Source organism: Klebsiella sp. 54, from assembly GCF_018223875.1.
Taxonomy (GTDB): domain Bacteria; phylum Pseudomonadota; class Gammaproteobacteria; order Enterobacterales; family Enterobacteriaceae; genus Klebsiella; species Klebsiella quasipneumoniae.
This window is the reverse complement of the sequence record NZ_JAGRRA010000005.1, coordinates 112,702-226,492: the sequence shown is the minus strand read 5'-3', so window position 1 is coordinate 226,492 and position 113,791 is coordinate 112,702. Positions and strand designations below refer to the sequence as shown.

General features: G+C 57.2%; 105 protein-coding genes, 3 tRNA genes and 3 pseudogenes (2 of these 111 running past the window's edge). 51 read left to right on the top strand and 60 right to left on the bottom strand.

Translation table 11 applies throughout. The features are described from left to right. Positions 1–118, top strand: partial view of an EAL domain-containing protein gene (locus KHQ24_RS14430; protein ID WP_017900108.1) — the end only. It extends 1,487 nt beyond the left edge of the window; 118 of the gene's 1,605 nt are visible here — the last part of the coding sequence; its start codon lies off the left edge, out of view; it ends in the stop codon at positions 116–118. On the opposite strand, the gene soxS is transcribed toward KHQ24_RS14430, so the two are convergent. Further along, positions 103–432: a superoxide response transcriptional regulator SoxS gene (soxS, locus tag KHQ24_RS14425; RefSeq protein ID WP_023291646.1), complete on the bottom strand. Its 330-nt coding sequence runs from the start codon at positions 430–432 to the stop codon at positions 103–105. The genes KHQ24_RS14430 and soxS overlap by 16 nt on opposite strands. A gap of 84 nt (positions 433–516) precedes the next feature. On the opposite strand from soxS, the gene soxR reads away from it, so the two are divergent. The 4 genes from soxR (at position 517) to KHQ24_RS14405 (ending at position 5,437) form a co-directional block, all read left to right on the top strand. After that, positions 517–975 (top strand): redox-sensitive transcriptional activator SoxR, encoded by a 459-nt coding sequence (soxR, locus tag KHQ24_RS14420; RefSeq protein WP_004206331.1) that lies wholly within the window; start codon positions 517–519, stop codon positions 973–975. A 259-nt stretch (positions 976–1,234) separates the two neighbouring features. Next, positions 1,235–1,903 (top strand): glutathione S-transferase family protein, encoded by a 669-nt coding sequence (locus KHQ24_RS14415; protein WP_017900107.1) that lies wholly within the window; start codon positions 1,235–1,237, stop codon positions 1,901–1,903. 390 nt (positions 1,904–2,293) lie between these two features. Then, positions 2,294–3,643 (top strand): NCS2 family permease, encoded by a 1,350-nt coding sequence (locus KHQ24_RS14410; RefSeq protein WP_017900106.1) that lies wholly within the window; start codon positions 2,294–2,296, stop codon positions 3,641–3,643. Between the two features lie 147 nt (positions 3,644–3,790). Continuing rightward, complete coding sequence (locus tag KHQ24_RS14405; protein WP_004206334.1) at positions 3,791–5,437, top strand: Na+/H+ antiporter; 1,647 nt, start codon at positions 3,791–3,793, stop codon at positions 5,435–5,437. 154 nt (positions 5,438–5,591) lie between these two features. Here KHQ24_RS14405 and KHQ24_RS14400 read toward each other — a convergent pair whose 3' ends face one another. Next, complete coding sequence (locus tag KHQ24_RS14400; protein WP_004177821.1) at positions 5,592–6,473, bottom strand: LysR family transcriptional regulator; 882 nt, start codon at positions 6,471–6,473, stop codon at positions 5,592–5,594. Between the two features lie 105 nt (positions 6,474–6,578). Between KHQ24_RS14400 and KHQ24_RS14395 the strand changes: the two genes are divergently transcribed. The 7 genes from KHQ24_RS14395 to KHQ24_RS14365 all read left to right on the top strand — a co-directional run bounded on the left by KHQ24_RS14395 (position 6,579) and on the right by KHQ24_RS14365 (position 13,724). Beyond that, positions 6,579–6,986 (top strand): CidA/LrgA family protein, encoded by a 408-nt coding sequence (locus tag KHQ24_RS14395; RefSeq protein WP_002885086.1) that lies wholly within the window; start codon positions 6,579–6,581, stop codon positions 6,984–6,986. Next, on the top strand, positions 6,983–7,672 hold the full coding sequence (locus tag KHQ24_RS14390) for an LrgB family protein (protein ID WP_002885088.1): 690 nt from the start codon (positions 6,983–6,985) through the stop codon (positions 7,670–7,672). Before KHQ24_RS14395 ends, KHQ24_RS14390 begins: the two co-directional genes overlap by 4 nt. A gap of 510 nt (positions 7,673–8,182) precedes the next feature. Then, positions 8,183–8,740 (top strand): fimbrial protein, encoded by a 558-nt coding sequence (locus KHQ24_RS14385; protein ID WP_004192602.1) that lies wholly within the window; start codon positions 8,183–8,185, stop codon positions 8,738–8,740. A 60-nt stretch (positions 8,741–8,800) separates the two neighbouring features. Continuing rightward, the gene (locus KHQ24_RS14380) at positions 8,801–9,490 is read left to right on the top strand and encodes a fimbrial assembly chaperone (RefSeq protein WP_004186536.1); all 690 of its coding nucleotides are present in this window, start codon (positions 8,801–8,803) and stop codon (positions 9,488–9,490) included. Further along, complete coding sequence (locus KHQ24_RS14375) at positions 9,444–12,023, top strand: fimbria/pilus outer membrane usher protein (RefSeq protein ID WP_049093116.1); 2,580 nt, start codon at positions 9,444–9,446, stop codon at positions 12,021–12,023. The genes KHQ24_RS14380 and KHQ24_RS14375 overlap by 47 nt, the downstream gene beginning before the upstream one ends. A 35-nt stretch (positions 12,024–12,058) precedes the next feature. Further along, positions 12,059–12,607, top strand: a complete 549-nt coding sequence (locus KHQ24_RS14370) for a fimbrial protein (RefSeq protein ID WP_004151734.1) — start codon at positions 12,059–12,061, stop codon at positions 12,605–12,607. A gap of 19 nt (positions 12,608–12,626) precedes the next feature. Continuing rightward, entirely contained in the window at positions 12,627–13,724 is a 1,098-nt protein-coding gene (locus tag KHQ24_RS14365) for a type 1 fimbrial protein (protein ID WP_002885139.1), read from the top strand. Between the two features lie 47 nt (positions 13,725–13,771). Here KHQ24_RS14365 and actP read toward each other — a convergent pair whose 3' ends face one another. From actP to acs, 3 genes are all read right to left on the bottom strand, one after another. After that, on the bottom strand, positions 13,772–15,424 hold the full coding sequence (actP, locus tag KHQ24_RS14360) for a cation/acetate symporter ActP (RefSeq protein ID WP_048295748.1): 1,653 nt from the start codon (positions 15,422–15,424) through the stop codon (positions 13,772–13,774). After that, a complete protein-coding gene (locus tag KHQ24_RS14355) occupies positions 15,424–15,735 on the bottom strand; it encodes a DUF485 domain-containing protein (protein WP_004206350.1) in 312 nt (103 codons plus the stop codon). Before KHQ24_RS14355 ends, actP begins: the two co-directional genes overlap by 1 nt. A 184-nt stretch (positions 15,736–15,919) precedes the next feature. Beyond that, positions 15,920–17,878, bottom strand: coding sequence for an acetate--CoA ligase (gene acs, locus KHQ24_RS14350; protein ID WP_211777332.1), 1,959 nt, complete (start codon positions 17,876–17,878; stop codon positions 15,920–15,922). A 100-nt stretch (positions 17,879–17,978) separates the two neighbouring features. Between acs and KHQ24_RS14345 the strand changes: the two are divergent. Both KHQ24_RS14345 and gltP read left to right on the top strand, forming a co-directional pair. Then, positions 17,979–18,179: pseudogene (locus tag KHQ24_RS14345) on the top strand (hypothetical protein). A 111-nt stretch (positions 18,180–18,290) separates the two neighbouring features. Continuing rightward, positions 18,291–19,604: a glutamate/aspartate:proton symporter GltP gene (gltP, locus tag KHQ24_RS14340; protein ID WP_004206354.1), complete on the top strand. Its 1,314-nt coding sequence runs from the start codon at positions 18,291–18,293 to the stop codon at positions 19,602–19,604. Between the two features lie 34 nt (positions 19,605–19,638). Here the strand turns inward: gltP and KHQ24_RS14335 are convergent, their stop codons facing one another. Together KHQ24_RS14335 and fdhF are read right to left on the bottom strand one after the other, a co-directional pair. Continuing rightward, the gene (locus KHQ24_RS14335; RefSeq protein WP_004206356.1) at positions 19,639–20,325 is read right to left on the bottom strand and encodes a tetratricopeptide repeat protein; all 687 of its coding nucleotides are present in this window, start codon (positions 20,323–20,325) and stop codon (positions 19,639–19,641) included. A gap of 204 nt (positions 20,326–20,529) precedes the next feature. Beyond that, positions 20,530–22,677, bottom strand: coding sequence for a formate dehydrogenase subunit alpha (fdhF, locus tag KHQ24_RS14330; protein WP_077598907.1), 2,148 nt, complete (start codon positions 22,675–22,677; stop codon positions 20,530–20,532). 272 nt (positions 22,678–22,949) lie between these two features. On the opposite strand from fdhF, the gene KHQ24_RS14325 reads away from it, so the two are divergent. Continuing rightward, positions 22,950–23,678: a response regulator gene (locus KHQ24_RS14325; protein WP_004206359.1), complete on the top strand. Its 729-nt coding sequence runs from the start codon at positions 22,950–22,952 to the stop codon at positions 23,676–23,678. 50 nt (positions 23,679–23,728) lie between these two features. Here the strand turns inward: KHQ24_RS14325 and KHQ24_RS14320 are convergent, their stop codons facing one another. The 4 genes from KHQ24_RS14320 to KHQ24_RS14305 form a co-directional block, all read right to left on the bottom strand. Beyond that, positions 23,729–24,736 carry a carbohydrate kinase family protein gene (locus KHQ24_RS14320; RefSeq protein WP_017900095.1) on the bottom strand — a complete coding sequence of 336 codons (1,008 nt, stop codon included), beginning with the start codon at positions 24,734–24,736 and terminating at the stop codon, positions 23,729–23,731. A 74-nt stretch (positions 24,737–24,810) separates the two neighbouring features. Beyond that, entirely contained in the window at positions 24,811–25,752 is a 942-nt protein-coding gene (locus KHQ24_RS14315; RefSeq protein WP_004206362.1) for an ABC transporter substrate-binding protein, read from the bottom strand. 30 nt (positions 25,753–25,782) lie between these two features. Continuing rightward, on the bottom strand, positions 25,783–26,781 hold the full coding sequence (locus KHQ24_RS14310) for an ABC transporter permease subunit (protein WP_004206363.1): 999 nt from the start codon (positions 26,779–26,781) through the stop codon (positions 25,783–25,785). After that, positions 26,778–28,298: a sugar ABC transporter ATP-binding protein gene (locus tag KHQ24_RS14305; RefSeq protein ID WP_032456860.1), complete on the bottom strand. Its 1,521-nt coding sequence runs from the start codon at positions 28,296–28,298 to the stop codon at positions 26,778–26,780. Before KHQ24_RS14305 ends, KHQ24_RS14310 begins: the two co-directional genes overlap by 4 nt. A 179-nt stretch (positions 28,299–28,477) precedes the next feature. Between KHQ24_RS14305 and KHQ24_RS14300 the strand changes: the two genes are divergently transcribed. Next, positions 28,478–30,763 (top strand): ATP-binding protein, encoded by a 2,286-nt coding sequence (locus KHQ24_RS14300; protein ID WP_064187835.1) that lies wholly within the window; start codon positions 28,478–28,480, stop codon positions 30,761–30,763. 70 nt (positions 30,764–30,833) lie between these two features. Next, the gene (yjdP, locus tag KHQ24_RS14295; RefSeq protein WP_004206366.1) at positions 30,834–31,187 is read left to right on the top strand and encodes a DDRRRQL repeat protein YjdP; all 354 of its coding nucleotides are present in this window, start codon (positions 30,834–30,836) and stop codon (positions 31,185–31,187) included. A gap of 22 nt (positions 31,188–31,209) precedes the next feature. Here yjdP and phnP read toward each other — a convergent pair whose 3' ends face one another. The 13 genes and pseudogenes from phnP to KHQ24_RS24515 all read right to left on the bottom strand — a co-directional run bounded on the left by phnP (position 31,210) and on the right by KHQ24_RS24515 (position 40,398). Further along, a complete protein-coding gene (gene phnP, locus KHQ24_RS14290) occupies positions 31,210–31,968 on the bottom strand; it encodes a phosphonate metabolism protein PhnP (RefSeq protein ID WP_004206367.1) in 759 nt (252 codons plus the stop codon). Positions 31,969–31,983: 15 nt separating this feature from the next. Then, on the bottom strand, positions 31,984–32,547 hold the full coding sequence (gene phnN / locus KHQ24_RS14285; protein WP_004206368.1) for a ribose 1,5-bisphosphokinase: 564 nt from the start codon (positions 32,545–32,547) through the stop codon (positions 31,984–31,986). Next, entirely contained in the window at positions 32,547–33,683 is a 1,137-nt protein-coding gene (phnM, locus tag KHQ24_RS14280; protein ID WP_004206370.1) for an alpha-D-ribose 1-methylphosphonate 5-triphosphate diphosphatase, read from the bottom strand. The genes phnN and phnM overlap by 1 nt, the downstream gene beginning before the upstream one ends. Then, complete coding sequence (gene phnL / locus KHQ24_RS14275) at positions 33,680–34,360, bottom strand: phosphonate C-P lyase system protein PhnL (RefSeq protein ID WP_004206372.1); 681 nt, start codon at positions 34,358–34,360, stop codon at positions 33,680–33,682. The genes phnM and phnL overlap by 4 nt, the downstream gene beginning before the upstream one ends. 107 nt (positions 34,361–34,467) lie before the next feature. Next, positions 34,468–35,226 (bottom strand): phosphonate C-P lyase system protein PhnK, encoded by a 759-nt coding sequence (gene phnK / locus KHQ24_RS14270; RefSeq protein WP_004206373.1) that lies wholly within the window; start codon positions 35,224–35,226, stop codon positions 34,468–34,470. Continuing rightward, positions 35,223–36,071, bottom strand: coding sequence for an alpha-D-ribose 1-methylphosphonate 5-phosphate C-P-lyase PhnJ (locus KHQ24_RS14265; RefSeq protein WP_002885202.1), 849 nt, complete (start codon positions 36,069–36,071; stop codon positions 35,223–35,225). The genes phnK and KHQ24_RS14265 overlap by 4 nt, the downstream gene beginning before the upstream one ends. Then, entirely contained in the window at positions 36,064–37,128 is a 1,065-nt protein-coding gene (locus KHQ24_RS14260; RefSeq protein WP_017900090.1) for a carbon-phosphorus lyase complex subunit PhnI, read from the bottom strand. The genes KHQ24_RS14265 and KHQ24_RS14260 overlap by 8 nt, the downstream gene beginning before the upstream one ends. Then, complete coding sequence (phnH, locus tag KHQ24_RS14255; RefSeq protein WP_004206375.1) at positions 37,129–37,713, bottom strand: phosphonate C-P lyase system protein PhnH; 585 nt, start codon at positions 37,711–37,713, stop codon at positions 37,129–37,131. Beyond that, positions 37,710–38,162 carry a phosphonate C-P lyase system protein PhnG gene (phnG, locus tag KHQ24_RS14250; RefSeq protein WP_004206376.1) on the bottom strand — a complete coding sequence of 151 codons (453 nt, stop codon included), beginning with the start codon at positions 38,160–38,162 and terminating at the stop codon, positions 37,710–37,712. Before phnG ends, phnH begins: the two co-directional genes overlap by 4 nt. Next, on the bottom strand, positions 38,163–38,888 hold the full coding sequence (gene phnF, locus KHQ24_RS14245; protein WP_211777331.1) for a phosphonate metabolism transcriptional regulator PhnF: 726 nt from the start codon (positions 38,886–38,888) through the stop codon (positions 38,163–38,165). Positions 38,889–39,043: 155 nt separating this feature from the next. Beyond that, on the bottom strand, positions 39,044–39,478 hold the full coding sequence (gene yjdN, locus KHQ24_RS14240) for a VOC family metalloprotein YjdN (protein WP_004206380.1): 435 nt from the start codon (positions 39,476–39,478) through the stop codon (positions 39,044–39,046). A 227-nt stretch (positions 39,479–39,705) separates the two neighbouring features. Beyond that, complete coding sequence (locus KHQ24_RS14235; protein ID WP_004206382.1) at positions 39,706–40,041, bottom strand: zinc ribbon domain-containing protein YjdM; 336 nt, start codon at positions 40,039–40,041, stop codon at positions 39,706–39,708. 87 nt (positions 40,042–40,128) lie between these two features. Beyond that, a pseudogene (locus KHQ24_RS24515) lies at positions 40,129–40,398 on the bottom strand (hypothetical protein). A gap of 187 nt (positions 40,399–40,585) precedes the next feature. Between KHQ24_RS24515 and proP the strand changes: the two are divergent. Beyond that, positions 40,586–42,088, top strand: a complete 1,503-nt coding sequence (gene proP / locus KHQ24_RS14230) for a glycine betaine/L-proline transporter ProP (protein ID WP_023291673.1) — start codon at positions 40,586–40,588, stop codon at positions 42,086–42,088. A 49-nt stretch (positions 42,089–42,137) separates the two neighbouring features. Here the strand turns inward: proP and melR are convergent, their stop codons facing one another. Continuing rightward, positions 42,138–43,076, bottom strand: a complete 939-nt coding sequence (gene melR, locus KHQ24_RS14225; protein ID WP_004206385.1) for a transcriptional regulator MelR — start codon at positions 43,074–43,076, stop codon at positions 42,138–42,140. A gap of 239 nt (positions 43,077–43,315) precedes the next feature. Between melR and KHQ24_RS14220 the strand changes: the two genes are divergently transcribed. From KHQ24_RS14220 to KHQ24_RS14205, 4 genes are all read left to right on the top strand, one after another. Beyond that, positions 43,316–44,668 carry an alpha-glucosidase/alpha-galactosidase gene (locus tag KHQ24_RS14220; RefSeq protein ID WP_004206386.1) on the top strand — a complete coding sequence of 451 codons (1,353 nt, stop codon included), beginning with the start codon at positions 43,316–43,318 and terminating at the stop codon, positions 44,666–44,668. 93 nt (positions 44,669–44,761) lie between these two features. After that, positions 44,762–46,177 (top strand): melibiose:sodium transporter MelB, encoded by a 1,416-nt coding sequence (melB, locus tag KHQ24_RS14215; RefSeq protein ID WP_065878202.1) that lies wholly within the window; start codon positions 44,762–44,764, stop codon positions 46,175–46,177. Positions 46,178–46,451: 274 nt separating this feature from the next. Next, entirely contained in the window at positions 46,452–47,408 is a 957-nt protein-coding gene (gene parM, locus KHQ24_RS14210; protein ID WP_004146678.1) for a plasmid segregation protein ParM domain-containing protein, read from the top strand. 9 nt (positions 47,409–47,417) lie between these two features. Then, positions 47,418–47,789, top strand: a complete 372-nt coding sequence (locus KHQ24_RS14205) for a plasmid partitioning/stability family protein (RefSeq protein WP_004206390.1) — start codon at positions 47,418–47,420, stop codon at positions 47,787–47,789. A 209-nt stretch (positions 47,790–47,998) separates the two neighbouring features. Here KHQ24_RS14205 and cbpM read toward each other — a convergent pair whose 3' ends face one another. The 3 genes from cbpM to KHQ24_RS14190 form a co-directional block, all read right to left on the bottom strand. Then, positions 47,999–48,304, bottom strand: coding sequence for a chaperone modulator CbpM (cbpM, locus tag KHQ24_RS14200; RefSeq protein ID WP_002885324.1), 306 nt, complete (start codon positions 48,302–48,304; stop codon positions 47,999–48,001). Next, a complete protein-coding gene (gene cbpA / locus KHQ24_RS14195) occupies positions 48,304–49,221 on the bottom strand; it encodes a curved DNA-binding protein (protein ID WP_017900085.1) in 918 nt (305 codons plus the stop codon). Before cbpA ends, cbpM begins: the two co-directional genes overlap by 1 nt. A gap of 145 nt (positions 49,222–49,366) precedes the next feature. Further along, the gene (locus KHQ24_RS14190; protein WP_004206393.1) at positions 49,367–50,050 is read right to left on the bottom strand and encodes a TerC family protein; all 684 of its coding nucleotides are present in this window, start codon (positions 50,048–50,050) and stop codon (positions 49,367–49,369) included. Positions 50,051–50,275: 225 nt separating this feature from the next. On the opposite strand from KHQ24_RS14190, the gene KHQ24_RS14185 reads away from it, so the two are divergent. Further along, positions 50,276–51,061, top strand: a complete 786-nt coding sequence (locus KHQ24_RS14185; protein ID WP_004206394.1) for a DsbA family protein — start codon at positions 50,276–50,278, stop codon at positions 51,059–51,061. Between the two features lie 47 nt (positions 51,062–51,108). Here KHQ24_RS14185 and pgaD read toward each other — a convergent pair whose 3' ends face one another. From pgaD to pgaA, 4 genes are read right to left on the bottom strand one after another with little or no spacing between them, the layout of a single operon-like run. Further along, positions 51,109–51,558, bottom strand: coding sequence for a poly-beta-1,6-N-acetyl-D-glucosamine biosynthesis protein PgaD (gene pgaD / locus KHQ24_RS14180; protein WP_032456868.1), 450 nt, complete (start codon positions 51,556–51,558; stop codon positions 51,109–51,111). Continuing rightward, complete coding sequence (gene pgaC / locus KHQ24_RS14175) at positions 51,555–52,886, bottom strand: poly-beta-1,6-N-acetyl-D-glucosamine synthase (protein ID WP_211777330.1); 1,332 nt, start codon at positions 52,884–52,886, stop codon at positions 51,555–51,557. Before pgaC ends, pgaD begins: the two co-directional genes overlap by 4 nt. Further along, positions 52,879–54,894 (bottom strand): poly-beta-1,6-N-acetyl-D-glucosamine N-deacetylase PgaB, encoded by a 2,016-nt coding sequence (gene pgaB / locus KHQ24_RS14170; RefSeq protein WP_032456871.1) that lies wholly within the window; start codon positions 54,892–54,894, stop codon positions 52,879–52,881. Before pgaB ends, pgaC begins: the two co-directional genes overlap by 8 nt. Before the next feature lie 8 nt (positions 54,895–54,902). Beyond that, the gene (pgaA, locus tag KHQ24_RS14165; protein WP_074195326.1) at positions 54,903–57,350 is read right to left on the bottom strand and encodes a poly-beta-1,6 N-acetyl-D-glucosamine export porin PgaA; all 2,448 of its coding nucleotides are present in this window, start codon (positions 57,348–57,350) and stop codon (positions 54,903–54,905) included. Positions 57,351–57,983: 633 nt separating this feature from the next. Here pgaA and KHQ24_RS14160 point away from each other — a divergent pair. Beyond that, the gene (locus KHQ24_RS14160; protein WP_004206400.1) at positions 57,984–58,550 is read left to right on the top strand and encodes a helix-turn-helix transcriptional regulator; all 567 of its coding nucleotides are present in this window, start codon (positions 57,984–57,986) and stop codon (positions 58,548–58,550) included. Positions 58,551–58,795: 245 nt separating this feature from the next. Then, complete coding sequence (locus KHQ24_RS14155; protein ID WP_305953346.1) at positions 58,796–59,152, top strand: PerC family transcriptional regulator; 357 nt, start codon at positions 58,796–58,798, stop codon at positions 59,150–59,152. Positions 59,153–59,728: 576 nt separating this feature from the next. Here the strand turns inward: KHQ24_RS14155 and KHQ24_RS14150 are convergent. The 7 genes from KHQ24_RS14150 to aspA form a co-directional block, all read right to left on the bottom strand. Further along, positions 59,729–59,804, bottom strand: a tRNA-Phe gene (locus tag KHQ24_RS14150). 115 nt (positions 59,805–59,919) lie between these two features. Next, positions 59,920–62,007 (bottom strand): DUF1176 domain-containing protein, encoded by a 2,088-nt coding sequence (locus tag KHQ24_RS14145; protein ID WP_211777329.1) that lies wholly within the window; start codon positions 62,005–62,007, stop codon positions 59,920–59,922. A 67-nt stretch (positions 62,008–62,074) separates the two neighbouring features. Beyond that, positions 62,075–62,650: a transcriptional regulator gene (locus tag KHQ24_RS14140; RefSeq protein WP_032426201.1), complete on the bottom strand. Its 576-nt coding sequence runs from the start codon at positions 62,648–62,650 to the stop codon at positions 62,075–62,077. A gap of 35 nt (positions 62,651–62,685) precedes the next feature. After that, on the bottom strand, positions 62,686–64,482 hold the full coding sequence (locus KHQ24_RS14135; RefSeq protein ID WP_048322721.1) for a protein-disulfide reductase DsbD: 1,797 nt from the start codon (positions 64,480–64,482) through the stop codon (positions 62,686–62,688). After that, positions 64,458–64,781, bottom strand: coding sequence for a divalent cation tolerance protein CutA (cutA, locus tag KHQ24_RS14130; protein ID WP_004206404.1), 324 nt, complete (start codon positions 64,779–64,781; stop codon positions 64,458–64,460). Before cutA ends, KHQ24_RS14135 begins: the two co-directional genes overlap by 25 nt. A gap of 124 nt (positions 64,782–64,905) precedes the next feature. Then, a complete protein-coding gene (locus KHQ24_RS14125) occupies positions 64,906–66,207 on the bottom strand; it encodes an anaerobic C4-dicarboxylate transporter (RefSeq protein WP_017900073.1) in 1,302 nt (433 codons plus the stop codon). A gap of 114 nt (positions 66,208–66,321) precedes the next feature. Continuing rightward, a complete protein-coding gene (aspA, locus tag KHQ24_RS14120) occupies positions 66,322–67,758 on the bottom strand; it encodes an aspartate ammonia-lyase (RefSeq protein WP_162263652.1) in 1,437 nt (478 codons plus the stop codon). Positions 67,759–68,095: 337 nt separating this feature from the next. Here aspA and KHQ24_RS14115 point away from each other — a divergent pair, with 337 nt between their 5' ends. After that, positions 68,096–68,572: an FxsA family protein gene (locus KHQ24_RS14115; protein ID WP_004206407.1), complete on the top strand. Its 477-nt coding sequence runs from the start codon at positions 68,096–68,098 to the stop codon at positions 68,570–68,572. A gap of 50 nt (positions 68,573–68,622) precedes the next feature. Here the strand turns inward: KHQ24_RS14115 and yjeH are convergent, their stop codons facing one another. After that, complete coding sequence (gene yjeH / locus KHQ24_RS14110) at positions 68,623–69,873, bottom strand: L-methionine/branched-chain amino acid transporter (RefSeq protein ID WP_211777328.1); 1,251 nt, start codon at positions 69,871–69,873, stop codon at positions 68,623–68,625. Positions 69,874–70,106: 233 nt separating this feature from the next. Here yjeH and KHQ24_RS14105 point away from each other — a divergent pair, with 233 nt between their 5' ends. From KHQ24_RS14105 to KHQ24_RS14095, 3 genes are all read left to right on the top strand, one after another. After that, positions 70,107–70,400 (top strand): co-chaperone GroES, encoded by a 294-nt coding sequence (locus KHQ24_RS14105; protein WP_004152420.1) that lies wholly within the window; start codon positions 70,107–70,109, stop codon positions 70,398–70,400. 37 nt (positions 70,401–70,437) lie between these two features. Next, entirely contained in the window at positions 70,438–72,084 is a 1,647-nt protein-coding gene (groL, locus tag KHQ24_RS14100) for a chaperonin GroEL (protein ID WP_002885441.1), read from the top strand. A 258-nt stretch (positions 72,085–72,342) separates the two neighbouring features. Next, on the top strand, positions 72,343–72,696 hold the full coding sequence (locus KHQ24_RS14095; protein ID WP_004206410.1) for a DUF4156 domain-containing protein: 354 nt from the start codon (positions 72,343–72,345) through the stop codon (positions 72,694–72,696). A gap of 54 nt (positions 72,697–72,750) precedes the next feature. On the opposite strand, the gene yjeJ is transcribed toward KHQ24_RS14095, so the two are convergent. The 8 genes from yjeJ to KHQ24_RS14055 all read right to left on the bottom strand — a co-directional run bounded on the left by yjeJ (position 72,751) and on the right by KHQ24_RS14055 (position 82,741). Next, the gene (yjeJ, locus tag KHQ24_RS14090) at positions 72,751–73,614 is read right to left on the bottom strand and encodes a YjeJ family protein (protein WP_044525175.1); all 864 of its coding nucleotides are present in this window, start codon (positions 73,612–73,614) and stop codon (positions 72,751–72,753) included. A gap of 14 nt (positions 73,615–73,628) precedes the next feature. Then, entirely contained in the window at positions 73,629–75,752 is a 2,124-nt protein-coding gene (locus tag KHQ24_RS14085; protein ID WP_080841771.1) for a peptidase domain-containing ABC transporter, read from the bottom strand. Beyond that, positions 75,745–77,031 (bottom strand): HlyD family secretion protein, encoded by a 1,287-nt coding sequence (locus tag KHQ24_RS14080; RefSeq protein ID WP_211777327.1) that lies wholly within the window; start codon positions 77,029–77,031, stop codon positions 75,745–75,747. The genes KHQ24_RS14085 and KHQ24_RS14080 overlap by 8 nt, the downstream gene beginning before the upstream one ends. A 102-nt stretch (positions 77,032–77,133) precedes the next feature. Next, positions 77,134–77,484: a hypothetical protein gene (locus tag KHQ24_RS14075; RefSeq protein WP_043519271.1), complete on the bottom strand. Its 351-nt coding sequence runs from the start codon at positions 77,482–77,484 to the stop codon at positions 77,134–77,136. 333 nt (positions 77,485–77,817) lie between these two features. Continuing rightward, positions 77,818–78,834, bottom strand: a complete 1,017-nt coding sequence (locus KHQ24_RS14070) for a fimbrial protein (RefSeq protein WP_080841772.1) — start codon at positions 78,832–78,834, stop codon at positions 77,818–77,820. Positions 78,835–78,856: 22 nt separating this feature from the next. Beyond that, positions 78,857–81,400 carry a fimbria/pilus outer membrane usher protein gene (locus KHQ24_RS14065; RefSeq protein ID WP_023291699.1) on the bottom strand — a complete coding sequence of 848 codons (2,544 nt, stop codon included), beginning with the start codon at positions 81,398–81,400 and terminating at the stop codon, positions 78,857–78,859. Positions 81,401–81,435: 35 nt separating this feature from the next. Then, complete coding sequence (locus KHQ24_RS14060; protein WP_004206417.1) at positions 81,436–82,122, bottom strand: molecular chaperone; 687 nt, start codon at positions 82,120–82,122, stop codon at positions 81,436–81,438. A 58-nt stretch (positions 82,123–82,180) separates the two neighbouring features. After that, positions 82,181–82,741, bottom strand: a complete 561-nt coding sequence (locus KHQ24_RS14055) for a fimbrial protein (protein WP_004206418.1) — start codon at positions 82,739–82,741, stop codon at positions 82,181–82,183. 476 nt (positions 82,742–83,217) lie between these two features. Between KHQ24_RS14055 and KHQ24_RS14050 the strand changes: the two genes are divergently transcribed. Then, positions 83,218–83,862: a winged helix-turn-helix domain-containing protein gene (locus KHQ24_RS14050; protein WP_044525214.1), complete on the top strand. Its 645-nt coding sequence runs from the start codon at positions 83,218–83,220 to the stop codon at positions 83,860–83,862. Positions 83,863–83,991: 129 nt separating this feature from the next. On the opposite strand, the gene epmB is transcribed toward KHQ24_RS14050, so the two are convergent. Next, on the bottom strand, positions 83,992–85,020 hold the full coding sequence (gene epmB, locus KHQ24_RS14045; protein WP_004206420.1) for an EF-P beta-lysylation protein EpmB: 1,029 nt from the start codon (positions 85,018–85,020) through the stop codon (positions 83,992–83,994). Between the two features lie 41 nt (positions 85,021–85,061). Here epmB and efp point away from each other — a divergent pair, with 41 nt between their 5' ends. The 4 genes from efp (at position 85,062) to sugE (ending at position 86,598) form a co-directional block, all read left to right on the top strand. After that, a complete protein-coding gene (gene efp, locus KHQ24_RS14040) occupies positions 85,062–85,628 on the top strand; it encodes an elongation factor P (protein ID WP_004206421.1) in 567 nt (188 codons plus the stop codon). A 73-nt stretch (positions 85,629–85,701) separates the two neighbouring features. Next, a complete protein-coding gene (locus KHQ24_RS14035; protein ID WP_004206422.1) occupies positions 85,702–85,833 on the top strand; it encodes an entericidin A/B family lipoprotein in 132 nt (43 codons plus the stop codon). Between the two features lie 157 nt (positions 85,834–85,990). Beyond that, entirely contained in the window at positions 85,991–86,137 is a 147-nt protein-coding gene (gene ecnB, locus KHQ24_RS14030; RefSeq protein WP_004206423.1) for a lipoprotein toxin entericidin B, read from the top strand. Positions 86,138–86,280: 143 nt separating this feature from the next. Then, positions 86,281–86,598 carry a quaternary ammonium compound efflux SMR transporter SugE gene (sugE, locus tag KHQ24_RS14025; protein WP_004206425.1) on the top strand — a complete coding sequence of 106 codons (318 nt, stop codon included), beginning with the start codon at positions 86,281–86,283 and terminating at the stop codon, positions 86,596–86,598. Here sugE and KHQ24_RS14020 read toward each other — a convergent pair. The 5 genes from KHQ24_RS14020 to frdA all read right to left on the bottom strand — a co-directional run bounded on the left by KHQ24_RS14020 (position 86,595) and on the right by frdA (position 90,535). Continuing rightward, positions 86,595–87,128 carry a lipocalin family protein gene (locus KHQ24_RS14020; RefSeq protein ID WP_004206426.1) on the bottom strand — a complete coding sequence of 178 codons (534 nt, stop codon included), beginning with the start codon at positions 87,126–87,128 and terminating at the stop codon, positions 86,595–86,597. The genes sugE and KHQ24_RS14020 overlap by 4 nt on opposite strands. A 113-nt stretch (positions 87,129–87,241) precedes the next feature. Further along, positions 87,242–87,601 carry a fumarate reductase subunit FrdD gene (gene frdD / locus KHQ24_RS14015; protein WP_002885526.1) on the bottom strand — a complete coding sequence of 120 codons (360 nt, stop codon included), beginning with the start codon at positions 87,599–87,601 and terminating at the stop codon, positions 87,242–87,244. A gap of 10 nt (positions 87,602–87,611) precedes the next feature. Then, positions 87,612–88,007 (bottom strand): fumarate reductase subunit FrdC, encoded by a 396-nt coding sequence (gene frdC / locus KHQ24_RS14010; protein ID WP_002885530.1) that lies wholly within the window; start codon positions 88,005–88,007, stop codon positions 87,612–87,614. A 10-nt stretch (positions 88,008–88,017) separates the two neighbouring features. Further along, the gene (gene frdB / locus KHQ24_RS14005; RefSeq protein WP_004177729.1) at positions 88,018–88,752 is read right to left on the bottom strand and encodes a fumarate reductase iron-sulfur protein; all 735 of its coding nucleotides are present in this window, start codon (positions 88,750–88,752) and stop codon (positions 88,018–88,020) included. Continuing rightward, positions 88,745–90,535, bottom strand: coding sequence for a fumarate reductase (quinol) flavoprotein subunit (frdA, locus tag KHQ24_RS14000; RefSeq protein WP_017900930.1), 1,791 nt, complete (start codon positions 90,533–90,535; stop codon positions 88,745–88,747). Before frdA ends, frdB begins: the two co-directional genes overlap by 8 nt. A gap of 274 nt (positions 90,536–90,809) precedes the next feature. Between frdA and epmA the strand changes: the two genes are divergently transcribed. Both epmA and KHQ24_RS13990 read left to right on the top strand, forming a co-directional pair. Next, entirely contained in the window at positions 90,810–91,787 is a 978-nt protein-coding gene (gene epmA / locus KHQ24_RS13995; protein ID WP_004206428.1) for an elongation factor P--(R)-beta-lysine ligase, read from the top strand. Positions 91,788–91,936: 149 nt separating this feature from the next. Beyond that, positions 91,937–92,143 (top strand): annotated as a pseudogene (locus KHQ24_RS13990) (glutamate/gamma-aminobutyrate family transporter YjeM); the annotation flags it as partial. 37 nt (positions 92,144–92,180) lie between these two features. On the opposite strand, the gene mscM reads toward KHQ24_RS13990, so the two are convergent. The 3 genes from mscM to rsgA form a co-directional block, all read right to left on the bottom strand. Then, positions 92,181–95,510, bottom strand: a complete 3,330-nt coding sequence (gene mscM, locus KHQ24_RS13985; protein ID WP_053810856.1) for a miniconductance mechanosensitive channel MscM — start codon at positions 95,508–95,510, stop codon at positions 92,181–92,183. A gap of 23 nt (positions 95,511–95,533) precedes the next feature. Next, the gene (gene asd, locus KHQ24_RS13980; protein ID WP_017900928.1) at positions 95,534–96,496 is read right to left on the bottom strand and encodes an archaetidylserine decarboxylase; all 963 of its coding nucleotides are present in this window, start codon (positions 96,494–96,496) and stop codon (positions 95,534–95,536) included. 161 nt (positions 96,497–96,657) lie between these two features. Next, positions 96,658–97,719, bottom strand: coding sequence for a small ribosomal subunit biogenesis GTPase RsgA (gene rsgA / locus KHQ24_RS13975; RefSeq protein ID WP_017900927.1), 1,062 nt, complete (start codon positions 97,717–97,719; stop codon positions 96,658–96,660). A 94-nt stretch (positions 97,720–97,813) separates the two neighbouring features. Between rsgA and orn the strand changes: the two genes are divergently transcribed. Continuing rightward, positions 97,814–98,359, top strand: coding sequence for an oligoribonuclease (gene orn / locus KHQ24_RS13970; RefSeq protein WP_004206435.1), 546 nt, complete (start codon positions 97,814–97,816; stop codon positions 98,357–98,359). A gap of 43 nt (positions 98,360–98,402) precedes the next feature. Here orn and KHQ24_RS13965 read toward each other — a convergent pair whose 3' ends face one another. Further along, positions 98,403–99,134: a transporter substrate-binding domain-containing protein gene (locus tag KHQ24_RS13965; RefSeq protein ID WP_211777326.1), complete on the bottom strand. Its 732-nt coding sequence runs from the start codon at positions 99,132–99,134 to the stop codon at positions 98,403–98,405. A 294-nt stretch (positions 99,135–99,428) separates the two neighbouring features. Between KHQ24_RS13965 and KHQ24_RS13960 the strand changes: the two genes are divergently transcribed. Both KHQ24_RS13960 and KHQ24_RS13955 read left to right on the top strand, forming a co-directional pair. Then, positions 99,429–99,504: transfer RNA gene (locus KHQ24_RS13960), tRNA-Gly, on the top strand. A gap of 68 nt (positions 99,505–99,572) precedes the next feature. Then, positions 99,573–99,648, top strand: a tRNA-Gly gene (locus KHQ24_RS13955). Positions 99,649–100,038: 390 nt separating this feature from the next. Here the strand turns inward: KHQ24_RS13955 and queG are convergent. Further along, complete coding sequence (gene queG / locus KHQ24_RS13950; RefSeq protein ID WP_017900602.1) at positions 100,039–101,178, bottom strand: tRNA epoxyqueuosine(34) reductase QueG; 1,140 nt, start codon at positions 101,176–101,178, stop codon at positions 100,039–100,041. Positions 101,179–101,191: 13 nt separating this feature from the next. Between queG and nnr the strand changes: the two genes are divergently transcribed. The 9 genes from nnr (at position 101,192) to hflC (ending at position 111,431) form a co-directional block, all read left to right on the top strand. Continuing rightward, positions 101,192–102,703 carry a bifunctional ADP-dependent NAD(P)H-hydrate dehydratase/NAD(P)H-hydrate epimerase gene (nnr, locus tag KHQ24_RS13945; RefSeq protein WP_162574728.1) on the top strand — a complete coding sequence of 504 codons (1,512 nt, stop codon included), beginning with the start codon at positions 101,192–101,194 and terminating at the stop codon, positions 102,701–102,703. Beyond that, a complete protein-coding gene (tsaE, locus tag KHQ24_RS13940) occupies positions 102,696–103,157 on the top strand; it encodes a tRNA (adenosine(37)-N6)-threonylcarbamoyltransferase complex ATPase subunit type 1 TsaE (RefSeq protein ID WP_004206439.1) in 462 nt (153 codons plus the stop codon). The genes nnr and tsaE overlap by 8 nt, the downstream gene beginning before the upstream one ends. A gap of 16 nt (positions 103,158–103,173) precedes the next feature. Beyond that, entirely contained in the window at positions 103,174–104,526 is a 1,353-nt protein-coding gene (gene amiB, locus KHQ24_RS13935) for an N-acetylmuramoyl-L-alanine amidase AmiB (RefSeq protein WP_080841775.1), read from the top strand. Positions 104,527–104,536: 10 nt separating this feature from the next. Continuing rightward, the gene (gene mutL, locus KHQ24_RS13930; protein ID WP_043519284.1) at positions 104,537–106,396 is read left to right on the top strand and encodes a DNA mismatch repair endonuclease MutL; all 1,860 of its coding nucleotides are present in this window, start codon (positions 104,537–104,539) and stop codon (positions 106,394–106,396) included. After that, a complete protein-coding gene (miaA, locus tag KHQ24_RS13925; protein WP_004206442.1) occupies positions 106,389–107,339 on the top strand; it encodes a tRNA (adenosine(37)-N6)-dimethylallyltransferase MiaA in 951 nt (316 codons plus the stop codon). Before mutL ends, miaA begins: the two co-directional genes overlap by 8 nt. Before the next feature lie 92 nt (positions 107,340–107,431). After that, entirely contained in the window at positions 107,432–107,740 is a 309-nt protein-coding gene (hfq, locus tag KHQ24_RS13920; protein WP_002885659.1) for an RNA chaperone Hfq, read from the top strand. A gap of 75 nt (positions 107,741–107,815) precedes the next feature. Further along, the gene (gene hflX / locus KHQ24_RS13915) at positions 107,816–109,096 is read left to right on the top strand and encodes a ribosome rescue GTPase HflX (protein ID WP_004146725.1); all 1,281 of its coding nucleotides are present in this window, start codon (positions 107,816–107,818) and stop codon (positions 109,094–109,096) included. Positions 109,097–109,161: 65 nt separating this feature from the next. After that, positions 109,162–110,424: an FtsH protease activity modulator HflK gene (gene hflK / locus KHQ24_RS13910; protein ID WP_004206443.1), complete on the top strand. Its 1,263-nt coding sequence runs from the start codon at positions 109,162–109,164 to the stop codon at positions 110,422–110,424. A 2-nt stretch (positions 110,425–110,426) separates the two neighbouring features. Beyond that, positions 110,427–111,431 carry a protease modulator HflC gene (gene hflC / locus KHQ24_RS13905; RefSeq protein WP_004192484.1) on the top strand — a complete coding sequence of 335 codons (1,005 nt, stop codon included), beginning with the start codon at positions 110,427–110,429 and terminating at the stop codon, positions 111,429–111,431. An 83-nt stretch (positions 111,432–111,514) separates the two neighbouring features. On the opposite strand, the gene KHQ24_RS13900 is transcribed toward hflC, so the two are convergent. Continuing rightward, on the bottom strand, positions 111,515–111,805 hold the full coding sequence (locus KHQ24_RS13900) for a hypothetical protein (RefSeq protein WP_049092064.1): 291 nt from the start codon (positions 111,803–111,805) through the stop codon (positions 111,515–111,517). 223 nt (positions 111,806–112,028) lie between these two features. Here KHQ24_RS13900 and KHQ24_RS13895 point away from each other — a divergent pair, with 223 nt between their 5' ends. From KHQ24_RS13895 to nsrR, 3 genes are all read left to right on the top strand, one after another. After that, positions 112,029–112,226: a DUF2065 domain-containing protein gene (locus KHQ24_RS13895; RefSeq protein ID WP_002885664.1), complete on the top strand. Its 198-nt coding sequence runs from the start codon at positions 112,029–112,031 to the stop codon at positions 112,224–112,226. Positions 112,227–112,328: 102 nt separating this feature from the next. Then, positions 112,329–113,627: an adenylosuccinate synthase gene (locus tag KHQ24_RS13890; protein ID WP_004206445.1), complete on the top strand. Its 1,299-nt coding sequence runs from the start codon at positions 112,329–112,331 to the stop codon at positions 113,625–113,627. 150 nt (positions 113,628–113,777) lie between these two features. After that, a protein-coding gene (nsrR, locus tag KHQ24_RS13885; protein ID WP_002885667.1) for a nitric oxide-sensing transcriptional repressor NsrR crosses the window boundary here: on the top strand, positions 113,778–113,791 show its 5' portion. Its footprint extends 412 nt past the window's final position; the window shows 14 of its 426 coding nt (coding positions 1–14); its start codon is at positions 113,778–113,780; its stop codon lies beyond the right edge, outside the window.

Below are 113,791 nucleotides of genomic sequence, written 5' to 3'. Positions count from 1 at the left end.
GTATTGCCAGGGCTGGCTGTTTGCGAAAGCGATGCCGGCGCGGGAGTTTATGCAGTGGTTAGCCAATGCGCCCGCGCCCGTGAACGTGCCTCAGCCGCCGCGTCACGCGGAGATCTGATGGCGGTAGTCGCTGGGGGTGCGGTCAAACTCCCGGCGGAATACCCGCGAGAAGGTTTGCTGCGAGACATAGCCCAGATCCATAGCGATATCAAAGATCGGCCGCTGGGTGGTTCGCAACGCCTCCGCCGCCAGCAGCAGGCGGCGCTGACGAATATAATCCCCCAGCGTCTGATGCATCACGGTGCGGAACATCCGCTGCAGGTACCACTTCGAGTATCCTGACTTTCTGGCGACTACATCAATGTTAAGTGGTTGATCGATATGTTCATCAATCCATTCAATCAGTGTTTGAATAATATCCTGATGGGACATAAAGCGGCCTCTCTCAATTCTCGATTCGTCGTTTTGTCTGCGGGCGAGTATAATTCCTCAAGTTAACTTGAGGTAAAGCGCTTTATGGAAAAGAAATCACCCCGCATCAAAATGCTGCTGACGCCCGGGGAAGTGGCAAAACGAACCGGCGTGGCGGTCTCGGCCCTCCATTTTTATGAGAGTAAAGGGCTGATCCATAGCCAGCGGAATGCCGGCAATCAGCGGCGCTACCGGCGCGATGTCCTGCGCGCGGTGGCGATTATCAAAATTGCGCAACGTATCGGCATCCCGCTGGCCACCATCGGCGACGCGTTTGGCGTGCTGCCGGAAGGGCACAATCTCAGCGCAAAAGAGTGGAAAATGCTGTCATCACAGTGGCGCGAGGAGCTTGACCGGCGTATCCACACCCTGACGGCGCTGCGCGACCAGCTCGACGGCTGCATTGGCTGCGGCTGTTTATCGCGGCGCGATTGCCCGCTACGCAACCCGGGCGATAAGCTGGGGGAAGAGGGGACCGGCGCTCGGCTGCTGGAAGAGGAGTGATAAAACTAAAGCGCCACAACTGGGCGCTTTAGTTGTTTTCCGGTCTTGGTCTTTCGCATTATCTCGTTGGTTCACGAGAGGGTTTCCCCCGACGTCGACGTCCCTCAGTATTGCGCAATCTGTTGATGGAGGTTCCGGTTTGCGTCGACACTTTAACTATGGCATCTGCCGCCGTTTTTTCCTCACTATTTTGCCGAAATTTTCCCGGCAATCAGCGCCTGTTCCTATAGTTAATTTGAACAAACGACGGGAGAGGCCCATGCTGACGGTACACCATCTTAATCAGTCACGATCGCAACGCGTACTGTGGGCGCTGGAGGAGCTACAGCTGCCTTATCAGATAGTCCGCTATCAGCGGGAAAAGTCGATGCTGGCGCCAGCGGCATTGAAGAAAATCCACCCGCTGGGTAAATCGCCCGTGCTGGAAGACAACGGCTATGTGCTGGCGGAGTCCGGAGCGATCCTTGAGTATTTGCAGGAGAGTTGGGACAGCGATGGGCTGCTGAAGCCGCAGGGCACAGATGACAAACTGCAGTACCGCTTCTGGCTGCACTATGCCGAAGGTTCGCTGATGCCGCTGCTGTTAATGAAGCTGGTGTTCGCCAGCCTCGGCAGACCTCCGGTGCCCTTTGGCGTCCGCTCGCTGGGCTCGCTGCTGGGCAAAGGTATCCAGAAAGCGTGGCTCGATCCCCAACTGGCCACCCATGCGCGGTTCATTGACAACCATCTGGCCACGCGGCCATGGTTTGCCGGCGAGCAGCTGAGCATGGCCGATATCCAGATGAGCTTCCCGGTGATGGCGCTGTTGTCCCGCGGCGGCATGGATGATCTTCGCCATATCGAGGCCTGGCGACAGCGGGTGGAGCAGCGCCCGGCCTGGCAGCGGGCCATCGAGCGCGGCGGCCCCTTCACCTTACCCGGCGCCTGAGGTATCAGCGGATCCGATGACGCGGCTAAATGAAAGCAACTGACTAAAAAATTGTTAGCGGATTGCGCATGGACGATAACGTTTGCGCATCAGCTGGTTATTTTCTGTTCGTCATAAGCGAAATTTAGTGAAATACGATAAACATCGGTTGAAAAGGGTTATCTAAAGGCCGGATAATCGTTTGCCTTTCTGTTTTGCTCCCTCTTTTATCTGCTATCCAGGGGGAGGAGACAAGGTTGACACACCGTAGTGTATGCGTGGAGTTAAACGTTTGCTTTTTTGCAGCCCCCCTGGCGCTGCGATTCGGTACAAGGAGATCGCGTTTAACTGGCAGTGGAGGGTCCACCACGCATACCAACGAACAATAAAAATTTTCAGGGGAAGTTTTCTATGTCTACGCCTTCAGCGCGTACCGGCGGTTCATTAGACGCCTGGTTTAAAATTTCGGCGCGCGGCAGCACCGTGCGTCAGGAGATTGTTGCAGGTCTCACTACCTTTCTGGCGATGGTGTACTCCGTCATCGTAGTGCCGGTAATGCTCGGTAAAGCGGGCTTCCCGCCGGCCGCGGTATTTGTTTCCACCTGTCTGGTGGCGGGCGTTGGCTCGCTGGCGATGGGGCTATGGGCGAATCTGCCAATGGCCATTGGCTGCGCTATCTCGCTGACCGCCTTCACCGCCTTCAGCCTGGTGCTGGGGCAGCACATTAGTATTCCGGTGGCCCTCGGCGCAGTATTCCTGATGGGTGTCCTGTTTACGGTGATTTCGGCAACCGGCATCCGCAGCTGGATCTTGCGCAACCTGCCGCAGGGTGTGGCACACGGTACCGGGATCGGGATTGGCCTGTTTCTGCTGCTGATCGCTGCCAACGGCGTTGGTCTGGTGATCAAAAACCCGCTGGATGGTCTGCCGGTGGCGCTGGGCAAATTTGCCAGCTTCCCGGTGGTGATGTCGCTGATTGGCCTCGCGGTGATCATCGGTCTGGAAAAAATGAAAGTACCAGGCGGTATTCTGCTGACCATTATCGGCGTGTCGATTGTCGGCCTGATTTTCGATCCGAACGTCCATTTCTCCGGGATTTTCGCCATGCCATCCCTGAGCGATGATAAAGGCAACTCGCTGATCGGCAGCCTCGACATCATCGGCGCGCTGAACCCGGTCGTGCTGCCCAGCGTGCTGGCGCTGGTGATGACGGCGGTCTTTGACGCCACCGGTACTATCCGCGCGGTGGCCGGCCAGGCAAACCTGCTGGACAAAGATGGGCAGATCATTAACGGCGGTAAAGCGCTGACCACCGACTCCCTGAGCAGCGTCTTCTCCGGTTTAGTCGGGGCGGCGCCAGCGGCGGTGTATATCGAATCGGCGGCGGGTACCGCGGCCGGCGGTAAAACCGGGCTGACCGCGGTGACGGTCGGTGTCCTGTTCCTGCTGATCCTGTTCCTCTCTCCGCTCTCGTATCTGGTACCACCTTACGCGACGGCACCGGCGCTGATGTACGTCGGCCTGCTGATGCTGAGCAACGTGGCGAAAATCGATTTCAATGACTTCGTTGACGCGATGGCTGGCCTGATCACCGCGGTGTTTATCGTGCTGACCTGTAACATCGTGACCGGCATTATGATCGGTTTCGCGACCCTGGTGATCGGCCGCCTGGTCTCCGGCGAGTGGCGTAAGCTGAACCTCGGCACGGTGATTATCGCGGTGGCGCTGGTGGTCTTCTACGCCGGCGGATGGGCGATTTAAACCCTTTGTGCTCCTCACGGGCGGCTCAGGCCGCCCGTTTTATTTTTAAGCCACATCCTGTTTCCATTTGCGTTAATCTGGGTAGCGTATGATTCACAGGCAAGACGCCTCACAGGTATAAAAGAAAACGCAGCAAACAGGGAACACATGGAAATATTCTTTACCATCCTCATCATGACCCTTGTGGTCTCACTCTCCGGGGTAGTGACGCGCGTACTGCCCTTTCAGGTTCCACTCCCACTGATGCAAATCGCCATTGGCGCGCTTCTGGCGTGGCCGACCTTTGGTTTGCACGTTGAATTTGATCCAGAGCTGTTTCTGGTCCTGTTTATCCCGCCGCTGCTGTTCGCCGACGGCTGGAAAACGCCGACCCGCGAATTCATTGAGCACGGGCGCGAGATCCTTGGCCTGGCGCTGGCGCTGGTGGTCGTGACGGTGGTCGGCATCGGCTTTCTGATCTACTGGATTGTGCCGGGCATTCCGCTTATCCCGGCGTTCGCGCTGGCGGCCGTACTGTCGCCGACCGATGCCGTGGCGCTCTCGGGTATCGTCGGGGAAGGGCGGATACCGAAAAAAATCATGGGCATTCTGCAGGGTGAGGCGCTAATGAACGACGCCTCCGGCCTGGTCTCGCTCAAGTTTGCCGTCGCGGTGGCGATGGGCACCATGGTCTTTACCGTCGGCGGCGCCACCGTTGAGTTTCTGAAGGTGGCGATTGGCGGCGTGCTGGCCGGGTTTGTGGTGAGCTGGTCGTATGGCCGCTCGATGCGCTTCCTCAGCCGCTGGGGCGGGGATGAACCCGCCACGCAGATTGTCCTGCTGTTCCTGCTGCCGTTTGCCTCCTATCTGATTGCCGAACATATCGGTGTCTCCGGCATCCTGGCGGCGGTAGCGGCGGGGATGACCATCACCCGTTCCGGCGTGATGCGCACCGCGCCCTTGGCCATGCGCCTGCGCGCCAACAGCACCTGGGCAATGTTGGAGTTTGTCTTCAACGGCATGGTCTTCCTGTTGTTGGGCCTGCAGCTGCCGGATATCCTCTCCAGTTCGCTGGTAGCGGCGGAGGCCGACCCCAACGTTGAGACCTGGATGCTGTTTACCGACATTATCCTGATCTATGCCGCGCTGATGCTGGTGCGTTTTGGCTGGCTGTGGTCGATGCGTAAGCTCAGTCAGCGCTTCCTGAAGAAGAAGCCGATGGAGTTTGGCTCCTGGACCACGCGCGAGCTGCTGATCTCCTCCGTTGCCGGGGTGCGCGGGGCGATTACCCTCGCCGGTGTGCTCTCCATTCCTCTGCTGCTGCCGGACGGGAATGTCTTTCCGGCGCGCTATGAGCTGATTTTCCTCGCCGCCGGGGTGATCCTGTTCTCGTTGTTCGTTGGGGTGATTGCGCTGCCGATCCTGCTGCGTCACATTGAATCGAGCGATAATGTGCAGCAGCGGAAAGAGGAGCGTCTGGCGCGGGCGGCGACGGCGGACGTGGCGATTGTGGCGATCCAGAAGATGGAAGAGCGGCTGGCGGCGGATACCAAAGAGAATATCGATAACCAGCTGCTGACCGAAGTCAGTTCGCGGGTGATCGGTAACCTGCGCCGGCGCGCCGATGGGCGTAACGACGTGGAAACCTCTATGCTCGAAGAGAGTCTGGAACGCCGCTTCCGCCTGGCGGCGCTGCGCTCTGAGCGCGGCGAGCTGTATCATCTGCGCGCCACCCGGCAGATCAGTAACGAGACGCTGCAGAAGCTGCTCCACGATCTCGACCTGCTGGAAGCGCTGTTAATCGAAGATCAATAACCTGTCATCCGGATAGCGCGACGCTTAACTGGCGAGACTGCAGTAAATGTGTAGCCCCGGTAAGCGTTAGCGCGACCGGGGGAAACCCGGGCAGCGGCGCAAGCGCCTGACCCGGGCTACCCCTTCCCTTGCGGAACGCGTTGTCACCAGGGAATTATTCCAGCCAGAACGCTTTGCTGCACGCCAGCCAGGCCTCAGCGCTGCGCGACATATATACGCCTTCCCGCCAAATCATCCCCAGCTCCCAGCGCAGCTCGCTTTGCAACGGGATCCAGCAAAAATTCTGCCGGTCGAGACGCTGGCAAATCGGTTCCGGCAGGATCGCTACGCCAATGCCCGCCTGCACCATGGCGGCGAGAAAATCCCACTGGCCGCTGCGCACCGCGATACGTGGCTTCACGTCATGCTCGGCAAACAGCCGCATCAGCTGCTGGCTAAGGGCAAATTCCTCGTTGTAGATAACCAGCGGATGCGACGCCAGCTCGGCCGGCGAGAGCGAGGTTTTACCTTCCCACTCCGCGGTTCTTGGCGTCAGGACGCACAGCGGGTGATTGAACAACGGCAGAATGGTGAGGCTGCTATCCTCCTCGACAGGCAGGGCGGTCATCGCCATATCAAGTTCGCCATTGCTGACCGCCTGCTGGACCGTCAGGCCGCCAAACTCGGCGATCTTCAGCTCGACGCCTGGATAGCGCTGGCGGAAGCGACTGATCGGCTCGGCCATCAGCATCCCGACCATCGGCGGAATGCCAAGCCGCAGCACCCCTTTATGCAGGTGGTTGATATCGCTCAGCTCTGACTCCAGCTGGCTGAACTCGCCCAAGATCGCCTGGCCGCGTTCAAAAACGACGCGCCCGGTATCGGTGAGCAGTAGTTTGCGGCCGTCGCGGATCAACAGCGTGCAGTTCAGCTCATCTTCGAGATTCTTGAGCATCTTGCTGATGGTGGGCTGTGTGACAAACAGCTTTTCCGCCGCGCGAGTAAAACTCTGCTGACGAACCACTTCAACGAAATAGCGCAGCGTTCGGATATCCATAATTATTCCCTGAGACTATACCTGCGATGATTTTAATTCATTTCTGTCCGCTTCGGCGGCTCTCTATACTGCTCGCCTGACTTCTTTTTTTCAGGACTATCGCACATGGCCTTCGCGCCAGCTCGCGTTGCCCCCGCCGTGGCGCAACGACTTCAGATCCCGGTACAGGTACTTCTCTACGTCGGGTTATTCATCTTCGCACAATATCTGGTGAACAGGTGGCAGGTACCGCTGCCGGCTAACCTGGTCGGCATGGTGATGCTCCTGCTGCTGATCGTCTGCCGGGTGATACCGGTAAGCTGGGTGCGCGCCGGCGCCCGCTGGCTGCTGGCGGAGATGCTGCTGTTTTTCGTCCCGGCGGTGGTCGCGGTGGTGAACTACGCCCAGCTGTTGATGGTCGATGGTTGGCGGATATTTCTGGTGATTGCCTTAAGCACGCTGATGGTGCTCGGCGCCACCGCCTGGGTCGTTGACAAGGTCTATCGTTACGAAGTGGGCAGGTTAAAAAAATGAGCGATGCCGTGCTGAGTATCCTGTGCCTGGTGGCGACGCTGGTCCTCTATTACGCCAACAAAAAACTGTATCGACGTTTTCATAAACTCCCTCTGATGCCGCTGGTGTTCACGCCGATCCTGCTGGTGCTGATTCTGGTGGTAGGCCATATCTCTTATCAGAGCTATATGGGAGAGACCCACTGGCTGCTGTGGCTGCTGGGCCCGGCGACCATCGCCTTTGCCGTTCCGGTGTATGAAAATGTCGCGGTGATTAAACGCCACTGGATGTCGCTCAGCGCCGGGGTGGTGACGGCGGTAGTGGTGGCTGTCACCAGTTCCGTATGGCTGGCGCGCGGGTTTATGTTGTCTGATGAAATTCAGCGTAGCCTGGCGGTGCGCTCGGTGACCACGCCCTTTGCGCTGGCGGCGGCGAAACCGCTCGGCGGTCAACCCGATCTGGTGGCGCTGTTTGTGGTGATCACCGGCGTGTTTGGCATGGCGGTGGGAGATATGCTGTTCTTACGTCTTGCTATCCGGGAGGGGATGGCGAAAGGAGCCGGGTTCGGCGCGGCTTCCCATGGTGCGGGAACGGCGCGCTCGTATGAGCTGGGCCAGCAGGAGGGCGTGGTGGCCAGCCTGGTGATGATGCTGTCAGGCGTAGTGGTGGTGCTGGCTGCGCCGGTCGTCCGCTGGCTGCTGTTTTAACATTATCGCCAGAGTGAATGTTAATAAATATTGAGGAGAGGAATAGCTATCGGCTATTCCCTGTTTTTGTTATTGATGTATTTAACGGTTCATCATAAAAGATTAAGCCAATTCTTATATCAGCACTGACTTTGTAACTAAATGTTTCTCTGCATGCCCGTATTTAATTATGGGGTAAATATTATATAAATATCCAATTATCTTTGCGAATTTTATAACTTTATAACTATTTGATTTTTATGGTTTTGAGTATGGCCACTCATGCGTTGCGATGTTATGTCGCAAAAAATCAATTTTTACATTAATAATTGAGTTCTTACCTCATGCTAGTTATTATTTTTACGCGAGCTTGTATTATTGAATGGATTCAAATGCTGGTCGTTTATTTATGAATAATATTAATTGTCATAAACCATATGTCATGTAAATACATGCATGACGCCGCGCTGCTTGAATTTCATTCTCTAATATCGCTGCATAAAGCAATTGACGGACTGATTGTCGTTTATAATGGATATGGGAATAAATATGAAGATGAGTAAAAAATTTCTGGCGGGTGCCCTGATTTTCTCTGCCTGCAGCGCGCTGTCTACCGTTGCGCAGGCTGATAACACCATTACCTTTAATGGTATTGTTTCCGATACCACCTGTACGGCGACCATTGATGGCGGTGTAACGGCTATTGATATGGGCACCACCTCAGTGGCGGATCTGAAAGCGTATACCTTCGGCGCTGCCAAGAACTTCTCCTTTAGCTTAGCTGATTGCCCGACCGCGGAAGAAGGTGGCAACAGTATCGCCCGCGTCACTTTTGGCGGTGTTTCCGATACCGCGAACAGCGATTATTTTAAAAACCAGGCAACTGATGAGCCGGCAACCGGCGTCGCTGTGGCCCTTTTCGACGAAGCGGGCAATGTGATGAAGAATAACGAAGAGGGTTCTGATGTTGATATCTCTTCGGGTGCAGCAACCATTCCGTTCACCGTTAAAATGGTGAAATCGGGTGATGCCGATCCGACGAAAGGTACCGTTCAGACAACCGTGACTTATAACGTGACCTATCATTAATTCGGCTTCTTGTTGAATGGAGAAAGGGGAATCGCCTGCTATTCCCCTTAAATTAAACATATGAGATATCCTTTTTTTGCGATCGGTTTATTGCTGTCTTCTTCCTTCGCGCAGGCCAGCGTGGTCGTTGGCGGTACGCGTCTGGTTTTTGATGGTACGAAAAATAACGCTGTAATAACGGTTGAAAATAAAGATCAGAACAGCAATATCGTTCAGTCCTGGCTCTCGGTGGTTGATGCAGCCTCACCCGCCAAAGACGCATTTATTATTACGCCGCCGCTGTTTCGTCTCAAAGCCGGGGAGAAAGGATTTGTCCGCGTAGTTCGATCAGGAAAGAAATTACCCGACGATCGCGAGTCGATGTTTTGGCTCAATATTAAAGGGATCCCGGCAACAGAGTATGTACCTGATAAGAATGTCGTACAGTTTGCGATTAATTCGAAAATAAAATTGATTTATCGACCCGCTGCGTTAAAAGGTAATACACCGGAAGCGTACGCTGAAAAATTACAGTGGGGGAAAGAGGGGACGTCGGTGACGGTAAAAAATAACTCACCGCTGTATATGAATTTCTCACAGGTTAGCCTTAACGGTAAAAATATTTCTGGCGCATGGTTTGCTGCCCCGTTTTCCACTTTAAAAATACCCGTGAAGAGTAGCCTGTCGGCGACAGGAAAAAAAGAGATCACATGGAGCGTGATTAATGATTATGGTATGTCAGGGAAGAAATATACCGCTATCATTCAGTAGCGTTGAGCTGCTATTTTCAACTAAAAGTATCTGCGTCGCTATTATTCTGTGCCTAAGTACTCTGCCCTCTCGCGCGGAGGCCGGCGAATATTTCAACCCAAATTTACTCGAAGTCGCCGAGAGTCCTGCGGCTTCGGTTGATCTATCCTATTTTTCGCAAGATGGCATACCGCCGGGCACCTATCACCTGGATGTTTACATCAACGATAAGTACGTCAGTTCAGACTCGCTGACTTTTCAGGAAATTAGCCATGACGCAGGCGCGACTGCTTCTCCCTGCCTGTCCGCGGAGTATCTGAATTCATGGTTGATTAATACCACCGCCTATCCGCAGTTGTTCGAGGCAGGGGAAACCTGCGCCCGGCTGTCGGCGATCCCCGGGATGACGTTCTCGGTATCTCTTGCCCAGCAGCGGATTGATTTTACCGTGCCGCAGGCCGCCATGCTGAATCGCCCCAGAGACTATATTCCCGAGAGCCAGTGGCAACAGGGGATCAATGCCGGTCTTCTCAACTATAGCGTCACCGGGCAGCGTAATGCGCCGCGGCATAACGGCGCCACTATCGACAGTCAGTTCGTCAGCCTGCAGCCAGGGCTGAATCTGGGACCATGGCGCCTGCGCAACTACAGCACCTATAGCCACAGCGATAACAACAGCCGCTGGGAGTCGGTTTACTCCTATCTTGCCCGCGATATTCACACCCTACGCAGCCAGCTGGTGGTCGGTAATACGTATACCTCTTCCGGCATTTTCGACAGTTTGAGTTTTACCGGTCTGCAACTCAGTTCGGACAAAGAGATGCTGCCGGATAGCCTGCATGGCTTTGCGCCGACGATTCGAGGGATCGCGCGCACCACCGCGGAGGTCTCGGTTTATCAGAATGGTTACAGCATTTATAAAACCACCGTCGCTCCCGGCGCCTTTGAAATTAACGATCTGTACGCCACCGGCAGCGCCGGCGACCTGTACGTCAACATTAAAGAGTCTGACGGCAGCGAGCAAAACTTTGTGGTGCCTTTCGCGTCGCTGGCGATCCTGCAACGTGAGGGCCAGCTGGACTATGCGCTGAGCAGCGGCAGGACGCGATCGGGTAGCTCCGACGATAAAGAATATAACTTTATTCAGTCTTCCCTGGCCTATGGCGCCACCAGCAACATCACTTTTTATACTGGTTTCCAGCAGGCGGAAGATAAATACACCAACCTGTTGTTAGGCGCTGGCTTTAACCTCGGTACTATCGGTGCGCTGTCGTTTGATGGCTCTCAGTCGTGGGCCGACGTGAAAACCAGCGATACGGCCTCGTCAACCAGTAAAGAGCAAGGGCAATCGTATCGCGTCCGCTTCAGTAAAAGCTTTCTGCAGACGGGCACCAGCTTTTCCGTGGCCGGTTATCGCTACTCCACCTCGGGATATTATTCGTTTCAGGACTTTGTCGATAACTCTTCCACACAGCGCGACTGCTGTACGCAGAGCGGCAGAACGAAAGGCCGGTTTGACGCATCGTTGTCGCAGACGCTGTTTGGCTATGGTTCGCTCTCGCTTTCGTTGGTCAATGAGACCTACTGGGACAGTTCGCGTATGGAATCGGTGGGCGTGGGCTATAGCGGGTCGATTGGCAAGGCCTCCTACTTTATTAACTATTCCTATAACCGCAATGTGCAAAGCATCGATGACAGCGACAATAACCGGCCGGCCAGCGATACCGTCATCTCCCTGACGTTAAGTATTCCGCTTGGCGAGACGCTCTCGGCAAATTACACCATGAACCATGGTCGACATAACGATACCACGCACAGCGTGGGGCTCAACGGCTCGGCGTTTGAGGATCGTTCCCTGAACTGGAGCGTACTGGAAGGGTACAACACGCAGGATAAAAGCACCTCCGGCAACCTCAGCGTCAACTACCAGGGCTCGAAAGGGGATGTAGCTGGCGGCTATGGCTACGACCGCTACAGCAATCACTACAACTATTCGCTGCGCGGGGGCATGGTCGCCCATGCGGGCGGACTCACGCTATCACGCTTTCTGGGCGAGAGTTCTGCGCTGGTCGAAACGCCTGGCGTCAGCGATGTGACAGTGCGCGGTCAGACAAACGTGACGACGGATGCCGCCGGATATGCGGTGGTGCCTTACGTCCGTCCGTACCATCGTAACAGCCTGGCGCTGGATGAACAGGAAATACCTGGCGCTGAAGTGGATAACGTCGCCAGAACGGTGGTTCCGACGCGCAATGCGATCGTCAAAGTGAAGTACGACACGCGAATTGGCTATAAGGCGATGCTCACCCTGCGTACCCGCAATGGCGTGGTGCCTTTCGGCGCGCTGGTGACCCTCGATAATGATCACGGTAGCGCGTCGCGCAGCAATATCGTTGGCGATGAGGGGCAGGTGTATCTAACGGGGCTGCAGAAAAAAGGCCAGCTGTTAGCGCGCTGGGGGGAGAAAAGCAGTGAGCAGTGCACCGTTCATTATGACTTCTCCGGCATGGCCCTTGGCGACGATATTCTGTTCTATCAGGCCGAATGTCGGTAATGGATGCAGGTTTTCAACATGGAAGAGGGGCTGATATGAATATGCGAGACGGCAGCACAAGGGGCCTCCTGGTGGCCATTTTGCTGCTCTCCCTTCCGGCGCTGGCTTATGAGGGCAGCAGCACGGTCAATTTTAACGTCACGGGCACCATCGAAGCGCCTTCCTGTGAGGTGGCCGTGGAGCCGTCGAACAGTATCGATTTAGGCACCGTCTCCTCGCAGACGTTCTCCGGACATGCCGGGGCGAGCGGCGCCAGCGTGCCGGTTAAGCTGGTCTTTTCCAGCTGTTCCGCCGATGCGTCGGCGGTGACCATCGCGTTTAGCGGCACCAGCTTCGATAGCACCCACGCTTCAATCTATAAAAACTTCCAGACTGGCAGCAACGGTGCCAGCGGCGTCGGTTTGCAGCTGCAGAGCATGGCCGACCAGCAGCCCCTTGGCCCCGGCGACCAGTATCTCTATACCTTTGGGGACGATGCGGATATCCATACCTTTAATATGGTGGCACGTATGTTTTCGCCTTATGGCCAGGTAAGGTCCGGGATGGTCGGGTTTACCGCCACGTTCGATGTGGCCTACAAATAACGTTTCGACAGGGATGGGTATGAAAAAACTGATCTTATTGCTCATATTGGCACTGTGTCCCGTCTATAGCTGGGCGGCCTGCACGGGAACCAACTATGGCGATGTCTCGATGACCAACCTGCCGGAAAAGATCCTGGTCAATGCCGGGAGCTATACCGCAGGGACGGTACTGTATGACTCGGGGAAGATTACGCGCTCGCAAACGGAATTGCTTAACTGTGAGGGGAGCACCTACGCGGTTTTTGCCTGGTCCTCGAACAATGCCGGGGCACTGATAGGGGATAATATCTATGCCACCTCGGTGCAGGGGATCGGTATCCGCGTCAAGGTGTGGCTCAATATCAGCGGTGAATATGGCGATGACACCGATGATTTCAGCCCCGACTCGCAGGTGCATTATATTGGTGATGTGAATTATTACCTCGGAAAGCCGACAGGTCTTTTCGACTCTTTCGCGTCGACTCATTATACCCCAGCGTATCAGCTGCAGCTGGTGGCCACCGGCGGCGCCATCGCCAGCAAGAGTCAATTATCGTTCAGCGACCCGGTGGCCACGGTATCGGCCAAGGATAAAAAGGGGACCATCGCTATTTCACAACTGCACATCAGCGGCACCACCAGCATCCAGCTAATCCCGATGGGGTGTATTGTCGGTAGCAATAATCTCAGTTTTTCCATGGGCAGCATCAATGCCAGTGAGTTTAATACCGCGACGAAGGTGGGTAGCGCGCGGCAGTCTCTGAGCCTCTCCTGCGAGCCGGGAACTAACGTTTCGATGCGTGTGGCGGCTGCTTCTGCAAGCGGGGATAACCCTGACAATACGGTGATGGCCCTCACGGCGGAACAGAATGCCGCCACTGGCGTGGGAGTGCAGTTAAATTTGAATGGCAAAGCACTGCCGTTAAATACCGATATCAGCCTCTATACTTCGAGCCGCGCGACGGTGACCAACAGCGGCGCGGATGCCAGCTACAGCTATTTCACCAACCCCGACAGCCCCGGAGGCGCAGCGGCCATGCAGACGCTCGCCTTATCCACTAACTATTACAGGACGGGGAGCGCGGTGACCGCGGGGACAGCCAACGCCACCGGGGTGATCACCTTTACTTATAACTGAGGGGGAGAATCCCTTCCCCGAACGATGCCGGGGAAGGGAGAGGACAATTAATGCGCCTGGCCGCGTTCGATACCGATCCCGGTTTGTGAACGGATAAACTGGGCGCGGAACTGCTCGCGCTCGCGCATCCCTTCCGGTGAGTTATCGGTGGCGGAGAAGACCCAGATGCCAATGAACGCGATGGCAATGGAGAACAGCGCCGGATATTCATACGGGAACAGCGCTTTCTCATGGCCGAGGATCTGCACCCAAATGGTAGGGCCGAGGATCATCAGAATGACCGCAGTCAGCAGGCCCAGCCAGCCGCCGACCATCGCGCCGCGGGTGGTCAGCTTCGACCAGTACATCGACAGCAGAATAATCGGGAAGTTACAGCTGGCGGCGATGGAGAAGGCCAGGCCGACCATGAAAGCAATATTCTGATTTTCAAACAGAATACCCAGCAGAATGGCCACCACCCCAAGGATCAGCACGGTGATCTTGGAGACCTTCAGCTCCTGACGCTCGGTCGCCCCTTTACGGAAGACGTTGGCGTACAGGTCGTGCGACACCGCCGAGGCGCCCGCCAGCGTCAAGCCAGCGACCACCGCCAGAATAGTGGCGAAGGCGACCGCGGAGATAAAGCCGAGGAACAGGTTGCCGCCCACCGCATCCGCCAGATGCACCGCCGCCATATTATTGCCGCCGATAAGCTGCCCGGCCGCGTCTTTGAACACTGGGTTCGCGCCGACCAGCATGATGGCGCCGAAGCCGATGATAAAGGTCAGAATATAGAAGTAGCCCATAAAACCGGTGGCGTAGAACACGCTTTTACGCGCTTCTTTGGCGTCGCTCACGGTAAAGAAACGCATCAGGATATGCGGCAGGCCGGCGGTACCAAACATCAGACCGAGGCCAAGGGAGAGCGCGGATATCGGATCTTTCACCAGCCCGCCTGGGCTCATAATCGCCGCGCCTTTCGGGTGGACGGCCATCGCTTCGGTAAACAGATTATTGAAGCTGAAGCCGACGTGCTTCATCACCATAAAGGCCATAAAGCTGGCGCCGAACAGCAGCAGAACCGCTTTGATAATCTGCACCCAGGTGGTCGCCAGCATGCCGCCGAACAGGACATAGAGCACCATCAGGACGCCCACCAGCACCACCGCAACGTGATAGTTAAGGCCGAACAGCAGCTGGATCAGCTTGCCGGCGCCAACCATTTGGGCGATCAGATAGAGGGCCACCACCACCAGCGAGCCGCAGGCGGAGAGGGTGCGGATCGGTCCCTGTTTGAGACGATAGGACGCCACGTCGGCAAAGGTGTAGCGGCCAAGGTTGCGCAGACGTTCGGCAATCAGAAACAGGATAATCGGCCAGCCGACAAGGAAGCCCAGCGAGTAGATCAGACCGTCGTAACCGGAGGTATACACCAGCGCGGAGATACCGAGGAACGACGCTGCCGACATAAAGTCGCCGGCAATCGCCAGCCCGTTCTGGAAACCGGTGATATTGCCGCCGGCGGTGTAGTAATCGCTGCGCGAACGCACCCGTTTTGACGCCCAGTAAGTGATGTACAGGGTCAGGGCGACGAAAATCAGGAACATGACAATCGCTTGCCAGTTGGTCGGCTGGCGCTGTACCGCGCCGGTAATGGCGTCTGCGGCCTGAACGCCGAGGGGCAGCAGCGTGGCGGCGAGCGCCGTCAGGACTCTCTTGATCATGCTTTTACCTCGTTGAGAACGCTCTTGGTCAAACGGTCAAATTCACCGTTGGCCCGCCAGACATAAATACCGGTGAGAACAAACGAAATGACGATCACCCCGATGCCCAGCGGGATCCCGCGGGTGACGCTGGTCCCGGCGTGCAGCGGCGTGCCGAGCCAGCCTGGCGCGAAGGCGATAAGCAGAATAAAGCCCACATAGATCACTAACATAATCACTGACAGAATGGCGGCAAACCGTTGCCGTGATGCTACCAGCTCCCTGAAATGCGCACTATTTTCTATCCGCTGACAAAGTTGTTCATTCATCTTAGCGTCTCCAGAGGTCTCCCTTTCGTCATCCACGCAGCGGACGCTGGCGACAGCAACCCCTCCGGCGTTAAAGGCCGGGATACGGTTCGCTGACGGCGTTCCTGCGAGTGAAATCCTGGGGGAGGGACTTATTTTTATCCTCTCCCCGGTGGGGGAGAGGGTGTAGGGAATCGGTCCTTACTTAAGAAGGCATGGTAATGGCCTGCTTCTCTTCGAGCAGTTTTTCCACTACGCCAGGATCGGCGAGAGTCGAGGTATCGCCGAGGTTGCTGGTGTCGCCCGCGGCGATCTTGCGCAGAATGCGGCGCATGATTTTGCCCGAGCGGGTTTTTGGCAACGAATCGGTCCAGTGCAGAACATCCGGCGTCGCCAGCGGGCCAATCTCTTTACGCACCCAGTTACGTACTTCCGCATACAGCTCCGGCGTCGGTTCTTCACCGTGATTGAGCGTCACGTAGGCGTAGATAGCCTGGCCCTTGATGTTGTGCGGAATACCGACCACTGCCGCTTCGGCGATTTTCGGGTGCGACACCAGCGCCGATTCGATCTCGGCAGTACCCAGACGGTGGCCGGAGACGTTCAGTACGTCATCCACGCGGCCGGTGATCCAGTAATAGCCATCTTCATCTCGGCGCGCGCCGTCGCCGCTAAAGTACATATTTTTGAAGGTGGAGAAGTAGGTTTGCTCAAAGCGCTCATGATCCCCGAACAGGGTACGCGCCTGGCCGGGCCAGGAGTCGGCGATGGCAAGATTGCCCTCGGTGGCGCCATCCAGCGGCAGCCCTTCGTTATCCACCAGCACCGGCTGAACGCCGAAGAACGGGCGGGTAGCGGAGCCAGCCTTCAGCTCAATCGCCCCCGGTAGCGGGGTGATCATAAAGCCGCCGGTTTCGGTCTGCCACCAGGTGTCCATCACCGGGCACTTCTCGTTACCGATCTTCTTCCAGTACCACTCCCAGACTTCCGGGTTAATGGGTTCGCCGACCGAGCCGAGAATGCGCAGCGAGGAGCGGTCTGTGCCTTCGATAGCCTTGTCGCCTTCCGCCATCAGGGCACGGATCGCCGTCGGAGCGGTATACAGAATGCTGACCTTATGCTTATCGACGACCTGGCACATACGCGCCGGGGTTGGCCAGTTCGGCACCCCTTCGAACATCAGAGTGGTGGCGCCGCAGGCCAGCGGGCCGTACAGCAGATAGCTGTGGCCGGTGACCCAGCCGACATCGGCGGTGCACCAGTAAATATCGCCCGGGTGGTAATCGAAAACGTATTTAAAGGTGGTGGCCGCGTAGACCAGATAGCCGCCGGTGGTGTGCAACACCCCTTTCGGTTTACCGGTGGAGCCAGAGGTATAGAGGATGAACAGCGGATCTTCGGCGTTCATCTCGACGGGGCGGTGTTCGGCGCTGGCGTTCACCATCAGATCGCTCCACCACAGATCGCGGCCTTCCTGCCAGTCGATTTTACCGCCGGTACGTTTCAGGACCACGACGTGTTCAATGCTGTTTACGTTCGGGTTTTTCAGCGCGTCATCGACGTTTTTCTTCAGCGGGATGGCGCGACCGGCGCGCAGCCCTTCATCCGCGGTGATCACCAGGCGCGAGCTGGAGTCGATAATGCGTCCGGCCACTGCCTCCGGCGAGAAGCCACCGAAAATCACCGAGTGGATGGCGCCGATGCGGGCGCAGGCCAGCATCGCCACCGCGGCTTCCGGCACCATCGGCATATAGATGGCGACCACGTCGCCTTTTTTAATCCCGAGGCCGAGCAGCACATTGGCGAAGCGGCACACGTCCGCATGCAGTTCACGGTAGGTGATGTGCTTGCTCTGGCTGGCGTCGTCGCCTTCCCAGATGATGGCGGTTTGATCGCCGCGCTCGGCGAGGTGGCGGTCGAGGCAGTTGGCGGCGAGGTTCAGGGTGCCGTCTTCATACCATTTGATGGAAATGTTACCTGGCGCGAAGGAGGTATTCTTCACGCGGGTGTAGGGGCGCATCCAGTCAAGGATTTTCCCCTGCTCGCCCCAGAATGTATCAGGGTCGGTTATGGATTGTTGATACTGCGCCTTGTACTGATCCGGGTTAATCAGGCAACGTTCCGCAATGTTAGCGGGAATAGGGTGTTTGTGTATTTGGCTCATGGCTTTTTTTCTCCTTTGAACTTGTTAAATATATGTCAAACAAACGTTAAGAGTAGGGGTTTTGACAGCTTTGTTTGTTAATTGGGGGGCAGATCACGCAATGATTCAACTGAGTGAAATTTCGTCAAATGAAACTTTGAAGTGAAATAATTACGCAAATGAATTTATAGAAATGGATGGTGTGAAATATTTTTTATTACAAATACTTATGCAAGGTAACTGGGGGAAATTCGCTGCTTTATGCAGAAAAGCAGAGGAAAGCCCTGTTCTTAAAGGCTTGCGCAGCATGCCGTGCAAATGATACTGATATTGCGCGTTAAATAACCCCACAAAGCAACGCAACACAATTCATACCCCCTGCAGTGGGTACCATGACGAAAAGGAATGGTGCCTTTCATTGAGGAAGTCAGTAGTGAAGAAAACAAAAAAAGTCAGTCTGGCCTGGCAAATTTTGCTAGCCCTGGTGCTGGGTATCCTTCTGGGCAGTTATCTGCATTACCACGCCGAAAGTCGCGATTGGTTGATTAGCAATTTGCTGACACCGGCGGGCGATATCTTTATCCATCTGATTAAAATGATCGTGGTCCCGATTGTTATTTCGACCCTGGTGGTCGGGATTGCCGGCGTGGGCGATGCCAAACAGTTAGGCCGGATCGGCGCCAAAACGATTATCTATTTCGAAGTGATCACCACGGTGGCGATCGTGCTGGGTATCACCCTGGCCAACGTCTTTCAGCCGGGAACGGGCATTGATATGTCGCAGCTGGCGGCGGTTGATATTTCGAAATACCAGAATACCACCGCTGAGGTGCAGAGCCATGCGCATGGCCTGATGGGCACCATCCTGTCGCTGGTGCCAACCAACATCGTGGCATCGATGGCGAAAGGCGATATGCTGCCGATTATTTTCTTCTCGGTGCTGTTTGGTCTGGGGCTCTCCTCGCTGCCGGCGACGCACCGTGAACCGCTGGTGACGGTCTTCCGCTCCATCTCCGAAACCATGTTCAAAGTCACCCATATGGTGATGCGCTATGCGCCGATCGGGGTGTTCGCCCTGATTTCAGTGACCGTCGCCACCTTCGGGTTCGCCTCGCTGTGGCCGCTGGCCAAGCTGGTGCTGCTGGTTTACTTCGCGATCCTGTTTTTCGCGCTGGTGGTGTTGGGGATTGTCGCCCGCCTGTGCGGCCTGAGCATCTGGATCCTGATCCGCATCCTAAAAGATGAGCTGATTCTGGCTTACTCCACCGCCAGCTCCGAGAGCGTGCTGCCGCGAATTATCGAGAAAATGGAAGCCTATGGCGCGCCGGCGTCGATCACCAGCTTCGTGGTGCCGACCGGCTACTCCTTTAACCTCGATGGCTCAACGCTGTATCAGAGCATTGCGGCGATCTTTATCGCCCAGCTCTACGGCATCGACCTCTCCATCTGGCAGGAGATCACCCTGGTGCTGACCCTGATGGTGACCTCGAAGGGGATCGCCGGCGTGCCGGGCGTCTCCTTTGTCGTGCTGCTGGCCACCCTGGGCAGCGTCGGGATCCCGCTGGAAGGCCTCGCCTTTATCGCCGGCGTTGACCGTATCCTCGACATGGCGCGTACCGCGCTGAACGTGGTGGGCAATGCGCTGGCGGTGCTGGTTATCGCCAAGTGGGAGCATAAGTTCGACCGTAAAAAAGCGCTGGCGTATGAACGCGAAGTGCTGGGCAAGTTTGATAAAACCGCCCAATAAAACACAAAGCCCGGCGCGAGCGCCGGGCTTTTTCTTATCCTTTACTGATCCTGTCAAACTCTTCGCAGCCGGTATCAAACCCCTCAAGACAGCTAACGTTCAGCCAGTGCAGCGCCTTCTGCTTATTCGGTTCGATAAAGCCTTTCTCCCCCTGCTGGAACATCATCCCGGCCCAGTATTCGGCATAGCCGGTCCGCGAGAGCGCTGAGCTGCCTTTGAAGTATTCGCTCGCTTTCACATCATCTTCCGGGCCGTGCACACCGCTGGCGTAGATCAGCCCGAGCAGCATCTGGGCGTCTACCGCCGCATCGCTTTCGCTGTCCTGGGCGGCATCCTGCAGGAGCGTGATGGCGTGCGCCACGTCGGTGGGACCGGCCTGACGGTTCACCAGCACCCGCGCGAGGACGATTTCCCCGGATTTACTGCCGGCCTTAACGGCTTTTTCCGCCAGCTGGCGGGCCTGCGGATAGTCCGCCTGCTGCGGATTGCGAATTTTGAGCTGCGCCAGCAGGGCCAGCGCGTCACCATCGCCTTGCGCCGCTGCTTTCTGGGCCCAGAATTCGGCTTTCTGATAATCGCCGGAGCTGACCCAGGTATCCGCAAGGTAATATTGCGCGCGACGATCGCCGGCTTCCGCCTGCTGTTGATACTGACTGCCGGGTTCGGTGGCCACCGCTGCGCCGCTGGTGAAAACCAGTAAAAATAAAAAGAGGTATTTCATTTGTATTTATTATCAGCAAGGAACATAGCGCGCAGTATAAAGGGAGGCGAAAAAGAAGAAAATGGCGGGAATTAGCGGGGTGAATACCCGGATAGCGGCGCGTAGCGCCTTATCCGGGCTACGGTTCGGTATTCGGTTGGTAGCCCCGGTAAGCGTAAGCGCCACCGGGGAGGGTTCCCGGATATCGGGTATGGCCGTCGAACCTTAACCCATCGCGCTTTCGCGCAGGCGGGATTTCAGCTTGTTGTACTCGTCGATCACGTACTGTTCCGCCGCGCGCTGATCGGCAATCCGCTCAACGTTGACCGCGCAGTACTTGTACTCCGGCGTTTTGGTTATTGGGCTCAGGTTCTCCGACACCAGCTCGTTACAGGCGCCAATCCACCACTGGTAGGTCATATACACCGCGCCTTTATTCGGCCGGTCGCTGACCTGCGCGCGGGTGATGATCCGACCCTTGCGCGAATTCACCCACACCAGCGCTTCATCCTCAATGCCTAACCGTTCGGCGTCGGCGGTGTTGATTTGCGCATAGCCAGGCTCATCCGCCAGCGCCGCCAGCGCCGCGCAGTTACCGGTCATTGAACGGCACGAGTAGTGGCCGACTTCGCGCACCGTCGACAGCACCATCGGGTACTCGTCGGTGAGCTTATCGATCGGCGCGACCCAGTCGCAGGTGAAGAACTGCGCCAGCCCGTTCGGGGTATCGAACTTCTCTTTAAACAGATACGACGTCCCCTGATCGGCGTCGGACTCATCGCGGCACGGCCACATCACATAGCCGAGCTCACCCATTTTCTCGTAGGTGGCGCCGTAGAAGTCCGGGCACAAATGCCGCAACTCGTCCCAGATCTCCTGGGTGTTGTTGTAGTGCATCGGATAACCCATCCGGGTAGCGATTTCGCTGATGATCTGCCAGTCGGTTTTCAGATCCCACTTCGGCTCCACGGCTTTAAAGAAGCGCTGGAAGCCGCGGTCCGCTGCGGTGTACACGCCTTCGTGCTCGCCCCACGACGTGGACGGCAGGATGACGTCGGCCGCGGAGGCGGTTTTGGTCATGAAAATGTCCTGGACGATCACCAGTTCCAGATCGTCGAACGCTTTGCGCACCGCTGACAGTTCAGCATCGGTCTGCAGCGGATCTTCACCCATAATGTACGCCGCCCGCACTTCACCGTGCGCCGCGCGGTGCGGCAGCTCGCTGATGCGATAGCCGGTATGCGCCGGCAGGCTGTCGACGCCCCAGGCTTTGGCGAACTTCTCGCGGTTTTCCGGGAACTTAACGTACTGGTAGCCTGGATAGGTATCCGGCAGCGCACCCATATCGCAGGCGCCCTGGACGTTGTTCTGGCCACGCACCGGGTTGACGCCGACGCTCGGTTTGCCGAGGTTGCCGGTGAGGATCGCCAGGCTGGTCAGGGAACGCACGGTCTCCACGCCCTGGTAGAACTGGGTAACGCCCATGCCCCACAGAATGGCGGCGGATTTGGCGCTGGCGTACATCCGGGCGCAGGCGCGGATCTCCTGGGCGCTGACCCCGGTGATCTCCTCCACCGACTCCGGCGTGTAGCCTTCAACGATTTTGCGATACTCCTCGAAGCCTTCGGAACGGCTGGCGACGAAGGATTTATCGTACAGATCCTCTTCAATAATCACGTGGCCAATCGCGTTGAGCAGCGCGATATTCGAGCCGTTCTTCAGCGCAATGTGCATATCGGCGATGCGCGCGGTTTCAATTTTGCGCGGGTCGCAGACGATAATTTTCGCCCCGTTGCGTTTAGCGTTAATGACGTGATTCGCCACGATAGGGTGGGAATCCGCCGGGTTGTAGCCGAAGATAAACACCAGATCGGTGTTATCAATCTCTGTGATGGCATTACTCATGGCGCCGTTACCGACCGACTGGTGCAGACCTGCAACCGAAGGGCCGTGTCAGACGCGAGCGCAGCAGTCGACGTTATTGGTACCAATAACGGCGCGCGCGAATTTTTGCATCACATAGTTGGTTTCATTACCGGTGCCGCGGGAGGAGCCGGTGGTTTGGATCGCATCCGGGCCATATTTGGCTTTAATGGCGCTGAGGCGAGTGGCGACGTAATCCAGCGCCTCATCCCAGGAGACAGCTTCCAGCTTGCCGCCGCGTTGACGACGGATCATGGGGGTTTTCAGGCGCGGCGTCAGGATCTGGGTATCGTTAATAAAGTCCCAGCCATAATAGCCTTTCAGGCACAGGGTTCCCTGGTTGGTTTTCCCCTGCGCCGCTTCAGCCCGAACGATTTTGCCGTTATCGACCACCAGATTGATTTTGCAACCTGATGCGCAATACGGGCAAACCGTGACGACTTTTTTCATCGGTCTTGCTCCAGTTATTCAATGGGCGCGTTTGCGCTATCGCGCCGTCACTATGCATCTTCTATGCCATATTTTCATTGTGGGTATTCCTTGATGATACGCGGCTTTTTTGGGCGAAATGCTGACGAAAAACAGCCTGTCGACAGATTTGACGTGTCGATACCCTGGAGATGTGACGGCGCTTGAAAAAATGTCACCGGGAGAGGAATTTGTCGGCGCAGCCTTGCAGAATCGATCAGACTGACACTAACTCCCCGCGGGCAGAGGCAAAGATGAAACCGGTCATTTTAGTGGTCGATGACGACATAGCGATGGGCGAGCTGCTCAGAGATGTGCTCGGCGCGCACGCGTTTGAGGTGCTGGTCTGCCAGACCGGCGGCGACGCGCTGGCGACGGTGGCGCAGCGGGCGGACATCGCGCTGGTTTTGCTGGATATGATCCTGCCGGATACCAATGGCCTGCAGGTGCTTCAGCAGCTGCAGCGCACCCGGCCGGAGCTGCCGGTGGTGATGCTCTCCGGCCTGGGCAGTGAGTCCGATGTGGTGGTGGGCCTGGAGATGGGCGCCGATGATTACATCGCCAAACCGTTCAGTTCGCGGGTGGTGGTCGCCCGGGTGAAGGCGGTGCTGCGGCGCAGCGGGGCGCTGGCCAGCGAGGCGCCGGGCGTCGCCGCCGGCCTGACGTTCAACGGCTGGCGGCTGGATACCACCCGCTGTGAGCTGTATAACCCGCAGCAGCAGGCGATCCCGCTGACCCAGGGAGAATACGGTTTGCTGCTGGCGCTGGCGCAGAACGCCCGCCGGGTACTGAACCGCGAACAGTTGCTGGCGCTGACCCATACCGAAAGCACCGAGGTGTTCGACCGCACCATCGATGTGCTGATCATGCGCCTGCGGCGCAAAATCGAGCTGAACCCGCATCAGCCGACGCTGATTAAAACGCTGCGCGGCCTGGGCTATGTCTTTTCCGCCGACGTGACCCACAGTGAGAAGGCGGCATAGTGCGGGAAGCTGTCTAACCGGCCTGGCCATTGCTGGGGGAGTCAACCCTTCTAATTATTTTGCAACTGAATAAACGTCTGTAGCTCAGTGAGCGTTTTGGCGCCGTCGATCGCATTGGCAGCCTGCAGGCTGGCGCGGGCGCAGGCGTGGGCCAGCTGCAGACTGTCGGTTAACGGCCAGCGTTCGTGGCTGCCGTACAGCAGGCCGGCGCAGAAGGCGTCCCCGGCGCCGACGCTGCCGACAATCTCCTCCGGCGGCAGCCGCCATGACGGCACCCAGCGCCCGGCTTCGGTACGTGAGACGCCCCATGCCCCCTCCGGGCAGTGGATCACCACCCGTTGGCGCACGCCGGCGTCAAGCAATGCGCTGGCGGCGCTGGCGATATTGGCGACGTGCGGCTCGCCGTTGGGTAGCCGAATCTCCAGCCCGCTAAACTCGCTGGCTTCCAGTTCATTGATGGTCAGGTAGTCAAGATGCGCCAGCGCCGGCAGGACCAGCGGGCGGTAGCGCGGGTCGCCCTTGCGCGACACCAGATCGAGGGAAACCTCATAGCCTCGCTCGCGCATCTGCGCCAGCAGTCGCGCGCTGCGGGTGCCGTACACTTCGTCGGGGCGATCGAGACTCTCAAGCAGCAGCAGATAGCCGAGATGGAAAATTTTCAGCGGCGCATCCAGCGGCTCAAAGGCCGGAAGGTCAAGCAGGCGGTTGGCGCCGGGGGAGTGAAAAAAGGTACGCTGACCGTCAGCGTCGGTCATCACCTGAGTCATCGAGGTGGGGGCAGAGCTGGTGCGCTGCACGAGCTGGCGATTGATATGGTACTGATCGAGCATGGCGGTAATGTAGTCGCCATCGTTATCCTCGCCAATCAGGCCGACCGCCTGCAGCGGCAGGCCGGCGTGCATTTTGGCCAGGGTCAGCAGGACGTTCAGCGGCGCGCCGCCGGTGGCGCGTTCGCTATGCATAATCTCCACCAGCCAGCCGCGCTCCGGCCACTGTCTGATCTGGTGGACATGATCGACCAGCATGTTGCCTGCGGCAATAATGCCTTTACGTTCCATGATCGCTACTCCGCGCCGTCATACTTGTTAAGCGTAGCGCACAATCGGCGGAACGATCGTGCGCCCGGTTGCGCTTATTTCACGGTCCAGCCTTTGTAAGAGCTGACGTTGTTTTTGTCGATCATGGTCACCGGGATCAGCACCGGCGCGGTTGGGGCCGGTTTGCCCTGCAGGATGTTGTAGCCAATTTCCACCGCCTTCGCCGCCATCACCTGGGGATCCTGCGCCGGCGTTGCGACAAACAAGGAGTTCTTACGCTTCAGCGCCTCTTCGCCGTCCGGGCTGCCGTCGACGCCGACGATGAAGAACTCGCTGCGCTGCGCCTGTTTCGCTGCCAGATCGGCGCCAATCGCTGTCGGATCGTTGATCGCGAACACGCCGTCAATCTTCGGATTGGCCGCCAGCAGGGAGGTCATCACCTCCAGTCCGCCTTCCCGGCTGCCTTTGGCGTTCTGGTTGGAGGACAGAATTTTTATATCCGGGTGTTTTTTGAACTCCGTTTCGCAGCCTTCGACGCGGTTTTGTACGGCGGAGACCGGCGGCCCGTTGATGATCACCACGTTGCCTTTGTTGTTCAGACGATCGCTAATGTATTTACAGGCCAGCTCGCCCGCCTGGGTGTTATCGGAGGTGATGGTGGCGTCGGCCCCTTCGGCGGCAACGTCAACCGCCACCACCACGATCCCGGCCTCTTTGGCCCGTTTCACCGCCGGGCCAATGCCTTTCGAATCGGCGGCGTTGAGGATAATCATATCGACTTTGGCGGCGATAAAGTTATCGATCTGCGCCACCTGCTGGCCCAGATCGTAGCCGCTGGAGACCAGCGTCACTTTGACGTTATCCCCCGCCAGCTTGCGGGCCTCCAGCTCCGCGCCCTTGGTGATCTGCACAAAGAACGGGTTGGCAAGGTCGCCCACCGTCACGCCAATCGCTTTCAGCTCTTTGGCCGACGCAAAAGGGGAGGCGGCCAGCAGCGCGCCAGCACACAGCGCGGTGACTATCGGTTTTAAACGCATTCGCTTTTCCTCGCAGGTAAGATGGTGTTGTTATGCACTTTGATGATGTCGGGTACGGTATTTGTCGATCAGCACCGCAATGATGATCACCGCCCCTTTGATCACCAGTTGCCAGAAGTAGGAGACCCCCATCAGGGTCATACCGTTATTGAGGGTGGCGATAATCAGCGCCCCCACCAGCGTACCGGTGATGGTGCCGATCCCGCCGACGAAGCTGGTGCCGCCAAGAATGACCGCGGCGATGGCGTCCAGCTCGTAGCCGACCCCGAGGTTACCGTTGGCGCTGTACAGCCGGGAGGCGCTCATCACTCCGCCAAGGCCGGAGAGCAGGCCGCTCATGCCATAGACAAACAACAGCACCAGCCAGACTTTAATGCCGGTCAGCCGCGCCGCCTGCATGTTGCCGCCCACCGCGTAGATATGCACCCCAAGGGTGGTTCGGCGCAGGATAAACCAGCACACCGCGATAACCGCCAGGGCGATGACCACCAGCCACGGCACCGGGCCGAGGTAGTCATTGCCGATCCACTCGAAGCTGATATCGGAGTTGATCACCGTGGTGCCGTCGGCCAGCAGATAGGCGGCGCCGCGCAGCGCCGTATAGGTGCCGAGAGTGACGATAAACGGCGGTAGCCCGGCGAAGGCCACCAGCGCGCCGTTGAACAGGCCGAGCAGCAGGCCGAGCATCAGCGCCGCCGGAATCGACAGCAACGCCAGCTCCGGGATCAGCGAGACCACCATTGCCGCCACCGCGGTGGTGCCGAGAATGGAGCCGACGGAAAGGTCAATGCCGCCGGTGAGGATGATGAAGGTCATTCCCGCCGCCAGCACAATGTTGATCGAGGCCTGGCGGGTGATATTCAGCAGATTGCTTTCCGTGAAGAAGTTGGGGGCGATAAAGCCGAAGACGGCGACGATCAGGATGAGGATCGGCAGAATGCCGACGGTCTGCATCAGGTCGCCCATCAGCATTTTTTTCGCCGAAGCGGATTTCGCGACCGGCGCGGAGGTCTCTTTCGGTATGCTCATAGTTGCCCTGCCTTAAGGTGAGAATCGTTCACGCCGGTGGCCAGCGTCATGATCTGTTCCTGGCTGATATCGCCGGACTGCAGCTCGCCGGCGATAGTCCCTTCGCGCATCACATAGACCCGGTCGCTCATGCCCACCACTTCGGGCAGTTCGCTGGAGATCATCAGAATGGCGACGCCCTGGCGCGCCATGTCGTTCATGATGCGGTAAATCTCGCTTTTCGCGCCGACGTCGACGCCGCGGGTGGGTTCATCAAGGATCAGAATGCGCGGGCCAATCGCCACCCAGCGTGAAATCAATAATTTCTGCTGGTTGCCGCCGGACAGCCCGCCGGCGCGCACCTGGGCGTGCGGTACGCGGATGTTCAGCAGCTGGATGGCATCATCGGAGATGGTTTGCGCCTTCCGGCGGTTGAGCATTCCCCAGGTCGCGTCGCGCTCCAGCGTCGCCATGGTGATGTTTTCCTGGGCCGCCAGTTCGAGAAACAGGCCCTGCTCTTTGCGGTTTTCGGTCAGAAAGCCGATGCCATGGTCGATGGCTTCGCGCGGCGAGTGGATCACCACCGGCTCGCCGTCGATCTCGATCACCCCGCCGGTGGCTTTGCGCACGCCAAAGATCAGCTGCGCCAGTTCGGAGCGTCCGGCGCCGACCAGCCCGGCGAGGCCGACGATTTCGCCGGCATGCACCACCAGGCTGCTGGGCTTAACCTTACCGCCATCGGTCAGATCCTCGACCCGCAGGCGCGGCTGGCCGCGGGGAATATCGCGCTCTTTATTGAACAGATCGCTGAGCGGACGGCCGACCATCATGCGCACCAGCTCCGGTGCGTTGAGCTTGTCGCGCACCAGGCTGCCGACATACTGCCCGTCGCGCAGGACGCTGACCCGGTCGGAGAGCTCATACACTTCCGCCATGCGGTGGCTGATATAGATAATCGCCATCCCCTCATCGCGCAGGCGCAGGATGAGGTCGAACAGGCGCTGGGTTTCCCGCGAGGAGAGGGCGGCGGTGGGTTCATCCATCACCAGAATGCGGCTTTGACGGTGCAGGGCGCGGGCGATCTCCACTTGCTGCTGCTCGGCGATGGTCAGGGTCATCACCCGGTCGCTGGCCCTGAACTGGGCGCCGAGACGGTCGATCACCGCCTGCGCCTGGCTGAGCATGGCTTTGCGCTGCACCAGGCCACCACGTGCCAGCTCGCTGCCGAGGAAAATGTTTTCCGCGACGGTCAGGTTCGGCGCCAGCTGCATCTCCTGGTAGATCAACGTGATCCCGGCGGCCAGCGCGTCCTTGGGGCCGCGGATCGTTTGCGGTTTTCCGTCGATCAGGATCTCGCCGCTGGTGGCGGTATAGGCGCCGGCGAGGATCTTCATCAGCGTGCTTTTTCCGGCGCCGTTCTCCCCCATCAGGGCGTGGATCTCGCCGGGCCAGACCGTCAGGTCGACGCCCTTTAGCGCGTAGAATTTGCCAAAAGCTTTGGCGATATGGCGCATTTCCAGTACCGGGGTGGCGGTCATCACGGCGCTCCTGTCTGCGAGAACAATAGCAGCAGTCCACCACCGGAAAATAAATGCAGGATGTCAGAATCCATTCATATTTGTCATAGTGATAAATAGTTAACCGCGATCACAGTTACGCGGCGTCATTTTCTGCACCGTCACGCCTATATGCCGACCGTTCCTTCACCGGAGTTGCTATGACCGCTCGCCGACACCCGTTTTTCACCAGCGCCCGTGGCCGCCTGCTCTCCTTTAATCTGCTGATGGTGGTCGTCACCCTGCTGGTGAGCGGCGTGGCGGTGTTCGGCTTTCACCACGCCAGCCAGCTGCAGGAGCAGGTGCAGCGCCAGACCCTCAACGATATGCGCGGCAGTATGGATCTGGCGCGGGACACGGCGAATGTCGCCACGGCCGCGGTGCGCCTGTCGCAGGTGGTGGGCGCGCTGGAGTACAAAAGCGAAGCGGAACGGCTGCTGGCGACGCAGCAGGCGCTGAAGCACTCGCTGGCCCAGCTGGCGGCGGCCCCGCTGGCGCAGCAGGAGCAGGCGCTGGTGGCCAGTATTATTCGCCGCAGCAACGCGCTGCAGCAGAGCGTGGCGGAGATGCTGGAGCGCGGCCAGCGCCGCCATCTGCAGCGCAATGCGCTGCTGAGTTCGCTTTACCAGAATCAGAGCAACCTGCGCCATCTCGCCGATCTTAACGATCGCGGCGGGGAGCGGGCGATCGATCCTCGCCGGCTGGCCGAGATGGACCGGCTGATCGTCGCCGCGATCCATACCGTCACGCCGCGGTCGATCGTCCTGCAGCTCGACCAGCTGCGCGGCGACCTGCCGGCCCATAGCGCCGATCCCGCGCTGGCGTTTGTTCTCCCCGACGTCACCCGGGAGCTGGCGAAGCTGGCCCCGCTGTCGGCCCAGCTGGAGGAGAGCGACCTGACGATCAGCTGGTACATGTACCACATCAAAGCGCTGGTCGCGCTGCTTAACGACGACATCAATCAGTACGTGACCCGGGTGGCGGAAGCCTCCGAACAGCGGGCGGCGCAGAGCCATCGGGAGCTGCGCTCCATCAGCATGTTTATTCTGCTTTCCGCGCTGCTGGCGCTGGCGATCACCGGCTGCGCCGGGTGGTACATCTACCGTAACCTGGGCTCTAACCTGACCGCTATCTCGCGGGCGATGTCGCGGCTGGCTCAGGGAGAGCCGAACGTCTCGGTGCCGGCCCTGCAGCGGCGCGACGAGCTGGGCGAACTGGCGCGCGCCTTTAACGTTTTCGCGCGCAATACGGCGTCGCTGGAGCACACCACCCGGCTGCTGAAAGAGAAGACCACCCAGATGGAGATCGATAGGATTAAGCGTCAGGAGCTGGAGGAGGCGCTGTTGCACAGCCAGAAGATGAAGGCCGTCGGCCAACTGACCGGAGGCCTGGCGCATGATTTTAACAACCTGCTAGCGGTGATCATCGGCAGCCTTGAGCTGGTGGAGCCGAATGCGCAGGATGCGCCACGCCTCACCAGGGCGCTGAAGGCGGCGGAACGCGGGGCGCTTCTGACCCAGCGGCTGCTGGCCTTTTCGCGTAAGCAGGCGCTGCATCCCCAGGCGGTGGCGATGGCGCCGTTGCTGGAGAACCTCAGCGAGCTAATGCGTCACTCCCTGCCGGCGACCTTGAGCCTGGAGATTGAGGCGCAGTCGCCGGCGTGGCCGGCATGGATAGACGTCGGCCAGCTGGAAAACGCCCTGATTAACCTGGTGATGAACGCCCGCGACGCCATGGCCGGGCGCGCGGGCGTCATTAAAATTCGTACCTGGAATCAGCGGGTCACCCGCAGCAGCGGCCAGCGGCAGGATATGGTGGCTCTGGAGGTGATCGATCACGGCTGCGGCATGTCGCAGGCGGTGAAAGCCCGGGTGTTTGAACCCTTCTTTACCACTAAAGCCACCGGCAGCGGCAGCGGCCTGGGGCTGTCGATGGTGTATGGCTTTGTGCGCCAGTCGGGCGGCCGGGTGGCGCTGGAGAGCGCGCCGGGGCAGGGGACGACGGTGCGGCTGCAGCTGCCGCGGGCGATGACCGAGGTAGAGAAGGCGGTGGCGCCGGTGGAAGACGAACCAATCCCGGCGGGAGAACGGCTGGCGCTGGTGCTGGAAGATGAAGAGGATGTTCGCCAGACGCTGTGCGAACAGCTGCATCAGCTGGGCTGGCTGACGCTGGAAACCGCCAGCGGGGAAGAGGCGCTGCAGCTGCTGGAGGCCTCGCCGGATATTGCCCTGTTGATTAGCGATCTGATGCTGCCCGGCGGGCTGAGCGGCGCCGATGTGATCCATACCGCGCGCCGCCGCTTTCCGGCGCTGCCGGTGCTGCTGATCAGCGGTCAGGATTTGCGCCCGGCGCAGAACCCGGCCCTGCCGGAGGTGGAGTGGCTGCGTAAGCCCTTTACCCGCGCTCAACTGGCGCAGGCGCTGAGTGCAGCGTACGCGAGGATTTGAGATTCCTCCGCTACCCGGGCGGCATGCCGATGATTAAGGTAGCGTCAGGACTCTGATGAGATTGGCCCCGATGAAACGTTACGCAATCGCACTGCTCTTTTGCACTCTGTCGCTGACCAGCCTGGCCGCCCGCGCCGATATTATCGATGACGCGATCGGCAATATTCAGCAAGCCATTAACGACGCCTATAACCCGGGTAGCAGTCGCTCTGATGACGACGACAGATACGATGACGATGGCCGGTATGATGACGGGCGCTATCAGGGAAGTCGCCAGCAGAGCCGTGACAGCCAGCGTCAGCATGACGATCGGCAACGCCAGCTGGACGATCGCCGCCGTCAGCTGGATGAACGCCAGCGCCAGCTCGATCGCGATCGCCGCCAGTTAGAAAGCGATCAGCGTCGTCTGGACGATGACTATTGATCGCCCCGCAGCAGACCGACGCCTAATCCAGCACGATTTCCATCCCGTCATAACCCGCTTCGAAACCTTCCGGTAGCGGGTTATCCATCATCCAGACGTCAAACTGATGGCTGATATGGGTGAGGATCACCCGCGGACAGCCTATCGCCTGGTTAAGGGCGCGAACGGTATTGAAATCGTTATGGTTACGCGGGGTCTGCGCCCGCGGCTCATGGCTGCAGTCGATGATCATCGCCTGCGGGCGGTTGCTGAGTAAAAACTTCAGCGTCTTGTCCGGCAGCCCGGCGGTATCCGAGAGCCAGGCTACCCGACTGTGGGCCGACTCCAGCAGATAACCGAAGGTGAGCTTCGAATGGTTGAGCGGCAGGGGCGTTACCCGCAGGCCCTGCAGCTCAAACACCACAAACGGCGTGACGGTATGGCTGAAGTCGAGCAGGCCGGGGTGCTTGAGCAGATCGTCGCAGCCGGCGTCGTCCGGCGGGCCGTAGACCGGGATCGGCGCGCCCACGCCCCAGCGCAGCGGAAACAGCCCCTGCACATGATCCAGGTGATAGTGGGTTAGCAGCACCTGCTGAAAGCTGCCGGCGGGATGATGTTCCATCAGATCCGGTCTGCCGGCGTCCAGCAGCGTCACTGCGCTGTTGAACGTCACCACCCCGCTACAGGGGCGTCGGCGATGGCTTTCCTCGCGGCGGGCGCGGCGGCAGGCCGCGCAATCGCAGCCAAAGGCCGGCACCAGCTGAGCGCCGCCGGTGCCGGTTAAGCGGAGGGTCAGGCTCATCGTGTCACCTTTGGTTTATACCAGCGGATCCGCTTCGCGCACCGCGTGGCTGCGCAGCAGGCGGAAAAATTCATCGACCGATTGTCGGAGACTGCCGTCGTTATTCAGCGTCAGGCAATCGTCCGGCTTATAGCGCGCGGCGCGGTCCAGACGCTGGGCGATATCCACCGCATTTTCCCGGCCGCGCTGCTCCAGCCGCTGGCGCAGCACCGGCGGCGAGACGGCGAGACAGATCGGCACCAGCACCTCGCCGTAGCGTTCCCGCGCCAGCGCCAGATGGGCGCGGGAGCCATTGGCCACCACGTCGAAGCCGGCGTGCAGCCACAGGTCGATCTCCACGCCAATGCCATAGTAAGTATGGTTGGCGTGCCAGCTGAGGGCAAAGAGATGCTGCTCGGCGCGGGTAAAAAATTCATGTTCGCTGAGGGCGATATGGTTTTCGTTACCGGCGTTAAAGGGCCGGGTAATGTAACGATGCGCCACCAGCAGCTGCGGGTGCTCGCGCTGGCGCAGCGCCGCCAGCAGGCTGTCTTTCCCGGAGCCGGAGGGGCCCACCAGCCAGATCAGTTTTCCCGGCATTAAAAGACCCTCCTTCCCTGGCGCCAGACATGGTCGATGTGGACATGCTCGCCGCGACGGTGCGCCAGCACCAGGTCGGCGCGTTTCCCCTCGGCGATGACGCCGCGATCGTCAAGGCCCAGCGCCTGCGCCGGATGTTTGCTGACCAGACGGATCGCCTGCGCCAGGGTGAAGGCGTTATCCTCGGCGTCGGCGATGCGGAATGCGGCATCCAGCAGGCTGGCGGGATAGTAGTCGGAAGAGAGAATGTCGAGCAAACCGTGGTTCGCCAGCAGGTGGGCGGCGACGTTGCCGGAGTGGGAACCGCCGCGCACGATATTCGGCGCCCCCATCAGGACGTGCATCCCGTGCTGACGTGAAGCCTGCGCCGCGGCCAGGGTGGTGGGAAACTCGGCGATGACGCTACCCAGCTGGTGGGATTCAGCCACATGCGCCTCGGTGGCGTCGTCGTGGCTGGCGAGGGCGATACGGCGGGCGCGGCACATGGCGGCGATGGTCTGGCGATTGGGCTGCGACCAGGTGGCGGCCAGAGCCATCTGCTCGGCTTCAAAACGGTCCATTTCGTCATGCGTCAGATGATATTTTCCCTGATAGTAATCGCGGTACTTGCTGCGATCGGCGTACTGACGCTGGCCGGGCGAGTGGTCCATCAGAGAGACCATGCTCACCGACTCGCGGTCGATCAGCTTTTCAAACAGCGGCAGCGTGGTGTGATGCGGCAGCTCGCAGCGCAGGTGCAGACGGTGCTCTGCGCGGTTAAGACCGCGCTTTTGCGTCTCTTCCACCGCATTGACCATCTTCTCCAGATTCTCAAGACGATCGCCGCCATCGCGCACGTCGCCAATCGCCACGGCGTCCAGCACGGTGGTGATGCCGCTGGCGACCATCATTGCGTCGTGGCTGCTCATCGCCGAGTGGGCCGGCCAGTCTACCTTCGGCCGCGGGGTAAAGAACTTGTCGAGGTTATCGGTATGCAGCTCGATAAGGCCCGGCAGCAGCCAGCCGCCTTCCCCATCCAGCGCCTGCGGCAGCCGGCTCTGGCTTTCAGCGAAGGCGAGAATGCGACCGTCCTGGACTTCCAGCGAACCGTGGACCACGTCATCGTCGAGAACCAGTTTTACGTTATTGATAATCATGCTGTTATTCCCATGGGGTGCAGCCGGTCGGCGACCTGACGGCGTACCCCTTCGTCATGGAAAATCCCGACGATGGCCGCGCCGCGCGCTTTGGCATCGTGGATCAGGTCGACCACGGCAGCACTGTTTTTGCCATCCAGTGAGGCGGTGGGTTCATCGAGGAGCAGGATCGGATAGTCGACCGCAAAACCGCGGGCGATATTGACCCGTTGCTGTTCGCCGCCGGAAAAGGTCGACGGCGCAAGGTGCCACAGACGTTGCGGAACGTTGAGGCGGGTCAGCAGCTGGGCGGCTTTGGCGGCGCTCGCTTCACGCGGCGTCCCGAGATCGAGCAGCGGCTGCATCACCACCTCCAGCGCCGAAATACGCGGGATCACCCGTAGAAACTGGCTGACCCAGCCGATAGTGGTTTTGCGCACTTCCAGCACCTTGCGCGGCGTGGCGGTGACCAGGTCCACCCATTCGTCGCCGTGGCGGATATGAATATGGCCGCTGTCCGGCAGATAGTTGGCGTACAGCGAACGCAGCAGGGTCGATTTGCCGCTGCCGGAGTGACCGTGGAGCACCACGCACTCCCCGGCGTTAACGGTCAGCGAGGCGTCGGCCAGCACCGGCAGACGCACGCCGTGCTGCTGGTGCAGAACAAAGGTTTTATGGACGTTTTCAACGCGGATCATGTTAGCTCTCACGAGGTTGGGTTGCCGGGTGGCGCTTCGCTTACCCGGCCTACGAATAACGCACCTGTGGGCCGGGTAAGGCGCAGCCGCCACCCGGCAAAACAGCATTAATTCTGCAACACCGACGACACCAGCAGCTGGGTATAAGGATGGTGCGGATCGTCGAGCACCCGGTCGGTTAAGCCACTTTCCACCACCTGGCCCTGCTTCATTACCAGCAGTCGGTTCGCCAGCAGGCGGGCGACGCCGAGATCGTGGGTAACAATCACTACCGCCAGATTCAGCTCTACCGCCAGGCCACGCAGCAGATCAAGCAGCCGCGCCTGCACGGACACATCCAGCCCGCCGGTGGGTTCATCCATAAACACCAGCTTCGGCTGGGTGACCAGATTGCGGGCAATCTGCAGACGCTGCTGCATGCCGCCGGAGAAGGTGGTGGGCAGGTCGTCGATGCGCGAGGGCGGGATCTCCACCTCCTGCAGCCACTTTTCAGCGGTGGCGCGAATGTTGCCGTAGTGGCGGGCGCCGGTGGCCATCAGCCGTTCGCCGATGTTGCCCCCGGCGGAGACCTGGCGACGCAGACCGTCCATTGGGTGCTGATGCACCACCCCCCATTCGGTGCGCAGCAGGCGGCGGCGTTCGGCTTCGCTCATGGCGTACAGCGAGCGCTGCTGGTACAGCACCTCGCCCCGCTGCGGCGTCAGGCGGGCGGAGATTGCCTTCAGCAGGGTGGTTTTACCGGAGCCGGACTCGCCGACGATGCCGAGCACTTCTCCCGGCCACAGCTCGAAGGAGACATCGCGAAAACCTTTATCCGGGGCGTAGAGATGGGTCAGGTTATTCACAGCAAGTAATGGCTGGTTCATTTTTTCTGCCCCTCGCTCTGCTGGCGGCAATAGTCGGTATCGGAGCAGACAAACATCCGCTGGCCGCTGTCATCCAGCACCACTTCGTCGAGGTAGCTGTGGCGCGAGCCGCAGATGGCGCAGGGTTCATCCCACTCCTGGACGGTAAATGGGTGGTCGTCGAAATCGAGACTCTCCACCGGGGTATAGGGCGGCACGGCGTAGATCCGCTTTTCGCGCCCGGCGCCGAACAGCTGCAGCGCCGGCATCATATGCATTTTCGGGTTATCGAATTTCGGGATCGGCGAGGGATCCATCACGTAGCGGCCATTGACCTTCACCGGGTAGGCGTAGGTGGTGGCGATATGGCCGAAGCGGGCGATATCTTCATACAGTTTCACCTGCATCACGCCGTACTCTTCCAGGGCGTGCATGGTGCGGGTTTCGGTTTCACGCGGCTCGATAAAGCGCAGCGGCTCCGGGATCGGCACCTGGTAGATCAGGATCTGATCCTCCACCAGCGGCGTCTCCGGGATGCGATGGCGGGTCTGGATCAGTGTGGCGTCTTCGGTACGCTCGGTGGTGGCGACGCCGGTAACACGCTTAAAGAACTGACGAATCGACACCGCGTTGGTGGTGTCATCGGCGCCCTGGTCAATCACCTTCAGCACGTCGTTCTCGCCGATGACGCTGGCGGTCAACTGGATGCCGCCAGTGCCCCAGCCGTAGGGCATCGGCATTTCGCGACCGCCGAACGGCACCTGGTAGCCGGGAATGGCTACCGCTTTGAGAATAGCCCGGCGGATCATGCGCTTGGTTTGCTCGTCGAGATAAGCAAAGTTATAGCCAGTCAGTGGGTTAGCCACGTTCGTTCTCCCGTTGCAGGCGTTTCAGCAGCGCCAGTTCGGCCTGGAAATCGACATAGTGCGGCAGCTTCAGATGCGAGACGAAGCCGGCGGCTTCAACGTTATCGGCGTGGGCCAGCACAAACTCTTCATCCTGGGCGGGACCGGCAATCTCTTCGTCATAGTCCGCCGCCTGCAGTGCGCGGTCGACGAGGGCCATGGCCATCGCTTTGCGCTCGCTCATGCCGAAGGTCAGACCGTAGCCGCGGGTGAAGTGCGGCGGCTCATCCTGCGGGGCGACGAAGCCGTTGACCATTTCGCATTCGGTGAGCAGCAGCTCGCCAATATTGACGCTAAAGCCCAGCTCTTCCGGGACAATCTCCACCTGCACGTAGCCGCTGCGGATCTCGCCGGCAAACGGATGGTTGCGGCCATAGCCGCGCTGAGTCGAATAGGCCAGCGCCAGCAGGTAGCCTTCATCGCCGCGCATTAGCTGCTGCAGGCGCGAAGAACGTGAGCAGGGGTAGACCGGCGGGGTGCGGGTGATATCGTCGGGCGGTGTGCCGCGATCTTCCTCGGCCTTCGCCAGACCCTGCTGCGTGAGCAGGCTAAAGACGTGCGGCGTCGGCTGCGTGTCGCACTCGGCTTGCTGCACAGAAGGCGCTTCGCCGTTTGCCAGCAGGGTAAAATCGAGCAGGCGGTGGGTGTAGTCGTAAGTGGGGCCCAGCAGCTGGCCGCCGGGGATATCTTTGTACACTGCCGAGATGCGGCGTTCGAGACGCATTTTGGCGGTGTCGATCGGTTCGCTAACCGCCAGCCGCGGCAGGGTGGTGCGGTAGGCGCGCAGCAGGAAGATCGCTTCGACGTTATCGCCGCTGGCCTGTTTGAGCGCCAGCGCCGCCAGTTCGCGGTCGGCGATGCCGCCCTCGGTCATCACCCGGTCCACCGCCAGATTGAGCTGTTCGCCTATCTGGTCAACGCTCAGTTCGGGAAGCCGTCCATCGCCCCGTCGTTTCTGTTCCTGTAAGGCGTGAGCGGCGCGGATCGCCTTCTCGCCGCCCTTGACGGCAACGTACATTTAGCAAACCTCCACGTGAGTGGTGCGCGGGATCGCCAGCAGGCGCTCGCCGCAGGTGAGGATCAGATCAATGCCCAGCGGGAACGGGTGTGGGCGCTCCGTCAGTTCGTCAATGATGCAGTCCGGCAGCTGAGGGGCGATCATTCGCTCTTCGGCAATGCCCGCCCCGGTCAGGCGCAGCATGCGTCCGCCGCTAAGGCTGGCGAGCTGAACGATCAGCGTGACGCCGGTCTCCGGGGCGGTGACGGTGCCAGCGGAGAGGACGTTGAGCTGCTCGGCGCTGATGCCGTCATTGGCGACGGCAAAGACCGCCTGCTGCGGCTGGTCCACCAGCGGCGCGCCGGTATGAAAGCGCAGATTCTGTCCCACCAGATCGTTATGCAGAGCGCTGGCGAGCCAGACCGGCGTTTCGTGATCGGCAAGGGTCAATAGCAGGCTGGTGGAAGCGACGTTCAGCGGCTGCCAGCCGTGCTGTAACTGCTGCAGGGAGACAATCACCCCCGGCTCGCTCATCGCTTTCAGCAGGCGACGAAAACTGTGTTGGGCATCCTGCACAGCCAGGGAAAAAGCGGGTTGTAAGGTCATGCGTTATCTCCGCGAACCAGGGTAAAGAAGTCGACCCGGCTGGCGTTGACTTCGGCGCGTCGGGCTTCAATGCGCGCGCTGCGTAGCGCTTCCAGCGGGGTTATCAGGGTTTCCATTAAATTGTGAAAATGGCGGGGTGACTGCAGCAGGGCGTCGATGGCCGCGCAGCGTTCGGCGTGCGGGCGGTCGCGGCCTAAGATCCAGCTGTAGCCGAGCGTTCCGTCGGCCAGACGTACCGCGGCGCGGGTGAGCGTGGCGTCGCCGGCGAAGAAACGGTCGCCGATACCGCCCATCCGGGCCTGAAGCTGCACCAGGCCAGTCTCGGGAGTGCGGATCAGTTCATACTCCGGCGCCAGCTGCAGGGAGTGCATGCGCGCCAGAAGATCTTGCGGTTCACTGTGGGCCAGCACGGACATCCAGCGCTGGCGGGTGGCGGTATCGAAGTGCATTCAGTGCTCCATGGTGAATTCAATCATGTCGGCGCGGGTGAGGCTGACGGAGTATTCGGTGGCGGCCTGCTCGCCCTGGCGGCTGTTGAGGGTGCGGACGCAGAGCAGCGGCGCCATATTGGGGATCTCCAGCAGTTTGCTCTCTTTCGCCTGTGCGCGACGGGCGCTGATTTTGGTGCGCACCCGGGTCAGTTCGACGTCAAGCCGATCGCGCAGCAGGTCGTGCAGCGAGCCGTGGCTGAAGGTCTGTAACACCGGCCAGAAGCGCAGGTCGGCGAAGTAGTGGTCAATCAGGCACAGGGCGACGCTATTGACCCGGCGCAGGGTGCGCAGATGAATGACGTTCTCGCCCTCGCTAATACCAAAGGCTTCGGCAACGTGCGCGCTGGCGGGGCGCAGTACCGACAGCAGTTTTTCGCTGGTGGGATCGCTGCCTTGTTCCAGCAGGTTTTGGCTGAAACGCGCCTGGGCGTTGAGCGGGTAATCGATCGGCCGCATCAGCACCAGCACGCCCACGCCCTGACGGCGTTGTACCCAGCCGCGCTCAACCAGCTGGTCGATCGCCCGGCGCAGGGTGTGGCGGTTAACGTCGAAGCGCGTCGCCAGCTGCTGCTCGGCGGGCAGATAGTCACCGCAGCGATAGTGGTGGCGCAACTCCTGCTCAAGCCGGGCGGCGATTTCCTGATAGCGCGTGGGATAACTGGTCGGATGTCTGGACAGGTGCATGGTCATCAAGCCTCACACAGCATAGGCGAGGAGCTTCCTCGCGTTGTGAGCCGATCCTGACCGGTTTATGTTGCAGTTCGGTTAAGTGATGATGACTAAAGGATGAAGAGTTAATGCCAGACGGATGACAGGGCGGCCAGGCCGCCCTGGCGGGGTCAGCCTTGTTTGACCACGTTGATCATCCAGGGAACGCCAAAGCGATCCACGACTTTGCCGAAGCCGTGGGCCCAGAAGGTTTCCTGCCAGGCCATCTCAATGCGTCCGCCGACCGCCAGCGCTTCGAACCAGCGCTGACCTTCAGCGACATCCCTGGGATCGAGGACGAGGGTGAAGCCGGCGTAGTGTACATCGGGCCCGAAGGCGCTGTCGCTTAGCATCAGCTCGCCGTTGCCGATGCGCAGGCTGGCGTGGGCGATGGCGTCATTCGCCATCTTCTGGCCAGACGGGCAGCCGTCAGAGGCTTCCTGCGCCGAAGGCGGCATTTCGCCAAAGGTCATTTTAAACATCAGCTCCGCGCCCAGCGTCTGCTGATAGAAAGCGATCGCCTCGGCGCAGTTGCCCGCAAAGGCAAGGTAGGGACTTAAGGACATGGTGAATACCTCAGTGACCGTAACCCGTAAAGCGTAGTCGCCCGCAGCGGGATTGAGCCAGACGGCAGCGCGAAAATGGGGTGGGAATACCGCTGCAGGGGGCTGCATAAATAGCGGCGGCTGGCCGGATAAATAACCGGATACGCAGGGAGGCGAGGGACCGTCAGGATATCGGGAGCGGCGACGGCGATAGGGGAAAATAATCGCGTCGCCTGCCCGGAAATAAATCAGTTCTTTTTGACGAATTCAGATTTCAGCTTCATCGGGCCAAAACCGTCAATTTTGCAGTCAATATTGTGATCGCCTTCGACCAGGCGGATATTCTTCACTTTGGTGCCGATTTTCAGCATTGAAGAGCTGCCTTTAACCTTCAGATCCTTCACTACCGTGACGCTGTCGCCATCGGCCAGTAAATTGCCGTTGGCATCTTTAACGATCAGAACGTCGGTTTCTTCCGTGGCTTCGGCAGGGTTCCACTCATGGGCGCATTCCGGGCAGATGTACATGCCGTTGTCTTCATAAGTGTAAGTCGAATCGCATTTTGGGCAGTGTGGCAGTTGCATGACGTTCCTCGTGATGTCGTCGAAAAACAGGACGTTGGTCCTTTAAACAGCGGCTGAGAGCCGAAAGTGGGTGTGATTATAGCGCAATCACCCACTTTTGTCGGGTGTTTTTTTGCTAAAAAATAGCCGTGGTGTTATTCCGGGAAGAAGCGAATAAACGCTGAAATTAACCGCCCGAGGTGGAGCAAAATCGACGAAATAATTTCCGGGCGATCGGCAGGAAATGAACTTATTTATTTTCCGGCACTCTGTAATTAGGCGGTAAATTTATGTGAAGTTGATCGCAGATATAAACACTGTTAGGGTAAAAAAGGGGAGCAGGTCAATTTCATCAATTATCACGATGAGCCGCTCTATTTATTCACCAGTAGCCAGAGCAGGCGTCAACAGGTTCGGTTGTACATTCTGTCAGCAGACAGTGCAGGCAAACCTGCTACGCTTGAAATGAGGAGCACAGCAATTCACCGCTCCTGACGCACGATGCGAATGGCTTTGCCATTCGGCGAAGAGGCGTGCACTCAAGGCGGAGTAGCAGAGGAAAAATATGCTTAAAAGGAAAAAAATAAAGCCCATCACCCTTAAGGATGTGACCATCATCGACGATGGTAAACTGAAAAAGGCGATCACCGCGGCCTCCCTGGGCAACGCGATGGAGTGGTTCGATTTCGGCGTCTACGGCTTTGTGGCCTACGCCTTAGGTAAAGTCTTCTTCCCCGATGCCAACCCAAGCGTGCAGATGATTGCCGCACTCGGCACCTTTTCCGTTCCATTTTTAATTCGTCCGTTAGGCGGCCTGTTCTTCGGGATGCTGGGCGATAAATATGGTCGGCAGAAAATTCTCGCGATAACTATCGTGATCATGTCGATAAGTACTTTCTGTATCGGCCTTATTCCTTCGTATGCCACGATAGGTATCTGGGCGCCGATCCTGCTGCTGCTGTGTAAAATGGCGCAGGGCTTCTCGGTCGGTGGTGAATATACCGGGGCATCGATCTTCGTCGCGGAATACTCCCCTGACCGTAAACGCGGGTTTATGGGCAGCTGGCTGGACTTTGGCTCCATCGCCGGGTTTGTGATGGGGGCTGGCGTGGTGGTCCTGATCTCCAGCGTAGTGGGGGAACAGAACTTCCTTGAGTGGGGTTGGCGTATCCCGTTCTTCCTGGCGCTGCCGTTAGGCATCATCGGGCTCTATCTGCGCCATGCGCTGGAAGAAACCCCGGCGTTCCAGCAGCATGTGGACACCATGGAGCAGGGCGACCGTGAAGGTCTGCAGGACGGGCCGAAGGTCTCCTTTAAAGAGATTGCCACTAAGCACTGGCGCAGCCTGCTGACCTGTATCGGTCTGGTGATTTCCACTAACGTGACCTATTACATGCTGCTGACCTACATGCCGAGCTACCTGTCGCATAACCTGCACTACTCGGAAGACCATGGGGTGCTGATCATCATCGCCATCATGGTCGGGATGCTGTTTGTGCAGCCGGTTATCGGCATGCTCAGCGACCGCTTCGGCCGCCGTCCGTTTATCCTGATTGGTAGCGTGGCGCTGTTTGCCCTGTCGATCCCGGCCTTCATTATGATCAACAGCAACGTGACGAGCCTGATCTTCGCCGGTCTGCTGCTGCTGGCGGTGGTGCTGAACTGCTTTATCGGCGTGATGGCCTCATCGCTGCCGGCGATGTTCCCGACCCACATCCGCTTCAGCGCTCTGGCCAGCGCCTTTAACATCTCGGTGCTGATTGCCGGTCTGACGCCAACCCTGGCGGCGTGGCTGGTGGAGACCACCCAGAACCTGATGATGCCGGCATACTACCTGATGGTGATCGCGGTGGTGGGTATGGCGACGGGCCTGTCGATGAAAGAGACGGCTAACCGTCCGCTGAAAGGGGCGACCCCGGCGGCGTCGGATATTCAGGAAGCGAAAGAAATCCTTGGCGAGCACTACGATAACATCGAACAAAAAATCGAAGATATCGATCAGGAGATCGCCGATCTGCAGGCAAAACGGTCGCGTCTGGTGCAGCAGCATCCGCGTATCAACGACTAACTGTTTTCACTGCTAATCATGCCGCCTGGGGAAACCCCGGCGGCATTTTTTATGCCTCCGGCAAGGCCAGACCGTGACGACGCTGTTGGCTAAGTTTACGGTACTGCTGCGGCGGCATCCCCACGTAGCGGGTAAAGGTGCTGTAAAAACGGCTGCTGGAGCGGAAACCGGCGGTGAGGGCGATATCCAGGATGGTCTTGTCGGTATCGCTCAGCAGCGCCCGCACGTGATTGATACGCATGGCGGTAATGTACTGCTTCATGGTTTGCTGCATCACTCTCTGGAATACCCCCATCGCATAGTTCGGGTTGAGCTTAACGTGCTCGGCGACGGCATTGACGGTCAGCGCCTGGTCGTAGTGGGCGGCGATAAATTCCAGCATCTGGCTGACATAAAACTGCGCATGGCGCGAGACGCTGTTCTTATGGGTGCGCGAGGTTTTGTTGACCAGAATCGGCTGCCAGCCGGCGAGGCTCAGCCGCTTCAGCATCAGGGCGATTTCATCGATCGCCAGCTGGCGAATCTGTTCATTGTCGTGGTTCAGCTCCTGCTGCCAGCGGCGCACCTCGAAGGCGCTCAGCTGCTGGGCGGCGAGGGATTTAATCACCATCCCGTGAGTGACGTGGTTGATCAGCTCCCGGTCCAGCGGCCATGAGAGAAACAGATGCATCGGCAGGTTAAAGATCGCCATCTGCTGGCAATCCCCCGGGCGGGTCAACTGATGCGGCGTACAGGCCCAGAACAGAGTGATATAGCCTTTCTCTATGCGCACCACTTCGTTATTAATCAAATATTCCACGTCGCCATCGAACGGCACGTTGACCTCCACCTGGCCATGCCAGTGGCTGGTAGGCATGGCGTGCGGCGGGCGCAGCTCGATATCCATACGCTGATACTCAGAGTAGAGCGCCAGCGGGCTGCGGCTCTGCTTTTCATCGCTGCTGCACATAAAGGGATCGGGGGGCAGGGAGGTGAAGCGGTATTCCATCGTTAGCGTATTCCTGAATTGTCAGAGTGGCTGCATTTTTCGCCAGAACTGACGACAGCTTAGCGGAAGAATCGGCCCATTTTCTCTCCTTTTTGCGCAATCTGTTCCCGAAAACTCAGATTTTGTGGCGCTTAATGGCCGATCTGAGCTTTCGGGAATGCTCCGGTGGGAACAGGGCAGCGCAACGCTGAACGGCGTGCCACTCTGCAAGGGTTCAATGACCTGATGGAGAGAGCGTAATGACCGCCCCAAAAATTACCTTTATCGGCGCCGGTTCGACGGTGTTCGTTAAAAATATTCTCGGTGATGTTTTCCAGCGCCCGGCGCTGAAATCGGCGCATGTCGCGCTGATGGATATCGATGACACCCGGCTGGAAGAGTCGCATACCGTGGTGCGCAAGCTGATGGATTCCGTCGGCGCGAAGGGCGAAATCAGCTGCCATCGCGATCGCAAAACCGCCCTGCAGGGCGCTGATTTCGTTGTGGTCGCCTTCCAGATTGGCGGCTATGAGCCCTGTACCGTCACTGATTTTGAGGTCTGTAAACGCCATGGCCTGGAGCAGACCATCGCCGATACGCTGGGTCCGGGGGGCATTATGCGCGCCCTGCGCACCATACCTCATCTATGGGCTATCTGCGACGACATGACCGAGGTCTGCCCGGACGCCACCCTGCTTAACTACGTCAACCCAATGGCGATGAACACCTGGGCCATCTACGCCCGCTACCCGCATATTAAACAGGTTGGCCTGTGCCACTCGGTGCAGGGAACGGCGGAAGAACTGGCGCGCGATCTTGACCTCAACCCGGCGGATTTACGCTACCGCTGCGCCGGGATTAACCATATGGCGTTCTATCTCTCGCTGGAGAAAAAGCTCGCCGACGGCAGCTATGTCAACCTTTATCCCGACCTGCTGCAGGCCTACGCTGACGGGCGGGCGCCGAAGCCTAACCTGCACGGCAACCCGCGCTGCGAAAACATCGTCCGCTATGAGATGTTCAAAAAGCTCGGCTACTTTGTGACCGAGTCGTCGGAGCATTTTGCCGAATACACGCCATGGTTTATCAAGCCGGGCCGCGAGGACCTTATCGCCCGCTATAAAGTGCCGCTGGATGAATACCCGAAACGCTGCGTCGAGCAACTGGCCAACTGGCATCAGGAGCTGGAGAGCTATCAGCGCGGCGAGCGCATCGAGGTGAAGCCATCCCGCGAGTATGCCAGCACCATCATGAACGCCATCTGGACCGGCGAGCCAAGCGTGGTGTATGGCAACGTACGCAATGACGGCCTTATCGACAACCTGCCGCAGGGCTGCTGCGTGGAAGTGGCTTGCCTGGTGGACGCCAACGGCATTCAGCCGACTAAAATGGGTGCGCTGCCGGCGCATCTGGCGGCGCTGATGCAGACCAACATCAACGTGCAGACGCTGCTTACGGAGGCGATCCTCACCGAAAATCGCGATTACGTCTATTACGCCACGATGATGGATCCGCACACCGCCGCGGTGTTGGGGATCGAAGAGATCTACGCGCTGGTGGACGATCTGATCGCCAGCCACGGCGACTGGCTGCCGGCCTGGCTGCATCGTTAATCTTCTCATGCCGCCGGGGGCAACGATCCCGGCGGCGCCCTGCATGCTCTATCAAACACTGAAGGAGGCGCTGGCGACAGCGACCTGTACCCTATGAGTATTTCAATGACAACAAAGCTCAGCTACGGATTTGGTGCCTTTGGTAAAGATTTCGCTATCGGTATCGTCTACATGTACCTGATGTATTACTACACCGATATTGTTGGACTGTCGGTTGGGGTGGTCGGCACCCTGTTTCTGGTGGCGCGGATCCTCGATGCGATAGCCGATCCGATCATGGGGTGGATCGTGAATTGTACGCGATCGCGATGGGGAAAATTCAAACCGTGGATCCTGATCGGCACGATAACCAACTCGGTGGTGCTGTATATGCTGTTCAGCGCCCATCACTTCTCCGGCGGGGCGTTACTGGCATGGGTGTGGCTAACCTACCTGCTGTGGGGGTTCACCTACACCATCATGGATGTGCCGTTCTGGTCGCTGGTGCCGACTATTACCCTCGATAAGCGCGAACGTGAACAGTTGGTGCCCTATCCACGCTTTTTCGCCAGCCTGGCGGGATTCGTCACTGCCGGCGTCACGCTGCCGTTTGTCAGCGCCGTGGGCGGCGCCGACCGCGGTTTCGGTTTCCAGATGTTCACCCTGGTGTTGATCGCCTTCTTCGTGGTTTCCACCCTCGTCACGCTGCGCAACGTCCACGAGGTTTACTCCTCGGATAGCGGCGTGAGCGAGGATGCCAGCCATCTCTCACTGCGCCAGATGGTGGCGCTGATCTATAAAAACGATCAGCTGGCCTGCCTGTTGGGCATGGCGCTGGCCTATAACACGGCGGCGAATATTATCGCTGGCTTTGCGATTTACTACTTTACCTACGTGATTGGCAGCGCGGAGATGTTCCCGTATTACATGTCCTACGCCGGCGCGGCGAACCTGCTGACCTTAGTGCTGTTTCCGCGGCTGGTGAAAGGGCTGTCGCGGCGCATTCTGTGGGCGGGCGCTTCGATCATGCCGGTGCTGGGCTGCGGCGTGCTGTTGCTGATGGCGCTGAGCGGGGTCTACAACGTCGCGCTGATTTCGCTGGCTGGGGTGCTGTTGAATATCGGTACCGCGCTGTTCTGGGTGCTGCAGGTTATTATGGTGGCCGATACCGTCGACTACGGCGAATATACGATGAACATCCGCTGCGAAAGTATCGCCTATTCGGTGCAGACGCTGGTGGTGAAAGCGGGCTCGGCGTTCGCGGCCTGGTTTATCGCCATCGTGCTCGGTATCATCGGTTATGTGCCGAATGTGGCCCAGTCGTCCCAGACGCTGCTGGGGATGCAAGCGATTATGATAGCGCTGCCGACGCTCTTTTTTGCCCTGACGCTGTTGCTCTATTTCCGCTATTACAAGCTCAACGGCGATATGCTGCGTCGCATTCAGATTCACCTGCTGGATAAATATCGCCGGGTACCGGAAAATGTGGCTGAGCCGGAACGGCCCATTGTGGTACCCAACCAGGTGTAAAAAGCGTTCAAAAACCGCTGACGAAAGAGGGGAGGGATGCCCTCTTTTTGGACAAAAATGAGCGTCGAAACGGGCAAAAAGAGAAAAACGTATTTCTCTAATTTATCTCAAAATAGTCTCTTTTTATGCGCACGGAGTTGCCATTAGCTCCATTTGTTCTCAAATAAAACTCAGAATTGTCTCTTTTTCGTGCTCTTGCGCTGCTTTTTAACTCTTGCTACGCTTGTTGGGTGTTACATTTTTCTCTTATTTGTCTCAGTGATGGAGCAATGCGATGCGCATTTTTATCGATGATGGTTCAACCAATATCAAAATGCTGTGGGAGCAAGATGGCGAAACTTTCACCCATATCAGCCCCAACAGTTTTAAACGCGGCTGGTCTGCCACCTTCGGTTCCGGGAAGCCTTTTAACTACACCGTGGATGATGAAAAGTACTCATTCGACCTGATCACCCCCGATGCGCTCCCGACCAATAATATTGACTGGCAGTACAGCCCGTTGAACTCCATCGCTGTCCATCACGCGCTGCTGACCAGCGGTCTTGAGCCGCAGGACGTCGAAATCGTCGTGACGCTGCCGCTGACTGAATTTTATGACGAGGATGCGCAATATCGCCTCGACAACATTGAGCGCAAGAAAAAGAGCTTGCTGCGCGACGTTAAGCTGAATAAAGGCGTGGTCTTCAACATCACCAAAGTCACCGTGCGCCCGGAATCGATTCCAGCGGGCATTAGCCTGTGTGATGAACTCAAGCCCTCCCATTCGGTGTTGATTATCGACCTCGGCGGCACCACGCTCGATATCTCGATGGTAGCCGGGCAGATGACCTCGGTTTCGCGCATTTACGGCGATCCGAAGCTGGGCGTATCGCTGGTGACCGACGCCGTTAAGCTGGCGCTGGCGCGGGCTAACACCGATACCTCAAGCTATAACGTCGATCAGATCATTATCAATCGCCATGACGAAGAGTATCTAACCGATAACATTAACGATCCGGATGCGGTTTCTGAGGTGAAGAAGGTAATCAATAACAGCATCGAACGTCTGACCACCCGCGTCCTGACGGCTATCGATAGCTTTAAAGGCTACTCGCATGCCATCGTGATTGGCGGCGGTGCGCCGCTGGTGGCCGATGCCATTCGTGAACGTATGGGCCTGCGTGAGGACCGTTTCGTGGTGGCTGAAGAGCCGCAGTTCGCCCTGGTGCGTGGTCTGAAAATTATTGGCTAAGGAGCGTCTATGACTCTGGATCGCAGAAAAGTGCTGATTTACCTGCGCCCGGATATCAGCGCCAGCGAGCGCTTCGCGGACGCAAAAATTGAGGCCCACCACCGCGGCGACCGCGGCGATATGTCGCGCACGGCGCTGCTGGCGGGGCTGGCGTTAGGGGAAGTCGATAGCCGCTTGCCGTCGATGCTGGCGGCGCTGCTGGCGGAAGACACGAAACCGGAAACGCTGCGCAAGATGCTGGCCTCGTTCCTTGAGATCCAGCCGGCCTCTTCCGCCCCGACAGCCGCACCAGCGGCCGCCTCGGCTAAGGCGCCGGAGCCGCCCGCGCCGGTCAGCGAGAGCGTTTCGGCGCGCAACCTCGCCGGTTCGCTGCCGGACTAAGCGCTATTCGCGGTTTGCGCTATCCGGGAAACTCCCCGGCTTGCGCTGCGCTTAGCCGGGCTACTGTTTACACTGTCCGGTAGCCCGGGTAAGGCGGAACGCCGCGACTGGGAAATTCCCCGGCTTGCGCTGTGCTTAGTTTGTAGGCCGGGTCAGGCGTAGCCGCCACCCGGCAGTAAGACGGTACGCCGCCACCCGGGATGTCGCCCCTATCCGTGGGCGAGAAAGCGGGCCAGGCGCTGCTGCAGCAGGCGATTTTCGCGGGTCAGCCGCGCGTTCTCATCCAGCAGGGTCAGCGCTACCGCGATCCCCGGCCAGTCCAGCTCCAGCTCGTTACGCAGGCGCACCGCGCGATGGACAATCGTCACCGCGCTGTCGTCGAACAGCCAGGTGTCCGCCTGCGGCTGGTGCGGTTCAATCATGCCTAAGCCGACAATCTCCGTCAGCTCCTCTTCCGACACCCCGGTACGCAGGCACAATTCGGTAATGGTAAACGTCACTGTTACTGTAGCCATCAGGCTTTCCCCCATGTCTTACGCGGATCGAAGCTGGCTTCGGCGGTGGCCAGCTGTTGCCAGAGCTCACGCGCTTTTTCATCTGGTTTTGGCGGCATCACAATTTTAATAACGGCGAACAAATCGCCGGTGTGGGTTTTGCTCACCAGCCCTTTGCCCTTGATACGCAGGCGCTGCCCTGCCTGGCTACCCGGCGGTACCGTCAGCAGAATGCTCTCTTTCAGGGTGGGCACCGTGACTTTGGCGCCCAGCGCGGCCTCCCACGGCGCCAGCGGCAGGACGATCTCCAGGTTATGTCCCACGATGTCGAACAGCGGGTGCGGGGCGATGTGGATCACCAGCCACAGATCGCCGTTCGGGCCGCCGTTTTCGCCCGGCGTCCCCTGGCCTTTCAGGCGGATACGCTGACCATCGACTACCCCGGCGGGGATCTTCACATTCAGCGTCTTCGGCGTTTCGCTTTCGATCATGCCGAACACGTTATACACCGGCAGGTTATAGCTGATGGTGCGGGTTTGCTCGGCCAGCGTCTCTTCAAGGAACACTGCGACCTCGATCTCCAGGTCGTGGCCGCGCGCCGCGTGCTGGCGGCGACGCTGATGCGCCTGCTGGCCAAACATGGAGGAGAAGATGTCGTCGAAATCCTGCTGGCTGTAGCTCTGCTCGTGGGTCTGCTGCTGGCGACCGAACCCGGGATCGTTGCGATGCTGCCAGAGCTGATCGTATTCCGCGCGCCGTTGCTCATCTTTCAGGACTTCCCAGGCTTCGGCGAGATCCTTAAATTTGGCTTCAGCATCATTTTCTTTACTGACGTCGGGGTGGTACTTGCGCGCCAGGCGGCGGTAGGCGGTCTTGATGGTTTTCAGATCGTCGGTTGGTTGCACCCCGAGAATGGCATAATAATCCTTCAATTCCATGCTGTTATCTCATCTATGCTCAGTGCGGTGGTTACATATTCCCTGGATCAGGCGTCTGTATAAAGCGTAGGGCAAATGCGCCCTGAAGGGGAAGAAAAGTGGCGGAAACTTGACGCCGTCGGGGTCAACGGCGTCTTGGGCAAGGCTAGTCTTTCGCCTGCGGCCGCTGACGACGGCGCCAGCCTGCGAACAGCACCAGCAGCGCGCCGATGGCGCCGGCCAGGCGCGCCATGCCCTCGCCGGCAGTGGGAAACAGCTGGCGGAGGGTAGGGTCGCTGACCAGCATTGAGCCGGCAATCCAGCCGATGAGCATCCCGCCCAGCAGCACCACCGCGGGAAAGCGGGTGAGCAGGGCCAGCACCAGTTTGCTGCCGGCGACGATAACCGGGATGCTGATCGCCACGCCGAGGGCGACCAGCGCAATGTGTCCTTTGCCTGCGGCAGCCACCGCCAGCACGTTATCCAGCGACATGATCACATCCGCTACGGTGATGGTGATTGCGGTGCGCCACAGGCTGCCTGAGCTGGCAACCTCGCTCTCGTCCTCCTCATCACTGACCAGCTTGATTCCAATCCACAGCAGGAGCAGCGCGCCGACTATTTTCAGCCACGGCAGCGACAGGAGATACAGGGCGATCGCCAGCAGCAGGATGCGCGCCAGAATGGCTCCTACGGTGCCGATGACGATCGCTTTGGTGCGTTTTTGCGGCGGCAGTTTGCGACAGGCCATGGCGATCACCACGGCGTTATCGCCGCCCAGCAGTAAGTCGATGGCGACAATCTGCAGCATAATCACCGCCATGTCCCATTGTTGAAGAAACGCATACATATTGAGAGAAACCACCTGAAATAAATACCACGAAAAGCCGCTGCGCAGGGGACTCCGCCCGGTGAGCGTTGACCGCTGGCGCCGGCCCGCGCCGACGCGCGGGAAACCTGAGCCTGAAAAATAAAGTTACGAATCAACGCGCCGTCGGGCAAGGCTTCGGCGAAAAAGGGTGATATTTTGTCATACAGACACACCTGCCGTTCACTTATCGCAAGGATCCCCACTATGTCTGGCCACAAGAAATACCTCTCTGTCGCCCTGCTGAGCGCTGTTTTACTGCCGGCGATGGCCTCTGCCGCTGACGCGCCGGCGACCTTCACCCCGGAACAGGAGGCGCAAATCGGCAAAATCGCCGCCGATTACCTGGTCGCCCACCCGGAAGTTCTCCTGCAGGCAAGCCAGAAACTGCAGCAAATTCAGGCTGAGCAACAGGCCAGCGCGGCCACCCAGGCGGTGCTGAAGAATGCCGCCTTGCTGACCCAGGATAAAAATACCCCGACTTACGGCCCGGCCAACGGCAAAGTCACGGTGATTGAGTTCTTTGACTACCAGTGCGTCTACTGCAGCCGGCTGGCGCCGGTGATGGAACAGGTGATTAAAGCGCATCCGCAGACCCGCTTCGCTTTTAAAGAGTGGCCTATCTTTGGCGGCCGCTGGGAAAGCTCGCTGGAAGCAGCGAAAACCGGCCTGCAGATCTATCAGCAGAAAGGGGCGGATGCCTATCTGACCTACCATAACGGGATCTACGCCACCGGACATAACGAAGGCAAGCTGACGACGGCGGATATCCAGCAGCAGGCGAAGAAAGCCGGCTTTGATGCGAAGAAGGCCAGCGACGTCGAACCGGTACTGCAGAGCATTAACGACCTGGCGCAGGAGATTGGTCTTAGCGGCACGCCGGGCGTGATCGTGATGCCGACCACCGGCGCCACGGAAGCCAGCATCACCGTCTTCCCGGGACTGGCGGATAAAGCCTCGCTCGAAGCCGCGATTAAAAAAGCCGGCGGCTGATCGGCGGCGTCGTTACCCGGTCAGGGCCGCCGAGGGCGGCTCTGCTATCATTCATGATCCCTTTCCTCGTTCGGCGGCGGCAGCGCGTGGCTTTTTAAATCAATAATCTGGCCAATGTGATCGTGGTAAACGGTCAGCAAATTATAGCGACTCATCTCGGAGATGATCTGCGGGGCGACGTTAAAGCTGCTGGCCAGCTCCTCATCCCGCAGGGTAAGCACCGCGGTGTGACGCCGGGTATGGGCGCGGCGTCGGTTATAGTGGTACCAGAGGATCAGCAACCAGCCGTTCAGCGCGGCAAGCAATAAATACACCAGCGCCGTATTCAGGGAGTCCATCAGCGACGACCAGCGCGGGGAGGGCGGCGCGATAAACTGCATCAGCAAATTGGCGTAGAGAAAGAACAGAAAACCGAGCCAGGCCAGCAGCGTTAAGCCGGCGTCCACCAGCCGGGGCAGCACGCGGTGTTCGGTTAAGATGAGCGTATTTTCATTCATCGCAGGCTTCCTTTTCCCCGGTCCGGGCTCACCCAGCGCGCGCGGGAACGTTGACGTTTCAACATCACTTTCGGAAAAGCGACCAGCGTGGTCAGCAGGCCGATCATCCAGTAAACCATCGGGAACCAGATCACCCAGAACAGGGATTTGGCCACCTTTTTCTCATAGCGCCGTTCGATATACAGGCTGGCGACGAACTGCAGCAGGCACATCAGGCCGAGCAGCATGCCGGTGAACTCAGGCGGAAACAGGCTGTGCACTGTCAGGTTGTCCGGCAATGGCATCAGGCGGCTGAGGATAAACAGCAGGATGGTGACCGCGTAGGCAAAGGCCCACAGCGTGGAGCAGGCATACTCCAGAAACAGCGGCCACATCCGATGATGCTGCCAGTGAAACAGGCGGCGCAGGTTGACCAGAAAGACTTCGGCCCCGCCCTGGGCCCAGCGCAGACGCTGCTTCCATAACCCTTTGAGGGTCTCAGGCATCAGGATCCAGCACAGCGCCCGCGGCTCGAAAAAGATGTCCCAGTGGCGGAGCTGAAGCTTCCAGCTGATATCAATATCTTCGGTGATCATATCCGGGCTCCAGTAGCCGACTTCCGCCAGGGCCTGGCGCCGGAAGGCGGCGATCACGCCGGAGACGGTAAAGACCCGGCCATAGATCCGCTGCGTCCGCTTGATAAGGCCAATGATCGACGAGAACTCCCCTACCTGAATGCGGCCGATCAGCGTGGATCGGGTGCGGATCCGCGGATTGCCGGTGACCGCCCCGACGTGCGGGTAGTGGATCAGCGGGGCGACCAGCCAGGCCGCGGTATCCCGGTCCAGCAGGGCGTCGCCATCGATGCAGACCAGCAGATCGCCGCGCGCGGCGGCGGCGCCCGCTTTGAGCGCCACCGCTTTTCCCTGATTGGCGGCCAGGTGGATCACCCGCAGCCTTGGCTCCTCCTGCGCCAATTGCTGGAGCACCTGGGCGGTGTTGTCCGAAGAGCCGTCGTTAATCGCGATCACTTCGAGGTTGGCGTAACGCTGGGCCAGCGCCGCGCTGATGGTCTCCCGGGCGTTTTTCTCCTCGTTAAAGCAGGGGATCAGGATCGAGATCAGCGGATTGCCCGGTAGCGACGGCGGCGGGGTATCCTCTCCCCACGGCCAGTGGCGCTCCAGCTGGAACCAGAAGTACAGACCCCCGGTGATCCATAGCACCGACATAAACAGCGGCCAGAAAAAGACAAAGTCGAGGATAAGCTCGCCGGTAAACGCCGCTGCGACGCCTAACGGCAGCCCGAATACGAGGCATAAAATGCACAATGCGATAATGCGATCAGTCATGGTCAGGGTACCACCAGGAAGAGAATTGCGGTCTGATACGAGAGATATCTGGCTGATTGTTAATGAAATCGTCTGGGTAGTAGCCGTAGTTTTTGACGCCGTTTAGCCGCAGCAAATGCATCCAGTCCGCCAGCTGTTGGTCGGGAATGGCGTTGCGTTGGCGTCGGTTCCAGTCTCTGGCCTGTAGCTCAAAGATGGTTTTCTTCAGCGCGCCCGGGCGGCGGGCGACGGCCTGCACCAGCCGCGTCAGCCAGGCCTGGCTGGCGTCAATCGGCACGGACTCCATCAGCGGCATCGCCATGGGCACCGTCCAGTCATAGGCGGCAAGGAAGTCATCCAGATTTTGCGCAAACCAGGCTTCGCTCTGCGGCTCCAGGATCGGCAGGGCGAAGAGATTACGCGCCGTTTTTACCTGCGGGCCGCGGATGGCCTGCACCGCCTGGCGCAGCTGCAGAGTGAAGCGGGTCAGGGTTTGGCTTTTGAAACGCATCCATGCTTCACGCTCCTGCGGACGCTGGGGCACCGGGCCGGCATCGCGCGCCAGGCCACTCTGCCGCCAGGCGGCGACCGCCTCCGGGCTCACGTCTTCAAAATCGGTCAGCACGGCGTCGTCGTGGAACAGAATCCCGCTGAAGCTGGCGTGTCGGGCCAGATCCTCATAGATGTCGGTGATCTGCTGGCGAACCCGCGGATCCCAGGGCGACAGGCGAACATAGGGCTGACGGGCAAGCAACGCCTTCCCGGTTTGCGGATCCCAGCGCTGAACGCGCGGCAGATCGGACGAGAGATCGAAGGCCAGCACCGGCATCCAGGCATAAACCTTCACCCCGCCGCGGGTCTGCAGCTGCCAGGAGACGAAGTTAAACAGGTCGGCGCGCATCGGCAGCCAGCGGTTGGGGAAATAGAGCGACTTGACCGTGCCGTCGCCCTGCGGGTCGGAGAAGGCCTGCAGAAAGACGTGGCTGATTTTCATGTCATAGACGCGCTGTATCAGCTTATCGATATTCTTTGCCTGCTGGACGGGATTGGGGTCATAGACATAGTCCAGATCGACATGCATCACCCGAACAGGATCGGCTTCCTGAATCTGCGTCACTGCGTTGGCAAAGGCCTTGATCGACGGGTTACCGGCGATCAGCATGCGCGGAATATTGTCCAGATCCTTCACGTTGCCCAGGCCGTCGTTCAGCGTAAACGCCAGCTGATACCCCTGCTGTTTGGCGATGGCCAGAGTGCTGCCGCTGGCGGCGCCGTAGGGCCACACCCAGGCGCGCGGCGCTTTCCCGGCGACGTCGTGGATTTTCGCCGTTACTTTCTGCACGTCATCGGTCATTCGCCGGGTAAACTGCGCGTCGCTTTCATAGCGGCCGGTGGTTTTATCCCAGCCTCGGTTGGCGGCGGCGGGCTCGCGGCTGCCTTGCGGATTGGCCGGCAGGCCGTAATGCGAGGCCCAGGTGTGCGCGCCGATCTCCACCAGCGGCGAGCGGCTGAGCTCGCGCACCATCTCCCAGGTGGCGAAGCGATCGCGCGGCGTCATCAGGCCACCAAAATTAACGGGCTGGTTGGCGGGGGTGTCCACCCAGCTGCCCACCGGCGCCCACAGCGCCGGAACGTTCCAGGCTTTAAGCAGCGGCCAGACGCGGGTATAAAAACTGCTATAGCCATCGTCGAAGCTGAGAAGAAAAGCCTTAGGCGGAAGCGACTTAAGGCCATGATGCGCGTCCAGAATGTCCTGAACGCTCACGGCATGGTAGCCATGATGCAGCAGCCAGGCGATCTGCTCATTAAGCGCGCTGGTCCGCACCGAAAGATAACGCTGGTCGGCGGCGTCGTCTTCGACGTCATGATAGGCCAGCACCAGAAAGCGATCCGCCGGCCAGGGTTTATTGGCCTCCAGCTGGGGTCGTTGCTGCGGGGCGAGGAAGGGGACCTCCTCAGCACGCACGCTGAAGATAAGGCACAGCCAGCCGAGAAGCATCAGGCCGTTGCGCAGGGTCGTGTTCAGCATGGTCATCCTTAAAACCGTATGTTTGCATCAACAGTGATGGCGAGGTTGTTTTCACGTTTACCGTCGTAGGGGCGTTTGTCCCAGTTCAGCATCACCCCGGCATCGACGAGGTTGTTCCAGCGCAGACGCTGGCCGTAGCCCAGCGTCGTTATCGCGCCGGCGGCGTGATTTTTTTGCCAGTAGCTGCCGCCGCCGGCGAGCAGCTGCTGACTCCAGACGGTGTCATACCGCTGGTAAAGCGTGTGATCGACGGTCAGCGCTGCGGTGGCCGCGAGGTCGCGGGCCGGACTGTAATACGCGGTGTCAGTGCGGCTATTGGCGCTGGCCGCCAGACCGGGCTGCAGATCCAGCGTTAACCACGGCGTCTGCCAGAGGCGCTCTTTACCAGAGAGGGTGTACTCCTGACGACGGTTGTGGTCGGTAAAGCGGCTGGCGGCCACGCTGACGCGGTACTCCCGGCGCTCGTTTTGATACCATCGCAGCCAGCCTTCGCCGCGGTTGGCGCTGACGCCGTTGCGTAACGCGCGCAGCGGCGTCTGCTGCGAAATCCGCTCCAGTTCGCCGCCCAGCTGCCAGCGATCGTTGACGTCGTGCGCGGCGGAAAGGCGGACGCCGGGCTTATTCTCGCCGTGAAAATTGACGCTGGAGAGTTCAAGTTCTCCCCAGGCGTCGCGCGGGCGCCATTCAATACCGGCGAACAGCTGGCGACGGCTGCCTTTCCCCTCTTCAAAATTGCCTTTGGCAAAGCGGTGGCCGCCAAACAACCGCCAGCTGTCGGCTATCGGCGGGCTGTAGATCGCCGTCTCAAAACTGAGGTCGTGGGTACCGCTCACCGGGTTGTCGGAATGCAGCCCTTTGCCGACGCTCAGGCGCAGCTCGGAGAAATGATGGATTTCGCGGGCTTTGGCCAGGCGTTGGGTATTCAGATCCCGTGGCGAGCGGGCGATAACGTCGTCGGTCAGCAGATCCATCTGCCGCCACTCCTGCAGATCGAGAGCGACCCAGGCCTGCTGGCGCTCCAGCTGCAGGCTGGCGGGCTCCAGGGTTTCCGCCGCTTTCAACTGGCGTTCGGCAGCCCGCGGCAGCCCTCTGTCCTGCAGCACGGCGGCATAGTCGATCTGCAGCCCCTGGTTGCCGGGGGCCGTCGCCGCCAGGCGCTGCATGCGGGCTTCGGCCTGCGGCAGGGCGTTGGTGGCGGAAAGATAGTGCACGTTAAGCGTCTGCGCGGTGAGCCAGTCGTCGTTCGGCTGGGGCGTCGGCGAGCCGTAGAGATGACGGATGTAGGGCGCATTCCGGGTGAGGCGGGCGACATACCGTTGCGCTGCCGGATACTGACCTGTGTCCAGCAGGGCGTAGAAAAGCTCATGTTCTTCATTCTGTTGGCTCGTCAACCACGAGGGATGCTGATGAATGAGCGTCAACGCAGGCTCAATCTGCTTAAGGGCGATATAAGAGGAGATGACCCAGCCGATGGCCCAGTCGGGAACCACCTGCTGCTGCGCGAGCAGGCTTTGGTATTCGCGGATGATCTGCGCGTAGTCTGCGTTGGCGTACAGCGCGCCCAGACGGTCAATGCGCGCCCGGGTGATGTCCGGGGCGGCCTGCGGATCGGGACGCCAGGCGGCGATCATCGCGTCGTATTGCGCCAGTGCCGTGCGGGCCAGCGCGTAACGCGCATTTTCTTCACGGGAAGGCGTATCGGCAAGGCGCACCAGCTCGGCGGCGGCGTTCAGCTGCAGGTTGCGCTTTTCCGCGGGCGTCAGTTCGACGCTATTCGCGAGGCCGAGGGCGGGGGAGTCGATCCGGTTGCGGGTCAGGGTCGCCATCAGGCTGGCCAGCGCGGCTTTGTTCTGCGGTTCGCGATCGAGGATCTGCGTGTCCACCAGCAGCTGGTCCCAGCTTTTGCCAAGCCGCAGGTAGACATAAGAGAGGGTCTGCAGGTGAGCCACGCTCGCCTGCTCCGCCACCAGGCGACGCGCTTCGCTGAGCGCCTCGCCGTCCTTGCGGGCATCGGCCAGCGTCTTGATATAGCCGATACGATAGTCGTCACTGTCAGGGGACTGGCTGAGAGCCTGCTGCCAGAGGAGGAGCGAGGCTTGCCACTGTTTCTGGTTGCGCAAAGCCTGCGCGGCGGCGGCGGTGCCCCGTGCGGGAAGCGGCATATAGACCTGATAGCGTCGCCAGATTTTCACGACCTCATCGTCCTGGCCGGCCCAGAGGGCTACCTGCAGCCAGTCGGCTACCTGAGAAGGGGTTAACGCATGCCGTAGCTGGTACTGCTGAAGATATGAGAGAAAGGGGGCGTACTGGCCCTGACGCGCTTGCAGGATCTGCTGGTCATAGAGCGAGTCCGCTCCCTGAACCAGCGTCGGGAAGAGCAAAAGCACGCCGATTGATAGCGAGAGTTTCGTGTTGCGATTAAACAATAACGTATTTGAATAAGGTGATCTTTCCATTTCTATTTGCCATATGTTCATCAAGAATCCATTGCACAACACGACCGTCCTTTGACGGTGAGTGAAAGGATGAGGCTGGTCCCATTTAGCTGACTGGCACTGCGGGTGAATGACTTATTGCAAACTAATAAACCTATCTCCTGTGGATAATTGAATGGATAATTTATACCCGATACCGCGGCGGATAAATATGGTTAAATGACGAGCTGAGTTTTAAGATAAATCTGTAAAAATGGTTTAATTCGAATCGCCATGTTGAAGTCAATGTCTTTAACTTACTGAAATAAATAAAAAATGAAGCTGGCTGGAATTTTGTTTCAAATTTTCCTGGTGGCTTATATTGCTGTGAGGGGAAAGGTTTTATATGGATATTTAAGATGATTTCTGACAAAAATTCTTAATAGCAAAAAAAGCATCTTTTCTGTGGGATTTTTTTATTTATAATTAATCCGTTTATTTTATGTCCGAACCCAGGGAGGTTTTTCACAGCCAGATTCAGATGCCGCGCTAATGATAAATCACAGATCTCGTTATTTTTACCGCCATGCGGAGCGATCCACAGGGGCAAGGATAATGTCTGGTTGACGAGAATTTGTTGATTAAATGTTAAAGGGACGACTTGTGGCAAATTCAATGATATTAGTTACCCAGGATCACTATCTTTTTCAAGGTGTTAAGAATTTCTTCCCTGATATCATTCAGTTAGATTCTAGCGGAAAAGCGATTTTAGATAATGAGGTTGATGAACTCTCTCTGCTGGTTGATAGCCGTTCGCCGCTTTGTCATTACGATTATCTGGTGATGGAGGCGGCACAATCCAGAAAGCGAATATGCTGTATTGTCCTCGATATGCGCCATCGGGAAGAGCATTTACTCAGCCTGAAATCGTTTTTAAACATGTCATTATCACCCGCCGATATGGCGACCTTATTTGGGCTTTTCCTGGAGATGAAGAGTAATCGGCTGACCAAAGAGTGGTTCGACAATCTGCGCTTAAGTATGACAGAGCAGCTGATGCTGCGTTTTCTTGGGGCGGGGATGACAATGGAGGAGGTGGCGTTGAATCTTAATACTTCGCTAAAAAGCCTTTACCGCAAGCGGACCGCGCTTTATGAACGACTGGGGTTAGATAATTTTAATGAAGCCTGCTTATTTATCTTCAAAAATAAACTGCTGGACCAGTCCGGTCGATCGCCATGAGGGCTGGTTGTACAGGAAATGGGTGATATCGCAAGGTATGTAATGATGGAAATGTAATAAATTAAATAGATATTGATAGGTACAACCGTCGATACCGGTCGGTATCCAGGGGGGCGCCCGGCATATAATTCCGGAGCTCTTTGGAAGTAATTACCGCCATGGCGGTTTGCTATGCACAGCGATTATTATAATGAATATATTCCTTGCGCCGCAGAGGAATAGTTTTGTCATAAATTAACTTTACCATGGTATTCCGGCTCACGCGTCGGAATACCATGAGATATCGTGAAAGCATCAGAGGAGCGAGGTGGATGAGAATAAGGGACAGTATTGCGGAGCGGTTAGAAGCCTGCGGGCTCTACCGTCGGGCGGCATCCAGATGGATTGAGGTGATGCAGCGTTGTCTGGACGATGAGGACCGAGAGTGGATCCGTCACCATCGCAATCAGTGTCTGAAAAAGGCGCAACGTCCGCCGGCGCCGAAAGAGGAGTTTGCCGATCTCCACCAGGCGGCTAAAGAGACGCAATATCGCATGGGCATTGCTAAGCCTTATGGCGAAGCGTTCAGACTACCCGGCAAAGGAAAAACCGCCGCCGAATAATACCTTTCTTTATTGCGTTTGCCTGACGGCCTGCGTTTGCGCAGGCGTTTCATTGTCCGTAGGCCCACGCAAGCGCAGCGCCGCCTGGCGATATACATCAGATGCCGTACCCGCGGTTGTGCCGGATGGCGGCATAAATGCCTTATCCGGCCTACGGGTCCTCCCGCAGGCTCAAACAGCGTAGGCCCACGCAAGCACAGCGCCTGGCGATATACATCAGATGCCGTACCCGCGATTGTGCCGGATGGCGGCATAAATGCCTTATCTGGCCTACGGGTCCTCCCGCAGGCTCAAACAGCGTAGGCCCGCGCAAGCGCAGCGCCGCCGGGCAGGGATCATAGAGTGGAGTTCGATGAAAAAGTCCGGATGTAGAAAAGCAAAAACCCGCCTTGTGGGCGGGTTCTTTAAATAGTGGTGCCCGTACTCGGACTAACGCCGCAGGCGTTGAACAGCGCGCGTGTCGCGCTGGCCCCGAAGGGGTGAGCCGCTGTGCGGCGAATAATCGAACGCAGTTCGATGAAGAGTCCGGCTACAGAAAAGCAAAAACCCAGCCATAGGCTGGGTTCTCTGAATAAGTGGTGCCCGGACTCGGAATCGAACCAAGGACACGGGGATTTTCAATCCCCTGCTCTACCGACTGAGCTATCCGGGCAACGGGGCGCATTAAACCGTAATCCGCCCACCCCGTCAACCAAATTTCTTAAATTACTTGTCGATTGCTTATCTTTGCGGCAATTCCGCGTTCAAAGGCGCATTTTGACTCAATATCACTGCATGCCGTTATCGCCTTGACGGCTTTTCCAGCCGCTGGTGACGGAGATAACGTGACGCAACCCGGAAATCAGGTAATCACCAATCACCTCTTCATCTTCCCGCGGCGAGCTCAGCGTGATTTCCGCATCCACGCCGTGACGATAGGCGCCATGATGGCTGAAAATGGTGCCGATATAACATTTTCCGTTCAGCCACACCGGAATATAGGCCACCGTCTCATAGATATAGTTGACGGCAACGCCGCTGTAGTAGTTGTCCGCCTCGTCGGCGGAGGTGCCGGGCGGAATGGGGCAGATCGGCGCATCGTTGTCGCTGGCGGGCTTATCTTTCAGCAGGTTGCCCTGCATAACCTCCAGCGAGCGCAGCAGATCCGCTTTATCGCCGTCGCTCAGGCTGGGGGTCAGCGGTTGGTCTTTCTCCGGGGAGCGGATGCTGTTCAGCGTATAGCGATAGCGAACCGTCACCGCGGGCGTCTGGCTGGCGGTGCTGAACGGGCGCAGCAGGTAGAGATTATCTTCGCCAAACTGGCCGTTGTACCACAGGGCATACACCTGGCCGTTGATTTTGACCCAGTGGTTCCACTGGTTAGCCCCGCGGCCATTGATCGAAAAGAGGGCGCCGGGCACCCCGGCATCGAAATCATCGCCGTTATCACTGTCGCTATCGTTGACGGCGGCAAAATTATCCTCGCCGCGCCGGAGCACCCCGGTGTAGCTGAAGAGCCCGGTGCCGCCCACGTAGCTGTCGATGATCAGATCGCGTTTGCCGTCGCCGTCGAGGTCGATAAGCGTAAAGCTGACTTTGCCGTTTTCTGAATCTGCGCTAATTGCGGAGCGCAGAAACGCCTGCCACTCGTCATCGCTGATATCCGGGGACGGTTTGCTGGTCGTCACCAGGCTGTCATCGGCGTAAGTGAGCGTGAAGTCGGTAATATGGCCGGTTAACGGAAACTGCTCGGCGACCCGGTTCAGCGCCAGTTCCGGATCGCTTTTTTGCGCCTTCAGCACCGCGTTATACAGCGTTCGCAGGGCCAGGTTATCCGCCTCTTTCTGCTGCTTCGGGATCACCTGGCTGACAAAGGTCGGCAGCATCCAGGTACCGCCCGGGGTGATTTCCCGGCACATACCGGTGCTGTACTTCAGGCTGGGAACGAAGGTCTTACCCTCCCAGACCCGCGTCTCGCCGGTTACGCAGTCGGCCATGCCCCGCTCTTTATGCAGGAAGACCAGCGTGCCGTTGGCGTAGCTGGAGGCCTCGGTAGTGAGCAGCCGCGGTTTGCTCAACTGGGCGTTATCGACCAGCCACAGGGCATAGCCATCGTTATAGGGCGCTCGCCAGCAGAGCGCCTGCGCCAGCGAATGGGTTTTATCCAGCGCGGTGAGGGTAATCTGGCGCTCTGCCGCCGGAATGGCCGGGTTCTGCCAGTCTTCACAGCGCTGATTCAGCAGCGGCGTCAGGGAGGGCAATAGCTTCTGGCGCTGGAGCATGTTTAGCGGTACAGGCTGCGCGTTGTGGATCACCGGCGCGGCGATGATTTCCGGGGCGGGGGCGGCGGGCAAAATGGCGTCGTCGCCCGCATCGCTTTTATCCAGCAGCGCATCGGCGGTGCCGGTTCGTCGCTGAAACGCATCCATTTTACGCAGCACTTCGCGGCTGCCAGCGCTGGAAAGCAGCATGTGCTGGCCGTTAAGGGCGAATTCGATTTTACGCTGGTTCGCCAGGGCCTGCAGCACGGCGGATGTCTGATCGCTGTCCAGACGGAAGTGGCTGTCATCCACGGCATCCAGCGAGCCGAGGTCCCGGTCGTCGATCAGCAGGCTGGCGGTGGAGTCGGCGGGGATATCGTGTTCGATCTGCGCGAAGGTGACCGTGGCGGTGGGATGCTGTTCGCTGCCCGCGTTGCGGGTCAACAGCACGCTAACCTCGCCCATGCGGTCGCCGTAACCCGCCGCCCGGCAGGTGCCGGTGTTATCGCAGGCGAGCTCCCAGTCTTTTTGCGCAAAGGAAAAACCTTGCAGGGGAGCCGCCAGCAGGGGCGTAGAACACAGCCCCAGCCAGACAGCCCAGAAGAACGCGCGCATATCAATCCCTGTCAGCAATCAGTGAGGGGGAAATTATAGGCGCGACATGGCGGTTAGGATATCAGAATCAGGTTAATGCCCCGCCCATACGGCACTGGGCGAAGCGCAGAATATCTTCTGCCAGCCGCCGCGCCGTATCGACATCCGTCTGGCTACGTTTGATCAGCAGACGGCTCAGACAGCCCTCGACAATCAGCTCCATCTGCTTGGCGACCATTTCCGGATCATCCACCTCCAGCTGGGTCAGCAGCTCATGGGTGTAGGCCAGCGAAGCCTGCTTCTGCTGTTCCGCCAGCTGGTGAATCGGGTGCTGGGCATCCGGATAGAAGGTGCAGGCGGCGATAAACAAACAGCCGGGGTAACGCTGATTGCTGACGCAGGTGGTGAGTGCGCTATAGCGTGCTAGCAGCTTTTGCTCTGCGCTTAAGGTGTCGTCCAGCAGCAGCTGACGGCGCCAGGCATCCACCTGTTGGCTCAGATAGCGAAGCGCGTCATACAGCAGCGCTTCACGATCGGGCCAGAAGCGTTTCAGGTCGCTCGTCGGACAGGACACGCGCTCAGCGACCATCTCCAGCGACGTGTTGGCGATACCTTCAATTTCAAGAATTTTAATGGCTTCTGCCAGGACGTCTTCACGCAGCACGGTGTTCTCCTCCATCTTTCCTCCTAAAGTGTCGCTCACGCTTGCCAATCGCGCAAATGGGCGCTGAATGCCGCAGCATCCATAAAACCGGTGACTCGCCGGTCGGGCTGTTCCTGACCCTGCGCGTTGAAGAACAGGATCGTCGGCAGACCGAGCACCTGCAGGCGCTTCAGCAGCGCGGCGTCTTGCGGACTGTTCTTCGTCACATCAACCTGTAATAACACGACGCCTTTCAGCGCCTGCTGCACGTCAGGTGAGCTAAAGGTGTATTTTTCAAACTCTTTGCAGGCCACGCACCAGTCGGCGTAGAGATCGAGCATCACCGGCTGACCTTTTGCCTGCGCCAGCGCCCGGTCAAGCTCGGCCACCGAGCTGACGCGGGTGAAGGCCAGGTGCGCCTGCTGCTCGAGCGCCGGGGCGCCAAACGCCCAGTCCTGCAGGGGACGGGCGCTGACCAGCGCGGCGGCAAGAAGAATGATTTGCACCAGCCGCATCCACGGCCGGGTGGCGCCCAGCGAGGTGATAAACGCCCAGCTGAAGAAGGCGATACCGAGCATTGACCACAGACGTAATCCCCACTGGTCGCCGAGTATGCGCTCCAGCAGGAAAACGGGCAGAGCCAGGATCACGAACCCGAAGGCGGTCTTCACATGGCCCATCCATGGCCCGCTCTTCGGCAGCAGACGGTTGCCAAACACGGTGACGAGGATCAACGGCAGGCCCATGCCCAGCGCGTAGAGGTACAACGTGCCGCCGCCCAGCCACAGATTACCGCTCTGGGCGATATATAACAGGATGGCGCTCAGCGGCGCGGTGGTGCAGGGGGAGCAGATCAGCCCGGCAATAGCGCCCATCGCAAAGACTCCGCCGGGCGATCCGCCCTGGCGTTTATTGCTGAGCAGCGCCAGCCGCGTCTGCAGCGAGGAGGGCAGCTGCAGCGTAAACAGGCCGAACATGGAGAGGGCCAACAGTATAAACACCGCCGACAGACCCACCAGCACATACGGGTGCTGCAGGGCCGCCTGGAACTGCAGCCCGGCGGCGGCCACCACCAGCCCCAGCGCGGTGTAGGTTAAGGCCATCCCCTGGACATAAATAAAGGCCAGCAGCAGGGCGCGCGCGGTGGAAAGCCGCTGTTTGCCGCCCAGCACGATGCCGGAAATCAGCGGGTACATCGGCAGCACGCAGGGGGTGAAGGCGATACCAATGCCTATCAGCAGCGCCCACAGGGCGGTGAAAGGCAGGCGGGCGGGGGCGTCAGCTGGCGGCGCAGAGGCAGGCGCAGGTGAAGTGGCGATCTCCGGGGACGGACGCGGCTCAACCGGCAGCGGCGGGTTGAACACCGGACGACTGCTCGGCGGCGGCGCAGGGTCAATGGTGGACGCCTGGCCATCTGCCGAAGCCGCCAGCACGGCGCTCAGCGGGATCACTTTGGTCTCCGGCGGATAACAGAATCCGGCATCGGCGCAGCCCTGCCAGGTGACGGTGAGAGTGGCGTCTTTGTCCGCCTGCTTCACCGTGACCGGAACGGTCAGGCGCTGGCGAAAGATCTCGCTTTTGCCGTAAAACTCATCCTCGTGCCACTCGCCCGCCGGCAGTGCCGGTTCGTCGAGAGTCGCCCCGGCGGCGCGGAAGGTAAACTGTTGACGATAAAGATAATAACCATCCTTGATTTGCCAGCTCAGGTTGAGGTCATGCTGTTGCTGCTGAAAGTCAAAGGCGAAGGCCTGGTCAGCAGGCACGAAGTTCGAGCGCCCCGGTGCGTCGAATAACCCGGCGGTGGCTGACGCGCTGCACAGCAGCAGGATCAGCGTAATGATGCGGTAAGCCATGAGAGGTAATCGTTGTCTCCATACGTGACGGGCAGAACCAGCAGTTCAGGGGTTTGATACGGGTGGTGAGACTTCAGGCAGTCCAGCAGCGCCTGCTGATGGGCAAGATCGGTTTTGAGCAGCATCTGAACTTCATACTCCTGCTCCAGCTTCCCTTCCCAGTAATAGAGCGAGGTGGCCCCCGGCAGGAGCGTGGCGCAGGCGGCCAGCTTTTCCGCCAGCGCTTTCGCCGCCAGATCCTGGGCGGTTGCTTCATCCGGCGCGGTACAGAGCACAACAACAGCATCAGGCGTAGTCATCATGAACCTCGTATCAGCGAAAAGAGGCACTATAGCATGCAAGATGCGGGGATATTAGCGTCACGAGCGGGGAATGGGAGGGAAACGGGCAGCGGGCCCGCGCGGGGCCCGCTGCCGACGGCATTTACAGCATAATCCCGCCGAAGATGAAACCCAGGATCACGCACAGGGTGATAGCGATAACGCCGGGGATCAGGAAGGCGTGGTTAAAGACATATTTACCAATGCGGGTTGAGCCGGTGTCGTCCATCTCCACCGCCGCCAGCAGGGTCGGGTAGGTGGGCAGGACGAACAGCGCCGAGACCGCGGCAAAGGAGGCAATCGCCGTCAGCGGGCTGACGCCCAGCAGCAGCGCGGCGGGCATCAGCGCTTTGGTGGTGGCCGCCTGCGAGTAGAGCAGCGTGGCGGCGAAGAACAGCACCACCGCCAGCAGCCACGGGTAGTTTTGCAGCAAGTCGCCGGCCACGGCCTGGATGTCGCTGATATGCGCTTTAACGAAGGTATCCCCCAGCCAGGCGACGCCGAGCACGCAGACGCAAGCGCTCATCCCGGACTTAAAGGTACTGGCATTGAGCACTTCGCCGGTGTCGATTTTGCAGGTGATGCTGATCAGGGTGGCGATGGTCAGCATAAACACCACGATCGCCTCGTTACGCGGTAGTACAGGGTTTTTGATCAGGCCGACGGTATCGCTGATGGCCGTAGCGTAGAACATCACCGCCACGATGCCGATCAGAAACAGCAGAACGGAACGTTTGGCGTGCGGCTTCAGTTCAAATACCTGGCTGCCGCGTAGACTGACTTCACCCTTGGCCAGCCGCTCCTGGTAAACAGGATCGTCTTTCAGCTCGCAGCCGAGGAAGTTGCAGACGATAGCGGTGAGCATTACCGCCAGCAGGGTGACCGGAATACAGATGGCCAACAGCATCAGGTAGCTAACGCCCAGCGGCTCCAGGATCCCGGCAAAGAACACCACCGCGGCGGAGATAGGCGAAGCGGTGATCGCTATCTGGGAGGCCACCACCGCAATCGACAGCGGACGGGACGGACGGATGCCTTGCTCTTTGGCCACTTCGGTGATCACCGGCAGCGTGGAGAAGGCGGTATGGCCAGTGCCGGCGAGCACGGTCATAAACCAGGTCACCAGCGGGGCAAGGAAGGTAATATATTTCGGGTGGCGACGCAGCATCCGTTCGGCGAGGCTGACGAGGTAATCCATCCCGCCTGCGACCTGCATGGCGGCGATAGCGGCAATCACCGCCATAATGATTTCAATAACGTCGAAGGGGATCGCACCCGGTTTAATTTGAAAAATAAGCGTCAGGACAAGGACGCCAAGGCCACCAGCAAAGCCGATACCGATGCCGCCGAGCCGGGCGCCGAGATAAATCGCCAGCAGGACAATAACCAGTTCTGCACCAAACATATATGCCTTCCTTGTTTTTTAACAAGTTGATATTGGATTGTTGTATTTTAGTAAAACTAAAAAGCAAAAAGGCATGTCATCGCTGACATGCCTTTGAATGACTATCCGGAAAGATTACTGTTCGCTTTCATCGGTATAACGCTTCGCTTTATAAGCAGGATGCATCAGGTTTTGCGCGGAGAAAATGTCATCCAGCTCCGCCGCCGTCAGCAGCCCACGCTCCAGCACCACTTCCCGCACGCTCTTCCCGGTTTCGGCGCAGATCTTGCCGACGATATCGCCATTGTGGTGGCCGATAAACGGGTTGAGGTAAGTAACGATACCGATGGAGTTATAGACGTAACCTTCGCACACCGCTTTGTTGGCGGTAATGCCGTTGACGCATTTCTCCAGCAGGTTGTAGCAGGCGTTGGTCAGAATATGGATAGATTCGAACATCGCCTGGCCGATCACTGGCTCCATTACGTTCAGCTGCAGCTGCCCGGCTTCGGAGGCCATGGTTACTGTGGTGTCGTTGCCGATCACTTTAAAGCAGACCTGGTTGACCACCTCCGGCACCACAGGGTTAACCTTCGCCGGCATAATAGAAGAACCAGCCTGCAGCTCAGGCAGGTTAATTTCGTTGAGGCCCGCGCGCGGTCCGGAAGAGAGCAGGCGCAGGTCGTTACAGATCTTGGACAGTTTCACCGCCAGGCGTTTCAGCGAGCTGTGGACCATGACGTACGCCCCGCAGTCCGAGGTGGCTTCAATCAAGTCTTCCGCCGGAACGACCGGGAGGTTGCTCACTTCCGCCAGCTTCTGTACCGCCAGCTGTTGATAACCGTCCGGGGTGTTGAGGCGGGTGCCGATGGCGGTTGCGCCAAGGTTCACCTCCAGCAGCAGCTCCGCGGTGCGCAGAATGCTTTTGGTCTCTTCATTGAGCAGCACATTGAAGGCATGGAACTCCTGGCCGAGGGTCATCGGCACCGCGTCCTGCAGCTGAGTGCGGCCCATCTTGAGGATGTCCTGGAATTCTACGGCTTTCGCCTGGAAACCTTCGCCCAGTTGCTTAATCGCATCGATTAGTTTGAGGATGGAGGCATACACCGCGATGCGGAACCCGGTCGGGTAGGCATCGTTGGTGGACTGACATTTGTTAACGTGATCGTTTGGGTTCAGATACTGGTATTCACCTTTCTGGTGACCCATCAGCTCGAGGCCGATGTTCGCCAGGACTTCGTTGGTGTTCATGTTTACGGAAGTGCCGGCCCCGCCCTGGAAGACATCGACCGGGAACTGGTCCATGCATTTGCCGTTATTCAGGATTTCGTCACAGGCGGCGATAATCGCATTTGCCGCGCTTTTGGGAATGGTCTGCAGCTCCTTGTTTGCCAGCGCCGCGGCTTTCTTCACCATTACCATGCCGCGCACGAATTCTGGTATGTCGCTGATTTTGCTGTTGCTAATGTAGAAGTTTTCAATCGCTCGCAGAGTATGAACGCCGTAGTAAGCGTCCGCGGGAACTTCCCTGGTGCCCAACAGATCTTCTTCGATACGAATGTTGTTTAACATGTGAACCTTCTTTTCAAGCTGCCAATGAATTCACCAAATACACAGAATATCCAGTATTCAGTATATTTTCTGGCCGACGATTATTTCCTTAACCGGCCCGGTGCCCAAGATCATATGCTGATGATAGCGAATATCAGTAAGCTTGATCACTTATTACATCGCGGGTGTGAGAAGATTTATTAATCTGTGAAATGGGTCACCGCTTTCCTATTCCTGGAAAAAATAAGCATTTCCGCTGATTGAAAAGCCGCTCAGCATCCCCATCTTAGTGGGATGCAATCAGCAAATTGATAACTACGGGGGCCGAACTCGGTGCCTGTCGATGAAGGAGACGCCGGTGCGTTGGATTCCGTTTATTGCCTTTTTTCTTTACGTGTACATTGAGATATCGATCTTTATCCAGGTCGCGCACGTGCTGGGCGTCTTTATGACGCTGATCCTGGTGATCTTTAGCTCGGTGGTGGGGATGTCGCTGGTGCGTAACCAGGGCTTCAAAAACTTCCTGCTGATGCAGCAGAAGATGGCCGCGGGCGAGAGCCCGGCGGCGGAGATGATCAAAAGCGTCTCGCTCATTATCGCTGGCCTGCTGCTGTTGATCCCGGGGTTCTTTACCGATTTCCTCGGCCTGCTGCTGCTTTTGCCCCCGGTGCAGAAGCACCTGACGATGAAGCTGATGCCGCATTTGCGCTTCAGCCGGATGCCGGGCGGCGGCTTCAGCGCCGGGACTGGCGGTGGAGAGACCTTCGAAGGGGAATTCCAGCGCAAGGACGAACAGCGCGACCGTCTGGACCATAAGGACGATCGCCGCGATTAACTTTTATCGGCCCGGTCAGCAGACGCGACCGGGCCGCTTTCTTATTGCGCCTATACGCTGCCTGTCGCCAGCTTGCGTCTCGGTAAAAACAACCACAGCGCCGCCAGCATCACCAGCGCGTACAAACTCTTCCAGCCGACCATCGCCAGCAGCAGCAGACAGAGAATGCTGCCCACCGCCGCCAGCAGCTGATAGCGCCCGCGCAGCAAACGACAGCCCGCCAGCATGCACAGCAGATAGATCATGATGAAAATGCCGTTGGCATAGACGATCAGCGCGTCCAGATTGATATCGAGAAAATAGATACACAAGGTGCTGACCACGCAGGAGCCCAGCACGGCGTTGAGGGCGTTGCGCGGGATCTGCCGCGGCGACAGCCTCGCGAGGTAGCTCTGCGGCTTATGCTGCGCCTGCGACCAGACCAGGCGGGCGAAGCTCTGAATATAGATGTTAAGGCTGGCGAAACAGGCGAGATAGCCGATGACGCAGGCCACCCACAGCGCTTCGACGCCGAACAGGCGGACCACGATATTCGGTAAAGACGCGGCCGCCGCCATCTCCTCGCCAAACGCGTGGAAGTGCAACACCAGCACGGTACAGGCCCAGTAGACCGAGCCGGCAAGCAGCAGGCCTATCATCAGCGCGCGGGGAAAATCGCGCTCGGGATGTTTAAACTCCGAGGCGAGATGGGCAAAGGCTTCCAGCCCGACAAAGCACCAGAACATCACCGACAGCGCGGAGAAGAGCTGGCCGCGGTCGATCGCCGCCGGGGCGGGGAAGGGGATTTGCGCCGGGCTTATTCCGCCGCGCCACCAGACGGCGACGATCAGCGCGACAATCAGCACGGCAACCAGGGTCTGCAGGTTGGCGCTGGAGCTGGCGCCGCGTGAACCGACCCACCAGACGATAGCCAGGGTACCTAGCTCCGCCAGCAACAGCTGCGCATCATGCCAGCCGAACAGCGCCTGGCCGAAGCCAGTGGCGATGTGCAGCGCGGCGGGGAGCCCGACCGGGATAACCGATAAAAATAACCAGCCGGTGACGCTAGCCAGACGTGGGCCAAAGGCCATATCGACAAAGTGGGCCACGCCGCCCGCGCTGGGGAAATGGCGGCCCAGCAGGGCGAAGACGATGGCAATCGGAAAAACAAGGAGGATGAGCAACGGCCATGCCCACAGGCTGTTATCGCCAGCGACCAGCGCCGCAAGCGCCGGGACGGCGAAAACGCCAGTGCCCAGCAGTGAGGTGGAAAGCAACCCGACTCCCTGTCCCAGCCCTAACTCCTGTTTTAAACCACTCATGATTCCATCCTGCGCCAGTAAAAAGAAAGAGAGTATCACAATCGCTTTTCCTTATGACCGGTTGCCCGGTGACGCCGCTTTTTGCGTGCCAGCGCAAAGGTAAAAATTTTTTTTTAATTTTGCCCTTGAAGCCGGAAATGGCCATCCCCATCTCTCTCTGCACTAGCCGGTAAACCGCGTTCGGCCCGGCGTCACCCATAACTGATAATGACTTTCTCGAAGGAGAGCTATCAATGAGTATTCGTCCGTTACATGATCGTGTGATCGTCAAACGTAAAGAAGTTGAAACCAAATCTGCGGGCGGCATCGTTCTGACCGGTTCTGCAGCAGCTAAGTCAACGCGTGGCGAAATCATCGCTGTCGGTAAAGGCCGCATCCTGGAAAACGGGACCGTGCAGCCGCTGGACGTTAAAGTTGGTGACATCGTGATTTTCAACGATGGCTACGGCGTGAAGACTGAAAAGATCGACAACGAAGAAGTACTGATCATGTCCGAAAGCGACATCCTGGCAATTGTTGAAGCTTAATTCGCACGACCCTGAACGAATTTGAGGAATATAAGAAATGGCAGCAAAAGACGTAAAATTCGGTAACGACGCTCGTGTAAAAATGCTGCGCGGCGTAAACGTACTGGCAGATGCAGTTAAAGTGACCTTGGGCCCGAAAGGCCGTAACGTGGTTCTGGACAAATCCTTCGGCGCGCCGACCATCACCAAAGATGGCGTTTCCGTTGCTCGTGAAATCGAACTGGAAGACAAGTTTGAAAACATGGGCGCGCAGATGGTGAAAGAAGTTGCCTCTAAAGCGAACGACGCGGCAGGCGACGGTACCACCACCGCAACCGTACTGGCGCAGGCCATTGTGAACGAAGGCCTGAAAGCTGTTGCTGCAGGCATGAACCCGATGGATCTGAAACGCGGTATCGATAAAGCGGTACTGGCTGCAGTAGAAGAGCTGAAAGCGCTGTCTGTTCCGTGCTCTGACTCCAAAGCTATCGCTCAGGTAGGTACCATCTCCGCTAACTCTGACGAAACCGTAGGTAAACTGATCGCGGAAGCGATGGACAAAGTCGGTAAAGAAGGCGTGATCACCGTTGAAGACGGTACTGGCCTGGAAGACGAACTGGACGTGGTTGAAGGTATGCAGTTCGACCGTGGCTACCTGTCCCCGTACTTCATCAACAAGCCGGACACCGGCGCCGTTGAGCTGGAAAGCCCGTTCATCCTGCTGGCTGACAAAAAAATCTCCAACATCCGCGAAATGCTGCCGGTTCTGGAAGCTGTAGCGAAAGCGGGCAAACCGCTGGTTATCATCGCTGAAGACGTTGAAGGCGAAGCGCTGGCGACCCTGGTGGTTAACACCATGCGCGGCATCGTTAAAGTGGCTGCGGTGAAAGCGCCGGGCTTCGGCGACCGTCGTAAAGCCATGCTGCAGGATATCGCTACTCTGACCGGAGGTACCGTTATCTCTGAAGAGATCGGTATGGAGCTGGAAAAAGCAACTCTGGAAGACCTGGGCCAGGCGAAACGCGTGGTTATCAATAAAGACACCACCACCATCATCGATGGCGTTGGCGAAGAGTCCGCAATCCAGGGCCGTGTTGCTCAGATCCGTAAGCAGATCGAAGAAGCAACCTCCGACTATGACCGTGAAAAACTGCAGGAACGTGTCGCTAAACTGGCTGGCGGCGTGGCAGTAATCAAAGTCGGTGCAGCTACCGAAGTTGAAATGAAAGAGAAAAAAGCACGCGTCGACGACGCCCTGCACGCAACCCGTGCTGCGGTTGAAGAAGGCGTGGTGGCTGGCGGCGGCGTAGCGCTGGTTCGCGTTGCTGCGAAACTCGCTGGCCTGACCGGTCAGAACGAAGATCAGAACGTCGGTATCAAAGTTGCGCTGCGCGCAATGGAAGCGCCGCTGCGTCAGATCGTGTCCAACGCCGGTGAAGAGCCGTCTGTTGTCGCGAACAACGTGAAAGCAGGCGACGGTAACTACGGTTACAACGCGGCAACTGAAGAATACGGCAACATGATCGACTTCGGTATCCTGGACCCAACCAAAGTAACCCGTTCTGCACTGCAGTACGCGGCTTCCGTGGCTGGCCTAATGATCACCACCGAGTGCATGGTGACCGACCTGCCGAAAGGCGACGCGCCTGATTTAGGTGCTGCTGGCGGCATGGGCGGCATGGGCGGTATGGGCGGCATGATGTAATCGTGCGCTATACAGCATAAAAAAGCAGAAACCCCTGGCCAGCAATGGCTGGGGGTTTTTCTTTTGGTGCGCTTTTTAGTATAAGGCTTATACATAAAATCATTTAAGCTGTATCAGAGCGGCAAGCACCTTCGTATCGGAAGCGACTGACAAGCGCGACCGGGTAAGGAATGAAAGCGGCTCATGCCGACGCAGTTTGAAGGATGACAGGTTTACATCCGGGCCAGTGCGTCCAGCTCATCGATCATGGGGAATAACATGCAGGTAAAATATTTAGCAGGGATTGCCGGCGCAGCCTTACTGTTAGCAGGTTGCAGTTCCAGCAATGAATTAACCTCTGCCGGCCAGAATGTGCGTTTTGTACAGGAGAAGCCGGGCGCAGAGTGTCAGCTGTTAGGGACCGCGACGGGTAAACAGAGTAACTGGCTCTCCGGCCAGAATGGCGATGAGGGTGGCTCCATGCGCGGTGCGGCTAACGCCCTGCGTAACCAGGCGGCAGCCATGGGCGGCAACGTGATTTATGGCGTCAGCAGCCCGACGCAAAATCTGTTGTCGAGCTTTGTGCCCACCGACAGCGAGATGAACGGCCAGGTATATAAGTGCCCGAACTGATGCGCGATGCCTCTCTCTGCGAGCGTAGAGAGAGGCGTGACCGGTAGAAGAGGGTCAGGCGTTAAGCTCCGCTTTCTTCTCCAGATAGAAGGCATGCAGGGGACGCAGACACTCTTCCAGGCTGAGCATTCTTCCTGGCTGGGAAGGAATAATGGTACTGAAGATTTGGCATGGCGCCAGCGCCGTGTGCATCGCCTTAAGCTTGGGGCTTTTCTCAATAAGGCGTACTACCACGCTGTTTTCCATTTCAGATAAATGTGGCGCACTGGTTTTTACCACCGCTCCGGAGACAATTTTCTTGCCTTCGTCCGTCTCGCAGCAATAGAGCACGCCCAGATAATGGGAAAACAGGTTTAGCTTCCATTCTTCCTGGGGATACTGCTGGTAATCAATATTCGGCTGAGTAGTTAAGTCGACGCTGTAGCACATTAAAAAATCCATATTTGAACTTAAATACTGGATAAGTTCCTGATCGCCGACTGTTTTTAATGCCTGTTGAATACCGATTATCAGGGCTTCAACCTGTCGGTCATCAATAGTTAACGTCTTAATTTGCTCATCCTGAAATACCAGGATCAGCGTTGACTGCGTTTCGCCAGGTTTAAGCGTAATAGACATTATACGCCGCTCAGGAGAAGGCTGTTGTATTTCAGCCATTTCTACCGTGGGGATATGGGTTACGAGTGTTTCGTTATAAGCGATAATCTCATCTTTGTAAGCCTCGCCTTTATTTTCAAGTCGCTGAAAAATTAAGGCCATTCTACTTTGCAATATCAGAAGCAGGTCGGATAATACGGGTGCCTGAAGATAGAAAATCTCACAGGTATCATTCGCTTTCTTGACCTTAAGTAACAGCGCCAGGAAACGCTCTTCAAAAGTAATTCCTGCAGTATTAAAACCAATAAACGTTCCTTGCATAATCTTCTCCTTTATTAAGCGGTAGCCATCGACTTCGATTGTGAGAGGTCAATAACGCGATCGGCTGATGCAATGGTTGATGGCCGGTGCGCGACAATAATTCGGGTGATACTTAACGCTGAAATCGACTGATTGATGACCGACTCATTTCTGAGATCCAGGTGACTAGTTGCCTCATCCATAAACAGAATACTCGGTTTACGGTACAAAGCACGAGCGATCAGGATACGCTGCTTTTGACCGCCGGAAATGCCCAGCCCCAGTTCGCCGACAATGGTTTCGTATCCCATCGCCATCTTCATGATTTCATCATGGATGTTGCAATGTTTGGCACATTCCATTACGAATTCCAAATCGGGGTTATCATCAAAACCACTGATATTATCGATAAGTGAACCTGAAAAGAGACGATCCTCCTGAAGTACGCAGGCGATACCGAGACGATAGTTATTTAAACCAATTTTTTGAATCTCCAGATTATCCGCCAGTATTTCGCCGGAGTCAGGTGAAAGCAAACCGCACATGACTTTCAACAGCGTGGTTTTACCAACGCCAGATGGGCCAATTAGCGCGACAGACTCGCCTGGGGCAACCGTTATATTCAGATTGGTAAAAATGGGTTGTGAAAAAGGATCGTATTGATAACTCAGGTTCCTGACTTCAAGTTTCACGCCGGTGTTTGCTGTAAACACACGTCGGGATGGAAGTTCTTTTTCCGGTTCGCTAAAGGCGATTTCAGATAGACGTTCATTATGAAGCGAGAGCATACGAAGCTGCATCACCAAATCAATGAGATTCGATGCACGTTGAGAAAACTGGCCTCGATAAGCATTAAATGCCATAAACATACCGAGCGTCATCTCATTATCAATTACCATAATGGCACCCAACCACAGTACCACCACCTGATCGATAGAGGTGATAAAGGTATTAATCCCACCAAACATCATATCAAAGCGAGTTTGCTTAATACCTGCGTTACTGGCATCAACGTTAAGATTCAGCCAATGCTGCGAGCGACGTTCTTTTAAATTTAATGCTTTGATCGTGGAAATGCCATAAAGTGATTCCATAAAGTGAGAGTTAGCACGCGCCCCTTTAACGACCTGCTCTTCCGTTACGCGCCGATAAAAACTATAGGTAGCGAAGCGCATAATCGCATAGCAGACGGTAAAGCCAATGACGACCCAGACTAACCAGCCGCCATATAATGTCAGCATGACTAACAAACCGATCGTCATTATCGAATCGATGATGCCAGTGACGATACTGTTGGTAAAAATTGAACGAATGGTATCCAGAGACGAGAAACGAGACTGGATATCACCTAAGTGTCTTTTCTCGAAAAAAGATAATGGCAAACTTGCCAAGTGATCGAATAGCGTTGTTTTCCATTGAATGTTTGTCAATGTATTCAACGTTAACGACGTCCATGCTCGGAGCATGCTAATAAACGTGCGGAATAGCGTAAAAAATATTAAACCAATACAAATAACAGAGAGTAAACTTTCATCGTGCGCCATAATGACATGGTCAGTTACTAACTGTGTACCAATAGGCAACAGGAGGCCAATCGCTTCTACCACAACAGAGAAAGCAAAGATCTTAATCAGCGCCGATTTTAAACCAACAATTTTATGCATTAAATCCAGGAGTCGTAAACGGGATTTCGCCTCCTCTTGTTGGAAGTTATGGTCAGGCCAGAGTTCAAGCGCAACGCCGGTAAAATTATTTGACATCTCACTGATGCCAATGATTCGTTTACCCAGCGCGGGATCGTGAATCACAAATCTGTTTTTCTTTACTTTTGTAAGGACTACATAGTGGTTCATTCCCCAGTGGATGATGCAGGGAAGCTTAAGCTGTTTTATTTCATCGAGGTCGAGCGCTAGCGCACGGTTTTTTAAACCAGCCTGCTCGGCTGTTTTGCTTAGAGACAGCAGTGAGGAGCCCTGTGAGGGGCTACCGAATCGTTGACGAAAATTAAATAAATCGATATTTAACCCATAATAACCACAGACCATCGCCAGACAGGCAACTCCACATTCCGATGATTCTGACTGTAGAATAACAGGCGTTTTGTTAACCAGAGAAAAATTTAGTTTTGCAACAATGGTTTTGAACAATTCGTTAGTCATGGATTGGCCCAGTAATGCTTTGAGTTATCTTATACACAGGGGTAAACATCCACATATAAAGTGGGCGCTCTTCGAGAAATACAACGGCTTGAGCCTTCAGTCCATTCGAAAGCGAAAGCGTTTTACCATTGTAATTAAAGGTTTTGTTTTCAATTTTGACAATGGTTTTATAGAGTGCCAGTTCCTGCTGGTTCGTTCCATTATTAACATTAGTGTATTCAGACAGTTCCTGTCGGGATGTCGGGACCGAAGATATTGAAAGTATTTTCCCCGGGAATTGCCCAAATTTATCGGATGGGAAAGCATCATAGCGGATGTTAATGACATCACCCGGTTTGACATAAGGTATGCTATTATTAGGTAACCATAAAATAAGATAATATTCTATATCACCAGTGGGTTTGATTTGTGCTAAACTGCTGCCTTTGTCGACCATTTGTCCTTTTGTTACAGCCAGCGATTCAATGCGTCCTTCTGTGGTTGCTTTAATAATGACATTACCATTGGCATTTGATTCAACCAACTGGTTTTTGTAATCATTAATCTGGTTATCCTGAGATGATATTTGGTTGTCAAAATCTGCCGTTTTTGTGATTTTATCGCTATTTAACTGGGTTACCTGGGATTCCAGTTGCATTTTCTGACTGACCAAAGACTGATAGGTGCTCTGTTGTTGAAAGTATAATGAATGCTGATAGTTATACTGATCTTTAGTGATAAGGCCATCACGAAGATATTTATCGTAACTGGAAAGATTATCATGCATTTTCTTTAAACCAGTCTGCGCATTAACCAGCATGCGGTTAGTTTCTTTTAACGAATCATTGATGGTTTTTAGCTGTTTATCTAAAGATAATCGGGTTTCTTCTTTATTATGAGAAAGTTTGGTGATGATATCTTCAGCGTTCGCAATCTTTTCATTAATGACTTCTATTTGCGCCGTACTGACGTTGCCTGTTGTTGTATTTCGGGAGATGTCAATTTCATATAAAGACTGTCCTTTGGCGACAAGGTCACCGACTTTTGCATATTGGGAAATAACAAACCCTTGCTGTGGCGCATAAACATTGACAGAATGAGGTAAAGTAATAACTTCCCCGCGAACATCAATGCGTTGGGTAAAGGTACAAAATATTGTGGTGGTTATTAGAATGGCTAAAAAGGCAAAAGAAAGTAATGCAATAAGCCATGCCGGAAGCCCTGCTAGCAGCAACGCCTTTCCTTTCCAGTGATGCTTTTTGTATTCGATCGCTTCCTTGCGATAGATTTTTCTTAACATAATTATCACTTACATAATGAAATGAAAAGGCCCGATATTTCAGGCCCTATTTACTTAGTAAAGAATGTCAACAAAACGTTGAGCAAACAGCTGAGGCGTAAATTAATTGCTCCAGAAGTTTAATGTGCCATCATAAACGGCATCCATTACACCTGTTGCATAATGCAGCGTCATATCCCAGCCAACGATACCCGCAGCAATACCAAAGCAGACGCCACCGAGAATAACCCCGGCAATCATTCCTACACCCTGGCCAATCGAGCCGATACCAAAGATACCGCCGCTTACGCCGCCCCAACGTCCAGCGTAACCTGTACCAAAAATCGCCCCCAGAGAGGCGCCCAGAGCGATGGCGCCTACTTCTTTAGCAGCCCAGGTCATAATATCGGTAAGAGTATCAGTCAGCGCGCCGCCAGAAATCTCTTCCATTTCAAATACAGTTAATTGATGCATGATTAGTCCTTTAACTAAAATTAAAATTATATGTTCATTCCAGACCGGAAGTTGGTCCGCAGAGAAGATAGTCGTTGCTGTAGTATGAATCAACTCAACTTAATGTGAATTTCTGATGAAATTTAAAATTTATGCTCGATTAATTCTCAATACTTTTAGCTTCACGACTTAGCAATTCATTTTAGAATGTGAAATCACTCTGTTATTATTGATGTGCTCCCGATGATGTCGCCTTATTTTTACACATTTACATATTACAGTGCATTTGGTTATTCACAAGGGAATAAAAAAGGTGGATATCATTATCCACCTTTTATGCGATTGTAATTTCCTTTATTCTTCCTGAATAACCACCTCAAGCATCGCTTTTACATGCCCGGCCGAGACTTCAGCGCTGTTGTCGCTCATTCGGTAATAATCGGCGGTAAAGTTAATTTTTTGCGATGCTTGAGCGCTGGCAATACTGTAGGTCTCTGCGTCATAAAATATAACGGGACTATTGTCTTTTTTGAAGATAATGCCAACGTTGCTTGCTGCTCCGCCTCCTGTTAGCAGATTATCGATGATGCCATTCCCCGCAGGACTGGTGCCACTAACTGGGTTAAACCAATAGTAAAGTTTATTACCAATTGAACCCGCTGGGCATGAAACGTCCATTGTGATAGTTTTCTGTGATGGGGTTGTGCCACCCCGAGGGATTGACATTAATGTATTTTTTTCAATTGTATTTAAGGTGATTTGGCTCGGTCCAGACACAGAAATATCACAGGAGGTCGCCTTATAAGAAATACTCTTGAATTTCAGAGACGCAGTCATTAACAGACGATCTGACGCCCTGGGGTTGGTGCTTAAGTTACCCGCTGAGAATTTAAATACCGGATTGGTACTGACGCCGGATGTATCAATGACAGGTTTTGTTTTTATTAACCATACTGTCATAAATCTGTAGTCATCATTCGACTTTAAAATTGGCACAATCGTAGATTGTGCCACTGCGGGTTTAATTGAACCATGCTTGCTGTCCAGAATATCTGAAAACTGAAAACCAATACCATCAATCCCCGTTTCATAGACCGGTTTTCCCATTATACCCGTGACACCAGAGACCTCGGGTGCGGATGAGGTAATGATATACTGATCACCCATTATCTTGCTGCATTCAAAGGTTTTATAGTGTCCGGTACCAACTTTTTTGGTATACAAAACTGTACCAACGGGTATTGTTGGATCCGTTGCGATTTTAGGACTTAAGTTAAATACTGCTTGCCCATCGGAACCATCATAATCGCATTTGGCAGCTGCTTCACAACAACATAATAATATAGATAGAAAAATCAGTGTTTTTCTCATTCTTTATTGTCCTTGGTCAATATTAGCGACAAATTGTTTCGATTTGACTGATGCCAGCCGCTTTGCCTTCCCTGGCCGGTAAAGTAAAGGAAGCATTGCACTGCTGCGCCGCGCTTTTGCCCCATTGCACGTTAAGTATTCCGGTTTGCTGCAGGCCGGACATATAGACCATCCCGGCGTCGCTGACGATGCCTGGCTGTGCCTGGCTGCTCCCGGCGAGTAACACCATCGCACCATAAGGTACGTCCTGGCCGCTGGCCGTTTTCAGATGGACAAATGCGCGCTGGCCGATATTACCGGCATAATTGGCCCGCACGATGGCGCCGCGTGTCGGAACGACGCTCTGCGTGGTTTCCGGAAGCTCCATATCTTCGCCAAGCGAAGTACTATCGAGGGTGATATCGGTGCGACGATAAGGCGTGACATAAGGTACGATGGCGTAACCACGATAGTCGGTGGTGATGGTGTTATCGTTGGCCAGCTTGACGTTATCCAAACCTGGGGCCTTAACCAGTACGGCGGCATCGGTGATGTCCTGACCAAGCGTGACCCCATCGGCATGAGCGACAATGCTGCCGTTGGCGCCATAGTCTATACGCTCGCTACCGCGATCGTAGCTGTAACCGGCATTGACGCTGCCGCGAGCACCGTTATAGGTTGCGCGCATATCGCCGCTGTAGTATTCCCGGTTGCTGTATCCTTGCTGCAGGCTCCACTCCAGGCTGTCGTTATCCAGCGCGTTACCACCGATGGAGACCGACTGATCGGTAGACCCCGGATTACTGTTGGTTAACTGATAACTGGTATAGGTGCCCGGTAGCCAGTTGCTCAGCGGCAGCGTGACGGTCAGCGAGATACGCTGATCGTCCTGGGCGTCTTTCCCGGAGTTATTCCCGCTCCAGGTATAGCGGTTATAGCTGTACCCGAGGTAATAGTTTACATTGCGGAAGCCACCGTTGTACCCCACGCTGATCGACTTGTTGGTGCGCTTATCGTCCCAGTAATCTTCAATCAATCCACTGATAGACAGACTGCCGAGGCCTTTACCCAGGCTTTGATTCAGCGTCAGATTGGTGCGGTTGCGCAGCGAGCGAGGAGTATACTTGCCATCATTAGAATAGCTATCTAACACTTCAGAGAGGGTATTAAATCCGCGGGTGGAATAGCGGTAGCCAGCGATAGTCACGTTTGTACCGGTTTCGATAATATTTTTCCCGTAACGGACACGCCATGACTGCCCAGAGGTCTTTTCGTCGTCTTTCATTTTTGACCAGGCCTGGGTGACGTCTGCCGAGGCGGCGCCAAGCTCGCCGAGGTTATAGCCGAGGCCTGTTGACAGGGCCTGATAGCGCGATGCGGCCTGCACCCCGCCATAAAGCGTCAGGCTGCTGGAGACACCGTAGGTCGCGGTAGCTTGCGTAAAGGGCGTTTCATCGACCCCGCCGTCGTAAGGACGATATTTACCAGACGTAATTTCATATTCCAGCTGATCTTCACGGACCATCACCGGCAGCGTAGCGAACGGTACGACGAACTCCTGCTTAGAACCGTCGGACTCTTCCACGGTGACGTAAAGGTCGCCGCTACCGCCGCTCGGGTACATATCGGTGATTTCAAACGCGCCAGGCGCCACGTAGGTCTGGTATACCTGGTAGCCGTTTTGTTTAATGAAGACACGGGCGTTGGTTTTGGCGATACCACGGATAATCGGCGCATAGCCGCGCATACTTTCGGGCAACATTGATGTATCGGTGGCCAGTTGAATACCGGTAAACGGTACACTGTCAAAGATGCCTGAGAGTGACGAGCTCTCACCCATCACCAGGTTACTGTTGATGGGACGAATGCTGCGCTGCATGTAGAGATAGGCTGAGTCCCAATCACCCGCATCGCCGTTGTTTTTATTCCAGGTGCTGAGGTTACGGATACGCCATGGGCCAACGTTGAGGCCAGACTGCAGGTTCAGGCTGTAGTATTCGTCATTGGCCTGCATGTCGTTTGAGCCGCTGAACTGATAGTTCACCAGCAGGGCGTTGATGCCGTCATCAAACTGATCCGGTGGAATATATCCCTGCGCGGTGGTAGATAGTGCCGCCTGCGGAATGGATATATTCAAGCGCTGGACGGTAAAGTCAAAATCCGCTTTGGTATCCGGGATGACTGAAAGATTGGCGCAGCCGTTTTTATCCTCGACCAGTTCGGGAAAGGCTTTAACCCGTACGCCATACTCTGCCAATGTTTTCAGGCTCAAACAGGGCACCAGGGCGGGCTCTCGATTATTCCCAGTGGCACGGCTATTCGCAACAAACTTCATTGTCCTGGTATCCAGATAGCGACCATTAAACATGATATCTACCCGATAATCCCCTGGCGCCTGTGCGTTCTGCGTCTGGAAAATAGATAAGTCGGGAGTGGTTGATGGATCGCTACCATTCAATGAGCTAATGAATGAGGGATCGAAAAAGTCACGTGCTTGCGCTTTATTATTCAAACCAGAAAGCAATGCCGGAAGCATTGCGAGGAAGACCGCGGATAGTTTGAATAATCCATTATTCTTATTTGGCATAGACACATCCCTATAATGATAAAATAAAATTCTTATTACAGCGATGAGGAATAGAGCGATCCTGCTCCGCCATAATCATTAACTACTTTCCAGTTGACGCTGGAGGCATTGATATTTTCTTTTAATGTCACTTCTTTGGTCGTCATTGGAGCGACCGAGTTGACTTCCGGCTTCACTTCTTTGCTACCAATCTGAACACTATGGAAATAGAAGAAAAACGGTGTTGGATTTTTAATCGTCAGTTTTGTGCCTGATTTCCGCCATTCGAGTTTTTTGGCTTCAATGTTTGGAGAAAGGTCGAAAAGTGCTTTTGGACGATAGACCAGACGCATGCGGTGGCGGACCGCCAGTTGAATAGTATTGGCGTTGGCTTTCTCATCGTCCGCCGGCGGGATGGCCATCACGTTAAAATAGTATATGGATTCCCGGTCGTTCGGGGCATTGACGTTTCCGGTAGAAAATAGACGCACGGTATTCTGCTGCTTACCCTCAAGGCGGAATAACGGAGGTGTAGCCATAAAAGAGGGCGTTTTCCCTGCCGGCGCTTCAACCCAGGATTTAATCAGATAAGGGATGTCATCTTTATTTTCGATTTGCGCGGTGATTTCACGCGCACCTTCTTTATAGAGGTAGCGGGTGGACTCAATCACAATACCAGCATGGGCAATACTACTGAGGAGTAATGCACAGGATGCGGTGATATTTAATAAGTTCCTGAACATGGTTTTTCTCTGAATGCGAAAAAGGGCCCGCCGTGAAGCGGAGCCCTTCGGGGAAAAATTAGAGGGTATAATCGATAGTAAAGGTCGCAACACCTTTAACCGGACCTTCGGTAACCGGAGTCGCGGAGTTCACTTTCACATAACCAGTGGTGTACTTCAGCTGAGTGCCGCCAGCTGCAGTGTAGCTTTCGGTCATGAGGTCAGAACCGTCGAAACCTACGCGGTGTGCATCACGTACGCGCTGGATACCGATACCAATGCCGGTAGCGCCGCCAGGTGCGGTGTTGTCCAGGATGTTAGCGTTGCTGGAGGCACCGGTCACATTGACGGTTACAGCAGTAACCGGAGTGGCGCTACCCTGTGCGCAGTCTTTCACGTCAAAACCGAAGTCCTGAGTTTTAAACAGAGCACCAGCCGCTTCAGCATTCGCTTCGGTAGTGGTCACGGTCATCAGCTGAACGATACCGTTGTTCAGGGTACCCGTCGGAGTCACGACGCAAGAGTTAGCTGCATCAGAGACTTCACCCAGTACAGTTACCTGAGCGGTGTTGGTTGCCATTACCTGAGCACTCAGAACTGCAGAAGCAGCGACCATTACAGCTACGATTGTCTTTTTCATTTAATTAATCCATATATAGATACTTAGTCCTGTGTAGAATCGATAACAGTTATCATGGGAATGGAATATGCATTCCTATTGATATTGAAAATAAGCGCCAGCATTCCTTATATAGTGCTGAAACCTACCCTCCTGTGAACGACGCTACAATATCACTTGCCATAGCGAACCATGGAGAAGCGGGGGTAATTTAAAAGTCTGGTGCAAAAAATGCTTGTGAATTCTTGATGAAGCACACGTGAATTTAATAATGACCTTTTCTAATGAGATATTGAGTTAGGTTGAGATAAATTTAATCTGAAAATGTGGCTTTTAAACAAGATAACTATCGCTTGTCATTTTTTATGCGGTATCCTCAAAGCTGAAGTTCAATGTGAACTGACCCCGCTTCTGTCTGAAGCGATAATGTTCACGCCATGGTTTGGCTGGGATTATTTATTTTTGTTATGGATAATAGGGTTGCGTGGGGCAAGGATATGGATGATATTGCATTATTTAATGGCTGTATAATTAATCAGGAAATTATATTTAATGCCAATATGAATGAGCTGCGACCGCTTGCCGGGAATGGGGAGAGCATCAGCCTCAATGCGCCTACCGCCAGATGCTTGCTGCTGCTATTGCAGAATTGCGGCAAAGTGATTTCTCGGGATGAATTTCTGGCGGCTGTATGGGAAACACGGGGAGTGGTAGTTTCGCAAAATACATTTTATCAAAATATCTCTTTGTTGAGAAAATCGCTGCTCAAAGCCGGACTATCTGAGGATATCATTATCACCGTCAGACAAAAAGGCTTTAGCGTCGCCCCGGATACTTTAGTTATCCCGCTCTCGGATGAAGAGTGCGAGAATATGAATCGGGAAAGATTAACGCATTTTCACAGTAGTAAAACTGCTGATGTCATTTTCAATGATACGGGGAAAATTGACCATAAATTAAGTCTTCCACTACCAGTGAATTTAGCAATCCAGGAGAATGATAGGCGGGAAAATAGCGTGAAGGTGGCAGAGAAAGTATCGGAACGATTACATATAACCTTTAAAGTTCCCACCTGGTTAATCGCGCTGATTGTCGTGATGATAGTTATCAATGTTATCGTACTGATCGTGTTACATCGATAATACGCCGCCGCTGGGGTTTATATCGAGAAGGTAACGGTAAAGTGGATTGCCGAGTATGTTAGTCCCAACCTGGCTGTGTATTCATATTAAGATGTCTGCCAGCACGACCTGGCAGACAAGGGAGGGGAGCTAACGCTGCTTCAGTCCTAAATCCAGCGGCGTCTTGCTGGGTTCGCCGCCGATCTCTCGCGCCAGCTTCGGCACCATATAGCCGGAGATGAGGGTCAACAGTTCACGCATGATTTCACGGGCTTCATCATCGCTGACCATAAAGTGTGCCGCCCCTTGTACCCGGTCCAGCACGTGCAGGTAGTAGGGCATTACCCCGGCATTGAACAGCGCATTGCTGAGATCGGCCAGGGTTTGCGCGTTATCGTTCACCCCGCGCAGCAGCACGCTCTGGTTAAGCAGCGTGACGCCCGCCTGACGCAGCATGGCCATCGCCGCGCGAAACTCGCCGTCAATTTCATTAGCGTGGTTGACGTGGTTAACCAGGATCACCTGCAGCGACGAACGGTGGAAGCGGCTGGCCAGCATCTCGGTGATGCGCGCCGGGATCACGATCGGCAAGCGGCTGTGAATACGCAGACGCTTAACGTGCGGAATGGCTTCCAGCTGGGTCATTAGCCAGTCAAGCTCATGGTCCTTCGCCATCAACGGGTCGCCGCCGGAGAAGATGATTTCATCAAGCTGCGGATGCTCAGCGATATAGTTCATTGCCGTCTGCCAGTTGCGCCTGGTGCCCTGATTTTCGGCATAAGGGAAGTGGCGGCGGAAGCAGTAACGGCAATTGACCGCGCAACCGCCTTTCACCAACAGCAGGGCCCGGTTGCGATATTTGTGCAACAGGCCGGGCACGACGCTGTGCTGTTCTTCCAGCGGATCGGTGGAGTAGCCGGGGGCGACGATAAACTCCTCTTCGGCGGTAAGTACCTGACGAAGCAGCGGATCGTCAGGGTTGCCTTTCTCCATTCGGGCAATAAACGCGCGCGGGACTCGCAGCGGGAACAGGCGTCTGGCCTCATGTCCGGCCAGCAGTTTTTCATCAGCGTCTACATTTAAAAGACGCAGCAGTTCATCAGGACTGGTCACAACATTGGCAAGTTGCGTTATCCAATCTTCTCTGGATGGGGTATTTAGGGTTACAATATGCGCCATTTTGTGGCTTAGCTACCAGTTAAACAATTTCAGAGGGCCTTATGGCGACTTACTATAGCAACGATTTTCGTGCTGGTCTTAAAATCATGTTAGATGGCGAACCTTATGCGGTAGAAGCCAGCGAATTCGTTAAACCAGGTAAAGGTCAGGCGTTTGCGCGCGTTAAGCTGCGCCGTCTGCTGACCGGCACCCGCGTTGAGAAAACCTTCAAATCTACTGATTCTGCAGAAGGCGCGGACGTTGTCGATATGAACCTGACTTACCTGTATAACGACGGTGAGTTCTGGCACTTCATGAACAACGAAACCTTCGAACAGCTGTCTGCTGACGCGAAAGCGATCGGTGACAATGCCAAATGGCTGCTGGATCAGGCTGAGTGCATCGTGACCCTGTGGAACGGCCAGCCGATCGCGGTCACCCCGCCGAACTTCGTTGAGCTGGAAATCGTTGAAACCGACCCAGGTCTGAAAGGCGACACCGCGGGTACCGGTGGTAAACCAGCGACCCTGTCTACTGGCGCTGTGGTTAAAGTGCCGCTGTTCGTCCAGATTGGCGAAGTGATCAAAGTGGATACTCGCTCTGGCGAATACGTATCCCGCGTGAAGTAATTTCACGTCATGATGACTGGCGCAGCCTCTGTGCTGCGCCGCTCTTTCTGTACTGGCACGACGAGCACGACACATGAAGCGCAGCGTAAAACTCCTGGCGTTACTGTTTCTGAGCAGCGCACTGCTGTCTGGCTGCAATACCGCCCGCGGTTTCGGTGAAGATATTCAGGGCCTGGGCCACGCCATCTCTCGCGCTGTAAGCTGACTTCCTTCCGTTTCGCCTGCCGCGCTCGCCTTCCGGTGCGCCTGCTTCCTTCACGAATACTCCTTTTCTCTTAAAAAACGCAAAGATCCCTTCATCTGTGGACGGTTTGTCTATGCTTATAGGGCATGAAAACAAAACTGACACTAAGGATGACATTATGGTGAAAAAAACGATTGCAGCGTTCTTTACGGTTTTGGTCCTCTCTTCAGCACTGACCGCTTGTAACACCACGCGCGGTGTGGGTCAGGATATTTCAGAGGGCGGCAGCGCAATCTCTGGCGCAGCAACCAAAGCTCAGCAATAACAGCCTTCGACGGTACGGTTTTGCGCCGTACCGTTCTTCACTTCCCCCATTCTGTTGGATATACTCACTACGACTTTTCATCCACCTTACGGGACGACCCGTAAGCGTTTCTCATCCGGGGACGGCCCCAGCAAAGGAGCCTTATGTCCTGGATAGTCTTATTTATCGCTGGCCTGCTGGAAGTGGTGTGGGCCGTCGGCCTGAAATATACCCATGGCTTTAGCCGCCTGGTTCCCAGCGTCATCACCATCGTCGCGATGGTCGTCAGCATGGCGCTGCTTTCATGGGCGATGAAAACCCTGCCGGTGGGTACCGCTTACGCCGTCTGGACGGGGATCGGCGCCGTGGGCGCCGCTGTGACCGGTATCGTACTGTTAGGTGAATCCGCCAGCGCTATGCGTATCGCCAGTCTTGTCTGCATCGTGGTCGGCATCATTGGCCTGAAGATCAGCGCGCACTAGTTGTAGCGCTGATTGACCCAGACCAGTTTGCTGATATCAAAACCCTGCCGGGTGGCAATATCCAGCATCTGCTGCCTGACTTCCGGGGCGATGGTGGGGGCTCGCGCCAGTAGCCAGAGATAGTCGCGGTCGGGGCCGCAGACCAGCGCGTACCGATACTCCTTATCCAGCGCAATGACGTTATAGCTGCCATAGAAGGGGCCGAAGAAGGAGATCTTCAGCGCGGCGCGGCTGGGTTCGCCGGTAAAATACGCCACCCCGTCCGTTTTCTGCCACATGCCGCGGTCGGGGTTATAGCCTTTATTGACCACGTCCAGACCGCCGTCATCGCGCGGCTGCCAGGCGATCGTGACCTTTTCAAGCCCGCTTTCAAAAGGATGGTCGAAGCGGGCGATTTCGTACCAGGTACCCAGATAGCGCTGAACGTCGAAGGGGGTGACCACGGTGACGCCTGGCGGCGGGGCAGGGGTGCTGCAGGCGACAGACAGGAACGAGACGGCGACCGCGGTGATTATCGGCAGGATACGCATGGTATGCTCCTTGCTGGCTTTTAAGCTAAGTGTAGAGTCCGGCAGGGCAAAGGCGGCAAGATTTTTCTATGAAGCGAGCCCGGTAGCAGAATTGCTGCCGGGCTCTTGCAGGATCAGATAAACAGTACGCCAACCAGAGTAATGACGCTGAGGATCGCCGCCAGACCGTAGAAGACCCATTTGCCGTTTGGCACATGGATTTTCAGGTCGTGCATGGCGTGGTGAATACGATGCAGCCCACACCACAGCGGCAGGACAATCATCAGAAAGATGAACGCGCGGCCGATAAAGCTTTGGGCAAAGGCCAGCACGCGCTCATAGCTGAAGGCGTCGGCGGGGGCGAGCCCCAGCGGCAGCAAAATGCCCACCAGCAGCACCATCACCGGCGCGACAATCGCGCCCCACATGCCGCCAGCGCCAAACAGCCCCCAGAAAACGGGTTCATCGGAACGTTTCGGATTGGGATTAATCATCTCAGCCTCCTTACCAGAACAGGGCGACAAACAGGATCACCACGGTGACCACCGCCGTCACCACCCAGAGACCTTTAATCACCGGCTCTGGCCCCATTTTTTCGCCTTTGATGATGACGTTGGCGGCTTTCGGCGCCAGCTCGAACCAGGTTTTGGTGTGCAGCAGCGCCGCCGCCAGGGTGATCAGATTGAGGATCACCACCACTGGATTTTGCAGGAATCCGATATATCCCGCCCAGCTTTCGGCGCCGTGCTTGAGGGCAAACAGCCCGTAAATCAGCACAATGCTAAACCAGACCGTCGGTACCGCCGTGCCTTCCCGCACCATGTAGAAGCGATAAAACGGCAGCTTTTTCCACCAGGTGGAGGTCATCGGCCGCACGTAGGGTTTGCGTTTCGTCGTCATAATGCACTCCTTAGCGTGGTTTCAGGGTGGCGATAAGAAAGTCTTTCGAACTTTCCACCTTGCCCTGCTGGATCGCGGCCGCCGGGTCGACGTGCTTCGGACACACTTCCGAGCAGTAGCCCACGAAAGTACAGGTCCAGACGCCGTTCTGGCCGTTAAGCTGCGCCATGCGTTCCTTTTTGCCGTGGTCGCGGCTGTCTTCGTTATAGCGGTGGGCGAGGGTGATCGCCGCCGGGCCGATAAACTCCGGATTCAGGCCGAACTGCGGACAGGCGGCATAGCACAGTCCGCAGTTGATACAGCCGGAGAACTGATGGTATTTGGCCATCTGGGCCGGCGTCTGCTTGTTTGGTCCCTGGTCCGGGGTGCGGTTATTGCCGATGATGTACGGCTTAATGGCCTCCAGACTTTCGATAAAGTGGGTCATATCCACCACCAGATCGCGCTCGATCGGGAAGTTGGCCAGCGCTTCAACCTTGATGCCTTTGGTGTAATCCCGCAGGAAGGTTTTACAGGCCAGCTTCGGTACCTTATTGACCATCATGCCGCAGGAGCCGCAGATCGCCATCCGGCAGGACCAGCGGTAGCTCAGGTCGGGCGCCAGGTTGTCTTTAATGTAGCCCAGCGCGTCCAGCAGCGAGGTCTGCTCATCGTAAGGCACGTCATAGAACGCGCTGTGCGGTGCCGTGTCGACCTCCGGGTTGTAACGCACCACTTCGACTTTCAGGTTTTTCATCTCAGCCATGGGTGGTCTCCTTCTTCTCAGCCGCTTCCGCCTCAGCGCCATAAACACGTTTCGCCGGCGGCAGCGTGGTGATCTTCACATCGCCATATTCCAGGCGGGTGGTGCCATCAGCCTCGCGGAAGGCGAGCGTATGTTTGAGGAAGTTGACGTCGTCGCGTTCGGTACAGCCTTCATCCAGACGCTGGTGCGCACCGCGCGATTCTTTACGGGCGATGGCCGAGTGCGCCATACATTCGGCAACGTTTAAACCGTGTCCCAGCTCAATGGTGTAAAGCAGATCGGTGTTGAATACGCTGGAGTTGTCGGTAATGCGCACGCGCTTAAAGCGCTCCTGCAGCTCAGCCAGCTTGTCGATAGTTTTCTGCATCAGCTCTGGCGTCCGGTAGATGCCGCAGCCTTCCTCCATCGAGAGCCCCATTTCGTCGCGGATTTTCGCCCAGTTTTCGTTACCCTCCTGGTTGACGAGATCTTTCAGACGACGCTCCACATCGGCAGCTTGCGCATCGAGGGCGGAGCCGTTCATTTCGCCCGCTTGTGCGGCGCGCCGCATGGCCTGTTCCCCGGCCAGGCGGCCGAAGACCACCAGCTCGGCCAGCGAGTTGGAGCCCAGGCGGTTGGCGCCGTGCAGACCAACGGACGAGCATTCGCCCACGGCAAACAGCCCTTTGATGCGGGTTTCGCACTGTTGATCGGTTTCGATGCCGCCCATGGTGTAGTGCGCGGTCGGGCGTACCGGAATCGGTTCTTTCACCGGGTCGACGCCGACGTAGGCTTTCGCCAGCTCACAGATAAACGGCAGGCGCTCCAGCAGCTTTTTCTCGCCGAGGTGGCGCAGATCGAGGTAGACCACGTCGCCGCGCGGCGTGGGAATGGTGTTCCCTTTCCGCCATTCGTGCCAGAAGGCCTGGGACACTTTGTCGCGCGGGCCCAGCTCCATATATTTGTTCTTCGGTTCGCCGAGCGGGGTTTCCGGGCCCATGCCGTAATCCTGCAGATAGCGATAGCCGTTTTTGTTGACCAGAATCCCGCCTTCACCGCGGCAGCCTTCGGTCATCAGGATCCCGGAACCCGGCAGACCGGTCGGGTGATACTGAACGAACTCCATATCGCGCAGCGGCACGCCGTGGCCCAGCGCCATACCCATCCCGTCACCGGTAACGATGCCGCCGTTGGTGTTGTAGCGATAGACGCGTCCGGCGCCGCCGGTGGCCAGCACCACCGCGTTGGCGCGGATCTGCACCAGCGTGCCTTCCATCATATTCATCGCCACCAGGCCGCGGGCCTGGCCGTCATCGACCAGCAGATCAAGGACGAAATGTTCATCAAAGCGTTGAATTTGGGGAAACTGAAGGGAGGTCTGGAAGAGGGTATGCAGCATGTGGAAGCCGGTTTTATCGGCGGCAAACCAGGTACGTTCGATCTTCATGCCACCGAAGCGCCGGACGTTAACGCTGCCGTCAGGGCGGCGGCTCCACGGGCATCCCCACTGTTCCAGTTGGGTCATTTCCGTCGGGCAGTGGTGAACGAAATAGTCGACGACATCCTGCTCGCACAGCCAGTCGCCTCCGGCGACGGTGTCGTGAAAATGGTACTCAAAGCTATCGTGATCCTGGGCAACGGCTGCGGACCCCCCTTCTGCAGCGACCGTATGGCTGCGCATCGGATAGACTTTAGAAATCAGGGCGATTTTGGCATTGGGGTTGGCCTGGGCGGCGGCGATAGCGGCGCGAAGGCCTGCCCCGCCGGCGCCAATTACGGCGAGATCGGCTTGAAAAGTGTGCACGACATTCCTCCAGTTTTAGTGTATTTCGCCGCCGGGCTGGCGAAAAAGTATCACTGCTCCTTTATAGGTACAGGAGTATAGCCGTAGGGTCAGTATGGAAAATTGACGTGTTCGATTTTTTTATCGATATGTGCGGTTATTTATCAGTGATATTTATGCATTTAGGTTAACGATAGATTAATGGCATGTAATCTGCCGGGGATTGCACAAAATTTGTTTCACTCGCCGGTTGCGAGTAGACTTCGTGCCCTTGTTTGCAATCGGAGAAAGTACCATGAGCGAGACGGCAACCTGGCAGCCGAGCGCACCCATTCCCAATCTGTTGAAACGCGCGGCGGTGATGGCGGAAATCCGCCGGTTCTTTACCGATCGCGGCGTGCTGGAGGTGGAGACGCCTTGCATGAGTCAGGCGACGGTAACGGATATCCATTTGTTCCCGTTTGAAACCCGTTTCGTCGGCCCGGGCCACTCACAGGGACTCAATCTGTACCTGATGACCAGTCCGGAATACCATATGAAGCGCCTGCTGGCGGCGGGCTGCGGCCCGGTTTTCCAGCTGTGCCGCAGCTTCCGTAATGAAGAGATGGGGCGGCATCACAATCCGGAATTCACCATGCTGGAGTGGTATCGTCCGTGCTATGACATGTATCGTCTGATCAACGAGGTGGACGATCTGCTGCAGCAGGTGCTGGAGTGCCAGCCGGCGGAAAGCCTCTCCTATCAGCAGGCGTTCCAGCGTCATCTGGATATTGACCCGCTCTCTGCCGATAAAGCGCAGCTGCGCGAAGTCGCGGCGAAGCTGGATCTGAGCAATATCGCCGATACTGAAGAAGATCGCGACACGCTGCTGCAACTGCTGTTCACCATGGGCGTGGAGCCGCACATCGGCAAAGATCGGCCGACGTTCATTTATCATTTCCCGGCGACTCAGGCCTCTTTAGCGCAGATCAGCCCGGAAGATCATCGGGTCGCTGAGCGCTTCGAGGTCTATTACAAAGGAATTGAGCTGGCGAATGGTTTCCACGAGCTGACCGACGCCCATGAGCAGCGCCTGCGCTTTGAGCAGGACAATCGCAAGCGTGCCGCGCGCGGTCTCCCGCAGCAGCCCATCGATAACAACCTGCTGGCGGCGCTGGAGGCGGGGCTGCCGGACTGCTCCGGCGTGGCACTGGGCGTTGATCGCGTGGTGATGCTGGCGCTGGGCGCTGAAAGCATCGGTGAGGTGATCGCCTTTACGGTCGACCGCGCCTGATGGCGCTGTCACCTCCTGCCGCCTGTGGGCGGGGGAGGTGACAGGTCTGCCCTGATCCCCCCTCCCTCATGCTATCCCGGCTTTCGCCCGAATATCCACAATCTCCTTCGGTGCTTTTGCTACTATCCGCGCTCGTTTTATGAGGCCAGGCGACGCTGTTGGCGACCGGCGTGGTGTTGCTGATGGTGACCTTCGCCAATATCTTCACCATCATTCAGCCGGTCATCGACAGCGGGGACTGGAGCAGCACGCTGTGGATGGTCGGCGGGCCGATCTTCTTCTCGCTGCTGGCGTGGGGAATTTACGAAAGCTACCGTCGGCGCCTGGCGTCCGGCGCGCTGGTGATGGAGAGTTAAAGAACCTGCCCGGCAGTGCCGCCGGGCAGGCTATGGCTTAAAGGCTGCCAGCCGTACGTCGGCTGGTTTTTCCGGCCGAGGTCATGGTTTTACTGCTTTGCCTGCCGTCAATACTTTCCAGACGCATCTGGAACGGAGGGAACGGCATATCAATGCCATGCTCGCGGAAGCCCGCCAGGATCAGCTGATGCATCTCATGGCGCAGCGGCATGCGGTGCCCCATCTCGGCGGCAAAAATACGCAGCTCGAAAATCTGGATCCCCTGCTGCAGGTCGACGAGAAACGCCTCCGGCGCCGGGGTATCGATGACCAGCGAGCAGCGATGCGCCGCGGCGATGAGAATTTTCGTGACCTCTTCGGTATCGGCGTCCACCGGAGCCGGCACCGTCAGCACCACGCGGGTGACCGAGTCCGATAGCGACCAGTTGATAAACTGCTCGGTGATGAACGCCTTGTTCGGCACGATAATCTCTTTCCGGTCCCAGTCGCTGATGGTGGTGGCGCGGGTATTGATGCGGGTGACGCTGCCCGTCAGATCGCGGATGGTGACCGTATCGCCGATGCGGATCGGTTTCTCAAACAGAATAATCAGGCCGGAGATAAAGTTAGCGAAGATCTCCTGCAGGCCAAACCCGAGACCCACACCCAGCGCGGCGACCAGCCACTGCAGCTTCGACCACTCAATGCCGATCATCGAGAAGCCCACCAGTCCACCGACCAGCATCAGCAGATACTTGGTGATGGTGGTGATGGCGTAGCCGGTGCCGGGCGTTAAATCGAGGTGCTGGAGGATCGCCAGCTCCAGCAGCGCCGGCAGGTTGCGCACCAGCTGAGTGGTGATGATCAGCACCAGAATGGCAATCAGCACCGCGCCAAGGGTGATGGGCTCGAGGCTTTCCACTCCTTGTACCGTTGAGGTAACGTCCCACAGCGAGATATTCTCAAGGAAGCCAAACGCCGAGTGAATTTCCGACCACAGCACGATGACCGACAGCAGCGCGATCAGCATCAGCAGGGAACGCACAAGGCGCAGCGACTGGGTACTGATGGCATCGAGATCGACCTCGCTGACCTCCGTCTCCACCGACCCTTCCGGGCTGCTGACGTGAACAGGCTCATCTTCGCCGCGGGCGCGCTGGGCGAGAATTTCCGCGCGACGATGGCGGGCCCGGTCGAAGGCCAGCCGGCGGCGCTGGATCAGCATCCAGCGGCGGATGATGTGATAGACCACCAGCAGCAGGAACCAGATGGCGACGGAAGTTTCCAGACGCGCCAGCAGCGCCTGGGCGGTGGCGAGATAACCGACGGCCGCCGCCAGCATGGCCACCAGCGGCGCGCCAAGCATCAGGTTCCACAGCAGGCGGTTCACCATATTGTCGCCATTCCCCTCTTTATCCAGATAGAGCGGGATACCGGCGTGCTTAAGACTCAGAGTGACCACCGCCAGCGCGCCGCAGATCAGCAGGAAGCACAGGCGGCCCAGCGAAGCGGAGAACTCGCGGTCGTTAAGATTATCGAACATGATCAGCGCCATAATCAGCGGCACAATCAGCCCGATGCTCATCAGGTAGTAGCGCATCGCTTTCGCCACTCGGCTACGCGGCCAGCCGAAGTGGGCGATAAACAGTCCGTTTGGCCGGGCGAAGGTGGCGCAGATCATCACCACCCACAACAGAGGCACCGTCGCGGTGACCCCATCGCCAATCGCCACCGCCAGCGGGAATGGCCAGGCGGACTGCAGACCATAGCCGAGCGTCATCCATAGCACCGGCAGCGGCGAAGCCACCAGTATCGACCAGAAGACCGTACGCAGCGTCAGCCAGAAGTGATCCTGGGTGACTTTCCCCACCCGAGCGCTGGAGCGCTCAAGGAAGCGGGTGAAATGGCGCCGCGAGCTGATGCTGAAGCCAACCAGCAGCAGGGCGGCAAACAGCGGTAGCAGGGTCTCTTTGCTGGTGAGCATCATCGCGCTGGCTTTACCCAGTTCGCTGATGGTATCCAGGGAGATCAGGCGCCGCAGATCCTGGACGATTTCCAGCGGCCAGGAGAAGCCGATGGGGCTGACGTCCGAAGTCCAGAACAGATAGCGGTGGGTGGCTTCGTTGATCTCCTTCAGCGCGTCTTCCAGCTGGCCGTTGGCGACCTTCAGCTTAGTGAGCTCCAGCATCAGGGTATCGCCGCCGCGCAGCAGCGAGTTCAACAGCTCGTTCTGCGTGCGCAGCTGCGCCTGCAGGATCTTGTTCTGCTCGCTGGTCAGCGGTTCGCCGTCGGCCTGGCGGATCTGCCGCAGCTGCGGCTGCTTACTGAGTAAATCCTCAAAGCGCAGACGCTGCACGCGCAGCTGCGCCATCTCCGTATCCAGCTGCTGCGGGCGAGGGCGCTCCGGCAGCCGCGCCACCTGGGCGCGCAGGGCTTCGCCCAGCAGATTAGAGGAGCCCAGCCACTGCGACTGCTCGCGCAGGGTGTTTAACGCCTGGCGCACCTGCAGCGTTTGATTCGTCGCCTGCCGCTGCTGGGACGCCACCAGATCCATACGCTGCGCCTGCTGGTTCAGCGCCTGGGAGAGTTCGCGGTTGACTTTAAACTGGGCGGTTATGTCCGGCGGCAGGTTTTCACTGTTCTCCGCCAGCAGTTCGGTACTCTCCAGTGCTTTTTCCGCCTCACGCTGGCGCTGGTTGTTCTGCAGATTACGCAGCGCCTGCAGATAGGCATCCAGCTGCTCGCTCTGCTTTTGCGCCAGTTCAGAACGGGCGCGCGACAGCTCCTGGCGGTTATTGGCGGAGAGCTGGGCGAGGTCGAGTTCATCCACCAGCGCCTTCAGGCGCGCCGATTCCGCCTGCAGGGCAAGATTTTGCGCCTGGGCGAGAGCATTGTTGCCGGTTTGCGTGCCGATGCGGCGCTCAACCTCATTGAGCTGACGCCGGGCGTCGGTTTGCTGCTGCGGCAGCTGGTTCAGGGAGTCGGCGATTTCACGCGCGCGATCCTGCTCCTGTTGCGCCTGACGGCTTGACTCCAGCAGCTGGCTGCTGACCTGGAGGATCTCCTGGTTCAGCGCATCGGCGGTCAGGCCGACTGGCACCTGGCGCGGCTCTTCGCTCAGATTGTTGAGCTGGGCGCGCAGGCTTTGAAACAGTTTGGGGAAATTGTCGATAACGTCCTGATACTGACGGGCGCGCTCGAGAGACGATTTTCGCTCCTCAAGCGCGTTCAGGGCGGACTGCAGAACTTCAACGGTTTCAGGCTGGGCGGGCTTTGCCGCCTTCGCCTGTTCCAGTTCCTGGGTTATCTGTTTAGCATCCGGGGCTGTCGCAGCGTACGCCCCGAAACTGAGGCTCAAGGCCAACAGGAAAGTGTATATCAGGCGCACGGCATAACCCTTTTGCTGAAGAATTAACCTTGGTCTTGTTTATCGTCAACCAGCGGGCTGGCGCGATGTTCGGCGCGGATCTCTTCTTCCGGTAACGGCGCCGGTTCAGCGGCGGTGGTTGCTTCCACCGTTGTCGCCAGCGGTTGGCCGATTTTAGTCACGGACAGGCTTTGCAGCGTGTCGACCAGCTTCACCTGGCCCGGGGCAAACAGGTTGATCACGGTGGAGCCCAGTTTGAAGCGGCCCATCTCCTGGCCTTTCAGCAGGGCGACGGAGCCTTCGCTGTCGCCAGCGGGCCAGGTCCAGCGTTTAATAATGCCTTCGCGCGGCGGGGTTACGGTGCCGGACCACACGGTCTCGATGCTGCCGACGATAGTCGCGCCCACCAGAATTTGCGCCATCGGGCCAAACTCAGTATCAAACAGGCAGATGACGCGCTCGTTACGGGCGAACAGGTTCGGCACGTTCTGCGCCGTCAGATGGTTAACGGAGAACAGGTCGCCAGGAACGTAGATCATTTCGCGCAGGATGCCGTTGCACGGCATGTGCACGCGGTGATAGTCGCGCGGCGACAGATAGGTGGTGGCGAAGCTGCCGTTACGGAACAGGTCGGCCATCTGATAGTTGCCGGCCAGCAGGGCTTCCAGGCTGTAGTTGTGGCCCTTGGCCTGCAGAATTTTGTCGTCTTCAATCGCGCCAAGCTGGCTGATCACGCCGTCGGCCGGCATCACCAGCACGTTAGGATCGGTATTCAGCGGGCGAACGTCGTCGCGCAGCGGGCGTACAAAGAAATCGTTGAAGGTGCGATAGGCCGCGGTATCCGGCTTCTGCGCCTCTTTCATATCGACCTTGTAGTATTTCACGAACAGATCGATGACCAGCTTCGTCAGCCAACCTGCGCGTTTGCTCGCACCCCAGCCTGCGAGGCGGGTGAGCCACAGTTTAGGCAGAATGTATTGCAGTGAAAGTTTAAGATCGTTTAACAAAGTAGCCTCCAGGCCATGATATGTCGTTCCTGACCCCGCCCGCGGGCGGGGACCTGAAAAAAGGGGGACGATTCTATACGTAAAACTCGCTAAATGGCATCCGCGTAAGCTGCGTCATCACCGCTGCCCGGCAGCGCCTGACGTGACGCTCAGCTTAATGGTCAGTCATCGGACGAGGAAAAGTTTTTACGCGTTTTTACCTGTACCTGCGCCATGCTTTCCAGGATGCGGTGGTAGTTCTCGAAACGGCTCTCGGCGATCTTGCCGTTCTCTACCGCTTCACGAAGCGCACAGCCAGGATCGGTATCGTGTTTACAGTCGCGATATTTGCAGCGGCCTAAATAATCATGGAATTCGACAAAGCCGTTGGTGATTTGTTCCGCTTCCAGATGCCACAGGCCGAACTCACGTACTCCCGGTGAATCAATCACATCACCGCCGTGCGGGAAGTGGTAGAGGCGCGCCGCGGTGGTGGTGTGCTGGCCTAAGCCGGAAACGTCCGAGACATCATTAGTGAGGATCTGATCCTCATTCAGCCCCAGCAGGGCGTTCAGCAGGCTCGATTTACCCACCCCGGACTGCCCGGCAAAGATGCTGATGCGGTCGGTCAGGGCCGCTTCCAGCGGCTTGAGGCCGTCCTGAGTACGGCTGGAGACCAGCAGCACGCGGTAACCGATGTGGCGGTAGATGTCCATTTGTTCATTGACGAAGCGCAGGCCATCGTCATCCAGCAGATCGATTTTGTTCAGGACGATTAACGGCTCGATATCCTGCGCCTCGCAGGCCACCAGATAGCGATCGATAATATTCAGCGATAGCTCAGGCAGGATCGCGGAAACCACCACGATCTGGTCGATATTGGCGGCGATAGGCTTCACGCCGTCGTAAAAATCCGGACGCGTCAGGACGGAGGCGCGATCGTGAACCGCTTCGACGATCCCTTTGACGCTTACGCCGTCGGCAGCGTCTTTACCCGGCCGCCAGACCACGCGGTCGCCGGTGACCAGCGAACGGATCGTCCGGCGGATATTGCAGCGATGCACGCTGCCGTCAGCGGATTCGACGTCGGCATGCATGCCAAAGCGACTAATGACAATGCCTTCCGACGGGTCGCCAAACAGGTTGTCATCGTAGTCGGCCTTCTCCGCAGTGGTTTTCAGACGGCGCTGGTGGTTGGCTTTGACGCGGCGCTGCTGGCCTTTGGAGAGTTTATTTTTACTCAATCGAACTGGCTCCTGGTCGCCCTGATGGGGCAAAACCTCTATGATACACGCTATTTTAGATGAATATAGTCACGCAAGAAGGGTGGAAAATAGCATGAGTGCAAATGAAAACAACCTCATTTGGATCGATCTTGAGATGACAGGGCTGGATCCGGAGCGCGATCGCATTATCGAAATCGCCACCCTGGTGACCGATGCCAACCTGAACATTCTGGCCGAGGGGCCGACCATCGCGGTGCATCAATCAGATGCCCAGCTGGCGCTGATGGACGAGTGGAATGTGCGGACGCATACCGGCAGCGGGCTGGTGGATCGCGTGAAGGCCAGCGCCGTCAGCGAGCACGACGCCGAACTGGCGACCATTGAGTTTCTTAAGCAGTGGGTGCCGGCGGGCAAGTCGCCGATCTGTGGCAACAGCATCGGCCAGGATCGTCGCTTCCTGTTTAAGTACATGCCGCAACTGGAAGCCTATTTCCACTATCGCTATCTGGACGTTAGCACGCTGAAAGAGCTGGCGCGTCGCTGGAAGCCGGAAATTCTCGACGGCTTTAAAAAGCAGGGTACCCATCAGGCAATGGACGATATCCGCGAGTCAGTCGCCGAGCTGGCTTACTACCGCGAGCATTTCATTAAGCTGTAAACCGCGACCGGGCCCTGTGCGCGGCCCGGTACACCTTTCTGCGTTATTTAAACCACTTCTGCTGCATCTGCTGGAAGTCAGGTGTCGCCATGACCGCGGTCAGGGCATCGTTGATCGCATTCAGCAGCTCCGGATCGTCTTTGCGCACCGCAATCGCATACTGCTTACCGTAATAAGTCGGGTCGGTGGCACGTTCATCCATGATGGCGTAGTCAGGGTTCTCCTGCTGCCAGGCGTCGAGGGTGGCGAAGTCGCCCATGACGCCGGTTATTTGCCCGGCCTTCAGCGCGGCCAGGGCGCTGGCGACGTCGTCGTAAGGAACAGCCTGTACGGCTTTCTGTTTATCACGCAGATAGTGTTGATGCAGTGTGCCTTTCACCACGCCGACTTTTTTGGCTTTCAGGTCGGCAAAGGTATGGGCGACATCTTTGTTGACGATCACCACCCCGGAGAGCGCCTGGCGATAGGGACGGCTGAAGGCGACCTGCTTCTCACGCATCGGGATCACTTCCATGCCGGCAATCACCGCGTCAAATTTCTTGAAGCGTAAAGCCGGGATCAGCGTATCGAAACGCTGCGCCGTGAACTGGCACTGCGCCTGCATCTGCTGGCACAGGGCCTGGGCAAGATCGATATCGAAGCCGACAGGCTGATTTTTGCCGTTGGCGGTGACAAACGGCGGATTGGCCGTGCTGGTGCCAAAATGGAGCGTCTCGGCTGACGCGGTTCCGATGGCCAGCGTGCTCAGCAGCAGGACGGTGAGGACTTTTCTCATGCTAATTCCCTGTTTGGCGGCGTGGTGGCCTCGTTTTACGTCGCGCCACCGCTGTATGATGCGAGCGATTTTGCGTCATTCAGGCGGGCGGAAAAAGCGATTTTGCCCGAAATGACGCTTATTTATACAATTCAGCGGCGTGGGTGGCGAGAAAATATCCATTTAAACAAAAAACGCAAAAAAGTGATGAACAGGGGGTTGCAGGGGCATCGAATTCTCGTATAATGCGCCTCCCGTAACGACGCAGAAATGCAAATTACGACGCCATCGAAATATGGCAAAAAATGCAGTAACGCGGGAATAGCTCAGTTGGTAGAGCACGACCTTGCCAAGGTCGGGGTCGCGAGTTCGAGTCTCGTTTCCCGCTCCAAAATTTGAAAGCACCATCCTGATCAAAGGATTTCATCTCGCAGATGCGGGGCGAAAGCCGAAGATTAAGCGGGAATAGCTCAGTTGGTAGAGCACGACCTTGCCAAGGTCGGGGTCGCGAGTTCGAGTCTCGTTTCCCGCTCCAAAATTTGAATGACACACCACACCAGTCGCAGTTTTCAGGTTGCTACACGGTAGCTTGAATGACGATGATTAAGCGGGAATAGCTCAGTTGGTAGNNGTTCGAGTCTCGTTTCCCGCTCCAAATTTTCTTCCATCTCTTATTTATCCACAGTGCAATCCAGCGCCGGGGATGATTTTCGTTTGGTCTGCAGAAATACTGTAAACAGAGTTATCCACAGGTTGTCGTTTCGCTTCTGACGGCGTAAATGCTTCGCTTTGTAAATAATATCTTTATATCTAATTGAAATTTAACAATTAAATTTCATTTCGAAATGTTAATCCGATCACTTGACCTCGGTCTGCGCCTTGAAACTCAATGTGTTTTAGATTTTATTCACAGCCTGTGAATGAATCAGGCGTCGCGCGGCAGGCCTTTCTCTACCACCCTGACCAGACGTAATTTTTTCGGCAGCTGTACTTCGACGGCGTCGACGCTGCGCTTTTTCAGTTGCTGGGCAATCGCCCACTCAATGTGCTCGTCGAGAAGCGGGTGCTCGCCCAGGCGACTCTCCAGTGCGCGAAGATGGGCTTCATCCCAGGGCGCATTGCCCAGCGCGACGGCGATATTACGCAGCCAGCGCAGATGACCAATGCGACGAATCGCCGACCCTTCGGTCACCTTCAGAAACCACGCTTCGCTCCAGGCGAACAGCTCCACCAGCGGCGGGGCATGCAGCGCCTGGCGCGGGCTGAAATCCTCTTCATCGGTGAGCTGTGAGAAACGGTTCCACGGGCAGATAAGCTGGCAGTCGTCGCAGCCATAGATCCGGTTGCCGATGAGTGGACGGAACTCCTCCGGAATAGCGCCTTCCAGTTCGATGGTGAGATAGGAGATGCAGCGGCGGGCGTCGACGGTATAGGGCTCAACGATGGCCCCGGTGGGGCAGATAGTCATGCAGGCGACACAGCGTCCACACTCCTCCGCGACCGGGCTGTCGACCGGCAGGGGCAGGTCAATCAGCAGTTCGCCGAGAAAAAAGAATGATCCGGCGTCGCGGCTTAAGATAAGTGAGTGCTTACCTGTCCAGCCAAGGCCCGCTTTTTCTGCAATGGGCCGTTCCAGGATAGGCGCGGAATCGACAAAAGGTCTAAAATTGAGCGAAGCACACTGTTCCTGAATCTTCTCACCCAGTTTTTTCAGGCGATTACGTAGCAGCTTATGATAATCACGCCCGAGGGCATAACGGCTGACGTAACCCAGCGCGGGATCTTTCAGGGTGCGGGCAAAGGCGGCGTTGGCGGGCAGATAATTCATCCGCACGCTGATGACGCGTAACGTACCGGGCAGCAGTTCGTGGGGGCGGGCGCGCATCATACCGTGACGGGCCATCCACTCCATTTCGCCGTGGTATTGTTTATCCAGCCATGCCTGCAGTTTGGGTTCACTGGCGCTGAGGTCGGTATCGGCGATACCGACCTGCTGGAACCCGAGCTCTGTGCCCCATTGTTTGATTTGTTGCGCTAACTGAACGAGATCGAGGGGCTGTGACATGATGGACCATACAATGACGAAAAACCCTGACAGTATACCATACAACATTTGGCCTGCGGAGGCGCTGCGCCTGGCCGAACGAGAGGCGGCGGACAGCCTGGGACTGACGCTGTTTGAACTGATGCAGCGCGCGGGCGAGGCGGCGTTCCAACTGGCCAGCCGCGCTTTTCCTGACAGCGCGCACTGGCTGATCCTCTGCGGGCATGGCAACAACGGCGGTGACGGATATGTCGTCGCGCGTCTGGCCCAGGCCGCCGGGCGGAGGGTGACGCTGCTGGCGGTAGAGAGTGACAGCCCGCTGCCGGAAGAGGCGCAGGCGGCGCGGGAGGCATGGCTTAACGCCGGCGGCGTGATCCATGCGGCCACTGTCCCCTGGCCAGACGATATCTCACTGATTATTGATGGCCTGCTCGGCACCGGGTTGCGCAGTGCGCCGCGTGAATCCGTCGCGGTGCTCATTCACCAGGCGAACCACCATCCTGCGCCGGTGCTGGCTCTGGATATCCCTTCCGGCCTGAACGCGCAGACCGGCGCGACGCCGGGGGCGGTCATTCAGGCCGACCATACGCTGACGTTTATCGCACTCAAACCGGGGCTGCTGACCGGCAAGGCGCGGGATGTCGTCGGGCAGCTCCACCATCATGCGCTGGGGCTTGAGCGCTGGCTCGCCGGGCAAAGTACCCCCCTGACGCGGTTTTGCGCCGCCCACCTTGCCGACTGGCTGCCGCCGCGCCGGGCCACCTCCCATAAGGGCGATCACGGCAAGCTGGCGATCGTCGGCGGCGATCGCGGCACGGCAGGCGCGATTCGCATGTGCGGTGAAGCGGCTTTACGCGCCGGCGCAGGGCTGGTGCGAGTACTTACTCACCCGGAGAACGTGGCGCCTATTATCACCGCCCGGCCGGAATTAATGGTGGATGAGCTGACGCCGCAGACCCTGAAAGCCGCGCTGGAGTGGGCGGAGGTGGTGGCGATTGGCCCAGGTCTGGGGCAGAACGAGTGGGGACGCAGCGCCCTGCGCATGGTGGAAAGGGTTAACAAACCGATGGTCTGGGACGCCGATGCGCTGAACCTGCTGGCATTCAATCCCGATAAACGTCACAATCGCGTGCTGACGCCGCACCCCGGCGAAGCGGCCCGTCTGCTGAATGTCAGCGTGGCAGAAATTGAAAGCGATCGCTTACTTTCTGCGCAGCGTCTGGTAAAACGGTATGGCGGCGTGGTCGTGCTGAAAGGCGCGGGCACGGTGGTGGCCAGTGAACGCGGGGCGATGGGCATTATCGACGCCGGCAATGCCGGGATGGCCAGCGGCGGCATGGGCGATGTGCTCACTGGCATCATCGCCGCATTGTTAGGACAGCACCTGACGCCGTATGATGCTGCCTGTGCCGGGTGCGTCGCTCATGGCGATGCCGCCGACCGACTGGCCGCCCGCGAGGGCACCCGCGGCATGCTGGCGACCGATCTCTTTTCCACGCTCAGGCGTGTTGTTAACCCGGATGTGATTGACGTAGACCATGATTAACCGAGTGATTCCTTTACCCGATGAGCAGGCCACGCTGGCCCTGGGCGACCGTATTGCGCAGGCCTGTACCGGCGCCACCGTGATTTACCTTTATGGTGACTTAGGCGCGGGAAAAACCACCTTTAGCCGCGGCTTTTTACAGGCGCTCGGTCACCGCGGCAATGTCAAAAGCCCAACTTATACCCTGGTGGAACCGTATACCCTCGACAAGCTGATGGTGTATCACTTCGATCTCTACCGCCTGGCGGATCCTGAGGAGCTGGAATTTATGGGGATCCGCGATTATTTTGCCGACGATGCCATCTGCCTGGTGGAATGGCCGCAGCAAGGCGCAGGTGTCCTGCCTGACCCGGACGTTGAAATTCACCTTGATTACCAGGCACAAGGGCGTGAGGCGCGCATTACCGCGATCTCCTCACGGGGTGAGTCTTTACTGGCACGTTTAGCCATTTAGCCTGAAGGATGACGGGATGAAGTATCGCATAACCACCTGGCTTGCCGCTGCGCTGATGCTGTCGAGTCTTCACGCCACTGCGGCGAGTTTATCCGATATCCAGGTCTCCAACGGAGACCAGCAGGCCCGTATTACTCTTAGCTTTGTCGGTGAACCGGAGTACTCTTTTACCCCCCAGGGCAAACGACTGGTGGCGCTGGATATCAAACAGACCGGCGTATTGCAGGGACTGCCGCTGAAATTTAGCGGCAGCAACCTGGTGAAGAGCATTCGTGCCGGTACGCCGCAGGATTCGCAGACGCTGCGTCTGCTGGTGGATCTGACGGAAGATGGCAAAACCCGGGCGGTGAAGCAACAGAACGGGGCGAATTACACGGTGGTCTTTACCATCAACGCCGACGCGCCTCCGCCGCCGCCACCTCCTGTGGTGGTGAAACGGGCCGACCCGCCGCCGGTGATGCCTTCCCGGACGGTGACGGCGGGACGCAATCCGTTCAGCTCGTCGGGCCACGATCGGCAGACGGTGATGACCCCCTCTCAGCCGGCGATGACCAACAATCAAACCGTGACCCGTCCGGCGGCCCGCACCGTGTCGGCGCAGGATAAAGTGATTATCGCCATCGATGCCGGGCACGGCGGTCAGGATCCTGGCGCGATTGGCCCGAACGGCACCAAAGAGAAGAACGTGACTATCGCCATCGCGCGCAAGCTGCGGGCGCTGCTGAACGCCGATCCGCAGTTTAAACCGGTGCTGACCCGTGACGGGGATTACTTTATTTCGGTAATGGGACGCTCGGATGTGGCGCGTAAGCAAAATGCCAACTTCCTCGTCTCAATCCATGCCGACGCCGCGCCAAACCGCGACGCCACCGGCGCCTCGGTATGGGTACTTTCTAACCGTCGCGCCAACAGTGAAATGGCCGGCTGGCTGGAACAGCATGAGAAACAGTCTGAACTGCTCGGCGGCGCGGGCGATGTGCTGGCGAACAGCCAGGCCGATCCCTACCTGAGCCAGGCGGTGTTGGATCTGCAGTTCGGTCACTCCCAACGCGTCGGCTACGATGTGGCGACCAACGTGCTCAGCCAGCTGCAGCGGATTGGCAATCTGCATAAACGCCGTCCGGAGCATGCCAGCCTCGGCGTACTGCGCTCGCCGGACATTCCGTCGATCCTCGTGGAAACGGGCTTCATCAGTAACAACGGGGAAGAACGGCTGCTGGGCAGCGATGATTACCAGGAGCAGATTGCGGAGGCGATTTATAACGGTCTGCGCAACTACTTTATGCAGCATCCGCTGCAGTCGGCGCCTCGCGGCGAGGCGGCGCAGACCGCCAGCGCCGCCTCGCCGGGCGGGATGTTGATTAACTAAGGAGCAGGGGATGCCGATTCAGGTTCTGCCGCCGCAGCTCGCCAACCAGATTGCCGCCGGCGAGGTGGTGGAACGGCCCGCGTCGGTGGTGAAAGAGCTGGTTGAAAACAGCCTTGATGCAGGCGCCACGCGGATTGATATTGATATCGAACGCGGCGGCGCGAAGCTTATTCGCATTCGCGATAACGGCTGCGGCATCAAAAAAGACGAGCTGGCGCTGGCCCTGGCTCGCCACGCGACCAGCAAGATCGCCTCGCTCGACGATCTCGAAGCCATTATCAGCCTCGGTTTTCGCGGCGAAGCGCTGGCCAGTATCAGTTCGGTGGCGCGCCTGACGCTCACTTCGCGGACGGCGGAACAGCAGGAAGCCTGGCAGGCGTATGCCGAAGGCCGCGATCAGGCGGTGACGGTGAAGCCGGCGGCGCACCCGGTCGGCACTACCCTTGAAGTCCTCGATCTGTTCTACAACACCCCGGCGCGGCGCAAATTTATGCGCACCGAAAAGACCGAGTTCGGCCACATTGACGAGGTGGTGCGCCGCATTGCGCTGGCGCGATTCGACGTCACCATCAACCTCAGCCATAACGGCAAGGTGATGCGCCAGTATCGGGCAGTCGCTCAGGATGGCCAGCGGGAGCGGCGGTTGGGAACCATCTGTGGCGCCGCCTTTCTTGAACATGCCCTGGCGATCGAGTGGCAGCATGGCGATCTGACCCTGCGCGGCTGGGTCGCCGATCCGCTGCATACCACCCCTGCGCTGGCGGAAATTCAGTATTGCTACGTTAACGGGCGGATGATGCGCGACCGGCTGATCAACCACGCTATCCGCCAGGCCTGTGAAGACAAACTGGGGGCCGATCAGCAGCCGGCGTTTGTGCTGTATCTGGAGATCGATCCCCATCAGGTGGATGTGAACGTCCACCCGGCCAAGCATGAGGTGCGTTTCCATCAGTCGCGCCTGGTGCATGACTTTATCTACCAGGGCGTACTGAGCGTGCTGCAGCAGCAGCTTGACGCGCCGCTGGCGGAAAAAGACGACCCGCCGGCGCCCCGTGCGATGCCGGAGAACCGGATCGCGGCGGGCGGCAACCAGTTTGCGCGGCCGTCGGAAGCGCGTGAACCGGCAACCCGTTTCAGCATCACGCCATCGCGTGAGTCTGCGGCCTCCAGCGGCAGGCCGGGCGGCGCGAGCTGGCCGCACGCGCAGCCGGGTTACCAGAAGCAGCAAGGGGCGCTTTATCGTCAGTTGCTCGACACGCCAACGGCGCCAAAGCCCGCGTTACAGACTCCGGCCACGGCGGAACTGGCCGGTCACAGCCAGAGCTTTGGCAGAGTGCTGACGATTGTGAGCCGCGACTGCGCGCTGCTCGAGCGCGAGGGCGGCCTGGCGCTGCTGTCGTTGACCGTTGCCGAGCGCTGGCTGCGCCAGGCGCAGTTGACCCCGGGAGCAGAGGCCGTCTGTGCCCAGCCGCTGCTGATCCCCCTGCGGTTAAAAGTGACGGAAGGGGAAAAACAGGCGCTGGCCGCCGCGCATCCGGCGCTGACGCAGCTGGGGATCGATATGCATACCGATGCCCTGCACGTGACGGTGCGCGCGGTCCCTTTACCCTTAAGACAACAAAATTTACAAATCTTGATTCCTGAACTGATAGGCTACCTGGCGCAGCAAAACGCATTCGACGTCGGCAATATCGCCCAATGGATGGCGCGTAATCTGACGAGCGAACAGACGTCATGGAATATGGCGCAGGCGATTGCGCTGCTGGCGGACGTTGAGCGTCTTTGCCCGCAGCTGGTGAGAACGCCGCCGGGTGGCCTGTTACAACCTGTAGATCTCCATTCGGCGATGAATGCCCTGAAAGATGAATGATGTAACCGAGGCGAGCCTGCCCAAGGCAATTTTTTTAATGGGCCCGACGGCCTCCGGCAAAACCGCGCTGGCGATAGCCTTACGTAAAGTTTTGCCAGTAGAGTTGATTAGTGTTGATTCCGCCCTCATTTATCGGGGAATGGATATTGGCACCGCCAAACCGGATGCCGCAGAGCTGAGCGCCGCACCGCACCGGCTGCTGGATATTTTGGATCCTGCAGAGGCCTATTCCGCGGCGGATTTTCGCCGCGATGCGCTGGCGGCGATGGCGGAAATTGTCGCCGCCGGGCGAATTCCGCTGTTAGTCGGCGGGACGATGTTGTATTTCAAAGCGTTGCTGGAAGGATTGTCGCCCTTACCGTCCGCTGACCCAGAGGTCAGAGCGCGGATTGAGCAACAGGCCGCAGAGCAGGGGTGGAACGCGTTACATCAGCAGTTACAGGAGATCGATCCCGTAGCGGCTGCGCGTATTCATCCAAATGATCCGCAAAGGCTTTCCCGGGCACTGGAAGTTTTTTTCATTTCGGGTAAAACTTTAACGGAACTGACGCAAACGTCAGGAGACGCTCTGCCATATCAGGTGCATCAGTTCGCCATCGCCCCGGCGAGCCGTGAACTGCTCCATCAACGCATAGAACAGCGTTTTCATCAGATGTTAGCTTCAGGTTTTGAAGCAGAAGTACGGGCGCTTTTTGCCCGCGGAGATTTGCATACGGATATGCCTTCCATCCGTTGTGTCGGATACCGCCAGATGTGGTCATATCTCAATGGCGAGATCCCATATGATGAGATGGTTTATCGAGGTGTTTGCGCCACGAGACAGTTAGCCAAACGTCAGGTCACCTGGCTGCGCGGTTGGGAAGGTGTGCATTGGTTAGACAGTGAACAACCTGAACAAGCGCTCAACAAAGTATTACAGGTTGTTGGTGCGAGCCAGAACTGAACGTGTACAATTAAACGGTATCGTGCGTAATTTTTTTTGAGAATCGTAAGGTTCTGAGTACAAAACAAGCATACATATAAGGAAAAGAGAGAATGGCTAAGGGGCAATCTTTACAAGATCCGTTCCTGAACGCTTTGCGTCGGGAACGCGTTCCGGTTTCTATTTATTTGGTGAATGGTATCAAGCTGCAAGGGCAAATTGAGTCTTTCGATCAGTTCGTGATCCTGTTGAAGAACACGGTCAGCCAGATGGTCTATAAGCACGCAATTTCTACTGTTGTCCCGTCTCGCCCGGTGTCTCACCACAGCAACAATGCTGGCGGCGGTTCCAGTAACTATCACCACGGTGGTAGCGCGCAGGGCTCTTCTGCGCCACAACAAGACAGCGACGACGCCGAATAAGGCTAGTGCTGTTTTTCCACGCCGGGGAGCCAGGTTTTCTGCGTTCCCCGCTGGTATTTTATAAGGGGTTTACGCTTGTTTGACCGTTATGACGCCGGTGAGCAGGCGGTACTGGTACACATCTATTTTTCGCAAGACAAAGATATGGAAGACCTCCAGGAGTTTGAAACTCTGGCCTCTTCCGCCGGTGTCGAAGCAATGCAGGTGATTACCGGTAGCCGTAAAGCACCGCACCCGAAGTATTTTGTTGGTGAAGGTAAGGCAGTCGAAATTGCGGAAGCCGTTAAAGCGACCGGCGCTTCGGTCGTGCTCTTCGATCATGCCCTGAGTCCGGCGCAAGAACGCAACCTGGAACGCCTGTGCGAATGCCGGGTTATCGATCGTACCGGTCTTATTTTAGATATTTTCGCTCAGCGCGCGCGCACCCATGAAGGGAAACTGCAGGTCGAGCTGGCGCAGCTGCGCCATATGGCGACCCGCCTTGTCCGCGGCTGGACCCACCTTGAAAGACAAAAGGGCGGGATCGGTTTGCGTGGCCCGGGTGAAACCCAGCTCGAAACTGACCGTCGTTTATTGCGTAACCGCATCATGCAGATCCTGTCGCGGCTGGAAAAAGTCGAAAAACAGCGTGAGCAGGGGCGGCGGTCGCGCGCGAAAGCCGATATTCCAACCGTGTCGCTGGTGGGCTACACCAACGCCGGAAAATCAACGCTCTTTAACCAGATCACCGCCGCCGAGGTCTATGCCGCGAACCAGCTGTTCGCGACCCTGGACCCGACGCTGCGCCGCATTGACGTCCCTGACGTCGGCGAAACGGTGCTGGCCGATACCGTCGGCTTTATTCGCCACCTGCCGCACGATCTGGTGGCCGCGTTTAAAGCGACGTTGCAGGAGACGCGTCAGGCGACGCTGCTGCTGCATGTGATTGACGCTGCGGATGTCCGCGTGCAGGAAAACATTGATGCGGTAAATACGGTTCTCGCTGAAATTGAGGCCGATGAGATCCCGGCGCTGCTGGTGATGAACAAAATCGACATGCTGGACGATTTTGAACCGCGCATCGATCGCGACGATGAAAATAAACCGATTCGGGTCTGGCTTTCCGCTCAGACCGGGGTTGGCGTACCACTGCTTTTCCAGGCGTTAACGGAGCGCCTTTCCGGTGAAGTGGCCCAGCATACGCTGCGCTTACCGCCGAAAGAAGGGCGACTGAGAAGCCGTTTCTATCAGCTTCAGGCGATAGAAAAAGAGTGGATGGAGGATGACGGCAGCGTGAGTCTGCAGGTGCGCATGCCGATCGTTGACTGGCGGCGCCTCTGTAAGCAAGAGCCAACGCTTGTTGACTATGTGGTTTGACCTTGCAGCTTGCCTGAAGATATTGACCCCTGTGGGGATATCAAAAACAAATATGGAGCATATACATGGCGTGGAATCAGCCCGGTAATAACGGACAGGACCGCGACCCGTGGGGGAGCAGCAAACCTGGCGGCAACTCTGAGGGAAATGGCAATAAAGGCGGTCGCGAGCAGGGGCCGCCGGATCTGGATGATATCTTCCGCAAGTTAAGTAAAAAACTTGGCGGGCTCGGCGGCGGCAAGGGCGGACTGGGCGGCGGCAATAGCGCGCAGGGACCTCGCGGACCGATGGGCGGGCGTATTGTCGGCATCGTTGCCGCGGCAGCCGTGATTATCTGGGCGGCCAGCGGTTTCTATACCATTAAAGAAGCTGAACGTGGCGTGGTCACCCGCTTTGGTAAGTTCAGCCATCTGGTTGAGCCGGGCCTGAACTGGAAGCCGACCTTTATCGATAACGTGCAGGCGGTGAACGTGGAGTCAGTACGCGAACTGGCGGCGTCCGGCGTCATGCTGACCTCTGACGAAAACGTGGTACGCGTTGAGATGAACGTGCAGTACCGCGTCACCGATCCGGAGCGCTACCTGTTTAGCGTCACCAGCGCGGATGACAGCCTGCGTCAGGCTACCGACAGCGCGCTGCGCGGGGTGATCGGTAAATACACCATGGATCGCATTCTGACCGAAGGCCGTACCGTGATCCGTAGCGATACCCAGCGTGAGCTGGAAGAGACGATTCGCCCGTACAACATGGGTATCACTCTGCTGGACGTCAACTTCCAGACGGCGCGTCCGCCGGAAGAGGTGAAGGCCGCGTTTGACGATGCCATTGCCGCGCGTGAGAACGAGCAGCAGTACATTCGTGAAGCGGAAGCGTATACCAACGAAGTCCAGCCGCGGGCGAATGGTCAGGCGCAGCGTATCCTCGAAGAGGCACGCGCCTATAAGACCCAGACCGTTCTGGAAGCCCAGGGTGAAGTGGCTCGCTTTGCCAAGATCCTGCCGGAATACAAAGCCGCGCCGGAGATTACCCGCGAGCGTCTGTATATCGAAACCATGGAAAAAGTGCTGAGCCACACCCGTAAAGTGCTGGTCAATGACAGCAAAAACGGCAATCTGATGGTTCTGCCGCTGGATCAGATGCTGAAAGGCGCCGCTGCGCCGGCAGCAAAGAGCGATAGCAGTGACGCCAGCGATCTGCTGCGCCTGCCGCCTGCATCCAGCACTGGCAGCGCCAGCACCTCATCAACCTCGAGCTCAACCGGGGGTAGCATTATGGACCAACGCCGCGCTAACGCGCAGCGTAACGACTACCAGCGTCAGGGGGAATAACGATGCGTAAATCTGTTATCGCGATCATTGTCATCGTGCTGGTAGTGCTCTACATGTCTGTCTTTGTCGTAAAGGAAGGCGAGCGCGGTATCACGCTGCGTTTCGGTAAAGTTCTGCGCGACGACGAAAATAAGCCGCTGGTGTATGCGCCAGGCCTGCACTTCAAGATCCCGTTTATCGAATCGGTGAAGATGCTGGATGCGCGTATTCAGACCATGGACAACCAGGCTGACCGTTTCGTCACCAAAGAGAAGAAAGACCTGATCGTCGACTCCTACATCAAATGGCGTATCAGCGACTTCAGCCGTTACTACCTGGCCACCGGCGGCGGCGACGTCTCCCAGGCCGAGGTGCTGCTGAAGCGTAAATTCTCGGACCGTCTGCGTTCTGAAATTGGTCGTCTGGATGTGAAAGACATCGTCACCGATTCCCGTGGCCGCCTGACGCTGGAAGTGCGTGATGCGCTGAACTCAGGATCGGCCGGTACGGAAGACGAGGTTAGCACGCCGGCAGCTGACGACGCGATTGCCAAAGCGGCAGAGCGCGTGGAAGCGGAAACCAACGGCAAAGTTCAGGTGATCAACCCGAACAGTATGGCGGCGCTGGGTATTGAAGTGGTCGACGTGCGTATCAAACAGATCAACCTGCCGGCGGAAGTGTCGGAAGCGATCTATAACCGTATGCGCGCGGAGCGTGAAGCGGTTGCCCGTCGTCACCGTTCACAGGGCCAGGAAGAGGCAGAAAAACTGCGCGCGACCGCGGACTATGAAGTCACCAAGACGCTGGCGGAAGCCGAGCGGCAGGGTCGTATCCTGCGTGGTGAAGGCGATGCGGAATCGGCAAAACTGTTTGCCGACGCGTTCAGTCAGGATCCAGGCTTCTATTCCTTTATTCGTAGCCTGCGCGCCTATGAGAAGAGCTTCCAGAGCAATCAGGATGTCATGGTCCTGAGCCCGGATAGCGATTTCTTCCGCTATATGCGTTCACCGGATTCGGTGCGTAAATAAGTCGAAGATGACAGTAACCTACAGTGGTTAATGCAAAAAGGCGCCTGAGACAGGCGCCTTTTTTTATGCTACGACGGCGTGAATTAGTTGCCGAGCAGCTTGTTTAGCAGGCCACCGATCACCGGCAGGCTCGCCAGCGTACTCTCGATGGTGCCGCCGATAGATGAGCCAACGCTTTCGCCCAGGGTTTTGCCCAGGTCCGGCGCCAGATCGGCCAGATTAATGGTGCCAATCAGCGGCAGGTTGATGCTCAGGGCATCGGTGCCCATCGTCCATACGGCGGCACCAACCTTACTGCCTAAGGTTGCCAGGCCATCCTGTAACCAGCCTGCGCCGCTCACATTTTCGATTTCAAATGCGGTTAATTCTCTCATGATAATCTTCCTGATTATGTAGACGTACCGGGTTGTAGTACGCGACGGCATAGTTGCAATTTAAAAAATAGACAGCAATACAACTGGTTATGAATTTTGTTTCACCTTTCCGGTTCATAATGAAGAGGAAATACGGGACAATGTGAATTGAGTGAATGCATTCACTATGCTGGCCGATGACGCCTGCGAAGGCGGCGATGATACTTTTCAATTAGGGTTGACGATGAACTCCACCATTTGGCTGGCGCTGGCGCTGGTTTTAGTACTCGAAGGGCTTGGCCCGCTACTTTATCCGCGAGCCTGGCGCAAGATGGTCGCCAGCCTGAGCCAGCTTCCGGATAATTTATTGCGGCGCTTTGGCGGCGGACTTGTGGTTGCCGGGATTGTGATCTACTACATGTTGAGGAAATCGATTGGCTGATCAAAAAGTGGTCGGATTTGCCTTATTTTGGATGCAAAAAGTGCTGTAACTCTGAAAAAGCGATGGTAGAATCCATTTTTAAGCAAACGGTGATTTTGAAAAATGGGTAACAACGTCGTCGTACTGGGCACCCAATGGGGTGACGAAGGTAAAGGGAAGATCGTCGATCTCCTGACAGAACGGGCTAAATATGTTGTGCGCTACCAGGGTGGTCACAACGCCGGCCATACTCTCGTAATCAACGGTGAAAAAACCGTTCTCCATCTTATTCCATCAGGCATTCTGCGTGAAAACGTCACCAGCATCATCGGTAACGGCGTCGTGCTGTCTCCGGCTGCGCTGATGAAAGAGATGAAGGGCCTGGAAGACCGTGGTATCCCGGTTCGCGAGCGTCTGCTGCTCTCTGAAGCCTGCCCGCTTATCCTTGACTATCACGTGGCGCTGGACGTGGCGCGTGAAAAAGCGCGCGGCGCGAAGGCGATCGGCACCACCGGTCGCGGCATCGGCCCGGCTTACGAAGATAAAGTCGCTCGTCGCGGTCTGCGCGTTGGCGATCTGTTCGATAAAGCAACCTTCGCCGATAAACTGAAAGAAGTGATGGAATATCACAACTTCCAGCTGGTGAACTTCTACAAAGCAGAAGCGGTTGACTACCAGAAAGTGCTGGACGATGTGATGGCGATTGCCGACATCCTGACCGGCATGGTGGTAGACGTTTCCGACCTGCTGGATCAGGCGCGTAAACGTGGCGACTTCGTAATGTTCGAAGGCGCACAGGGCACGCTGCTGGATATCGACCACGGTACCTATCCGTACGTAACCTCTTCCAATACCACCGCGGGTGGCGTGGCGACCGGCTCCGGCCTGGGCCCGCGTTATGTGGATTACGTTCTGGGTATCATCAAAGCTTACTCGACTCGCGTCGGCGCGGGTCCGTTCCCGACTGAGCTGTTTGATGAGACCGGCGAGTTCCTCTGCAAGCAGGGTAACGAATTCGGCGCCACCACCGGTCGTCGTCGTCGTACCGGCTGGCTGGACGCTGTCGCGGTTCGTCGCGCGGTGCAGATTAACTCCCTGTCCGGCTTCTGCCTGACTAAACTGGACGTCCTCGACGGCCTGAAAGAAGTGAAAATCTGCGTCGGCTACCGTATGCCGGATGGCCGCGAAGTGACCACCACTCCGCTGGCAGCCGACAACTGGGAAGGTATCGAGCCTATCTACGAAACCATGCCGGGCTGGTCTGAAACCACCTTCGGCGTGAAAGAGCGCAGCGGCCTGCCGCAGGCAGCGCTGAACTACATCCAGCGTATTGAAGAGCTGACCGGCGTACCGGTTGATATCATCTCTACTGGTCCAGACCGTTCCGAGACCATGATTCTGCGCGACCCGTTCGACGCATAATCACTCGCAAGGGGCGCCGTTCGGGCGCCCTTGTTTTTGCTGTTCGCCCGCCCCATTTTAAATAAATTAGCGGCCTGAGCGCTGGCTGGTTTATCATCAATAATAATGATGTCGCTCGACATACCCTGTTTTCTTTTCCCTGAGGTTTATGTGCAGTTAACGAG

Excerpts from the sequence above, each read along its gene's own strand:
- ecnB (WP_004206423.1), top strand. The coding sequence starts at position 85,991 with ATGGTGAAAAAAACGATTGCAGCGTTCTTTACGGTTTTGGTCCTCTCT.
- KHQ24_RS14400 (WP_004177821.1), bottom strand. The coding sequence starts at position 6,473 with ATGGATATCCGAACGCTGCGCTATTTCGTTGAAGTGGTTCGTCAGCAG.
- groL (WP_002885441.1), top strand. The coding sequence starts at position 70,438 with ATGGCAGCAAAAGACGTAAAATTCGGTAACGACGCTCGTGTAAAAATG.
- frdC (WP_002885530.1), bottom strand. The coding sequence starts at position 88,007 with ATGACGACGAAACGCAAACCCTACGTGCGGCCGATGACCTCCACCTGG.
- KHQ24_RS14235 (WP_004206382.1), bottom strand. The coding sequence starts at position 40,041 with ATGCAACTGCCACACTGCCCAAAATGCGATTCGACTTACACTTATGAA.
- epmA (WP_004206428.1), top strand. The coding sequence starts at position 90,810 with ATGAGCGAGACGGCAACCTGGCAGCCGAGCGCACCCATTCCCAATCTG.
- phnG (WP_004206376.1), bottom strand. The coding sequence starts at position 38,162 with ATGCACTTCGATACCGCCACCCGCCAGCGCTGGATGTCCGTGCTGGCC.
- KHQ24_RS14145 (WP_211777329.1), bottom strand. The coding sequence starts at position 62,007 with ATGCGCGCGTTCTTCTGGGCTGTCTGGCTGGGGCTGTGTTCTACGCCC.
- KHQ24_RS14160 (WP_004206400.1), top strand. The coding sequence starts at position 57,984 with ATGATATTAGTTACCCAGGATCACTATCTTTTTCAAGGTGTTAAGAAT.
- yjeJ (WP_044525175.1), bottom strand. The coding sequence starts at position 73,614 with ATGCAAGGAACGTTTATTGGTTTTAATACTGCAGGAATTACTTTTGAA.
- sugE (WP_004206425.1), top strand. The coding sequence starts at position 86,281 with ATGTCCTGGATAGTCTTATTTATCGCTGGCCTGCTGGAAGTGGTGTGG.
- KHQ24_RS14055 (WP_004206418.1), bottom strand. The coding sequence starts at position 82,741 with ATGAAAAAGACAATCGTAGCTGTAATGGTCGCTGCTTCTGCAGTTCTG.
- nnr (WP_162574728.1), top strand. The coding sequence starts at position 101,192 with ATGACGAAAAACCCTGACAGTATACCATACAACATTTGGCCTGCGGAG.
- KHQ24_RS14390 (WP_002885088.1), top strand. The coding sequence starts at position 6,983 with ATGAGCGATGCCGTGCTGAGTATCCTGTGCCTGGTGGCGACGCTGGTC.
- phnL (WP_004206372.1), bottom strand. The coding sequence starts at position 34,360 with ATGATCCGCGTTGAAAACGTCCATAAAACCTTTGTTCTGCACCAGCAG.
- KHQ24_RS14060 (WP_004206417.1), bottom strand. The coding sequence starts at position 82,122 with ATGTTCAGGAACTTATTAAATATCACCGCATCCTGTGCATTACTCCTC.
- KHQ24_RS14125 (WP_017900073.1), bottom strand. The coding sequence starts at position 66,207 with ATGTTTGGTGCAGAACTGGTTATTGTCCTGCTGGCGATTTATCTCGGC.
- KHQ24_RS14300 (WP_064187835.1), top strand. The coding sequence starts at position 28,478 with ATGACCGCTCGCCGACACCCGTTTTTCACCAGCGCCCGTGGCCGCCTG.
- KHQ24_RS14085 (WP_080841771.1), bottom strand. The coding sequence starts at position 75,752 with ATGACTAACGAATTGTTCAAAACCATTGTTGCAAAACTAAATTTTTCT.
- cutA (WP_004206404.1), bottom strand. The coding sequence starts at position 64,781 with ATGACTACGCCTGATGCTGTTGTTGTGCTCTGTACCGCGCCGGATGAA.
- KHQ24_RS14365 (WP_002885139.1), top strand. The coding sequence starts at position 12,627 with ATGAAAAAACTGATCTTATTGCTCATATTGGCACTGTGTCCCGTCTAT.
- KHQ24_RS14095 (WP_004206410.1), top strand. The coding sequence starts at position 72,343 with ATGCAGGTAAAATATTTAGCAGGGATTGCCGGCGCAGCCTTACTGTTA.
- pgaC (WP_211777330.1), bottom strand. The coding sequence starts at position 52,886 with ATGACTGATCGCATTATCGCATTGTGCATTTTATGCCTCGTATTCGGG.
- KHQ24_RS14355 (WP_004206350.1), bottom strand. The coding sequence starts at position 15,735 with ATGAATGAACAACTTTGTCAGCGGATAGAAAATAGTGCGCATTTCAGG.
- acs (WP_211777332.1), bottom strand. The coding sequence starts at position 17,878 with ATGAGCCAAATACACAAACACCCTATTCCCGCTAACATTGCGGAACGT.
- KHQ24_RS14320 (WP_017900095.1), bottom strand. The coding sequence starts at position 24,736 with ATGGAACGTAAAGGCATTATTGCCGCAGGCAACATGCTGGTCGATCAT.
- amiB (WP_080841775.1), top strand. The coding sequence starts at position 103,174 with ATGAAGTATCGCATAACCACCTGGCTTGCCGCTGCGCTGATGCTGTCG.
- phnF (WP_211777331.1), bottom strand. The coding sequence starts at position 38,888 with ATGCACCTGTCCAGACATCCGACCAGTTATCCCACGCGCTATCAGGAA.
- KHQ24_RS14260 (WP_017900090.1), bottom strand. The coding sequence starts at position 37,128 with ATGTACGTTGCCGTCAAGGGCGGCGAGAAGGCGATCCGCGCCGCTCAC.
- soxS (WP_023291646.1), bottom strand. The coding sequence starts at position 432 with ATGTCCCATCAGGATATTATTCAAACACTGATTGAATGGATTGATGAA.
- pgaB (WP_032456871.1), bottom strand. The coding sequence starts at position 54,894 with ATGCTGAACACGACCCTGCGCAACGGCCTGATGCTTCTCGGCTGGCTG.
- aspA (WP_162263652.1), bottom strand. The coding sequence starts at position 67,758 with ATGTTAAACAACATTCGTATCGAAGAAGATCTGTTGGGCACCAGGGAA.
- cbpM (WP_002885324.1), bottom strand. The coding sequence starts at position 48,304 with ATGGCTACAGTAACAGTGACGTTTACCATTACCGAATTGTGCCTGCGT.
- phnP (WP_004206367.1), bottom strand. The coding sequence starts at position 31,968 with ATGAGCCTGACCCTCCGCTTAACCGGCACCGGCGGCGCTCAGCTGGTG.
- KHQ24_RS14080 (WP_211777327.1), bottom strand. The coding sequence starts at position 77,031 with ATGTTAAGAAAAATCTATCGCAAGGAAGCGATCGAATACAAAAAGCAT.
- KHQ24_RS14415 (WP_017900107.1), top strand. The coding sequence starts at position 1,235 with ATGCTGACGGTACACCATCTTAATCAGTCACGATCGCAACGCGTACTG.
- KHQ24_RS13895 (WP_002885664.1), top strand. The coding sequence starts at position 112,029 with ATGAACTCCACCATTTGGCTGGCGCTGGCGCTGGTTTTAGTACTCGAA.
- KHQ24_RS14035 (WP_004206422.1), top strand. The coding sequence starts at position 85,702 with ATGAAGCGCAGCGTAAAACTCCTGGCGTTACTGTTTCTGAGCAGCGCA.
- yjdP (WP_004206366.1), top strand. The coding sequence starts at position 30,834 with ATGAAACGTTACGCAATCGCACTGCTCTTTTGCACTCTGTCGCTGACC.
- KHQ24_RS14380 (WP_004186536.1), top strand. The coding sequence starts at position 8,801 with ATGAGATATCCTTTTTTTGCGATCGGTTTATTGCTGTCTTCTTCCTTC.
- pgaA (WP_074195326.1), bottom strand. The coding sequence starts at position 57,350 with ATGGAAAGATCACCTTATTCAAATACGTTATTGTTTAATCGCAACACG.
- cbpA (WP_017900085.1), bottom strand. The coding sequence starts at position 49,221 with ATGGAATTGAAGGATTATTATGCCATTCTCGGGGTGCAACCAACCGAC.
- KHQ24_RS13965 (WP_211777326.1), bottom strand. The coding sequence starts at position 99,134 with ATGAGAAAAGTCCTCACCGTCCTGCTGCTGAGCACGCTGGCCATCGGA.
- KHQ24_RS14375 (WP_049093116.1), top strand. The coding sequence starts at position 9,444 with ATGATTATGGTATGTCAGGGAAGAAATATACCGCTATCATTCAGTAGC.
- phnM (WP_004206370.1), bottom strand. The coding sequence starts at position 33,683 with ATGATTATCAATAACGTAAAACTGGTTCTCGACGATGACGTGGTCCAC.
- KHQ24_RS14335 (WP_004206356.1), bottom strand. The coding sequence starts at position 20,325 with ATGAAATACCTCTTTTTATTTTTACTGGTTTTCACCAGCGGCGCAGCG.
- KHQ24_RS14315 (WP_004206362.1), bottom strand. The coding sequence starts at position 25,752 with ATGCGTTTAAAACCGATAGTCACCGCGCTGTGTGCTGGCGCGCTGCTG.
- phnH (WP_004206375.1), bottom strand. The coding sequence starts at position 37,713 with ATGACCTTACAACCCGCTTTTTCCCTGGCTGTGCAGGATGCCCAACAC.
- KHQ24_RS14020 (WP_004206426.1), bottom strand. The coding sequence starts at position 87,128 with ATGCGTATCCTGCCGATAATCACCGCGGTCGCCGTCTCGTTCCTGTCT.
- KHQ24_RS14205 (WP_004206390.1), top strand. The coding sequence starts at position 47,418 with ATGACTCTGGATCGCAGAAAAGTGCTGATTTACCTGCGCCCGGATATC.
- yjeH (WP_211777328.1), bottom strand. The coding sequence starts at position 69,873 with ATGAGTGGTTTAAAACAGGAGTTAGGGCTGGGACAGGGAGTCGGGTTG.
- phnK (WP_004206373.1), bottom strand. The coding sequence starts at position 35,226 with ATGAACCAGCCATTACTTGCTGTGAATAACCTGACCCATCTCTACGCC.
- KHQ24_RS14385 (WP_004192602.1), top strand. The coding sequence starts at position 8,183 with ATGGATATGGGAATAAATATGAAGATGAGTAAAAAATTTCTGGCGGGT.
- hfq (WP_002885659.1), top strand. The coding sequence starts at position 107,432 with ATGGCTAAGGGGCAATCTTTACAAGATCCGTTCCTGAACGCTTTGCGT.
- melB (WP_065878202.1), top strand. The coding sequence starts at position 44,762 with ATGAGTATTTCAATGACAACAAAGCTCAGCTACGGATTTGGTGCCTTT.
- melR (WP_004206385.1), bottom strand. The coding sequence starts at position 43,076 with ATGGAATACCGCTTCACCTCCCTGCCCCCCGATCCCTTTATGTGCAGC.
- KHQ24_RS14405 (WP_004206334.1), top strand. The coding sequence starts at position 3,791 with ATGGAAATATTCTTTACCATCCTCATCATGACCCTTGTGGTCTCACTC.
- tsaE (WP_004206439.1), top strand. The coding sequence starts at position 102,696 with ATGATTAACCGAGTGATTCCTTTACCCGATGAGCAGGCCACGCTGGCC.
- pgaD (WP_032456868.1), bottom strand. The coding sequence starts at position 51,558 with ATGAATGAAAATACGCTCATCTTAACCGAACACCGCGTGCTGCCCCGG.
- soxR (WP_004206331.1), top strand. The coding sequence starts at position 517 with ATGGAAAAGAAATCACCCCGCATCAAAATGCTGCTGACGCCCGGGGAA.
- frdD (WP_002885526.1), bottom strand. The coding sequence starts at position 87,601 with ATGATTAATCCCAATCCGAAACGTTCCGATGAACCCGTTTTCTGGGGG.
- KHQ24_RS14395 (WP_002885086.1), top strand. The coding sequence starts at position 6,579 with ATGGCCTTCGCGCCAGCTCGCGTTGCCCCCGCCGTGGCGCAACGACTT.
- KHQ24_RS14310 (WP_004206363.1), bottom strand. The coding sequence starts at position 26,781 with ATGAGCATACCGAAAGAGACCTCCGCGCCGGTCGCGAAATCCGCTTCG.
- frdB (WP_004177729.1), bottom strand. The coding sequence starts at position 88,752 with ATGGCTGAGATGAAAAACCTGAAAGTCGAAGTGGTGCGTTACAACCCG.
- KHQ24_RS14190 (WP_004206393.1), bottom strand. The coding sequence starts at position 50,050 with ATGTATGCGTTTCTTCAACAATGGGACATGGCGGTGATTATGCTGCAG.
- parM (WP_004146678.1), top strand. The coding sequence starts at position 46,452 with ATGCGCATTTTTATCGATGATGGTTCAACCAATATCAAAATGCTGTGG.
- KHQ24_RS14305 (WP_032456860.1), bottom strand. The coding sequence starts at position 28,298 with ATGACCGCCACCCCGGTACTGGAAATGCGCCATATCGCCAAAGCTTTT.
- KHQ24_RS14220 (WP_004206386.1), top strand. The coding sequence starts at position 43,316 with ATGACCGCCCCAAAAATTACCTTTATCGGCGCCGGTTCGACGGTGTTC.
- KHQ24_RS14155 (WP_305953346.1), top strand. The coding sequence starts at position 58,796 with ATGGTATTCCGGCTCACGCGTCGGAATACCATGAGATATCGTGAAAGC.
- KHQ24_RS14050 (WP_044525214.1), top strand. The coding sequence starts at position 83,218 with ATGGATGATATTGCATTATTTAATGGCTGTATAATTAATCAGGAAATT.
- KHQ24_RS14325 (WP_004206359.1), top strand. The coding sequence starts at position 22,950 with ATGAAACCGGTCATTTTAGTGGTCGATGACGACATAGCGATGGGCGAG.
- KHQ24_RS14075 (WP_043519271.1), bottom strand. The coding sequence starts at position 77,484 with ATGCATCAATTAACTGTATTTGAAATGGAAGAGATTTCTGGCGGCGCG.
- hflK (WP_004206443.1), top strand. The coding sequence starts at position 109,162 with ATGGCGTGGAATCAGCCCGGTAATAACGGACAGGACCGCGACCCGTGG.
- mutL (WP_043519284.1), top strand. The coding sequence starts at position 104,537 with ATGCCGATTCAGGTTCTGCCGCCGCAGCTCGCCAACCAGATTGCCGCC.
- KHQ24_RS14105 (WP_004152420.1), top strand. The coding sequence starts at position 70,107 with ATGAGTATTCGTCCGTTACATGATCGTGTGATCGTCAAACGTAAAGAA.
- phnN (WP_004206368.1), bottom strand. The coding sequence starts at position 32,547 with ATGCCGGGAAAACTGATCTGGCTGGTGGGCCCCTCCGGCTCCGGGAAA.
- miaA (WP_004206442.1), top strand. The coding sequence starts at position 106,389 with ATGAATGATGTAACCGAGGCGAGCCTGCCCAAGGCAATTTTTTTAATG.
- queG (WP_017900602.1), bottom strand. The coding sequence starts at position 101,178 with ATGTCACAGCCCCTCGATCTCGTTCAGTTAGCGCAACAAATCAAACAA.
- KHQ24_RS14065 (WP_023291699.1), bottom strand. The coding sequence starts at position 81,400 with ATGCCAAATAAGAATAATGGATTATTCAAACTATCCGCGGTCTTCCTC.
- KHQ24_RS13890 (WP_004206445.1), top strand. The coding sequence starts at position 112,329 with ATGGGTAACAACGTCGTCGTACTGGGCACCCAATGGGGTGACGAAGGT.
- proP (WP_023291673.1), top strand. The coding sequence starts at position 40,586 with ATGCTTAAAAGGAAAAAAATAAAGCCCATCACCCTTAAGGATGTGACC.
- epmB (WP_004206420.1), bottom strand. The coding sequence starts at position 85,020 with ATGGCGCATATTGTAACCCTAAATACCCCATCCAGAGAAGATTGGATA.
- KHQ24_RS14070 (WP_080841772.1), bottom strand. The coding sequence starts at position 78,834 with ATGAGAAAAACACTGATTTTTCTATCTATATTATTATGTTGTTGTGAA.
- orn (WP_004206435.1), top strand. The coding sequence starts at position 97,814 with ATGAGTGCAAATGAAAACAACCTCATTTGGATCGATCTTGAGATGACA.
- KHQ24_RS14135 (WP_048322721.1), bottom strand. The coding sequence starts at position 64,482 with ATGGCTTACCGCATCATTACGCTGATCCTGCTGCTGTGCAGCGCGTCA.
- yjdN (WP_004206380.1), bottom strand. The coding sequence starts at position 39,478 with ATGTCCTTAAGTCCCTACCTTGCCTTTGCGGGCAACTGCGCCGAGGCG.
- efp (WP_004206421.1), top strand. The coding sequence starts at position 85,062 with ATGGCGACTTACTATAGCAACGATTTTCGTGCTGGTCTTAAAATCATG.
- KHQ24_RS14410 (WP_017900106.1), top strand. The coding sequence starts at position 2,294 with ATGTCTACGCCTTCAGCGCGTACCGGCGGTTCATTAGACGCCTGGTTT.
- KHQ24_RS13900 (WP_049092064.1), bottom strand. The coding sequence starts at position 111,805 with ATGAGAGAATTAACCGCATTTGAAATCGAAAATGTGAGCGGCGCAGGC.
- KHQ24_RS14370 (WP_004151734.1), top strand. The coding sequence starts at position 12,059 with ATGAATATGCGAGACGGCAGCACAAGGGGCCTCCTGGTGGCCATTTTG.
- KHQ24_RS14185 (WP_004206394.1), top strand. The coding sequence starts at position 50,276 with ATGTCTGGCCACAAGAAATACCTCTCTGTCGCCCTGCTGAGCGCTGTT.
- hflC (WP_004192484.1), top strand. The coding sequence starts at position 110,427 with ATGCGTAAATCTGTTATCGCGATCATTGTCATCGTGCTGGTAGTGCTC.